Raw genomic sequence first — 112,697 nt, forward strand, 5'->3', positions numbered from 1 at the left:
CGACACGCCGGCCCGGGCCGCCACCGCCTCAAGAGTGGGGGCGGCGGCCCGGACGTACGCGCGGTCCTTGCTCGCGGTGCGCGCGAGGCGAGCACTCACGTGCGGCTCGCGCCGGCCCGGGACCGGGTCGACGCTGGGGACCTGAGTCATGGCCTACCCCTTCAAGGCGCCCTGCATGATGCCCGTCACGAGCTGGCGACCGGTGAAGACGAACAGGATGAGCAGCGGCACGGTGGCCAACAGCACACCCGCGAGGACCAGCGAGTAGTCCACGAAGTAGTTCGCCTGCAGCATCGACAGCGCCACGGGCAGAGTCGGATTCGACTGGTCGAGCACGATGAACGGCCAGAAGAAGTTGTTCCATGCTGTCACGAATGTGAACAGGAACAGCATCGCCGCAGCCGGCCGCGCGGCGGGAACCGCCACGTGCCAGAACGTGCGAATCATGTTGCAGCCGTCCACACGCGCGGCCTCGATGAGCTCGCCGGGCAGCGACTGGGTGAGGTACTGCGTCATCCAGAAGACGCCGAACGCCGTCACCAGCGCCGGGATGATCACCGCCCCGACGCTTCCCGTCCAGCCGAAGTCCGCCATCAGGATGTACAGCGGCACCACTCCCAGCTGCACCGGCACCGCCATGGTCGCGATGACCGCGACGAACAGCACGCCGTTGCCCTTGAACCGCAGCTTCGCGAATGCGAACCCCGCGAGCGTCGACAGCACCACCGTGGTGACGGCGACCGTCGTCGAGACGATGATCGAGTTGCCCAGCGCCTTCCAGAAGTTGACCGCCGGGTTCTCGATCACCGTCATCGAGTTCTCGATGAAGTTTCCACCGGGGATCCACGACATGTTCGGGTCCCGGACGGTGCTCGAGTCACCCGAGCCGATCAGGAGCGACCAGTAGAACGGGAACAGCGAGGCCACGATGACCGCGCCGAGCGCGGCGTAGACGAGCCAGCCGGGCCGCTGGATGTGGATTGAGCCTTTGCGGGCCATCACTTGCCCCCTGTCGAATCAGAAGAGACCAATCGTCGAGTGACCCAGAAGTTCACGAGGCCGATCACGACGATGAGCAGGAACAGCAGCCACGCGATTGCGGACGCTCGCCCGAAGTTCAGCTCGCCCCAACCGGTGTTGTACATGTACATGGTGATCGTCAGCCATTGCTGATCGGCGCCGCCGTTGCCGGCGGTGTCGAACATGCGCGGCTCGTCGAAGATCTGCAGTCCGCCGATCGTCGAGGTGATGATCACGAAGATCGCGGTGGGTCGGATCTGCGGCAGCGTGATCGAGAAGAAGCGCCGCAGCTTGCCTGCGCCGTCGATCGCCGATGCCTCGTACAGCTCCCGCGGCACCGCCTGCATTGCTGCCAGCAAGATCAGCGCGTTGTAGCCGGTCCACCGGAAGTTGACCATCGTCGCGATGGCCCAGTGCGAGGCCAGCGGGTCCTTGTGCCACTGGATGGCGTCGATCCCGATGATGCCGAGCCAGCTGTTGAACAGTCCGTACTCGTCGGCGAACAGCTGCGAGAAGATCAGCGCGACCGCGACCGGCATCACCACGTAGGGAAGCAGGACGGCCATGCGCCAGAAGGTCCTGGCCTTGAGGTGGTGGTCCAGCATCGCCGCGATGAACGTCGCGAGAATCAGCTGCGGGATGGTGGACAGCGCGAAGATCGAGAAGGTGTTGCGCAGCGAGATCCAGAACTTGCGATCGTTCAGGACGAACTCGAAGTTGCCGAAGCCGATGTACTCGCCGGAGTTGCGGATGGTGTCCCAGTCCATCAGTGAGATGACCGCGGTGTAGACGATCGGGAACAGGCCGGTGAGGCCGAAGACGATGAAGAACGGCGCGATGTAGAGGTAGGGCGATGCCTTGACGTCCCACCGGCCGAGGCGCTGGCGCATGGTGTACTCGCTGCGCGCCGGCGCGTCGATATCTGTCGATGCCATGAGGTTCCTTTGCAGGGTCAGGAGCTAAGGATGAGAGCGTCCGGGCCGCCTCCCGGAGGAGGCGGCCCGGACCTCATGCATCGGTGTTAGCCGATCGCCTCGATGTCGGCGACGGCCTTCTCCCACGAGGTGGCCGGGTCATCCGTGCCCTCCTCGACGCGAGTCAGCGCGTTGTTGATTGCGTCGTTCACCTGGAAGTAGAACTCTCCCTTGAACGGCGACGGCACCACGGCCTCCGCACGCTCGGCGAAGATCTCGCCGATCGGCGCGTCGTTGAAGAACTCGTTCACTTCACCGGTCACGGCCGGGTCGTCGTATGCCTCGACCTGGCTCGGGTAGGTGCCAGCGTTCGCGAACGCCTTGGCCTGCTGCTCGGGGGCGGTCAGCCACGCGGCCAGCTTGGTGGCCTCTTCGATGTTCGCGCCGGAGGCGGGAACGGTCAGCCAGGATCCACCCCAGTTGCCGCCACCGTTCGGGTAGACGTTGGCGAGGTTCCAGTCGGTCGTGTCGGGCGCGTTGCCCTCGATGACGCCGAGCATCCACGGCGGGCACAGCATGGTCGCGTAGGCACCGTTGGACAGACCGGCGAACCAGTCCTCGGACCACTGACCGAACTTCGACGACTGAGTCTCGGACGCTGCCGTGACCTGGTCGTAGAGAGCCTTGACATCGGGGTTGTCGAGCACCATGAGCTCACCCGAGTCCGGGTCCTCGTAGGCGACGTCGAGCTGGTTGACCATGCCCTGCCACACGCCGGCGGCCGAGTCGTAGAACGCGGAGCCGGTGGCGTCGACGTAGTCGTCGCCCACGGCGAAGAAGTTGTCCCAGTCCCCTTCGAGCAGGTCAGCGACCTCGGCGGGGTCGGTCGGCAGACCGGCCTCCTCGAACAGGTCGGCGCGGTAGCAGACGCCCTGGGGGCCCGTGTCCGTGCCGTAGCCGATCAGGCGGCCCTCGGAGTCGGTGGCGCCGGCCTCGACGTAGTCGACCCAGCGGCCCTCGACGTCGGGCGAGGACAGGTCCGTGAGGAGGTCCGCGTACTGCATGACCTCGGGCATCCAGTCGACCTCGACCATCTCGATGTCGGCGAGACCGCCGGGGCCGAGCTTGGTGAAGAAGTTCTCGCGAGCGTCACCCGACTCCGCGGCGCGGTTGTAGGTGATGTCGACGTGGTCGTTGAGCGCCTCGTACTCCTCGATGAGGTCGTACTGGTACTCAGCGTCGGTCTCCGAGTTCGACAGGCCCGGGGTGTTGAAGGTCGCGATCGTCAGCGAGACGGGCTCGCTGCTGGTCTCGCCGTCGCCTGCATCGGCGGTGTTCTCCGTCGCCGTCGTCGTGTCCTCTTCGGGCTCGTCGCCGCTGGCACAGCCGGCGAGGGTCAAAGCGAAGATCGCGGCACCTGCGGTCAGTGCCAGCGTCTTCTTACGTCGCGTGAAACTCACGTCCACTCCTTTGTGATCAGATTGATTTCGGACTCGTGAGAGCGCTCTCCCCTGCGTGAGAGCGCTCCCACGAATCGCATTCACGCTATGCCCCGGCAACCCCGGTGTCAAACCCTGAACACGCTTGCAAAACGTTTCGATACCGATTCGTTACTTGGGCGGATCAAAACGTTACGATATGTCAGCGAGGCCGCCGCCGAGGCGCGCCCGCGCACCGGCGCCCACCGACACCCACCGGCACCCGGACCGCCCCCGTTGACGGTCCCAACGCCCGCTGCCAAGGTGAGGGCATGACCACCTCAGGGCGGCCGAGGGCCGCCACCCGCGCATCGGCCGCGTGCCTGGTGGCGCTCACCCTCGCCGGCTGCGCCGCAGGCGCACCCGGGCTCGATGATGATGCCCCCGTGGCGACGTACGAGTGGAATGCCGAGGGCGGCGATCAGGCGCTGCTGGAGGGCGAACTCACCCTCGAGGACGGCTGCGTCTACGTGGTCTCCCCTGACGGCCTCCGCACCCTCCCCCTGTTCCCCGCAGACCGGGTGGGGTGGGACGCCAGCACCCGGACGATGACCTACGGTGGGGCCGATTTCGACATGGGCGAGCCCGTCGCGGCGGGCGGCGGCTGGGGGTCACCGCCAGGCTCGGCGTCCATCCCGGACGCGTGCGAGCCTGACGAGTGGGGCGACGTGATGCGCGTCCAGGATGTGTCGCTCGCAACGATGAGCGACCGCGGCTACTGAGCCAACTGGACGACTCAGCGGTGAGAAAGACTTAGGCCAACTGGACCGTCGTGAGGCAGGTCGGGTCCTCGGGCCCAGTGCCGATCGCGGTCTCGGCCGAACCGGCCGCGCCCTCGATGCGCAGCGTGGCGTCGATGTCCCGAGGCAGCCATACGCCAACGAAGCCGTTGTCGAACGTCGTCATGGCCTCGTCGACCAGCACCTCGCCCGTCGCCGAGTCCGTGACGGTGACCTGGAATTCCTCATTGCCCAGTTCCCCCACGCACGTGGTGAGGCTGTGGAAGTAGCACTCGTGCGTGGTGTCCACGAACGGCGCGAAGGACAGGTAGAACTCGTCGCCGTCGAGTTCGACGGGCTGGGGCTCCGGCCAGTCGGCGGCGGAGATCAGCACCTCGTCGTAGCGCACCGAGGCCATGAGACCCTCGGGCCGGTCCGACAGCGCGGTCTCGTCGAGAGTGTCGACCAGCTCCTTGCCGTCCAGGCCCTCGAGGCCGTGGGTGGCGAGCAGCGTCTCCACGGGACCCGTAGCGCTCGTGCTTGCCGGCGCGGCCGGGTTCGAGTCCGCAGCGGACTCCTCGGCGGCGGTGCACCCCGTGAGGAGGAGTGCGGCGACGGCGGCGATGGCGAGTGATGTGCGCATGCGACTACGGTAGGCGATTCCCGAGGGTGCACAGACAGGACGCGGAGCACACGCGACTTGTGGCTCGGAGCGCTCGCCGGCCCCGGAGGCTCAGACGTCCCGCGACATCAGGGTCGCCTGGCCCAGCACGCGAGAGCCGTCGTAGACCACCAGCGACTGTCCCGCGGCCACTCCGCGCATCGGCTCGTCGAGCACGACCGTCACCCGGTCGCCGTCGCGCGTCACGCTGCCCGGCACCGCCGCGCCGTGCGCGCGGACCTGGGCCTGGCAGCGCGTGGCGGAGGTCGCCGGCACGTCGGGGGCGAGCCACACGGCCGCGTCGGCTTCCAGCGTCGACACGGACAGCAGGGTCTCGGGGCCCACGGTCACGACGTTGCGGGACGTGTCGACGTCGGTGACGTACCGAGGCGCGCCGTCGGGCGCGGGGCGGCCGATCCCCAGCCCGCGGCGCTGCCCGACCGTGTACGCGTACGCGCCCTCGTGCTCGCCGACCACGGTGCCGGTCTCGTCCTGAATCTCACCCGGGCTCTCGCCCAGGGCCCTCTGCAGGAAGCCCTTGGTGTCGCCGTCGGCCACGAAGCAGATGTCGTAGGAATCGGGCTTGTTGGACACACCCATCCCGCGCGCTGCGGCCTCGGCGCGCACGTCCGCCTTCGACTCCGCAATGCCCAGCGGGAACATCGACCGAGCCAGCTTGTCCGGCCCCATCACGGCCAGCACGTAGGACTGGTCCTTCGCCGCATCGGCCGCGCGGTGAAGCTCCCGCACACCGTCCTCGCGGATCTCGACGCGGGCGTAGTGCCCGGTGCAGACGGCGTCGAAGCCGAGCGCCTGCGCGCGCTCGAGCAGGGTGTCGAACTTGATGTGCTCGTTGCAGCGCACGCACGGGTTGGGGGTCCGGCCGGCCGCGTACTCCGAGAGGAAGTCCTTGACCACGGTGTCGTGGAACTCGTCTGACAGGTCCCACACGTAGTACGGGATGCCCAGCTTGTCGGCGGCCCGGCGCGCGTCGTGCGAATCCTCGATCGAGCAGCAGCCACGCGATCCGGAGCGGAACTCGTCGCGGTTGCGGCTGAGCGCCATGTGGACGCCCACCACGTCGTGGCCGGCCTCGACCGCGCGCGCGGCGGCGACGGCGGAGTCGACTCCTCCTGACAAAGCGGCAAGAACGCGCATGGGAACCTCGGGACGGCGGTGTGGGACCCGTCCATGGTACGCGGCCTCGCCCGCCCCGCGGTTGGTCGCGCGGGCCATCGGCGACGCCTGCCGGGCCGAGCCTCGGCCCTGCTGGGAAGGCGGGCTAGGCCCTCAGGCGGCGGCGCAGCTCCGTGAGGGCCTCGGCGTCGCCCCCGTGGGCGAGGTACCACCCCTCGACGCCGCCGTCGTGGGCGTCCCACGCGTCGAGGACCACCTCGATCGCACCCGCGGGAGCGCGCAGCACCTCCTTGGGCACGGAGGCCAGCGGCGTGTCGCCGATCGACGTCCGGCTGCTCGACAGCATGCGGGCGAGGACGCCGGGCATGTGGTCCTGAGTCAGTGCGTAGTCGGCGACCACGCGGGTTCGCTCGACGCCGAGCAGCCGCAGGATCAGCGCGATGGAGACCCCCGTCCGGTCCTTGCCCGCCGTGCAGTGCACCAGCACGGGCGCAGGCGCCCGCGCCACCTCGCTCACCACGGCCGTCAGGGTGGCCGCCGCGACCGGCGCGATCATCACCGCGTAGAGGTCTGCGAGGGAACGGAGCGCGCCCCGCGCCTCGCGGTCGGCGAAGGCCGCCGCGTCCAGCACATCGAGGCCGACTATTCGCGCCCCGCCCTCGAGCGGGTGGGCGTCACCCTTCTCGTGGGGCCCCCGCAGGTCGACGACGGTGGCCGGCGGCCACGTCACCACCCCCTCCGGTGGAGAATCGCCGATCATCGGGGCATCGGACCGATACACGACGTCCCGGACGAGACCGGGCGACGCGTCGCCGAGGTCCCGGACATTCGCGAGGCTGTGAGTGGCCCTGCTCATCACGCGATGACGCCAATAGACCCGGCCCCATGCGAACAGACCGCGCAGCCGCATCATGGTCCTCCGCGTGACCGCACGCGTTATCCGAACACGCTCGAGTCGAAGGTGCCCGCGGCCTTGCGGGCCCGCTCGACGGCCTCAGGCAGCACCTCGACCAGGGCGTCGATGTCGTCCTGGGTGGTCGTGTGCCCGAGGGAGAAGCGCATGGTCGACGCGGCGTCGCGCTCGGGTCGCCCCATCGCGATCAGCACGTGGCTCGCCTGTGCGACGCCGGCCGAGCACGCGGAGCCGTTGGAGGCCTCGACCCCGTGAGAGTCGAGCACGAACATCATCGCCTCGGCGGCGCAGCCGGGGAACACGAAGTGGACGTTTCCCGGCAGTCGCTCGGGGCCCGGCTCCGGGCCCGAGAGGCGGGCATCGGGTACAGCGGCGCCGATGCGGTCGATCAGTTGGCGCTGCAGCGCACCGAGGCGTTCGGCCTCGGCCTCGAGCGTTTCCACCGCGTGCTCGGCGGCGACGGCGGCCGCGCGGAAGCCTGCGGCGTTGAGCGTGCCCGAGCGGATCTTGCGCTCCTGACCGCCGCCGTGAGTGAGGGGCGTGATGGCGAGGTCGCGCCTCGCGACGAGCGCCCCCACCCCCACCGGTCCGCCGAACTTGTGGGCGCTGACCGCCATGGTCCCCAGGCCCGAGGCGCGAAAGCTGACGGGGATGTGCCCCACCGCCTGCACGGCGTCGGCGTGCACCGGGATGTCGTGCTCGGTCGCGATGTTGACGATCTCGCGCACCGGCTGCACCGTGCCCACCTCGTTGTTCGCCCACATCACGGAGATCAGCGCGATCTCGTCGAAGTGCTCGGCGACCTCGGCGCGCAGGGCGTCGAGATCGACGCGGCCCTCGCGATCCACCGGCAGCGCCACGGAGGTCGCGCCGTGCTCGGCCTCAAGCCAGTGAACCGGGTCGAGGCCCGCATGATGCTCGATGGTCGTCGTCACGATCCTGGTGCGACGCGGGTCGGCCTGGTGGCGTGCCCAGTACAGGCCCTTGATGGCGAGGTTGTCCGCCTCCGTCCCGCCGGAGGTCCAGATCACCTCGGTGGGGTGGGCGCCCAGCGCCGCGGCCATGCGCTCGCGGGCGTCCTCCACGACCGAGCGCGCGAGCCGGCCGGACTTGTGCAGGGCGGAGGGGTTGCCGACCCGTGCGAGCTCCTCCGCGAACGCCGTGCGGGCCGAGTCCAGCATCGGCGTCGTGGCGGCGTGATCGAGGTAGTGCGGGGACATGTCGGGAAGTCTAGCCACGCGGCAAGGCGCCCGCCCGCGGAAGGATCCGGGGACGGGCGCCTTGGCTGATCAGACTCGGCGATCCGATGCGCGGCTGAGGAAAGCGGCGATCGCATCACGCGTGACGGGCTCGTACGGACGGAACGTGCCGTCCGACCAACCCGCGACGATCCCCGCGTCGGCAGCCCACTCGATCGCGAGATGGTGCTCCGAGGTGTCGGCTGTCACGTCCGAGAACGTCGGCTCCTGCGGAGCGACGAACACGGGCTTGCCGGCGATCCGGTACAGGAATGCCGCCATCGCGTCGCGCGTGACCGAATCGTACGGACGGAACGTGCCGTCCTCCCATCCCTCGGCATAGCCCGACTCGAGCAGCCACATGATGGCCTCGTAGTGCTCGAGCGACTCGTCCACGTCGCTCGGGACCTCGCCCGCAGACTCGACCGGGGCGCCATCCTGCCAACGGAACAGGAACGCCGCGATCGCGTCACGGGTGGCGTGGTCGAACGGACGGAACGTGCCGTCGTCCCAACCGGTCGAGATGCCCTGCTCCGCCATCCAGATGATGTCCTCGTAGTGCTCGAGGGAGTCGTCGACGTCGGAGAACGTGGGCGTGGACCCACCGAGAGCCAGGCCCACCAGCAGCGGGTCGTGGTCCGAGGTGCGGTACCAGTCCGGTGCGTAGAGGCTCGCGATCTGGGCCTCCGACTTGAAGTCGGTGTTGTAGTCCAGCACCGACACCTCGTCGGCGTTGATGTTCACGTGCGCCGATCCCGTGACCTGCTCGGTGAGGCTCGACGAGGCGAACACGTAGTCGAGCGCCCCCCACTGCCCGTCAAACACATAGGAGTAGCCCTCCTCGCCCAGGTCGACGAAGCCCGCGTCGCGCAGCACGTCGATCGGGTCCTCCTGTGCATAGGAGTTCAGGTCGCCGAGGATGAAGACGTCCGGGTCCTCGACACCGGTCGGGGAGTCGGCGACCCAGTCCACGATGGCCTCGGCCGCGAGCGTGCGGGTCTCGTTCCAGCACGACGCACCGTCGCCCAGGTCCGCGTTGGCGCCGGTGGCGCTGCCGCATCCCTTGGACTTCCAGTGGTTGGCGACGACGGTGAAGGTCTCGCCGGTGGCGGTCTCCTCGAAGGTCTGCGCGAGCGCGGGCCGGTTGTTGCTGTCATCGAAGCGGGAGTCGACGGTGGAGTCGAGCACCGCGATGGTGCCCGCCTCCGAGACCGCGGTGGTGTCGTACAGCATCCCCACGCGAATCACGTCGGTGCCCACCGTGCCGGAGTCGACGTACGAGTAGGTGCCCGCGCCGACGACCTCGTTGATCTCATCCGCCAGGTAGGCGAGCGGCTCGACGCCGGCGGAGTTCTCCATCTCCATGATGCCGATCACGTCGGCATCCAGCTTGACCATCGCATCGACCAGCTTCTCGGTCTGGCGGTCGAGCTCCAGCTGCGAGTCCGCACCGCGGCATCCCTGAGGGCTGCCGACCGGACCGCACTGGTTCCCGTCGGTGTCGATGGTCGTGAAGTAGTTGAGCACGTTGAAGCTCGCGACCGTGAGCGAGCCACCCACCTCGGGCGCCTCCGTCGGACGCGGGTTCTTCGACGCGACGACCGGGGCATCCGTGTCGGGCGAGGCCGGGCGCACGCGCCAGGCGTTGCCCGAGGCCCCGTTGCCGGCCCAGGTGTAGGTCATGACGCCCGTCAGGCCCGTCACCGAGTCGCCGCCACGCAGCGGGTTGTCCGCGGTCAACGGGTTCCCGCCGCCGCCGTAGATGATCTCCTCGGGGTTCTGGTTGTTGAAGGCGTCGTCGAGCTTGATGCGGTTGAGGTCGTTCGCCGCCTGCACCGCATTCGCCGCGGCGCCAGGCTCGGCGACGGTGGTGGGCTGGTCGAGACGGTCGCCGCTCGAGACGGTGATCTCGCCGAAGCGTCCGAGCTGGTAGAACTCGGTGACGAACAGCTCCTGGTTGAACTCGACCAGCATGCCCTCGTAGCGCTCGGCCTCGGCGTCGTCCACGAACGGCAGCGTCACCGACGCCGGGGTCACCGAGGCGCCAGTGCCGAGCACCGTGACATCAGCGAAGCTGGCCTGGGTCTGGCCCTGGTACTCGGACACCTCACCCGTGACCGACACAACGTCCCCAAGGGCGACCTCGTCGGCGCCTGCGTTGAACACGAAGATGCCCTCCGACGTGGCCGGGTTGTCATCGACGTCCTCGTCGCGCGACTGCACGTAGAAGCCGCGCAGGTTGGGCTGAGCGCCCTCGTAGTCGCCCACCACGACGCCCTCGAACGTCACGGTCTCTCCCGCAAAGGGCGAGGTGTCGCCCTCGCCCTGGATCGCGCCGATCCCGATCGGTCCGTCGGAGACCGTGAAGGTTGCGGAGGCGTCCGCCTCCATCGCCAACGGCTCGTCGCCGTCGAGGTCCGTGACGGCCGATGCGGTCACGGACACCGTGCACTCCTCACCCTCGGCGAGGTCGGCATCGGGGGTGAGCGTGAAGGTCGTCGGGCCGCCGGTCACAGCGAACGCCACCGTTGCGGACTCCGTGCACTCGAGAGCGAAGGCGCCGTCGGCATCCACCGCCTCGGTGAAGCGCACCTCGACGGCGGCAGCCACGCTGACGTTCTCGGCTCCATCGGCGGGGCTGAAGGAGGCGACCGCAGGCGCCTGGTCCTCGCCAGGCTCGGTGCCGCATTCGGAGGTGTGCGAACCCAGGCCGTCGTGGACCATGTCGCCAGCGTCGGTCCACTCGCTGAGGTCGAACGTCGTCGTGCCCGAGCAGATCTCGGCGTTGCGCCGCAGCGATACATCCACGCCGAAGTTCTCGCCGGTGCCGGGCTCTCCCAGCACGTCGATGCGAGCGTCGCCGTTGAGCAGCACGACAGCATCGTTTCCGTTGAAGGCGGTGACCCCGCTGGTGATGTCGGAAACGCTTGTGATGGACGCGTTCGCACCACTGTTTCCGATCACGAAGGTCTCACCGTCGGCCAGGTCTCCGGAAAGTGTCGTCGTGCTGGTCGGGGACGTGTTCTCGTTGGCGTAGAGCTCGACGGTGTAATCCGACAGGTCGACTGTCGCGCCCGTGCCATTGTAGATCTCGAGGGCCTTGTTGTTGCCGGATCCGCCCTCGACGTACTCGGAGAAGAACAGGTCAGAGGCGGATTCGGCTGCGGCGGAAGGCACCGCGACGAGTAGAGAGGCGCCCAGCGCGCCCAGTGCAGAAGCAGCGCCGATTCGGCGCGTGAGTGATGTTGGGGTAGTCACGTTCTTCACTCTATGAAGCGATAACGCCCCTGCCATTGCGCCTAGGAAAAGCCTGCGTAACCGTTGTGTGAATGGTGGGTGTCATCGGCCCCCACAGGGGCGAAAGAGCATCGCGAGCCGCCGAACGACCGGGTCAACTGAGGGCGCGCCGACCGGCTGACCACAGCGCGCGACGAGCGCACCCGGTTGATCCGGCCCGTCGGTCCGCCCGGACGTCTCCCGGACGTCTCCCGGAACCGCATCACCGGCGCTACCGTGGGAACCATGGCTACCTGGTTCATCACCGGCTGTTCGACAGGAATCGGCCGCGCCACCGCGGAGGCCGCCGCGGACGCGGGTCACACCGTGGTCGCGACGGCACGGCGTCCCGAGACTCTCGACGACCTCGCCGCCGCACACCCCGAGCTCGTGATCCCGCTCGCGCTCGACGTCACCGACGACAGCGCCGTCCAGGCCGCAGTCGACGAGGCCGAGCGCCGCACCGGCGGCGTGGACGTGGTGGTGAACAACGCCGGCATCGGCGCCTTCGCCACCATCGAGGAGACGCCGGCAGCCGACGCCCGTGCCGTCATGGAGGCGAACTTCTGGGGAGCCGCCGCGGTCACGACCGCCTTCCTCCCCCACCTGCGCGCGCGGCGCGCCGGCCACATCATCACCATCTCCTCGATCGCCGGCGTGCGCGGCTCCGCAGGTCTGGGTTACTACAGCGCCTCCAAGTGGGCGGTCTCGGGGTTCATGGAGTCGCTGTGCAAGGAGGTGTCTCACCTGGGAATCAAGGTGAGCATCATCGAGCCCGGCCCGGTCCAGTCGCAGTGGATCCCCTCGGGCACCAAGGTCCACGATGGGCTCGACGACTACGCCGAGGTCATGGATCCGTACTGGCGGCGCATCGACGCCCTTCCTGGCAATCAGCCCGGCGACCCGCACGCCCTGGCGCGAGTGCTCCTGCAGATCTCCCAGATGGACGATCCGCCCCTGCACCTGCTGGCCGGCCGCCACGCCATCACTCAGGGCCGCGGCAAGGCCGAGGGCCTGGCGGCCGAGATCGACGCGTGGGAAGAGCTGGGGCTGTCGATCGACACCCGCGGCTGACGCACGCCCTGGCACACGCAGCAACTGGCGCCCACCCCGCGGCCGGGGAGGGCGCCAGCTGAGCGATCGGAGTTACTGTGCGAGGGCGTCGTAGCGGAACAGCATCGCCGCGATGGCGTCGCGAGTGATCGGCTCGAACGGACGGAACGTGCCGTCGTCCCAGCCGTTGACCACACCCACCTCGGCAGCCCAGGAGATGGCCTCGGCGTGCTCCATCGACGCGTTGACGTCGGGGAAGTCAGCCTCGCCAGTCACCTCGGGTTCGCCCGCAAGACGGTAGAGGTAGGCGACGAAGGCGTCGCGGGTGATGTTTCCGAACGGACGGAAGGTGCCGTCCGGGTACCCCGTGGTGATGCCCTCACTGGCAAGCCACTCGACCGAGGCGTAGTGCTCGAGCGAGGACGGCACGTCCGGGAACGCCTGTCCCGAGGGGGTGAAGTCCGGCGAGCCCTCGAGTCGGTAGAGGAACGTGGCGACGGCATCGCGCGTGGCGTTCCGGAACGGACGGAAGGTGCCGTCCGACCAACCCTGCGTGATGCCTTCGTTGGCGAGCCACTCGATTGCGTCGGCGTGCTCGTTGCCGTTGACATCCGAGAACCCATCACCCATCACCGTGATGGCGACCGGGAAGCGGGTTCCGGTGGTGTCACCCTCGACCCACAGCATCAGGTCGCCGGAGACACCGGCCGGAATAGTGACGGTCACGGACGCGGTGCCGTGCTCGTCGAGGACGCCGGTCGGCAGCTCGTTGGTGACCGGGAAGGTGCCCAGTTCGCCTCGACCCAGGCTGACGGTCACGTTCTCGTCGACCACATCGGTTGGCGCGGTGAACATGAGCGACGTGAGGTCGAACGACAGCTCGCCGCCCGCCTCCACCTCGAGGCTGTCGGCCTGCAGGCCGATTGCTCGCTGGCCGTAATCGGTGCCAAGGGAGTCGTTGGCCTCCAAGAAGCTGACCATGACGTCCCGGTCCACGCGTGCCGTGTCCTGAACTTCGGCGCCCTCCGTAAAGGTGGAGAAGTTGTCACCACCCGACGCGAGGAACGAGTTCGTCGCCACCGTGTACTCGCCGTCGAGGTCGATGGGCTCGTCGTTCAACCACATCTGGACGATCCGGTCGCCCGGCTGGGCGGTCTCGTCGTACGTGTAGACGAACCCCTCCGAGACCCCCAGTCGCAGGAACGGACGGGACTCGCCCTCTGGCTGCCACTGCTCCTCGAGGAGGCTGGCGATCTGCGCTCCCGTGAACGTCATGGTCGTCAGCGTGTTGCCGAAGGGCTGCACGTCGTAGGCCTGGCGGAACGACACGTCGGTCGGGTAGTCGCCCGTTCCGCCGGCCGTGCCCAGCAGGTCTGCGCGCAGGCCGCCCGGGTTCATGAAAGCGATCTGTGCCCCGTTGTCCTCGGTCGCCCACAGGTGCACATCGGCGATCGCATTGCCCAGAGTGGACTCCGCGCCGCGCGTGCTGCCTGACGAACCGCCCGCATTCCGGGCCCGGTACAGCGGCTCGGTGAGTTCGCCGATGGTGCGGGCACCCAGTTCCTCGGACGCCTCGTCGGCCGCATCGACGATGGCCTGGACCTCGGCGTCTGCCGGGAACACCGGAGCCACCTCGCAGGGCTCCTCCTCGGTTCCCACGCAACCGGGATCGACCTGCTCGGTCTCACCGATATCGATCACGGCGGAGTCGATCCCGATGAGCTCGTCGGTGACGTTGTCGAACTCGAACACGAGCTCGTTGAGATACATGCCGTACTGACCGGCGGAGACCACCGGCCGGCCGAAGTCGCGACCCGCCCACGTGGCCACAGGCACCTCGTGGTTGTACATGAGGTGGGTGTGGCCGGACATCACGGCATCGATCGAATCATCGAGCTGGGAGAGCATCTCACCGAAGTCGTTGCCAGGGTCGACCGCGTCCGCGTACTCGGGGGTCGGGGCACCCTCGTGCACCAGCAGCACGATGGCATCCGCACCCTCGTCTTCGAGCATCGCCGCGGAGCGGTTGGCCGCCACGGCCTCCTTCTCGAACTCGAGTCCCTCGATGCCGTCCGGCGACACGAGCGACGGCGTGGAATCGGTGACGACGCCCACGAAGCCGATGCTGACATCGTCGGCGGTGTCGACTGTGGCATTGTCGAACGTCGCCAGCCAGGTCTCTGGCAAGGCGGCCGAGCCGTCCTCCTCGATCCTCACATTGGCGCCCAAGTACTCCCAGGTCGCGCCGCCGTCGGTGGCGTCTTCGTTCATGACCCGGTTCAGAAGGTCGTCATAACCCTGATCGAACTCGTGGTTGCCCACGGCCGAGACGTCGAGACCCATGGCGTTCAGTGCGTCGATCGTGGGCTTGTCTGCCGCCACCGAGCTCTCGAAGGAGGAGGCACCGATCAGGTCACCTGCCGCCGCGAACACCGTGTTCGAGTACGGGCTCTGCAGCTGCTCGACCGCACCCGCCATGACCGCGGCACCGGCCTCGCCTGAGTCGAAGTCGGGCAGGATCCGACCGTGAAAGTCGTTGGTGCCGAGGAATTGAACCGAAGTCGTGTCGGCGGGTTCCACTGCAGTACGGATCGGCTGCTCCGCGCTTGCGGGGAGAGCCATCACGAGTGACGCGCTCATGGCGGTGACGATAGTGGCGGCGCCTGCTCGGCGCTTCAGCGATGAAGGAGTTCTCATCCTTCACACAGTAGGCACATAATCCGTTTCGCGCTCTTTGAGAACAATAATGGCGGGTGACGGCTTTGCGACGACGCCGCGACCGTGCCTCACACCGCGAGCGGATGGGGCCCCTACAGTGCGGAGCCCCGGTGCGCCTTGATGGTCTCGATCGCCTGCGGAATCACGTCGAAGAGGCTGCCCACGACCCCGAAGTCGCTGATCTCGAAGATCGGCGCATCGGGGTCCATGTTGATGGCCACGATCGTCCCCGAGGCCTGCATGCCACCGCGGTGGTGCACCGCCCCTGAGATCCCGCACGCCACGTACAGCGCGGGCGTGACCGTGGTGCCGGTCTGACCCACCATGTGCTCGTGGCTGATCCAGCCCTCGTCGGTGGCGTCGCGCGACGCCCCCACGGCGCCCCCGAGCAGTTCGGCGAACTCGGCCACCAGCGTGTAGTCACCATTGGTCCCGCGGCCGCCGGAGACCACGACCGGCGCCTCAGCGAGCGGCACGCCCTCGCCCTGCTCGACGGGCTCCACGGAGACGATGCGCTCGCGAGTCTGCGGCAGCGTCACCTCGACCTGGTTCACGGTCGCGGCGCCCGGCTGCTCGGCCGGCGTCGCCTGGGTGGTGTTGGGGCGCACGCCCACGATCGCGCGGTCGGCGTCGATGCGGGTGCGCACGTTCCACGTGGCGGCGAACACCGTCTGGAAGGTCTCGACGCGGCCATCGACCAGGGAGGCTCCCGCGGCGTCGACGACCACGCCTGCGCCGTTCAGGACGGCCAGGCGGGTCGCGATCTCCTTCGTCACGAAGGTGGAGATCACCACCAGGACGGGGGCGTCCTCGGTCGCGGCGGCGATCGCGGCGGCGGCCTTGGCCGGCAGTCGCGACTCCTCGCCAATGCCCACCACCCGCACCTCGGAGGCGCCGTACTCGCCCAACTGGGCGACCGCATCGGCCGCTGGCGACTCTCCCAGCCAGAGCGCGATGGGGGTGCCGAGCGAACGCGCCAGCGTGAGCGCCTCGAGTGACGGGTGGGTCACGGCACCGTCGCGGTGCTCGATCAGGACGGCGACGTATCCGGAGCTCATGCGAGTCCCTTCTCGATGAGGAACTCGGCCAACTCGCGGCCTCCCTCACCCTTGTCGGTGACTTGTCGGCGGTTCTCGCGCGGCGGCCGCTCGGAGGCGTCGACCACGGTGGCCCGCGCCGCGTCCCCGCCCACGAGCGCGGCGTCGATGCCCAGATCCTCGAGCGTCCACACGGGCACCTCTGCCTTGCGCGCCGCCATGATCAGCTTGAAGTTGGGGTAGCGCGGCTTGTTCGCCTCGTCGGTGACGGATACCACCGCGGGAAGCGGGGCGGCGACGGTCTCGCGCGCGTCCGGCAGGTGGCGCACGATCGTCGCCTCTCCGCCGGCGACGGACAGGCCCGATGCGAGGGTGAGCTGGGACCAGTCGAGCTCGGCCGCGAGCGCGGTGGGGAACATCGACGTGAGGCCGTCGAGGGCCGCCATGCCGGTGATGACCATGTCGAGCGGGGTCTCGGCGTGCACCTTGCGCACGGCCGCACCGATGACCATCGCGGTGCCGAACACGTCCGATCCGGCGATGGCCTCATCGCTGACATGGATCGCGTGGTGGGCGCCGAGCTGGAGCGCCTTGCGCACCGCTGAGACGGCGTCGGGCCCGCCCATCGTGAGCGCGTACACCTCGCCCTCGCCTGCCTCCTCGACCAGCTGCAGGGCGGCCTCGACCGCGTGCTCGTCGAGCTCGTTCATGGAGCCGTCCTCCGCCGTCCGCGTCACCGTTCCGTCAGTGAACGAGCGGTTGGACTGGAGGTCGGGGACGTGCTTGACCGTGACCAGGATTCGCATGCCACCAAGACTAGCGGTGGGAACCCGGTGCCCCGTCGGGCCGTTCTCAACGTGGCCGTGAGGGAGGACGCCGTGGCTGCACTGCTGCTGGACCGCCAGATCGACGCTCAGGTTGAGGCCGGCCTCGCCGACCTCGCCGGCCTGCACGAGGAGGACTTCCGCGGACTGTTCGCGCCGCTTCGCGACGCCGCATCGGAGCTCCCCCAGGCGGCCGATGTCCGGGCCGGCTTCCTGCCCTACGTGGCGGTGGTGAGCGACTCACTCATCGCGTCGGAACTCCGCGTGCCCGGCATGAGACTGCCCGGCTCCGCCAAAGAAGGCATCCTCGACCGCAATCATGGCAACGATGGACTCGCGCCCTACCGCGCGCGTGAGGATGTCGCAGTGCCCGCCGCCGACGCGTACCTGCTGGTCGCCGTGGAGCGCGGCGACAAGTTCCGCGATGTGGCGCCGCGGGACGCCCTCCCCGTGATCGCGGGTCGCGACCGCACGCCCCTGACGATCGCGGAGGGGCTGTCGATCATGGCGACGCACCCCGAGTTCCTGGTCAAGAACCACTGCTTCATGCTCGCTGGCTCCACGCGGGGCGACAAACGTGTTCCCGCCCTGTGGATCTCGGCTGGCGCCCCCAAGCTCGGGTGGTGCTTCCAAGGCGTGCCGCACTCGTGGTTGGGCGTGGCCTCGGCCCGCGAGCGACGCGGCGCCTTGCTCGACCCCGCACCACGGGCGACCCCCGCGTAGGACTTGCCTACTCGCGGGCGAGTCGGCCCTCGAGCCGCGCCACCTGCTCACGGAGAGCGCGCAGCTCGGTCAGCACCTCGGCCGAGACGTCGTCGGCGCGGTCTCCGCCATGCCCTCCCGCGAGGTCGGCCTTGGGCTCATGGCGCCGGTTCATCGCCTCGACCGTCACGGCGACGAACAGGTTCAGCGCGATGAAGGTCGTCACCACGTTGAACACGATGAAGTACGCGGCGATCCACCCGGCCTCCTGCACCATGGGGACCACCAGGTCCGGCCAGCCGTCCGAGATCATGATCCTGAACAGCGACATGTTCGACGTCCACAGGTCGCCGAACGCGTCGGGCCGCATGTCCTTGAAGAGCAGGGTCGAGCTCACCGCGAACATGTACATGATCATCACGAGCAGCGCGCCGATGCTGAGGATTCCGGGGATCGCTGCGCCCAACGCGTTGATCACCAGCCGCATCGACTTGACCGCGGAGAGCAGCCTGAGCACGCGCAGCAGCCTGAGCACGCGCAGCACCTCGGACCCGGTGCCGGTCGGAATGAGCGCCACCAGCACCACGAACAGGTCGAACAGGCTCCACCCGTCGCGGAAGAACGCCTTCCCGTGCCCGTAGATGCGCAGGACGATCTCGATCACGAAGACGCTGACGATCACCGCGTTGGCGGTCTCGAGCAGCCCGCCCCAGCTCGCCATGACGGCGGGATACGTCTCGGCACCCAGGATCAGTGCGTTGAGGACGATGAGCGCGATGATGATCCGCTGAAAGGGCGCGGACTCCGTGAGATCGCGCACGCGTGCGCGAACTGACGGGGAGGAATCGGGGGCGAGCATGCCGGAAGGCTAGCCGCCCCGATGGCACCGGTCGAGGCGCGATGCCCCGACATCACCGCGAGAACCGCCAGCACGGGCACAATGGGACCATGTCCCGTGAAGGTGTTACCCCCTCCCCTACGCCGCATCGCCTGGGCGTCCACCTCGTCGACGGGGGCGCGGTGGTCGGCGTCTACGCCGGCCACGCCACCGCCGTCGACGTCTGCCTCTTCGATGCGGAGGGCGCCGAGGAGCGCATCGCGCTCCACGGGCCCACCGCCGGCGTCTGGCACGCGTTCGTCCCCGGCATCGCCGAGGGCCAGCTCTACGGCTTCCGCGCGGCGGGCCCCTGGCAGCCCCACAAGGGCCACCGGTACAACCCCGCAAAGCTGCTGCTCGACCCCTATGGGCGCGGCATCGAGGGCGAGTTCACGCCGATGAACGCGGAGGGCTCTCAGACCCTGCTGTCCAACCGGGACGCGACCGACACGGCGCCGCTGATGCCGCGCTCGGTCGTCACTGTCGAGCCTGGCGGCTCGTGGCAGACCCCGCACCCGTGGGTGCCGTGGGAGGACACCGTCGTCTACGAGCTGCACGTCAAGGGCTTCACCAAGCAGATGGAGGGCGTCCCGGAGGAGTTGCGAGGCACCTACGCCGGCCTGGCGCACCCCGCCTCGGTCGAGTACCTGAAGTCGCTGGGCGTCACCACGATCGAGTTGCTGCCCGTGCACGCATTCGCGTCGGAGCCTCACCTGGATCACAGCGGGCTGAGCAACTACTGGGGCTACTCCACGGCCGGATTCTTCTCGCCCCACGCCCCCTACGCCACGGCCGAGGCGCGGGCCAAGGGCGCGCAGGGAGTGCTCGACGAGTTCGTGGGCATGGTCGACCTGCTGCATCAGGCGGGACTCGAGGTCATCCTCGACGTGGTCTACAACCACACCGCCGAGGCCGGCTGGGGCGACCGCGTGCTCAGCTGGCGCGGTCTCGACAACCACGACTACTACAAGCACCAGCCGCACTCCCCCGGCCATTACGACGACATGACCGGCACCGGCAACACGCTGGACTTCACTCAGCCCCGCGTGGTCCAGATGGCGATCGACTCGCTCAAGTTCTGGGTCGAGGAGGTGGGCGTCGACGGGTTCCGGTTCGACCTTGCCGTGACGCTCGGTCGCACCGGCCACGGCTTCTCGACGCGGCACCCGTTCCTCGTGGGCCTCACCATGGACAGCGTGCTGGGCGGCGTGAAACTCATCGCCGAGCCGTGGGACACCGGCCTGGGCGGATGGCAGGTGGGCAACTTCCCGGCCCCCATGACGGAGTGGAACGACAGGTTCCGCGACCGCATCCGCTCGTTCTGGCTGACCGACACGGCCAAGGGCGGCAGGCACCACCCCACGGCCCCGGAGCTCGCCACGAGGCTGGCCGGTTCCTCCGATCTGTTCGGCCACACCGAGCCGCCGCTCGCGCGCGGCCCGCTGGCCTCGATCAACTTCGTCACGTGTCACGACGGCTTCACCGCGCACGACCTCACGGCGTACAACGGCAAGCACAACGAGGCCAACGGCGAGGACAACCGGGACGGGACTGACAACAACAGATCCTGGAACCATGGCGTCGAGGGAGAGACGGACGACGACGACATCCTCGCGATGCGGCGCAGGTCCGTTCGCAACCTGCTGAGCACCACGCTGCTGTCCGCGGGCACGCCGATGCTGCTGGCCGGCGACGAGTTCGGCAACACCCAGGGCGGCAACAACAACGCCTACTGCCAGGACAACGAGATCTCGTGGCTGAACTGGTCGCACGAGCCATGGCAGGAGGACCTGCGGGCCACAGTGGCGCACCTCGTCAGCCTCCGGCTGCTGCACCGGGTGCTGCGGCCCGCCACCTTCTACGAGGGCCGGGATCCCCGTCCCGACGACTCGAACCCGCGCGCGGATTCGGCCTGGTTCACCGCGACGGGCGAGCCCGAGACCGAGGACTGGTGGGAGGACCCCGGCACGCGCGTGCTGCAGTTCATGCGGTCGCTGTCCGACATCGGCGAGCCCGACGCGCTGCTGATGATCAATGGCTGGCGGGACCCCGTCGAGGTGACGATTCCGTTCGACGACGGCAAGCCGTGGCGACTGGTGTGGGACTCGGCGTGGGAGACGCCCGAGGGCGTCGAGATCGAGGTCGTGGCCCCCGGCCAGACGGAGACGCTCGAGGCGCAGACCGTGCGGCTGTACCTGTCCGAGGTGTAGACGGCCGACTGTTCTCCAGGCGACCGCGGGAGGGTGCCGCGATCCGCTGCCCGCCGACCCGCGCATCGGCCGTGTCCGCCACCTCCCGCGCGAGGTGCGCTACCGGTCCTCGCGCGGAGCAGGTAGGTTCGGAGTATGCCGTTCCCTGGAGAATTGTCCGTCGGACGCATCCCGATCGTTGGGGTAGGTCCCTCCCTCGAAGAGGGCCGCTGGCCGGCCCGCGCTGTCGTCGGGGAGGCGGTGCCCATCTGGGCCACGATCTTCCGCGAGGGCCACGACGCGGAGGGCGCGACAGTGGTCGTCACCCGACCGGACGGCAAGCGGGACGTGCTCCCGATGCCGTGCACCGACTGGGGCAACTCCCTTTATGAGGCCGCGTGGATCCCCAAGCTCGAGGGGCACCACACCTTTCACGTCGAGGCCTGGTCCGACCCGTACTCCACCTGGGCGCATGCGGCCGAGGTGAAGGTGAAGGCGGGCGTCGACGTGCAGCTCATGCTCGACGACGGCGTCACCGTGCTGACGCGAACGCTCAAGGAGGTGCGCCGCACCGCCGCTGGCAAGGCGCGGCTCACCGAGGCGATCGACACGCTGGGCGACCAGTCGCTCGCCCCCGAGGCCAGGCTCGCGCCCGCGATCAGCGAAGAGATGGCTGCGGAGATGACCGCGCGGCCGCTGCGCGAGTGGGTCAGCCCCTCGGCGGTGTATCCCCTTCTCATTCAGCGCGAGAAGGCGCTGGTCTCCGCGTGGTACGAGATCTTCCCGCGGTCGGAGGGCGCCCGCTACGTCAAGTCCACCGGCGAGTGGCGCTCAGGCACGTTCACCACGGCCGCCAAGCGGCTGCCCGGCATCGCCGAGATGGGCTTCGACGTCGTCTACCTCACGCCCATCCATCCCATCGGCGACACCCACCGCAAGGGCCGCAACAACTCGCTGCGCGCAGAGCCGGGCGATCCCGGCAGCCCGTACGCGATCGGCGCCGCGGACGGCGGTCACGACGCGATCCACACGGACCTCGGGACCATGCGATCGTTCCGCTCCTTCGTGGCGCGCGCGAACGAGCTCGGCCTCGAAGTGGCGCTCGACCTCGCGCTCCAGTGCTCCCCGGACCACCCGTGGGTCACCGAGCACCCCGAGTGGTTCACCACCAGGACCGACGGCACCATCGCCTACGCGGAGAACCCGCCCAAGAAGTACCAGGACATCTATCCCCTCAACTTCGACAACGACCCGGAGGGCATCTACCAGGCCGTCCGCGCCGTCGTGCAGGTCTGGATCGACGCCGGCGTGACCCTGTTCCGCGTTGACAATCCCCACACCAAGCCCCTCACCTTCTGGGAGCGGCTGCTGCGGGACATCGCGCGCGAGCACCCCGACGTGATCTTCCTGGCCGAGGCGTTCACCCGGCCGGCGATGATGCACACCCTTGCCCGCATCGGCTTCCACCAGTCGTACACGTACTTCACGTGGCGCCAGAATGCCGCAGAGATGGGCGAGTACCTCGAGGAGGTCTCGGACCGGGAATCCTCGTTCTACATGCGCCCCAACTTCTGGCCCACCACTCACGACATCCTCACCCCGGACATGCAGGCGGGCGGCGCTCCCCTCTTCAAGGCGCGCGCCGTGCTCGCCGCCACGGGGTCCCCGAGCTACGGCATCTACACCGGCTACGAGTTCGTCGAGAACGTCCCGCGGCCGGGCGTGGAGGAGCAGATCGACAACGAGAAGTACGAGTTCAAGCCCCGGGACTGGGCCGCCGCGGACCGCTACGGGGTGCAGGACGTGCTGACTCGGCTCAACACCGCGCGCAAGCGTCACGTGGCGTTGCGGCGGTTGCGGGGATTCACGCTGCACTCGAGCACCAACGAGGACATCCTGTGCTTCTCGAGGCACGTGCCCGCGGCCGAGTCGCCCACGGGCAAGGCCGACACCGTGATCGTCGCCGTGAGCCTCGATCCCCACGTGGTCCGCGACTCGATCATCACCCTCGACATGGCGGCGCTGGGGCTCACGGACGATGCCCGGATGGTCGTGGACGACGCGCTCACCGATGCGACCTACACCTGGGGCAAGGAGTTCTACGTGAGGTTCGATCCGGCGGAGACCATGGCGCACGTCGCTGGGGTGCGTGGACTGTGAGTGGCCCCACGATCGTCACTCAGCGCGGGACGCTAGGGTGGAGAGGGATGGTGGCGAACTACTCCCTGCGAGGCACGATGACGGCGTCCGACGGGCGCCGCACCGCAAACGACGGACGGGCTGGTGATGCGCGATGACAGCCAAGGACATTGACATGAGCGCGCTGCGCGAGATCGCGGCGGGCACGCACCACGAGCCGCATGCGGTGCTGGGGCCTCATGTCGGCGATGACGGCGTGACGGTGCGGGTGCTGCGGCCGCTCGCGAGCGAGGTCCGCATCGAGACCCTCGACGGCGCCTTCGACGCCGTGCACGAGCACGAGGGGGTGTGGCGCGCGGACCTGCCCGGCGACGAGGCGCCCGACTACCGCGTGCACGTCACGTACGATGCCGAGCCGCTGGTGCAGGACGACCCCTACCGGTTCCTGCCCGGCCCCGGCGAGCTGGATCAGCATCTGTTCCGCGAGGGCCGCCACGAGCGACTGTGGGACGTGCTCGGCGCGAACGTGCGCCGCTTCCCGTCCGTGCTGGGAGACGTGACCGGCACCTCCTTCGTGGTGTGGGCCCCCAACGCGCGCGCCGTGCGGGTGGTCGGCGAGTTCAACAGTTGGAACGGGGTGACGCACGCGATGCGCTCCCTCGGATCCTCCGGGCTGTGGGAGCTGTTCGTCCCCGGCGTCGGCGACGGGACCAAGTACAAGTACGAGATCCTGGGACGCGACGGCCACTGGAAGCAGAAGGCCGACCCGATGGCGCGCTGCATCGAGCTGCCGCCGCTGACCGCATCGGTCGTCACCGAGTCGTCCTACGAATGGCGCGACGCGGATTGGATGGCCAAGCGCACCAACGCCGAGCCGCACCGCTCCCCCATGAGCGTCTACGAGGTCCACCTCGGCTCGTGGCGGCAGGGACTCGGCTACCGGGAGCTGGCGAAGGAGCTCGTCGAGTACGTGTCCGAGATGGGCTTCACCCACGTCGAGCTCATGCCCGTCATGGGGCATCCGTTCGGCGGTTCGTGGGGATACCAGGTCACGTCGTATTACGCTCCCGATTCACGATTCGGCTCGCCCGACGAGCTGCGGTACTTCATCGACGAGCTGCACCAGGCCGGCGTGGGAGTGATTCTCGACTGGGTCCCCGGCCACTTCCCCAAGGACGAGTGGGCGCTGGGCCGCTTCGACGGCACCCCGCTGTACGAGCACCCCGACCCGCTGCGCGGGGAGCAGCCCGACTGGGGCACCTTCATCTTCGACTTCGGCCGGCGCGAGGTGCGCAACTTCCTCGTCGCCAACGCGCTGTACTGGCTCCAGGAGTTCCACGCCGACGGCCTGCGTGTCGACGCCGTCGCATCCATGCTCTACCTGGACTACTCGCGCAGCGCCGGCCAGTGGCGCCCGAACATCCATGGCGGCCGCGAGAACCTCGATGCCATCGCCTTCCTGCAGGAGACCAATGCCACGGCGTACCGGGTGTGCCCCGGAATCGTCATGGTGGCCGAGGAGTCGACCGCATGGCCGGGCGTCACGGCGCCCACCTCCGGCGGCGGGCTGGGATTCGGGCTCAAGTGGAACATGGGATGGATGAACGACACCCTGCGCTACCTGCGCGAGGACACGATCAACCGCTCCTATCACCACCACACCATCACGTTCTCCCTGATGTACGCCTTCTCGGAGCACTTCATGCTGCCTCTCAGCCACGATGAGGTCGTGCACGGGAAAGGCTCACTGTTCACCCGCATGCCTGGTGACCACTGGCAGAAGGTGGCGGGCCTGCGGGCGCTGTACGCGTACCAGTGGACGCACCCGGGCAAGCAGCTCATCTTCATGGGCGACGAGATCGGCCAGGAGGCCGAGTGGTCCGAGGGCCGGTCCATCGACTGGTGGCACCTCGACGACGGACTCCACGCCGGCCTCAAGAACCTGGTGAAGGACCTGAACGGGCTCTACAGGGACATGCCGGCGTTGTGGGAGCGCGACGCCGACTCGCAGGGCTTCACGTGGGTCGACGCCGACTCCTCCGACCGCAACCTCATCGCCTACCTGCGATGGGACAGCCGCGGCGAGCCCGTAGCCGTGGTGATCAACTTCGCGGGAGTGCCGCACGAACGCTACCGGCTCGGGCTCCCATCCGGGGGCGACTGGGAAGAGGTGCTGAACACCGACGCAGAGGTGTACGGCGGCTCCGGCGTGGGCAACCTCGGGGCGGTCGAGTCCACCGCACGCGGTGTGGGCGAGTGGCAGTGGAGCGCGGAACTGCGCATCCCGCCGCTCGGCGCGGTCATCCTGCGCCCCGCGCGCTGACCCCTCTCCCCCGTCCGGCACTCATTGACGCCTACCGGGGTTGATGGCGCCCTGTCCGGCACCTCGTGACAACCAGTGCCGGACAGGGCGCCACGAGGCGCCACAGGCGTCAACCAGTGCCGGACAGCAGGCGCCAGGAAGTGGGACGAGGCTAGAAGAGCGCGGCCGCGAGCGCCTGGCGCGCCTGGATCACCCGCGGGTCGTCGCCGCCGACCACGTCGAACAGCTCGAGAAGGCGCACGCGCAGCTGCTCACGCTCGGGCCCGGAGCTCACCCGCACGGTGTCGATCAGGCGGGCGAAGGCGTCCTCCACCTGGCCGCCCATCACGTCGAGGTCCGCCACGGCCATCTGGGCGTCGACGTCATCGGGCTTGTCGGCGGCGTCCGCGCGCACGGCGTCGAGATCCGCGAGTCGGCTGCGCTCCATGAGCGCGACCTGCGCGCGGCCGGCGCGCGCATCCGCGTCCTTGGGGTTCTCGCGCAACGCCCGGTCGTACGCGTCGATGGCCGCCGGGTAGTCCTCGCGCTCGATCGCCTCGTACGCCTCCTGGTGCAGCGGCGGAAGCGGCTCGGGCTCAGGCGGCCCCGGAGCCTGCTCGGGGGCGGCGCCCACGCGGCCCGTCACGCCGTTCTGCTTGGCGATCTCGAGCACCTGGTCGAGGACGCTGCGGATCTGCTCATCCTCCGCGTTGCCCTGGAACAGCGGCGCGGGGCGAGCGGCGATCAGCGCCATCACCGTCGGCACGGACTGGATCTGGAACGCCCCAGCGACGGACGCCTGGGTGTCGATGTCGCATGTCGCCAGCACGAACGCGCCGTTGTAGCTCGCCACGGTCGTGCGCATGCGCTCGACCAGCTCCTTGGACGCCGGGGAGGCGCTCGACAGGAACACGATCACCACGGGCACCTGCGCGGAGGTCTGAGCGAGCTCCTGCAGGCTCTGCTCGGTCACCTCGATGGGCGCCGGCGCAGCGCCCTGCGCCTGCGGCGCGGGCGCGGCGGGCTCGTCCTTCTTGATGAGCTGGGACAGATCGACCGAGCCGCGCAGCGGCACGTCGGAGTTTTCAGCAGTCATTCTTGCCTAACTATCGGAGACTTTGATCAGGGTGTGCTCGGCCGCGACCACCGCAGGCGGCTCGTCGACGTCCGGGCCGGGGATGTACATCACGATCATGTCGAGGTACTCGTGCGTCACGGTGTCCTCGAGTTCGCCCTCGAGAAGCGGCTCGTCGTCCTCGGGAATCGAGACCGTCGCGTCCTCCACCGTGAAGGACGATCGGATCCGGATCGGCGCGAACACCAGCGCACCGCCGTCCGCGGTTCCCATGGCATAGGAGCGTTCGACGTTCGTGTCGATGGTCTCGGTGTACTCGCCGTCCGAGTCCTCCGCGGCCTCGGTCAGCGTCTCGCGCGCCGCGAACAGCCGCTCACGATACGAGTCGGCGGCGTACGCCTCCTCGAGGTCCGAGCCCTCGCCCTCACGGAGCAGCTCGACGTAGTCCGTCAGCGCCGCCTCGGGCGTCGGCTCGGTCGCATCACTCGCCATCTCGAGCTGCTCCGCACCGGACGACGTGCCGGGCATCGCGGGCAATGTGGCGCCGGGCACCATGTGAGCCCAGCCCCGCAGCTGATACTCGGCGTCGATCGAATCCTGGACCCACAGCAGCACCACGGGCGTGACGTCCTCGGACGCCTGCTCGGTCACCGCCACGAGCGTGCGCGGCCAGGTCTCGGCGCCCGAGACGTAGGCGGCCTGGATCTCCGACGGGATCTGCGTCAGATCGGGCCCGTCCTCGGCCTCCGCGAGCGTGTACTCGATGGCGCGAAGCTCTTTGGCGTCGCCACCCACGCGCTCGGTCAGCAGCTCCGCGTCGCGAGCTTCGTCCGCGGCGGACAGCTCGGCGAGGGTGTCGTCGACGATCTGCGTGCTCTGCGCTTCGAGGAGCGCGGCCGCCTCCGTCATCGGGGGCGGGGACGTCACCGGGGCGGGCACCTCCGCGACGCAGCCCGACAGGAGGACCGCTCCGGCTGCCGCGGCAGCGCCGGTGATCATGAGCCGATTCATCGGTGCTCCTCTCCGGGACGGTGGTCGTGGTCGGGCTGTTCGCCGTCCGCGCCGGCGGGCGGCGCGGCATCGGCCGATGCGGGGGAGGCGGCCGATGCGGGGGAGGCGGCCGATGCGGGCGGCTCGTCCTCGTCGAGGCTCGCGTCAGGCAGGTGCTCGCCATTGGCGCGGCGGGCTCGCCGGCTGCTGGGCCGGGGCCCCTCGCCGTCCTCACCCGCGCGCTGACGCTTGGCCATCCACTCCTCGCCCCGCGCCTGGGCCGGCCGCAGGTCGATGAACCGCAGCACGAGAGCGATGACCCCGACCGCGACCAGGAACACTCCCCACCAGATCAGGGGTGTGATCCACCCGTCGTCGACGTCCCGGGTGAGAGCGAGATCGGTCACGGACAGGTCGGATCCGTCCTCGCTGACGAGCAGGAGGGTCTCTCCTGGCGGCACGTCCGAGGCCTGGATCGACAGCCGTCCCTCGCCTCGCCAGTCGGCGCGCCAGTGGTCCTGCGACCCCTCGGCCAGGATGCTCACCGGCTCGGCCTCGTCTGCGCCTGCAGACGGAGAGACGCTCGGACTGGGGGTGGGGCTGGGCGACTCCGACGGCTCCTCGGAGGCCGACGGCGACGCGGATGGAGACGGCGCCGGCGCGGCGGCCTCGAACGTCTCGGTCGAGAGCGTCTCCCAGGTCGGGAGCCCGGTGACCAGCGTCGCGTCGCGATCGGCGAGCCACGCCTCCGCATCGGCGGGCCTGGCGGTACGGGCGGCGATGGGGCCGTCGCCCGAGGCCGCAATCCGGAAGTCGCCTGCGAACGCCACCATCTCCGCCTCGTAGACGACGACGGCGGAATCGACGCTCGCGGACGCGGTCACGTCGCGCGGCGGACGCTGCGACTCGGCGATCAGCCCTGCCGCAAGCAGCAGCACGCCGATCACGCCCGCCACGAGCGCGGTTGTCCTCAGACTCACTCAAACCTCCAGGTGTACACGTCCACTCTAAGACAAGGGGGTAACGTCGGGCATTCCCGCTTTGTCTCACCTCAGGCCGCGCACTACCCTGGGGAGCGGACCGCGCGGGCCGATCGCACCGCGCGAGAGGAGACAAGCATGCCCGATGAGAGCCTTCCGTTTCCAGTCGCGATGCGCGGCTACGACCGCGAGGCCGTAGCCGCTCACATCGCACGACTGGAGGACTCGGTCAAGGAGGCCACGTCAACGGCGGAACAGGCGCAGCACGATGCCGCGCAGATCCGCGCGCAGTTCGATGAGGCGCAGCGGTCCCTCCGGGAGTCGGAACAGCCCACCTACAAGGGGCTGGGCGCGCGCGTCGAGCAGTTGCTGCGCTCCGCGGAGGAGCAGTCCTCCGACGTCGTGCAGCGCGCCAACACACACGCGCAGGACACCGTTGCGCGGGCCAACGTCGCCGCGCAGCAGCTGCGCGCGCGGGCCGACAACGAAGTGGCGGAGATCCTGGCGCAGAGCCGTCGCGAAGCCGAGGAGATTCGCACGGCCGCGGAATCCGACGCGACCAACGCCCGCGATGCCGCCGCGCGGCAGGGGGCGGAGATCGTCGAGAAGGCGCGACGTGAGGCCGAGCGCACCTCGTCCGCCATGGAGGCGGAGGCCGCAGAGCGCCGCGCGACTGCGGACCGGGAAGCGCACACCCTGCGCGCCACCGCTGAGCGCGAGGCGACGGAGATGCGCGTCAACGCCCAGCGCGAGGCGACCGAGCTGATGGATGGCGCTCGCGCGGAGGCGGAAGGCCTCGTGCAGGAGGCGCAGGAGGACGCGGAGCGCGCCCGCGACGAGGCCGAAGCGGCGCTCGCGGCCGCTCGCGACCAGGCCAAGGCGATCAGCGCGGAGGCGGCAGACGCCCTCGCCGCAGCCGAGGCCGAGGCATCGGACGTGCGCGCCACCGCAGAATCTCAGGCCGCGAACATGCGCAACGAGGCGCAGACCTTCCTCACTCAGGCCAATCGCGACGCCGAGGCGCTGCGGGCGGACGCGGAGGCCGCGGCGCGCGACCTCCGTCAGCAGGCCCAGCGTGAGGCGGACGCCCTCCACGCCGAGGCCGACGAGTACGACGACCTCACCCGGGCGGATGCCGAGGACTACGCGACGGCGAGCAGGCGAGAGGCCGACGCCTACGACGCCGACACGCGCGGCGAGGCCGACGCGTATCGCGACAGCACGGTGGCCGACGCGGACCGCACGGCTCACGAGATCCGGGGCCAGGCAGAAGCGGACGCCGCGGCGCTGCGAGCGGACGCCGACGAATACGACGGCGAGACCCGAGCGGCCGCGGACCGGTACTCGGACGCGACCCGCGCATCGGCCGACGAGGACGCGGTCAGCGTCCGCGCGGGCGCCGACCGGTACGACCAGGACACCCGCTCGGCTGCGGACGACTACTCTCAGGCGACCCGCGCATCGGCCGACGACGACGCGACACAGACGCGCAGCGCCGCGGACGCGTACGACACCGAAACCCGCGCGGCGGCCGACCAGTACTCGGACACGACCCGTGCATCGGCCGACGACGACGCGGCGCAGACGCGAGCCGCCGCGGAAGACTACGCAGAGGCCACCAGGGCCGATGCGGACACGTATCGCGCGGACACCCGCGCCGCCGCGGACCAGTACGACCAGGACACCCGCGCTGCAGCAGACGCGTACAACACGGACACCCGTGCGGCCGCGGACGAGAGCGCCGCAGCGGTGCGTGCGGAGGCCGACCAGTACGAGCAGGACACCCGCGCCGCCGCCGACGCGTACGACCAGGACACCCGCGCGGAGGCCGATCAGTACAGTCGCGACACTCGCGACGAGGCGGACCAGTACGACGACGACACCCGCCAGGGCGCCGACGCCTACTCCCAGTCCACCCGGGAGGCCGGCGAGACCTACGCCCGCGGAGTGCGCAAGGACGCGGATGGATACGACGTCACCACCCGCAAGGCGGCGGACGACTACGCGCTGACCACCCGAGGCGAAGCGGACGACCACGCGGCACGCGTGCGCCGGGAGGCCGAGAACTACGACGCCCACCTGCGCAACGAGACCGACACCTACGCAGAGACCACGAGGCGCGAGGCGGACGCCTACGCCCTGCAGACCCGCGAGGGCGCCGACCGCGAGGCCGCGAAGGCGATCGCCGCCGGCGAGGCAACGGCGGAGCAGCGCGTGGCGGACGGCGAGGCCGAGGTCAAGCTCATCCTCGCGACCGCCCGCAAGGACGCCGAAGAGGCACGCACCGCGGCGCACGCCGACGCCGAGGCGGCCCAGGAGGAGGCTCGCCGCACGCGCGAGGACCTGCTGGTCGAGATCGCGCAGCGGCGGGAGCAGGCGGAGCAGGATCTCAGCAAGCGCCTCGAGGAGGCGCAGGCGGAGGGCGCCGCGATGGTCGCGGACGCGCGCAAGCGTGCGGACGAGGCCGAGGAGCGGCTCAGCGCCGCACTCGAGCGCGCGGAGACGGTGCGACGCGAGGCGGAGGTCCACTCCCAGACACTCCTCACCAACGCCCGCAACAACGCTGACGAGATCGTCTCCGGCGCGCGCGAGCACGCGGAGTCCATCATCTCCGAGGCGGTCTCGGACGCCGAGCGCGAGCGCAACAACGCCTCGCGCGAGGTCGACGAGCTGAACCGCCAGCGCGAGTCGATCACCGGCTACCTCGACGACCTGCGCGGGCTGTTGGGCGCGGACCCCGTCGCGAGCCTCAAGAAGGCCGCCGGGGCCGCCGACTCCGAGTCGGCTCCGTCGGCATCCGCGCCGTCTCCCGAGGACGAGGACGAGAACGACGCCAGCGCCGAGCCGGCCGGCAACCGCAGCTCCTGACTCATGTCGGACGACTCCCCCGCCTCACCGCACCTGCGCCGCGCACAGGCGCTCGAGCGGCAGCGGCAGGGCGAGACGCGCCGCGCCGCGCAGCTGGTCCGCAGCTTCGCTGAGGATGCCGCCGCCGCGGGGCTCACGCCGGTCCCGCTCACCGCGCGCACCTACGACGGGCGCTCGCGCCTGCGCACGCCGCTCGAAGGCTGGTACCTGAAGAAGGACATGAGCGTCGCGGTCGGCACCGACGGCGAGTTCTACGTCATGTCCGCGCCTCGCAGCCTGTCCGGCATGCTGCGGGGCGTGTCGCTGGAACCGGCTGAGGCGCCGCTCGAACTCGGCAGGGGTGCGAGGGACGGCGAGTCCATGCCGCTCGCGGACGCACTTGCCAAGCGACTGGCCGCGGGAGACGACTGGGGCTCGTGACCCCGGCCTCACTGGTGGCGAGTCAGGCGCGCAGCAAGGGCTCCAGCGCATCGGCCGTCGCTGCAGGAGCCTCGAGCGCCGCGAGATGCCCCACTCCCTCGAGGACCACCGGGTCGACGCCGGCTGCCTGAGCCATCGCATCGGCCTCATGCCTGTCGACGATCCCGTCGCTGCCGCCGATCACCGTGACCACGGGAGCGTCCACGCCCCGCAGCACCTCGGTGCGGTCGGGCCGGGCCGCCATCGCGCGCTGACCCCACGCGATGCCGTCGCCGCGCTGCCTCGCGATGTTGTCGGCCACCCATTCCACCAGCTCGTCGCGACCGGGCCCATCGCTGCCGACCATGCCCTCCGCGGCGCCGTTCGGGTCAGGATGACCGTCGGCGTTCTCGACCGCCTGGGCCACGTCCTCACGCTTGGCGCGCGCCTCGTCGCCGTCAGCCGTCGCCTTGGTGCACACGAGGCCCATGCCGGCGACCGCATCGGGCCACCGCTCCGCGACCGCGAGCGCCACGTACCCGCCCATCGAGCAGCCGATCCACACGGCGGCCTGCGCACCGGTGGCCTCGCGCATCGCGACCACCGCGGCGTCGGCGATGAGCTCGAGGCCCGGCTCCTCGTCGGTCAGGGGCATCTCGCCGATGCCGGGCATGTCGAACGTGATGAGGTCGCCGCGCACACGGTCGCCCAGCACGGAGATCAGCGGCTCCCACTGCTGGCGGTCGAGCGGGAAGGCGTTGAGAAGGACCACGGGGGCGGCGTCGGGGATCAGGCTCATGGAGTCTCCCTGGTGACGGGCGGCGGGCTGTCCCTCCTATTGCACCACGTCAGCGCGGACCTCGGTGGGAAGGGGCGCGCGCTCCGGGGCCACTCGATCGACGATGGCGTCGAGCACGATCCGCACATAGGTCTCCCCGACCCATAGGTGCTTGGCGTCGTCCACCGCGATCAGGTCCAGCTGCGTGAGCGGCGCGAACCGCTCGCGGGCCTCGGCCGGCTGCAGGAAGTCGTCGAGTTCCGGGACCATCGCTGTGACGGGCTTGCCCGATTCCGCCCACCGCTCGAGGTCCTCATCCTTCGCCCGGCGCAGCGGCGGCGACAACAGGATCGCTCCCTCGACGTCCAGCTCGGAGCCGTGCATGAGGGCGAGCTCGGTGCCGAAGCTCCAGCCGAGCAGCCACCGGTGGGGCAATCCACGTGCGATGGCGAAGTCGACGGCCGCGCGCACATCTGCCGCCTCTCCGTCGCCGCCCTCGAACTCGCCCTCGCTCGTGCCGCGGGGCGACGAGGTGCCGCGGGTGTTGAAGCGGATCACGGCGACGTCCGCCAGGTGAGGAAGCCGCCAGGCGGCCTTGCGCAGCACGTGCGAGTCCATGAAGCCGCCATGAGTGGGCAGCGGGTGCAGCGTGATGAGCGTCGCCTTCACCTCGTCCCCCTCGGGCAGCGCGAGTTCGCCCACGAGCTCGAGCCCGTCCTCGGTGCGCAGCACGATGTCCTCGCGGATCGCCGGCAGCACGGTCATCGACCGGATCTCCTCGTTCTCGGCGGCCTCAGCCACGGTTCCTCCCAAAGGTGTTCCAGCAGTGCGTGTGCCAGTGCCGACGCTGAGCGGCGGCCTGCTCGGGCCCGAACAGCCCGTCCGCCGCCCACGCCACGATGTGGGGCGTCCGGGGCGGAATGTCCTGCCGGCAGGCGGGGCACACATAGGTCTTGTCCGTGGGACGGGGCGTCACGACGATGAACTCCTCGCCGCCCGGGCCCGCCTCCCGCCGGCCCCCGGTCGCGTTCGACACCCGGTCGACGTCGAGCTCGGGGTGGGGCTCTCCATAGGGGCGCTTGGACGAACGGCGCTTGGAGGGCATGCCCACCAGTCTAGGCGGCGACGAAAAAGCGCCCGGCCGATGCGCGCATCGGCCGGGCGCTTTTTCGTCGCCGCCTAGACTGGTGGGCATGCCCNCCTTCTAGCCTCCCAAGCGAGCACAAGCGCCCGGCCGATGCGCGCATCGGCCGGGCGCTTGTGCTCGCTTGGGAGGCTAGAAGGCGGCCCGGTTCAGAAAGTACGCGGCGGAGTGGCCGCGAGCGCATCGGCCTGCTCGACGGGGACGACCGCGCGCTGGCGCACGACCTCCTGATACCAGTACGCGGAATCCTTCCAGCGGCGCTCGAGAGAGTCGTAGTCGACGTGCACGATGCCGAACCGCTTGGCGTAGCCCTGCGCCCACTCGAAGTTGTCCATGAGCGACCACGCCATGTATCCGCGCACGTCCGCTCCCTCGCCGATCGCCTTCAGGACGGCGCCGATGTGGCCGTGGAAGTAGTCGACACGGTCGGTGTCCCGCACCCGCCCGTCCTCGTCGATCGAGTCGTTCCACGCCGACCCGTTCTCGGTCACGTAGATGGGCTTGCCCGTCTCGCGGTGGATCTTGATGAGGTGCGCGTGGAGAGCGGACGGGTCGACGTTCCAGCCCATCGCGGTGATCTTCCCGGTGGGGGGCATGAACTCGATCTCCTCGTCGCCCGGCCACGGCGAGTTCGCACCCGCCTTGTGCCCGTCCGCGAGAGTGGCGAGCTTGGAGCTCTCCTTGCCCTTGTTCGGGTTGTGACGCACCACGTGCGAGGCGTAGTAGTTGACGCCGAACCAGTCGACCTGGCCCTGCATCTCCTCGAGGTCGCCCTCGTGGAGGAAGGACCAGTCCGTCAGGTGAGCCGTGTTGGGCAGCAGCACCGCCGGGTACTCGCCCGTGATGAACGGGTCGTGGAACATCGTGTTGGCGAGGGCGTCGATGTGATCCGCCGCAGCGCGGTCGGCGTCGCTCGAGGGATCCCACGGCCGCGGGGTGTGGCAGTTGTTCACCAGGCCGATGCGGAGGTCGCCGCGGACCTCCTTCATGGCGCGGTAGGCGCGGGCGTGCGCGAGGTTGAGGTGGTGCGCGACCTGCAGCGCCTCGGCATCGTCCGCGTGGCCCGGGGCGTGGGCGCCGGCGCCGTAGCCCACGAACGCGGCGACCCAGGGCTCGTTCAGCGTGGCCCACATGTCGACGTCAGCGCCGAACTCCTCGGCCATGCGGCGGGCGTAGACGGCGAAGGCGTCGACGGTATCGCGCGACAGCCAGCCGCCCTGATCGTCCAGCGCCTGCGGCAGGTCCCAGTGGTACAAGGTCACCATGGGGGTGATGCCCTTGGACTTGAGTCGGTCGATGATGGCGCGGTAGAACGCGATGCCCTCGGCGTTGAACTCGCCGGTGCCGAGCGGCTGGACCCGCGGCCACGCGATCGAGAAGCGGTACGCCTGCAGGCCGAGCTCGGACATCATGTCGATGTCCTCTTCCCAGCGGTGGAAGTGGTCGCACGCCACATCGCCGCTGTCGCCGCCCACGACCTTGCCGGGCGTGGCGCAGAAGGTGTCCCAGATCGAGGGTCCCCGGCCGCCCTCGCGGGCCCCGCCCTCGATCTGATAGGAGGCGGTCGCGGCCCCGAATAGGAAGTCGTCGGGGAAGGTCTCAGGCGTCGTCGTCATGTGCCCTAGCGTAACGAAACGTTGCGACAATTTCTACCGATTGGTAGGTAGAGCCGGGTCCGGGTTCTCGCGCTTCGTCACGTACGGTGCGCCGGTGGTGAGTGGCGACGGGCGCAATCGGCCTTCCCCACGTACGCGCGGCGACTCGGACGTCGCGACGAGCGGGGGCCGGCTAGAAGAGCCGCGTGGAAGAGTCGTCGACGCCGCGCATCGCGTCGTAGTCGAGCACCAGGCAGCGGATGCCCCGGTCCTGCGCGAGCACGCGGGCCTGGGGCTTGATCTCCTGCGCGGCGAACACTCCCTCGACCGGGCTGAGGAGCGGGTCGCGGTTGAGCAGCTCGAGGTAGCGGGTCAGCTGCTCGACGCCGTCGATGTCGCCGCGCCGCTTGATCTCGACCGCCACGGACGCGCCGGAGGAGGTGCGGGCCAGGATGTCGACCGGTCCGATCGCGGTGGGGTACTCGCGGCGCACGAGCGAGTGGCCGTCGCCCAGCACGGAGATCTGCGCGGCCAGGAGCTCCTGCAGGTGCGCCTCGACGCCGTCCTTGATGAGCCCCGGGTCCACTCCCAGCTCGTGCTCGGTGTCCGCGAGCACCTCGTGGATCTCGATCTCCAGGCGGTCGTCGGTCTTGTCGTGCTGGACCGTCCAGACGGCGGTCACACCGGCCGATGCCTGGGGCCCGTCGGGCGCCACCTCACGGGTGGTGCATGGCGGGCTCATCCAGTTGAGCGGCTTGTACGAGCCACCGTCGGAGTGGAGCAGCACCGAGCCGTCGGCCTTGAGCATGATCGCCCGCGTGGCGAGCGGCAGGTGCGCGCTGAGCCGTCCGCTGTAACGGGCGGCGCAGCGCGCGATCACGACGCGCATAGGGGTCAGTCCTCGTCGGACTCGGCCGGCTCCGCGACGATGTTGACGATGTTGTGGTCGAACGACACGAAACCGCGCTTGATCGGGAACTCGCTCCAGTCGCCCTTCTCGCCGCGCACCCGCACGGAACCCGCACGGAGCAGCGACAGGACGGGCTCGTGGTTGGCGAGCAGCCCGATCTCGCCCTCCACGGAGGGGGCGATCACGCGCTCCGCCGTCCCGGACCACAGCGTGCGGTCCGGGGCGACGATGTCGACGGTGAGGGGGCCGGCCATGGTCAGCCGATCTCCTTCTGGATGCGGGCCCAGTTCTTGTCCAGGTCCTCGAGGCCACCGATGTTGAAGAAGGCCTGCTCGGCGATGTTGTCGTACTTGCCGTTCACCAGGCCGTCGAACGCCTCGATGGTCTCGCTCAGCGGCACGGTCGATCCGTCCACGCCGGTGAACTGCTTCGCCATGTAGGTGTTCTGCGACAGGAACTGCTGGATCTTGCGCGCGCGGGCGACGATGATCTTGTCCTCCTCGGACAGCTCGTCGACACCCAGGATCGCGATGATGTCCTGCAGCTCCTTGTTGCGCTGGAGGATCGACTTCACCGAGTTCGCCGTCTCGTAGTGCTTCTGACCCACGTAGCGCGGGTCGAGAATGCGCGACGTCGAGGTGAGCGGGTCGATCGCGGGGTACAGACCGCGCGACGCGATCTCACGCGACAGCTCGGTGGTGGCGTCCAGGTGGGCGAACGTCGTCGCGGGGGCCGGGTCGGTGTAGTCGTCGGCGGGCACGTAGATCGCCTGCAGCGAGGTGATCGAGTGGCCGCGGGTCGAGGTGATGCGCTCCTGCAGCTGACCCATCTCGTCCGCCAGGGTGGGCTGGTAGCCCACGGCGGACGGCATGCGGCCCAGCAGGGTCGACACCTCGGAACCGGCCTGCGTGAAACGGAAGATGTTGTCGATGAACAGCAGCACGTCCTGCGACTGAACGTCGCGGAAGTACTCGGCCATCGTCAGCGCCGACAGCGCCACGCGCAGACGCGTGCCCGGCGGCTCGTCCATCTGGCCGAACACCAGGGCGGTCTGCTCGATGACGCCGGACTCGGTCATCTCCTCGATGAGGTCGTTGCCCTCACGGGTGCGCTCGCCCACTCCGGCGAACACCGACACACCGTTGTGGTTATTGGCGACGCGGTAGATCATCTCCTGGATGAGCACGGTCTTGCCGACGCCGGCACCGCCGAACAGGCCGATCTTTCCACCCTGCACGTACGGGGTGAGGAGGTCGATCGACTTGATGCCGGTCTCGAACATCTCCGTCTTGGACTCGAGCTGGTCGAAGGCCGGGGGCTTGCGGTGGATGGGCCACCGCTCGGTGACCTCGATGGTCTCCCCCTCCTTGGCGTTCAGCACCTCACCGGTCACGTTGAACACGTGACCCTTGGTGACGTCACCCACGGGGACCGAGATCGGCTCGCCGGTGTCGACCACCGTGGCGCCGCGGACCAGGCCGTCGGTGGGCTTCAGCGCGATGGCGCGCACCATGTTGTCGCCCAGGTGCTGCGCCACCTCGAGGGTCATGTGCAGCGTGCCGCCCTCTTCGCCCTCGCCCTGCGCCGACAGATCGATCTCCGTCGTGAGGGCGTGGTACATGTCGGGGATGGCATCGGCGGGGAACTCGATGTCGACCACGGGGCCGATCACCCGGGCGACGCGACCCGTCACGGCCTGCGCCGGGGCGTCCTTCGTCTCGGCGGGCTTGTCGCCTGCCGGCTTCTTCGCGGTCTTCGCGGTGGGGGTCATGGGTGTCTCGCTTCCGATCACGAGGCCGCGAGCGCATCGGCGCCCGAGACGATCTCGCTGATTTCCTGGGTGATCTCGGACTGGCGCGCCGAGTTGGCGAGCCGGGTGTACTGACGAATGATGTCCTCGGCATTGGACACGGCGGTGTTCATCGCACGCTGGCGGCTCGCCAGCTCGGAGGCCGAGGACTGCAGCAGGCAGCTGTACAGGCGCGCCTCGATGTAGCGCGGCAGCAGTGCGTCCAGCACCTCCTCAGGCGAGGGCTCGAACTCGTACAGCGGCTCGACCTCATCCCCGGGCTCGGCCACTCCCTCGACGATCTCCAGCGGCAGCAGGCGGATGACCCGCGGCTCCTGAGAGACCATCGACGTGAAGTGCGTGTAGACGATGTGGATCTCGGAGACGCCGCCGTCCTCGGGCGCCGCCGTGAATGCCTTGTAGAGCGCCTGGGCCATCTCGGTCGCGGTCTCGACATCCGGGGAGTCCGAGCCGCCCGTCCACATGCCCGCCAGCTCGCGCTGACGGAACGTGTAATAGGACACCGCTCGACGGCCCGCCGCAAACTGCACGATCTCGCGGCCGTCGCGCTCGAGGTTCTGACGGAGGCGTTCGGCCGCGCGGATCGCGCTGGCCGAATAGGCTCCCGCCATTCCGCGGTCGGCGCTCACCACGAGCATCGCCACCTTATTGGTGTCGGTGCGCTTGTTGGTGAGCGGGTGGTCGACGTCGGAGTGGATCGACACGGCGCTGATGGCCCGCGTGATCGCCTGCGAATAAGGGGTCGCGGCGGCCACACGGGCGCGTGCCTTACCGATGCGAGAAGCCGCAATCAGCTCCATCGCACGGAAGATCTTCTTCAGCGATTGAGTCGACCGGATCTTCTGCCGGTAGACGCGCTGCTGTCCGCCCATCGGTCCCTACTTCTTCTTCTTCGCGACGATCTGCTCCTGCTCAACTTCAACGTCCTCGCCGGAGGCGGTGGACGAATCGGTGGTGAGCTCGGTGCCCTCAGAGGCGAGGAACGTCGAGAGGTAGTCGTCGACGGCAGCTTCGAGCTCCGCCTCGTTCTCGTCCGACATCTTGCCGGACTCGGCGATGTCGGTCAGCACCGAGGTGCTCCGACGCAGGTGGTCGATCAGCTCGCGCTCGAAGCGCAGCACGTCCGCCACCGGCACCTTGTCGAGCTTGCCCTTGGTACCGGCCCAGATCGACACGACCTGGTCCTCGACCGGGTACGGCGAGTACTGGGGCTGCTTGAGCAGCTCCATGAGTCGCGCACCGCGAGTCAGCTGCTGACGCGATGCCGCGTCGAGGTCGGATGCGAACATCGCGAACGCCTCGAGCGAGCGGTACTGAGCGAGGTCGATCTTCAGCGTTCCCGAGACCTTCTTCATGGCCTTGATCTGCGCCGAGCCGCCGACTCGCGACACCGACACACCGACGTCGATCGCGGGGCGCTGGTTGGCATTGAAGAGGTCGGACTGCAGGAAGATCTGACCGTCGGTGATCGAGATCACGTTGGTGGGGATGTAGGCCGAGACGTCGTTGGCCTTGGTCTCGATGACCGGCAGGCCGGTCATCGAGCCCGCACCCATCTCGTCCGAGAGCTTGGCACAGCGCTCGAGCAGGCGGGAGTGGAGGTAGAACACGTCTCCGGGGTACGCCTCGCGGCCCGGCGGGCGGCGCAGCAGCAGCGACACGGCACGGTAGGCCTCGGCCTGCTTGGACAGGTCGTCGAAGACGATCAGCACGTGCTTGCCCTGGTACATCCAGTGCTGGCCGATGGCCGAGCCGGTGTACGGAGCGAGGTACTTGAAGCCGGCCGGGTCCGATGCGGGAGAGGCGACGATGGTCGTGTACTCGAGAGCACCGGCCTCCTCGAGCGCGCCGCGCACGGCGGCGATGGTCGAGCCCTTCTGGCCGATGGCGACGTAGACGCAGCGCACCTGCTTGCTCGGGTCGCCGGTCTCCCAGTTCTGCTTCTGGTTGATGATCGTGTCGATCGCGATGGCGGTCTTGCCCGTCTGGCGGTCGCCGATGATCAGCTGGCGCTGACCGCGGCCGATCGGGATCATGGCGTCGATCGACTTGAGGCCGGTCTGCAGCGGCTCGTGCACCGACTTGCGCGCCATGACGCCGGGAGCCTGGAGCTCGAGGGCGCGGCGGCCGTCGGTCTCGATGTCGCCGAGCCCGTCGATGGGCGTGCCCAGCGGGTCCACGACGCGGCCGAGGTAGCCATCGCCGACGGCGACGGAGAGAACCTCGCCGGTGCGGTGCACCTCCTGGCCCTCCTCGATGCCGGTGAACTCGCCCAGCACCACGACGCCGATCTCACGGACGTCGAGGTTCAGCGCGAGGCCGAGCGTGCCGTCCTCGAAGCGCAGCAGCTCGTTCGCCATGCAGCCCGGAAGCCCCTCCACCTGGGCGATGCCATCGCCGGCGAGGGTCACGTGACCAACCTCTTCACGCACGAAGCCAGAGGGCTCGTACGACTTCACGTAGCTGTCGAGCGCGTCCCGGATCTCGTCGGGACTGATCGTCAACTCAGCCATGTCTCATCTCTCCTGTCACTACCGCGTTCGCGGCTGTAGTCTTCGCTAGCCGACGAGTCGTCGTCGTGCCTCGTCAAGGCGGCTGAGGACGGTTCCGTCCACCACCTCGGAACCAACCTGAACTCGGATGCCGCCCAGGACCTCGGGGTCCACGGCGACGTTGATCTGCATGTCGCGACCGTACGCCTGCTTGAGGATCTCACCCAGCCGGGTGCGCTGCGCCGCGCTGAGCTCGACGGCTGCGGTGACGTTGGCCACCGACCGTCCGCGCCGGGCGGCGGCGATCTCCAGCAGCGCGTTGATCGCGGGGATGAGCCGCCGTCCGCGCGGCATGCCGACCACTCGCGTCAGCAGCGCCTGGGTCGTGGGCCGCAGCTTGCCGCCCAGCGTGCCCTCGAGCAGCGCCAGGCGCTGCTCCTTGGTCGCCGAGCGGTTGCTCATGGCGACTAGCAGGTCCCGCTCCGCGGTGAGCAGCCGCTCCACACGGAACAGCTCCTCCTCGACCGCCTCGAGCGTCCCCTTGTGCTCCGCGTAGGAGAACACGGCGACCTCGCCCGCGTCATCGATGGACTCCGCGAGATCGTGCTCGCCGGACCACCGGGAGTTGGCGAAGGCAGCGACGACGTCGACGGCTCGCTCATCGAGCGACCCGAACAGCCGCTTCACCAGCGTGGCCTTGTCGGCACCGGGCCGCGCTGGATCGGTCAGCGCACGCCGCAGCGAGCCCGACTTGTCCAACGTGTCGACCACCGCGAAGAGCTGCTCCGCGATCACAATGCCCTCGTCACCTGCCGCGGTCGCCACGGGCTCGAAGTCCCGAAGCACCGCCGCACGCGAGGCCTGACTGGTTCCGCGCATCGGCGCTATCCCTTCGCCTTGCTGCTGTCCGACACCTGAGCCTCGAGGTCGTCGAGGAAGGAGTCGATGATGCGCTGCTGACGAGCGTCGTCCGCGAGAGACTCACCAACGATGCGGGACGCCAGCTCGGACGCCAGCGATCCCACCTCGCCGCGCAGCGACACGATGGCCTGCTGACGCTCGGCGTCGATCTGCTTGTGAGCCGTCTGCACCAGACGCTGGGCGTCCTCGGCGGCATGCTCGCGCGTCTCCGCGACGATCTGCCCCGCCTCTGCCCGCGCGTCCTCTCGGATGCGCGCCGCCTCGGCACGTGCCTCGGTCAGCTGAGCGGTGTACTCCTCGAGGGCCGCGGCCGCCTCGGCCTGCGCCTTCTCCGCCTTGAGGATGCCGCCCTCGATCGTCTCCGCACGCTCGTCGAGCACCTTCTGGAGCTTGGGGAGCAGCACCTTCATGAAGACGCCGACGACGATCAGGAAGACCACCGACGACCACAGGATGTCGTACGCGGCGGGAATCAGCGGGTTGGGGTACTCACTCTCCCCCGCTGCAACAACGATCACGCTGGCCGGTGTCATTACGTGAAGAGGAATCCGGCGACGAAGCCCAGCAGGGCGAGCACCTCGACGAACGCGACACCGATGAACATGGTGGCGCGCAGCTGGCCGGCGACCTCGGGCTGGCGAGCCATGCCCTCAACCGTCTTGCCGATCAGGATGCCCAGACCGATGCCGGGGCCGAGCGTCGCCAGGCCATAACCGACCGTGGCAATGTTGCCGGAGAGCTCAGCGAGAGTGGTGGTGTCCACTGTGTTTCCTTCCGTTGTAGCAACGCCAGTCCGGCGCCGCAGGTCGTGATGGGTTAGTGCTCTTCCTCGACAGCCATGGTGAGGTACACCGAGGACAGCATGACGAAGACGTAGGCCTGGAGGGCCGACACGAATACTTCGAACAGGGTGAAGGCGAGGCCCGCAAGCAGCGTGACCGAGCCCACTGCCTTCAACGCGAGCGCCGCCTCGAAGAACAGGTACTGGGTCGCGGCGAAGCACAGCACCAGCAGCAGGTGGCCGGCCATCATGTTCGCCGCGAGTCGCAGTGCCAGCGTCGCCGGTCGCAGGATGAACACCTGCAGGAACTCGATGGGCGTCAGCAGGATGTAGATCGGCTTGGGCACGCCCGCGGGGAACAGGCTGGTCTTGAGGTAGCCGCCGAACCCGTGCTGCTTGATGCCCACCGTGAGGTACAGCACGTACACCCACAGCGCCATGATGATCGGCAGGCCGATCAGAGCAGTGCCGGGCATGTTGATGAACGGGATCACGCCGGTGATGTTGAACGTGAAGACCGCGAGGAACAGCGTGGTGAGGAACGGCACGAACCGGCGCGCGTTCTCCTTGCTCATCACCTGCTCGACGATCTGCACGCGCACGAAGTCGAGCAGCATCTCCACGACGGACTGGCCGCGCGTGGGGATCAGGGTGGCGCGCCGGGCCACCAGCCAGAAGATGAGGATGAGGATCGCGGCGGCGATGACGCGCGCCAGCATGATCCTGTTGAACTCGAAGAACGTGCCGTCTCCGAAGAGCGCCGGGGGGAAGAACTCGCCCACAGTTGGGGCGTGGAAGCCGTCCGAGTAGAACAGCCATCCGAAGAAGCCGCTGGCAGAGCCGGACTCGTCGGCAGCGAGCTCGGAAGCGACCTCCGTGGTCGCATCCAGGGCTAGGTTCGCCACAGAATTATCTCCTGATGTCGTGAAGCAAGCGCGGGCTGGCCGCCGAGCACGCCGGGACCGTGATGCCCCAGAATCCTAACGCATACCTACCCGTCATCCGAACTCGGGTCGACATACGGGATCCGCCCCGCGCGCATCGCCCACATATCGATCGCCAGCGTCGCGAACACTCCGGCGAGCGCGAAGCCCGCAAGCAGACCACGGTGGAATCCTTCGATGCTGCCCAGGGCGACCAGCGCGACGACGATGATCAGCATCTTGAGCAGCCACGAGCCGCCGATGTACGCCGCGAGCATGTGCGGCGCCTGGCGGTGGTCAACGAGCATCGCGACCTGCGTGGTGATGCCGGACAGGGCTGCGACCGCGACTCCTGCCTCCGCGGCGAGCACTCCCCCACCACCGGCGACCTGCAGCCCCACGGGGACGGCGGCGATGGCGAGCGCGGCGATGGCGATGATGGTCGCCCGCAGCGCTCGGCGATAGGTGGCGGTCTCTTCGTTCACTTATGTCTCCCTGGGCGGGGCGGTTCGATGGTCGTTGGTCTCGTGGCCGGCGGCCGATGCGGGGGCGGGGCGGTCGCTGGCGTCGCCGTCCGCCTCGGTCGGGTTCTCGTCACTCGTTCCGCCGTGCTCGTCGTGCTCGTCGTGCAGTCGTTCGTGGCCCTCCGGCGTCAGGCGCTGGAGCGGCTTCACTCGTTGGCCCGCCGCTCGCCAGCCGCGCGACAGCGTGCGCCGCAGCGGCGGCGAGAAGGTGAGCAGGCACGACACCACCACCGCGGTGCCGATCAGCACGAAGGCCCCGCGCGCGGGCAGGAACACCAGCGACACGGTGCCGAAGGACAGCACCGCCGTCCACAGGTACAGCACGCTCACCGCCCAGCGGTGCGAATGCCCGGTGCGCAGCAGCACATGGTGCAGGTGGTGGGCGTCGGGCATGAACGGCGACTGGCCCTTGAGCGTGCGCCGGATCACGGCGAGCGTCATGTCCACCAACGGCACCGCGATCACCATCAGCGGCAGCACGATGGGGATGAAGGCCGGGATGGTCTCACGTTCCGACACGACCTCGGGGTCGATCTGGCCCGTCACCACGATGGCGGCGGCGGCGATCGTCAGCCCCAGCACCATCGAGCCCGAATCCCCCATGAAGATGCGAGCCGGGTTGAGGTTGTGGGGCAGGAAGCCCAGACACGCGCCCACCAGCACCGCGAGGATCAGCGTGGCGAGCGACGAGTAGTCGCCGGGGGACGCCGAGCGGGCGAGCACGTACGTGTAGGTGAGGAAGGCGGCGCCGCCGATCGCGACCATTCCCGCCGCGAGACCGTCGAGGCCGTCCACGAAGTTGACGGCGTTCATCGCGACCACGACGACGATGACGGTCGCGGCGAGCGACAGGTACGAGCTGCCGATGGTCAGGCCGGCGATGGGCACGGTGACCAGCTGGACGCCGCTCCACGCCATGATCAGCGCCGCCAGCACCTGCCCCGCGAGCTTGGCCATCCAGTCGAGGTCCCAGATGTCGTCGGCCATGCCCAGCGCGCACACGAGCCCCGCGCCCGCAAGGACTCCCCAGGCCGCGCCGGATGCCTCGAAGACCGGCTGCAGGAACGGGATGTTGTGAGCGATGACGATCCCGGCAGCCAACCCCAGGAAGATCGCGAGGCCGCCGAGCCTGGCGGTGGGGGTGGCGTGCACGTCGCGCTCGCGCACCGCCGTGACCGCACCCACCCTGAACGCCAGGTGCCGCATCGCCGGAGTGGCCGCATACGCGACGATCGCGGCGATCACCATCAGGGTGAGGTAGACCTTCACCCGTCGGTCTCGCCCTCAGCATCGGCCTCGGGTGCGAACGCGTCCGCGCCGGCGATCTCGACGAGCCGCTCGCGGGGCACTCCCCCGTCTCGCACCACGCGCAGCCCCGCGGGGTCGGTGGCGTCGACGATGGTCGACGCGGTGCCCAGCGGGCTGTCGCCGCCGTCGAGGTAGACCGCGACGGCATCACCCAGCTGCGCTCGAGCGCCCTCGGCGGTGGTCGCGGCCGGCTGGCCCGTGAGATTGGCGCTCGTCACCGCCAGGGGCCCGGTGCGCTTCAGCAGCGCGAGCGCGGCGGCGTGGTCGGGCTGGCGCAGCGCGACCGTCCCGTGGGTCTCGCCCAGGTCCCACGCCAAGGATGGCTGCGCGTGCACGATCACCGTCAGCGCGCCCGGCCACAGCTGCTCCATCAGGGCGCGGGCGGGGGCGGGCACGTCGCGCGCGAGCCCGTCGACCGTGCGCACGTCAGGGATCAGCACGGGCGGAGGCATCTGGCGCCCGCGGCCCTTCGCGGCCAGCACCGCGGCGACCGCCGCCGGCTGGAACGCATCGGCGCCCACGCCGTACACGGTGTCCGTCGGCAGCACGACCACCGCGCCGCGCTGGACGGCATCGACGGCCGCGTCCAGGCTCGGGCCCCATGTGGCGGGGTCAAAGCAGGGGTAGATCACGGGGTCCAGTGTCTCAGACGCCCACACGAGTGGCGATGAGCATGCGGTCGCGTCCGTTCAAGTCCTGCTCGGTGCGCGCGTCGGCCCAGAACTCGGAGCGCCCCACGAAGGCCCTCAAGGCGGGCCCCTGTTCGTCGCCATGCTCCATGATCAGCGTGCCGCCCACCCGCAGCAGTCGGGCCGCCTCGTCGATGATGGCCCGGGGCAGGTCCAGGCCGTCCTTGCCGAGTCCGTACAGCGCCTCGGGCGGGTCGTAGTCGCGCACCTCGGGGTCGCGGGGCACCCCGTCGGGCGGGATGTACGGCGGGTTCGCCACGACCACGTCGGCGCAGCCGTCGAACAGGTGCAGGCAGCGGCGCGCGTCGCCGAGCACGGTGCGCACCCGGGGCCGCACGTCGGCCGGCATGAACCGGGCGTTCAGGCGCAGGTACACCAGCGCGCCCTCGCTCGCCTCGAGCATGGTGACCTCTGCGTTCTCGACCTCGCTCGCAACCGAGAGGCCGATCGCCCCCGAGCCCGCGCACAGGTCGGTCACCCGCACCCGTCCGTCACGTCCCGGGTTGGCCGCGCGGGCCGCGTCGATGGCGGCCTGCGCGACCGTCTCGGTCTCGGGGCGCGGGATGAACACCCCGTCACCCACCTGGAGCTCGAGGTGTCGGAAGTGCGCGGTGCCGGTGATGTGCTGCAGCGGCTCGCGGCCGGCGCGGCGCTCCACGCGGGCCTCGAGGAGCTCGAAGTCGAGCGGGTCCTCGGGCCAGTGATCGTCACGGGCCGCCGCAGTGCGGACCGCGCTGCGCGACCAGCCGAACGTATGCGCAATGAGCGCGACCGCATCGGCCTCAGGGGAAGGCACCCCGGCCTCCGCCAACCGTGCCGCGATGCCGCGCAGGCGCGCGCCGACGCTGGGCATCAACCCTCGTGCGCTTCGAGTCGGGCGGCCTCATCCGCGTCGATCGCCGACTGCACCACGGGCCCCAGCTCGCCGGACAGCACGTGATCGAGGTTGTACGCCTTGTAACCCGTGCGATGATCCGCGATGCGGTTCTCCGGGTAGTTGTAGGTGCGGATCCGCTCGGAGCGGTCCACCGTGCGAATCTGGGACTTGCGGATGTCCTGGGCCTCCGCATCGGCCGCCTCCTTCTGGGCGGCGAGCAGGCGCGCGCGCAGGATCCGCATCGCGGATTCCTTGTTCTGGAGCTGGCTCTTCTCGTTCTGGCAGCTCACGACGATTCCCGTGGGCTCGTGCGTGAGGCGGACGGCGGAGTCGGTGGTGTTGACCGACTGGCCCCCCGGTCCCGAGGAGCGGTACACGTCGACGCGCACATCGTTCATGTCGATCTCCACCTCCTCCACGGTCTCGACCTCCGGGTAGACCAGCACGCCCGCGGCGGAGGTGTGGATGCGGCCCTGCGACTCGGTCGCGGGCACGCGCTGGACGCGGTGGACGCCACCCTCGTACTTGAGGTGCGCCCACACGCCGTTCTCGGGGTCGACCGTGCCCTTGGCCTTGATGGCGACGGAGATGTCCTTGAAGCCGCCCATGTCGGTCGGGGTGGCCTCGAGGACCTCGGCCTTCCAGTCGCGCGACTCCGCGAACTTGAGGTACATCTTCAGCAGGTCGCCCGCGAACAGCGCGGATTCCTCCCCGCCCTCACCGGACTTGATCTCGAGGATCACATCGCGCGAGTCGTCGGGGTCGCGCGGGATGAGGATGCGGCGGAGCCTTTCGGTCGCCTCGTCGGCCGCCTTCTCGAGAGCGGGAACCTCGGCGGCGAACTCGGGGTCCGCATCGGCCATGCCGCGCGCGGCTTCGAGGTCCTCCTGGGCCGATTCCCAGGCGCGGTGGGCGGCGACGACGCGGCCGAGCTCCGCAAAGCGACGACCGAGTTTGCGCGCGCGCCCGGCGTCCGCATGGACGTCAGGTTGCGAGAGCTGGTGCTCGATGTCGGCGTACTCGTCCAGCAGAGGCAGGACGGCAGCGAAGGCTTCGGCCACGTCGTCGTGAGGCTTGTCGGACTACTTGTTCCCGTAGCGCTTCTCGAAGCGGGCCACGCGGCCGCCGGTGTCGAGAATCTTCTGCTTGCCGGTGTAGAACGGGTGGCACGCCGAGCAGACCTCGACGCTGATCGCGCCGGACTTCACGGTTGACTTGGTCTCGAACGTGCTGCCGCAGGTGCACGTGACAGTGGTGGCCACGTACTCGGGGTGAATGTCCTTCTTCATGGTGCTCCCTTGATGTTGCCTCCGGGTCCTCGCGCGTACTTCGCGGTCGGTGAACCGGACGGCCAGCGCTCTATTCTGCCATGCCCACGCCTGCGGGGCGACCCCTCCGTGCACCCGGTGAGGTGCTCAGTGCCCGAAATCGCCGATTCTGGGCACTGAGCACCTCGCCAGGGGGTGGCGCGTGACCTGGGCTATCCACAGACCGCGACCGCTGAGGCTCCTCGACCGCCGCACGGCTGGTGGGATGCGAAGCATGCGACCTCTACCGAAGCCCGGCACGCGCGTGCACTCCCTGGCGGCCTTCCTCGACGGCTCGGCGCACGCCTTCGCCCGGAACGAGTTGATCCGCACGTGGTCGCGCCGACAGCTCGACGCGGCCGTGGCCGCCGGCACCGTGACCCGGCTGCTCACGGGCGTCTACTGCGGCACCGCTCACGCCCTCAGGCCCGTGGTGAGGAGCGAGGCGCTTCACCTGTGGCACCCCGCGGGCGCGGTGACGGGCGCGGGCGCTCTTCACCTGTACGAGCCCCGGCTCCCTGCGCCCGCGCGCTTGGACTACCTCGTCGCGACAGGTCAGCGTCGTGCGACGCCTCCATGGGTCACGCTCCATCAGACCGTGCCGGCAAGCGGGCGGATCATCGCTCAGGGGGCCGTGTGCGCCGAGATGCCGCGAGCGCTGCTCGACGCGTGGCGGTTCGCTCCCCCGGCGCATCGGCGCAACCTCCTGTACGAGGCGCTGTGGGCACGGGTATGCAGTTGGCGAACGCTCGCACGCGAGGTGGAGCGCGCGCCACGGGTGGCCGGTCGCAGGGATCTCGTGAAGGTGCTCGGATGGTTCGCTGAGGGGGCGACCACGCCGCTCGAGGTGCGCGCCAAGCACGAGACGTTCGCCGATGCGCGCTTTCGCGATATCGAGTGGCAGGCAGAGCTGCGGCTGGGTCCGCGCCGGGTGGTGGCCGACATGCTGCATCGCGCGGCCATGGTGGTCGTCGAGCTGGACGGCGACCGCTATCACTCGACGCGCGAGGCACGGGATGGGGATCGCGAGCGTCAGAACGACCTCACAGCCGCGGGCTACGTCACCATCCGGCTCGGGTGGGACGACATCGTGCGGCGCCCTGAGAGGAGCCGCCGACGGGTCCTGACCGTCGTCGCCGGGCGTCTCGAGCGCGCTGCGAGGTCCTGAGTGCCCAGAAGTCGCGATTTCGGGCACTGAGGACCTCATGGGGGGCGGGGCGGGCGGGAACGGGCAGGAGGAAGGCGGCCGATGCGGGGGCCGGGAACGCAGCAGGGCCGGGCCGCTTGCGCGACCCGGCCCAGCTGGCTAGCGGTTGAGGCTACTTGGTGATGATGCCGTCGTCGTCCTTGCCAGGCGTCGTCTTGGCGACCTGCATCATGAATTCGGCGTTGGTCTTGTTCTCCTTGAGCTTGCCCAGGAGCAGCTCCGTCGCGGCGATCGGCTCGAGGGCCGAGAGCACCCGGCGCAGCTTCCACATCACCTTGAGCTCCTCGGTCGAGACCAGGATCTCCTCGCGGCGCGTGCCGGACGAGTTGACGTCCACGGCCGGGAAGATGCGGCGGTCGGCGAGCTGACGCGACAGGCGCAGCTCCATGTTGCCGGTGCCCTTGAACTCCTCGAAGATCACCTCGTCCATCTTGGAGCCGGTGTCCACCAGCGCGGTGGCGAGGATGGTCAGCGAGCCGCCGTGCTCGATGTTGCGCGCGGCGCCGAAGAACTTCTTGGGCGGGTACAGCGCGGCGCTGTCGACACCACCGGAGAGGATCCGGCCCGATGCGGGTGCGGCCAGGTTGTAGGCGCGGCCCAGGCGGGTGATGCCGTCGAGCAGCACCACGACGTCCTGGCCGAGCTCGACCAGGCGCTTGGCGCGCTCGATCGCGAGCTCCGCCACCTGCGTGTGGTCCACTGCCGGGCGGTCGAAGGTCGAGGCGATGACCTCGCCCTTGACGGAGCGCTGGAAGTCGGTGACCTCCTCGGGACGCTCATCCACCAGGACCACCATGAGGTGGACCTCGGGGTTGTTCGCGCTGATGGCGTTCGCGATGGACTGCATCACGAGCGTCTTACCGGCCTTGGGCGGCGACACGATGAGGCCGCGCTGGCCCTTGCCGATGGGGGCGACGATGTCGATCACCCGGTTGGTGAGGTTGCGCGTCTCGGTCTCGAGGTGCAGACGCTCCTGCGGGTACAGCGGCGTGAGGTCGCCGAACTCCTTGCGGGTCTTCGCCTCCTCGGGGCTGACGCCATTGACGGTGTCCACGTTCGCGAGCGCGTTGAACTTCTGACGCTGACCGCGCTCGCCGGGGCGAGGCGGGCGGACGCTGCCGGTGATGGCGTCGCCCTTGCGCAGGCCGTACTTGCGAACCTGGTTCATGGAGACGTAGACGTCCGACTTGCCCGCGAGGTACCCGGTGGTGCGGATGAAGGCGTAGCTGTCGAGCACGTCGACGATGCCGCCCACAGGGCTCAGCTCCTCGTCGTCGCGCGCGTCGTCCTCGTCCGGGCGGCCCTGGGGCTCATTGCCCCCGCCACGCTCGTTGCGCTCGTCGCGATTGCGCCCGCGCCCACGGCCTCGGCCGCGACGGCGGCGCCCACCGCGCTCGTCGTCATCGTCGTTGGAGTTGCCACGGTTGTCATTGCCGCGGTTGTCGTTCCCACGGTTGTCGTTGCGGTCGTTGCGGTCGTTGCGGTCGTTGCCACGGCCGCCACGCCCGTCGTTCTTCGAGGACTCGCCCTTGGACGAATCCGCCTGCGGCGAGCCGGCGGACTGCACGGCCTCGGCGGCCCGACGTGCGCGCTCGTCACGCTCCGCATCGGACTCGCCCTTGCTCTGGCGGTCGCCGCGACCGCGGCGCTGGCCGCCGTCGCGCTGGCCGGAGCCCTGCTGCTGCGGCGACTGGTCGCCGCCCGACTGGGAGGCGTCTGGGTTCGACGACCCGCCGTCCTGGCCGTTGCCGTCGGATTCGGCCTGCGTCGCAGCGGGCTCGTTGCCCGATGACTGCTGTGCCTTGGCGTCGTCGCCTGAGCGCTTGGACTCGCGCGCCGGAGCGTCGGGGGCGGAATCGTCGGACTTCGCCGGAGCGACTCCGCCGTTATTGATCGCTTCCACAAGATCACTCTTTCGCATCTTCTTGACGCCGGAGACTCCGAGCTCGGAGGCGAGTGCCTGCAACTGAGGGAGTTTCATGGCGCTGAGGGCGGCACCCTTATCGGGGCTGGCCACGGTGGTGTCTGTCACTGATGATCCTTCCCTCGCACGAGCCCGTCTGGCTCCTGAACAGTGCGAGATACTCCCAAGCTGCGGGGAATGCGCGTACTCCATCGGCCGCAAACGCCTGAATGCTGTGGGATTGCTGTCCGCCGGGGCCGGTTGCCGTCCGGGGGAAGCTCTTTCAGGCTACCACCGCATGGGCCATGGCCCAAATACCTCCGCGGCCTCGTCGAATCGGCACCCGGCAGCACCCGCGTGCGCATGGTGATTTCTGCCACACGGGCCCGTCGTAACGAGGGTTCCGCCGATCCCCAAACAAAAGATGTCGGCACAAGGGCCAAAAAATGCGTCTCGGACCCAGACCGTCCGATAGGATCGCTCATTATGATCGATCCGCACGGGCAGGAAACGCTCTCGGGTTCCGCACAATCTGAGATCTTCCAGATCCTGCGGGATGGACAGTCGCGCACGCGCGCGGAGTTGGCGACGATGACCGGCCTGGCGCGCTCGACCGTGGCCGCACGCGTCGACTCCCTGCTCCGCGCCGGTCTGATCCGGTCGGTCACCCACGCGGTCTCCACCGGCGGCCGCCCCTCCCGTCAGTTCGCCTTCGATGGCACCCGCCAGGGAGTGCTCGGGGTCGACATCGGCGCCACCCACACCCACATCGGTCTCAGCGACCTGCGGGGGCAGATGCTGCTCGATACGCAGGTGTCGCTCGCGGTCGCGGAGGGACCAGAAGTGGTGCTGAACTGGGTAATCGAGGAAGGGCGACGCCTGCTGGAGCAGCACGGCGTGCCGGGCTTCCTCCATGCGGTCGGGGTAGGACTCCCCGGGCCCGTGGAGCACACCACCGGCCGCCCCATCGACCCGCCCATCATGCCGGGCTGGGACCGCTTCGACGTGCCGGGCGTGCTCTCCTCAGCTTTCGAGGTGGCGACCCTGGTCGACAACGACGTCAATGTGATGGCGGTCGGGGAGCGCAACGACCACTGGCCAGAGGTCGACGATCTTCTCTTCGTGAAGGTGTCGACCGGCATCGGTGCCGGCGTCATCACGGGTGGCAAGGTTCACCGCGGCGCCCAGGGCATCGCGGGAGACATCGGCCACGTGTACATCCCGGGTTCCGACCACATCCCTTGCAGGTGCGGATCCACCGGCTGCCTCGAGGCCGTCGCCGCAGGACCCGCCATCGCCGCCCAGCTGCGGGCGGCGGGCCTTGACGTGTCGAGCTCGCAGGACGTCGCCGTCGCGATCAACCAAGGAAACATCGACGCGGTGCGTGCCGTCCGCGAGGCCGGACGCGTGCTCGGCCACGTCCTCACCACGTGCGTCAGCCTCATCAACCCCGCGGTCATCGTGCTCGGGGGGCCGATCGCGAACGCCGGAGATCACCTGGTCGCGGGCGTGCGCGAGACCATCTACACCCGTTCGACGCCCATCGCCACCGGCAGTCTGCAGATCGTCCGCTCGCGAGGCGGCAACAATGCGGCGGTGTCCGGCGCCTCGTCGATGGCCATTCAGCACGCGCTGTCGGTCGAGAGCGTCGAGGCGATCGTTCGGCGCGAACTCGCCTCCGCCTGAGTCAGCGCAGCTACCCGGCCGAGCGGCCGACCACACGACTCACTCCGTCCGGACACGACAACGGCCCCCGCGCCACAGGCGCGAGGGCCGATGCCCGGAGAACCTTGCTCAGTCCTTGGAGCTGAAGGCCGCGTCGAAGGCCGCATCGGGCGCATCGAACGCATACCGGCGCACGAACTCCAGAGCTTCGGGGGCACCGACCAGGCGGTCCATGCCGGCGTCCTCCCACTCGACGGACAGCGGTCCGTCGTAGCCGATCGCATTGAGCATGCGGAACGAGTCCTCCCACGGCACGTCTCCGTGTCCGGTGGAGATGAAGTCCCAGCCACGCCGCGGGTCCGCCCACGCCAGGTGCGAGGACAGCCGCCCGTTGCGCCCGTTGAGGCGACGCTTGGTGTCCTTGCAGTGCACGTGGTAGATGCGGTCCTGGAAGTCCCACAGGAAGCTGACGGGGTCGAGGTCCTGCCACACCATGTGGCTGGGGTCCCAGTTGAGCCCGAACGACTCGCGGTGCCCGATCGCCTCGAGGGTCTTCTTGGCGGTCCAGTAGTCGTACGCGATCTCGCTCGGGTGAACCTCGAGCGCGTAGCGCACACCCTCGGCCTCGAACACGTCCATGATCGGGTTCCAGCGGTCCGCGAAGTCCTGGTAGCCGTCCTCGACCATGTCGGCGGGGACCGGCGGGAACATGGCCACGGTCTTCCAGATGGACGAACCGGAGAAGCCCACGACGGTGCTGACACCGAGTCGCGACGCCATGCGCGCGGTGTCCTTGACCGCATCGGCCGCACGCTGACGCACGCCCTCGGGATCGCCGTCGCCCCACACCTGCGGAGGCAGGATCTCCTGGTGGCGGCGGTCGATGGGATCGTCGCACACCGCCTGGCTCGTGAGGTGGTTGGAGATCGCCACGATCTTCAGGCCGTGACGCTTCATGAGGTCGAGGCGGCCCTGGACGTACTCGGCGTCGTCCCAGCGACTCACGTCGAGGTGGTCACCCCAGCAGGCCAGCTCGAGGCCGTCATAGCCCCATTCGGATGCGAGCTTCGCCACCTCTTCGAGGGGAAGGTCCGCCCACTGTCCGGTGAAAAGACTGATTGGTCGTGCCATGTCTTGTTCCTTTCCTCAGTGCTATCCGCGGCGCTGCTCAGGCCGCGGTCCATGCGCTGCCGGCATCGGCGCTGCGCTCCACCGCTCCGAGCACGCGCTGGACCTGGTATCCGTCCGCGAAGGACGGGGTCGGCTGGGTGCCGGACGAGATCGCCTCCACGAGGTCCTTGACCTGGTGAGAGAATCCGTGCTCGTAGCCGAGCATGTGCCCCGGGGGCCACCACGCCGCCATGTACGGGTGGTCGGCCTCGGTGACGTAGATGCGGGTGAAGCCCTGCTCCGTCCCCGGAGCGGTCGCGTCGTAGTACTGAACCGCGTTCATGTCCTCGAGGTCGAACAGCACGGCACCCTTGTCGCCAGCGACCTCGATGCGCAGCGCGTTCTTGCGGCCGGTCGCGAACCGCGTGGCCTCGAAGGTCCCGAGCGCTCCCGAGTCGAAGCGTCCCGAGAACGCCGCATAGTCGTCCACCGTCACGGGGCCCCGTTCCGAACCGGCCGAGCCGGACAGGCCCTGGCCCGCCGCGAGCACCGGGCGCTCCTTGACGAAGGTCTCCATCACGCCGGACACCTCGGTGAGACTGAGGCCGGTGATGAACTGCGCGAGGTCGACCGCGTGGGCGCCGATGTCGCCAAGCGCTCCCGAGCCCGCCTTCGACTTGTCCATGCGCCACGTCAGCGGCGCCTCGGGGTCAGAGAGCCAGTCCTGCAGGTATTGCGCGCGCACCTGGCGCACCTCGCCGACGGCACCGCGCGCGACCAGGTCACGAGCAAAGCTGGCAGCCGGCACACGCCGGTAGGTGAAGCCCACCATGGCGAGCACTCCCCTGTCGGCGGCCGATGCGGCGGCGTCGGCCATGCGGCGCGCCTCGTCGACGGTGTTGGCCAGGGGCTTCTCGCAGATCACGTGCTTGCCCGCCTCGAGAGCGGCGATGGCCATGTCGCAGTGAAGGTGGCCGGGAGTCACGATGTCGACGACGTCGATGTCGTCGCGAGCGATCACGGCCTCAAAGTCTTGTGACGCCTCAGCCCAGCCCCACTTGCGGGCGAGCGCGGCGTTCTTGTCGGGATCACGGCCGACCATGACGGTCATCTCCGGATCGACCGGCAGGTCGAAGAATCGGGGGGCGGTTCTCCACCCCTGGGAGTGTGCGGCGCCCATGAATCCATTGCCGATCATGGCGACGCGCATCGGCGCGGGCATCTGGCTCTCGCTTTCTCTTGAAGAAGTAGGTCGGAACGCCGTCGAAGCGGTGGCCGCCCCCGGTTGAGGGGACGGCCACCGCTTCTATCGGATCAGGACTCGAATCCGACGCTCATGTAGTCGGCGACGTTGTCCGCCGTGACCACGGGCGCATCGAGGACGATGCGGCGCGGCACGCCGGGCGACGCGAGGTCGCCGAGGTTGGCGTTCTGTCCCAGCAGACGCGCGAGCGCGATGCCGTCAGCGGCCTGAGTCGACGGGTAGATGACCGTCGCCTCGAGGACGCTCTCGCCCGACTCGATCTCACGCATGGCGTTGGCCGAACCGGCGCCACCGACCATGAAGAACTCGTCGCGTCCAGCCTCGTCGATCGCCGCGAGGACGCCGATTCCCTGGTCGTCATCGTGGTTCCAGATCGCGTCGAACTCGGGGTTGGCCGAGAGCAGCTGCGCCGTGACCTCCTGGCCACTGTCGATCGTGAACTCGGCGGCAACACGTGCCGACACGGACAGGCCGCACTCCGACAGGGCGTCGTTGAAGCCCTGCGTACGGTCCGTGGTGAGCTGGAGCGAGTCGATGCCCGCGATCTCACCGATGATGGCGTCGGGGTTGTCGCCCAGACGCTCGCACATGTACTCACCGGCGCTCACGCCCATGCCGTAGTTGTCACCCAGGATGGTGACGCGCGCAGCATCGTTGGAGGAGAACTCACGGTCCACGTTGACGACGGGCACGCCCGCGTTCATCGCGTTGATCGCGGCCTCGGTGAGCGCCGCGCCGTCCGTCGGAAGCAGCACGATCACGTCGACGCCCTCGTTGACGAAGGTCTCGACCTGGCTGATCTGGAGGTTGGCGTCGTTGGTGCCCTCCGCCACGCGAAGGTCGACGTCGTCGTAGGTCTCTGCGAGGTCGAGCGCGGCCGTGTTGATGGCGCCGAGCCAGCCGTGGTCCGCGGCGGGGCCGGAGAAGCCGATGACGACGGTCTCGCCCGAGCCGCCCTCGTTGCCCTCGTTGCCCTCGGGCGCAGTGGTCTCTGCGGTGTCGGTGTCGGTGTCGGTGTCGGTGTCGCCGTTGTCGGCGTCCGAGCTGCAGCCGGCCAACAGAGCCACGCCCGCGAGCGCTGCCCCGGTCGTGGCCAACATCCGCTGTCGCTTGGAGCGGAATGCGTACATGGGTTCCTCCTATTTAGGTCACTGTCGTCATTGCCAGTCCGTAGGGGTCACGCCTGTCGGGATTCGCGTTGCGAGCCGACTCGTTGTCCACGCTGACGTGGCCAAACTAACAGAAGTGACTGACATGTGGGCAACTTCTGCCTTCGACTCGTCATTACGGTTTGGTCACGAAAGACGATTGGGAGCGGCGCCTCGCGCGCGCGCGTTATAGATAAGAGAGACCAGGCCGTTTGGCCCATCCCGGTTACTTCCGACGGCCCTGGCGCTGTGTTATGTTTTTCGCGTGATCGAAGACGACCACCCCGTGTCATTACTCGAGGTTCGGGGCCTCGTGAAGAGTTTCGGCAGCGCGCAAGCGCTCGCAGGAGTCGACCTTGACGTCAGCGAAGGCGAGGTCCACTGTGTCCTCGGCCAGAATGGCGCGGGAAAGTCGACCCTGATCAAGACCCTCTCGGGCGCACATCAGCCCGACGCAGGCGAGATCCGCTGGAAAGGCGAGTCAGTGACGCTCGCTAACCCGGTCGCGGCACTAGAGCTCGGCATCGCCACGATGTACCAAGAGCTCGACGTCGTCAGCGGCCTCTCCATAGCGGAGAACATTTTCCTTGGCCATGAGCTTGCCCGCGGAGGCGTATCCAATCGCCGCGAGGCCGCACGACGCACGCGCGAGCTGATGGAGCGGCTGGGGCACCCCCAGCTCTCTCCGTCGCAAGAGGTAGGCACCCTGTCGCCCGCCAATCAGCAGATCGTCTCCATGGCGCGCGCGCTCTCCCACGACATCAAGCTGATGATCATGGACGAGCCCAGCGCCGTGCTCGACTCCGGAGAGGTGGACAACCTCTTCCGGGTCGTCAAGGAGCTCACCGACCAGGGCATCGCGGTCATCTACATCTCGCACCGCCTCGAGGAGATCGAGCGGATCGGCGATCGCATCACCGTGCTCAAGGACGGTCGCAGCGAGGCGTCGAACCTGCCGGTGGAGGGCACGCCCATCCGCGAGCTGATCTCGCTGATGACGGGATCGGACAGGGAGCACGCGTTCCCTCCGCACGTGCCGCTGGCAGCCGACGCTCCCGTGGTGCTCGAGGTCGACGGCCTGTCGCTCGGAAAGACGTTCTCCGACGTCAGCCTCACCATTCGTGCCGGGGAGATCGTGGGCCTCGCGGGCCTGGTCGGCTCCGGGCGCTCGGAGATTCTCGAGACCATCTACGGTCACCGCAAGGCCACCGCAGGCTCCGTACGGCTCAAGGGCAAGAAGCTTCGCGCTGGGTCGGTCATGGGAGCGGTGGGGGCCCATGTGGGCCTCTCTCCTGAGGAGCGCAAGAGTCAGGGGCTGCTGCTCGAAGAGCCGATCTATCGCAACGCGACCCTGTCGACCTTCGCCCGCTTCGCCAAGAGCGGTCTCCTCAATGAGCCGGCCGAACGCAAAGCCACCGAAGAGCAGATGAAGGCCTTGGAGCTGCGACCTGCGGAGCCCAACCGACTCACCCGCACGCTGTCAGGAGGCAACCAGCAGAAGATCATGCTGGCCCGCTGGCTCATCCACGGCACCGAGGTGCTGCTGCTCGACGAGCCCACTCGCGGAGTCGACGTGGGTGCTCGTATGGAGATCTACGATCTGATCCGCCAGCTCGCTGCGGACGGGACAGCGATTCTCATCGTCTCGTCCGAGATCGAAGAGGTCCTGGGGCTCGCAGATCGCGTCCTCGTCATCGCTGACGGCCGCGTGATCGATGAGAAGCCCGCACAAGAAATCGACGAGCACGGAGTGCTCGACCTGGTCATGAAGGGAAGTGCCGCGTGAGCGAGCAGACCACCACTGAGAGCGACGTCGCCACGACACGTCGCAATCCCATCAAGGAGTTTCTCGCGAGCCCGGCGGGCCGCAGCATGGGCCTTGTGGTCGCGCTGCTGTTGCTGATCGTCATCGGTGCCATCACCGGCGGCGAGAACTTCATGAACATCGACAACATGTTCGTCATCCTGCGGTACGCCTCCGTCATCGGCGTGATGGCGATCGGCATGACGTTCGTCATCACCGGCGGCGGCATCGACCTGTCCGTGGGGTCCGTGCTCGGACTCTCGTCCGTGATCGCCTCGATCGGCGCTCTCCAGACCGCGAGCGAGGGTTTCTGGCCCCTCATGGTGTTCGTGTCGATCGCCGTTGGTGTGATCGCCGGTCTCACCAACGGGCTGATCATCGCGTACGGCAAGGTGGTCGCGTTCATCGCGACGCTCGCCATGCTCGTGGGTGCGCGCGGTCTCGCCGAGCTGATCTCGGGCCGCTCGACACAGGTCGTGAACAACCAGGGCTTCCTCGACTTCTTCCGCGGCGACCTGCTGGGAGTCGACTGGGTCGTGTGGATCTTCCTCATCGTGGCGGTGGCCGGTTGGTTCCTGCTCAATCGCACCACCTTCGGCCGTCGCACGGTCGCGATCGGCGGCAACCCCATCGCGGCCCGCCTCGCCGGCGTCAACGTGAAGCGCCACACCGTGTACCTGTACATCATCGCCGGAGCCTGCGCGGGCATCGCCGCCTTGATCACGCTCTCGCGTACCACCGCAGGCACCTCGACTCACGGTCAGCTCGCCGAGCTGGACGTGATCGCCGCGGTGGTCGTGGGCGGCACGCTGCTGGCTGGTGGACGTGGCACCATCGGCGGCACCGTGCTGGGTGTCCTGCTCTTCGCGGTGCTGATCAACGTCTTCACCCAGAACGACCTGTCCAGCTCGTGGCAGCTGGTGGCCCGTGGCATCATCATCGTCGCGGCGGTCATGCTCCAGCAGCGCCTCGCGAACCGGGAGCCCTCCTCGGCTTAGCTGCAGTTCACCATCGAGAACGGCCGCCGCCCCCTCGTGGGACGGCGGCCGTTTTCGTGTGCGCGGGCCCACGCGGCCGATGCGCGGGCTAGGTTCGGGGGCCGGGCTCGCCTTCCTCGGGACGAGGCACCGCGGCCGCCTCGAAGGCCACGGGGGCACCGCCCGCGGCCACCGCATCGGCCGCCGGGCCGTTCATGTGCTCGGAGCCGTCGAGCCCCGAGGGCTCGTCGACCTCGTCGATGGGGGCGGCGAACTGCGCCTCGTAGAGCTGCGCATACGCGCCGTCTGCCGCGATCAGCTCGGCGTGAGTGCCCTGCTCGACGATGTCGCCGCGCTTCATCACCAGAATCACGTCCGCGTCGCGGATCGTGGACAGCCGGTGCGCGATCACAAAGCTGGTGCGGTCGCGACGCAGTTCGGCCATCGCGTGCTGCACGAGCAGCTCGGTGCGGGTGTCCACCGAACTGGTCGCCTCGTCGAGGATCAGCACGCTCGGCTGCGCCACGAAGGCGCGCGCGATCGTGATGAGCTGGCGCTCCCCCGCGGACACATTGGTGGCGTCGTCGTCGAGCACGGTGTCGTAGCCGTCGGGCAGCGAGTGCACGAACCTGTCCACGTACGCGGCCTTCGCGGCGGCGAGGATGTCCTCGTCGGAGGCGCCGGGTCGCCCGTAGGCGATGTTGTCCCGGATCGTCCCGCCGAACAGCCACGCGTCCTGCAGCACCATCCCGGTGCGTGAGCGCAGATCGTCGCGCGTCATGTGCGCGATGTCGGTGCCGTCGAGAGTGATCCGGCCGCCGTCCAGCTCATAGAACCGCATGATCAGGTTCACGAGCGTGGTCTTGCCCGCTCCCGTCGGCCCCACGATCGCGATCGTCTTTCCCGGCTCGGCCGTGAGCGACAGCCCGGTGATCAGCGGGGACTCGGCGTCGTAGCTGAACCTCACGTCCTCGAACTCGAGCCGTCCGCGGAACTGCTCGGGGGTCTCCGCCGGCTCGCGATCAGGGACCTGGTCATCGGCGTCCAGGAACTCGAACACCCGCTCGGCGGAGGCAGTGCCGGACTGCAGCAGGTTCACCATCGAGCCGAGCTGGCTGAGCGGCTGCTGGAACTGTCGCGAATACTGGATGAACGCCTGAATGTCGCCGAGCGGCAGCGCGCCGCCCGCGACCATGATGCCGCCGATCACGGCGATCGCCACGTAAACCAGGTTCCCCACGAACATCGTCGCCGGCATGATGATCCCGGAGATGAACTGCGCGCCGAAGCTCGCCTCGTACAGCTCGTCGTTCTTGCGGTCGAACTCCGCCTGCGTCTCGCGCTGCCGTCCGAACACCTTCACGAGCGCGTGGCCCGTGTAGGTCTCCTCGATCGATCCATTCAGCTCGCCGGTGTGGCGCCACTGGTCGGCGAACCTTCGCTGCGAGCGCTTGGCGACCTGCGTGACGATCACCACGGTGAGCGGGATCGACACGAGCGCGACCAGTGCCAGCTGGGGCGAGATGACGATCATCATCGCCACGACCCCGACGACGGTCAGCAGCGACGTGAACATCTGGCTCAGCGTCTGCTGCAGGGTCTGGGAGACGTTGTCGATGTCGTTGGTGACGCGGCTCAGCAGGTCACCGCGCTGATGGTGGTCGAAGTAGCTGAGCGGCAGCCGGTGCACCTTCTCCTCGACGTCGGTGCGCAGGCGCAGCACGGTGCGCTGCGTCACGCCGTTGAGGATCCATCCCTGGACCAGCGCCAGCACGGACGACGCCACGTAGATCGCCGCCACCATGATCAGCACGCGATGAAGCCGATCGAAGTCGACCCCCTCGCCGGTGACGAAGCCTTCGTAGATGACCGTCGTGGCCTCGCCGAGCACCTTGGGCCCGACGACGGACAGCGCCACCGACCCCGCTCCCAGCAGCACCACCAGGGCGACCAGCCCGCGCTCGGGCCGCAGGCGCGCTGCGAGCCTCTTGACGGATCCCGTGAAGTCCGAGGCCTTCTCGGCGGGCAGCTGCGGCCCTCCCATCGGGCCGCCGTGAGGGCGGGGCCGGGGAGGCGCGGTCCGGCTCTCAGCGCTCACGTGGCGTCCTCCGCTCGCAACTGCGTGCTGACGATCTCCTGGTAGGTCTCCGACGTGGTGAGGAGCTGCGCATGCGTGCCGCGCGCCACCACCTTCCCGTCGTCGAGCACCAGGATCTGGTCCGCGCCGACGATGCTCGACACACGCTGCGCGACCACGATCACCGTCGCATCGGCCGCGGCCTCAGCCAGCGCGCCGCGCAGCCGCGCGTCCGTCGCCGTGTCGAGGGCGCTGAACGAGTCGTCGAAGATCAGCACCTGCGGCTCCCGCACGAGCGCCCGAGCGATGGCGAGCCGTTGGCGCTGCCCGCCCGACACCGTCGTGCCGCCCTGGCCCATCGGCGTCTCCAGACCCGCGGGCATCGCGCTGACGAAGTCGTCGCCCTGGGCGACGCGCAGCGACTCCCACACTTGCGTCTCGGTCGCATCGGGGAACCCGTAGCGAAGATTCGATCCGACGGTCCCGGAGAACAGGTAGGGACGCTGGGGGACGAGCCCCATGCGCGACCACAGCGTCTCGAGGTCGACGTCCCGCACATCGACGCCGCCCACCCTCACCGTGCCCGACGTGGCGTCGTACAGCCTCGGAATCAGGTTGATGAGAGTCGACTTCCCGGCGCCGGTCGAGCCCACGATCGCGGTGGTCGTGCCCGGCCTCGCCGTGAAGCTCACGTGGTGCAGCACCGGCTCCTCGGCGCCGGGGTAGGCGAACGTGACGTCGTCGAACTCGACCGCGCCCGCATCGGCGAAGTCGCGCACGCCGTCGCGCGGTGGGGTGACCGTGGTGCGGGTGTCCAGCACCTCCCCGATGCGGTCGGCGGACACCGCGGCGCGCGGCACCATGACGAACATGAAGGTCGCCATCATGACGGCCATGAGGATCTGGATCAGGTAGGTCAGGAATGCGACGAGCGCGCCCACCTGCATCTCGCCGTTGTCGACCCGCTCGGCGCCCAGCCACAGCACGGCCACCGAGGAGATGTTCAGCACCAGGGTGACGATGGGGAACATCGCCGCCATGAGGCGCCCCGCCCTGAGCGCGGACTCGGTGACGTTCTCGTTGGCGCTCCTGAACCTGTCCCGTTCGGTGTCCTCGCGCACGAAGGCGCGCACCACCCGGATGCCGGTCAGCTGTTCGCGCAGCACGCGGTTGATCGCGTCGATGCGCGTCTGCATGCGCCGGAAGTGGGGCACCATGCGCCAGATGATGAGCGTCACGGCCATCAGTAGCAGCGGCACCGCGACCACCAGGATCCACGACAGCGCCACGTCCTGCTGCACCGCCATCACCACGCCGCCGATCGCCATGAACGGGGCGCTCACCAGCAGGGTGCAGCTCATCAGCACGAGCATCTGCACCTGCTGCACGTCGTTCGTGTTGCGGGTGATGAGGCTCGGCGCCCCGAAGTGCTGGACCTCGCTCTCGGAGAAGGTCCCGACCCGGTGGAAGATCCGCGCGCGCAGGTCGCGCCCCACCGCCATCGCGACCTTGGCGCCGAAGTAGATGGCGATGATCGCGCACACGATCTGCACGAAGGACAGCCCGAGCATGACGCCGCCGACGCGCCAGATGTGGGAGACGTCGCCGGTGGCGATGCCGTTGTCGATGAGATCCGCATTGAGGGCGGGAAGATAGAGGTTGGCGACCGACTGCGCGAGTTGGAAGACGACCACGCCCACCAGGAGGCGCCGATACGGCTTCACCGACTCGACGAGCAAGGACGAAAGCATGCTGTCGAATCTAAGGCACCGGAGGGGCGACGCTCGTCACATGCAGCTGCGGGCGAACACCACCGAGTCGTGGTCCGCGGCCACGGGAGCGAAGCCCACGCGTGGGTAGAACGCCTGGGCGCCCGCATTCGCCTTCGATGCGGCAAGATGCACGCCCGGCACGCCCCTCGCGCGCATGCCCGCGACGGCAGCGTCGATGAGGGCGCGGCCCGCTCCCCTGCCCTGCGCCGCAGGGAGCAGGTCGATGTGCAGGTGGGCCGGGTACTGTGCGACTGCATCGATCAGCATGCGATCCGGGTCGAGCGCCGCCGGCAGCAGCCACCGGTCGCCCTGGGTGCGGGGCTCTCGCGGCGGCCGCGACGGCCACCACTCCTTCACGAACCAGTCCTGGAAGGCGCGCGTATCGTCGGTGCCCACCACGTAGCCGACGGCCCCCTCGCCCTCGTCCCACACGAGAGCGAAGCACGACGGCCCGTGGAGGTAGGGGGAGGCGTAGACGTCCGCGACCGCCTGGTCGTCACCGAACACGCCGGTGGCGTCCGCGCCTCCGTCGCCGGTGAGCAGGCAGATGCGGGCGATCGCGTCGTGATCGGCCGTCGTGGCCGGGCGTATCGTCAGCGCGCCGCCCACGTCATCCCGCGCTCGATGAGCGTGCTCACCTCATCGCGCTGGAGGACGTCCAGAGTGTGACCGAGGGTGATGGCGAAGATGCGGCCCTTCCCCCACTGGCGGGTCCACAGCACCGGCATGGTGATCGGCTCGTCCCACTCGTCTCCGGCACCGGGAACGAGCTCGCAGTCGGCCAGGACTCGGTTGTGGGAGTCGCTCAGCACCCAGTACTGCTCGGTGCGAATGGGGAAGTCGGCCATGCCCTGGGTGATGGGGTGGTCGGCCGCCGCGTCCGTGAAGTGCACCGTGTAGTCACGGTAGGCCTCGACGTCGGTGCGCCCACGATCCTCGGGGGCATGCGGGTGCGCCGCGAACTGGGCGCCGAGCAGCTGCATATAGTCGGTGGAGTTGCGGAAGGAGTCGATGAGTCCGCCGTGCCACCCCGCGAGGCCGGCCCCGGCGGCCACCGCCTGCCGCAGCCCCTCGATCTCCTCCACGGTCGCGCTGCCCATCGTGACGCACTGCACGATGAGGTCGTAGCGCGCCATGACGGCGCTGTCCGCGTACACCTCGGGGGTGTCCTCGACATCCACGATGAAGTTCAGTCTTTCGAGCACCGGGATGTACGCGTCCGTCGCTGCGACCGGGTCGTGACCCGGCCAACCCCCTCGGACAATCAAGCAATGCTTGGCCATTCGTGTCCCCTTCGCATCTTTGCGGGCTCGCCCTCCATGATAGTGCCAGGCCAGACGGTGGTCGATCACCACGACGGCCGGCCAGCGGCTACAACCGCTCGAAGAACGCCCCCGGCACGCGCTCCACCGTGTGGATGCCGCGCCACGATTCACCGCCGATGCCCTCGGCCCACTCGAGCGGTCCGGTCGCGATCCCGTGCGAGGCGAGATCGGTGCCGAGCACGAGCACGGAGGGGCCGGCTCCGGACACCACCGCCGCGATCCCCTGCGCTCTCAGGTGATCGATCATCGCGGGGGCGGCGGCCATGACCTCCGCCCGATACCCCTGGTGAAGGCGATCCTCCGTGGCGGCGAAAAGGTCCTCGGGACGGCCTGCGAGTGCGTTGACCAGCAGGGCGGCGCGGCCGACGTTGAAGGCCGCATCGGCGTGCGGGACCTGCGCCGGCAGCACCGAGCGGGCCTGCGTCGTCGGCAGCACGGAGTCGGGGATGAGTACTGCGGTCTCGATGCCCGTGGCCATCACCAGGGGGCTCGCATGCGCGCCTTCGTCGTCCTGCCACGCCACGGTCGCGCCTCCCAGGATCGCCGGCGCCGCGTTGTCGGGATGCCCCTCGAAGCGCGTCGCCAGGTCCAGGACCACCTCGGGCGACAGCGCGTCGGGCTCGGCGATGAGGCCGCGCGCGGCCCAGATGCCGGCGACGACCGCGGCCGCGGACGAGCCCAGTCCCCGCCCGTGGGGGATGCGGTTCGTCGCGTGGATGACCAGCCCGACCTGCGAGGCGCCCACCTGGTCGAGGGCCTCCCGCAGCGCACGCACCACGAGGTGCGACTCGTCTCGCGGGAGGGAGTCGGCGCCCTCGCCCTCGATCTCGATCTCGACGTCCGCCGCCGCGACGGCGCGGACGTCAAGCTCGTCGGCCACGCCCAGCGCGAGCCCGAGCGCGTCGAAGCCGGGTCCGAGATTGCCCGCGGTCGCGGGCACCTGAACCCGCACGCGATCCGCCACGAGCCTCATGCCTACAGCCCCAGCGCCTTCGCGGCGGCCTCGACATCCACGGGGATGACGACAGGCTCGACCTCGTGACCCGCGAGAGCGGTCGCGGTGTCCTTGAGGCCGTTGCCGGTGACGGTGCAGGTGATGGTCGCGCCCCTCGGCACCTCGCCCTTGGCGCCGGCAGCGAGCAGACCGGCGATCGGGGCGGCCGATGCGGGCTCGACGAACACTCCCACGTCGGCGGCCAGTCGCTGCTGGGCGGCCAGGATCTCCGTGTCCGAGACGGCGCGGATCCACCCGCCCGATTCGTCCCTCGCCGCAATCGCGAGGTCCCACGAGGCGGGCTTGCCGATGCGGATGGCCGTCGCCACGGTCTCGGGATCCTTGATGGGGTGACCGGCGACGAAGGGCGCCGCGCCCTCCGCCTGGACCCCCCAGATGCGGGGCGTGCGGGAGGCGACCCCCGCATCGGCGTATTCGCGGAAGCCCATCCAGTACGCGGAGATGTTGCCGGCGTTGCCGACCGGCAGCATGTGAATGTCGGGGGCGTCCCCCAGCTGGTCGACGATCTCGAAGGCCGCCGTCTTCTGGCCCTGCAGGCGGAAGGGGTTCACGGAGTTCACGAGAGCGACCGGGTACTCCTCGCTCAGCGCGCGCACGATGTCGAGGCACTCGTCGAAATTGCCGTCCACCTGGACGAGCCGGGCGCCGTGCACGATCGCCTGCGCCATCTTGCCGGCGGCGATCTTGCCCTGCGGGATCATCACCACGCACGTGAGTCCGGCGTGCGCCGCGTAGGCGGCGGCCGATGCGGAGGTGTTGCCGGTCGAGGCGCACACCACGGTGTGGTCGCCGCTCTTGACGACCTGCGTCATCGCGGCCGTCATGCCGCGGTCCTTGAACGAGCCCGACGGGTTCATGCCCTCGACCTTGACGAACACGTCGGCGCCCACCTCGGCGGAGATCGACTTCGCGTGCACCAGCGGGGTGCCGCCCTCGCCGAGCGACACGATCTGGTCGGACTCGTCGAACGGCAGCCGGTCCAGGTATTCGCGGACGATGCCGCGCCATACGTGCGCCACTACAGCTCTCCCTCGATGCGCAGCACCGACCACACCGCGTCGACGGCGTCGGACTCCCGCAGTTCCTCGACGGTCGCGCTCAGCGCGGCCTCCTGTGCGCGGTGCGTGGACAGGATCAGGCCGGCGTGGCCCTTGCCCGGCATCTGCCGAACGGACTCGATGCCCACGCCGTGCGACGCGAAGATGGTCGCGACGGCCGCGAGCACGCCGGGGCGGTCGGGCACGCTCATGCGCACCGCGTAGCGGGTCATCGCCGCGGACATCGGCAGGACGTCCCGGCGCGCGTAGTTGGACTCCCGCGGGCCCTTGCCGCCGCCCGCCTTGTGCCGCGCGACGGACACGATGTCGCCCAGCACGGCCGATGCGGTGGGCACGCCGCCCGCGCCCTGGCCGTAGAACATCAGCTCGCCGGCGGCCTCGGCCTCGACGAAGACGGCGTTGAAGGCGCCGCGCACTCCCGCGAGCGGGTGCTCCGCCGGCAGCAGCGTCGGGTGCACACGGACCGAGACGCCGTCGGAGGTCTGCTCCGCCACCGCCAGCAGCTTGATGACCCGGCCGGTCTCGGTGGCGGCGGCGATGTCGTCGGACGTGACCTCGGTGATGCCCTCGCAGTAGACGTCGTCGATCCCGACCCGCTGGTGGAAGGCCAGAGAGGCGAGGATCGCGGCCTTGGCCGCGGCGTCGTGACCGCCCACGTCGGCGGTGGGGTCGGCCTCAGCGAAGCCGAGTCGCTGCGCCTCGGCCACGACGTCGTCGTAGTCGAGTCCCTTGGACGTCATCTCGTCGAGCACGTAGTTGGTGGTGCCGTTGACGACGCCGAGAATGCGCGTCACGCGATCGCCCGCGAGCGACTCGCGGACCGGGCGCACGATCGGGATCGCCCCCGCGACCGCCGCCTCGTAGTAGAGATCCGCGCCCGCAGCATCGGCGGCCTCGTACAGCTCGGCGCCGCGCTGGGCGAGCAGCGCCTTGTTGGCGGTGACCACCGCGGAGCCGCGGCTCAAGGCGCGCAGGATGAGCGTGCGCGCGGGCTCAATGCCGCCCATCACCTCGACCACCACGTCCGCCGAGTCGACCAGCGCCTCGACGTCTGAGGTCAGGGACTCGACCGGGACCACCGGATCCCGGGGGGTCGTGGTGTCGCGCACGTAGATTCCGGCCAACTCGACGGGAGCGCCGACGCGCGCGCCGAGGTCCTCGGACTGTTCGAGCAGCAGCCGCACCACCTGGGTGCCGACGGTGCCGCATCCGAGCACGGCGATGGTCACGGGAGCAGGGATGGGAGACACGGCCCCACTCTATCGGAGCGTGAGCACCCGCCAGGGCGGCTCGTCCGGCGCCCGCGCGGTGCTCACGTAAGGTCGAGGTCATGAACGAACGCCCCGCCACCGTGGTCATGGTCTGCACAGGAAACATCTGCCGCTCGCCTGCGATGCACTACTTCGCCCAGCGCGAATGGGGAGACGCTGCCGAGGTCTCCAGTGCGGGCATTCAGGCAGAGATCGGCATGGACGTGCCCACCCCGATGCGCACCGCAGCGCGCAGGCACGCGCTCGACATCCCCGCTCACCGGCCCACGCAGCTGGACGGCGAGATCATCGCGGACGCCGACCTCGTGCTCGTCGCGACGCAGCAGCACGCGACGTGGATCGAGGAGGAGTCGCACGGGTGGCCCTCCCACGCCTTCGGCATCAGGGAGGCGCACGCCCTCACCGAGCACGCCGAGCCCCCGATGGGCGCGTCGCCTCGCGAGCGCCTGCTGAACGCGGCGGCCTCGCTGCACCTGGCCCGCACGCAGCAGCCCGTCGAACTGACCAGCCTCGACGACCCGTGGTCGCTCGACCAGGACACCTACGACCGCGTGATGGACGAGATCGCCGAGTCCCTCGACGCCCTCACCCTGTGGGCGAGGCTCGCCGACCGCTGACGGCTCGGGTCCCGACGATCGGGATCGCTACAGTCCCGGACCGCGGATGCGGCTCGCGGCGCCCATCGCGCCCGCCCGCGTGGCGTCGTCCACGTTGCTCAACGGGGAGTGCTCGTCCTGGTGGTCCTCTCGGGTGGGGCCGTCCTCGCTCTCGGATTCGGGCACGCCATCCATGGGCAGGCGTCCCTGCTCCTGACGCTCCTCCTCGACCTCGTCGGCGACGTTCTGCAGGTCCTCTGTGCGTTCGCGGCTGTCCTTCGACATCCCGGTCTTCCTCTCGTTCACGGCCGATGCGGTCTCGAGCGTTCGCCTCGCTTCACTTCTGCTCGTCGAGGCGGTGGTCGAGCGGGGTGTCCACGTCGGGCTCGAGGTGATCCTCGCGGGTCTCGGCCTGGTCCTCGGCCTCCCGGTCCGCGTCGTCCATGCCGTGGCCGGCGCGCTCGCGCTCGGCCACCAGGTCGTCGGCGATCTTCTGCAGGTGCGCGGTTCCTTCGCTGACCTGGTCATTCTGGTCCTCGGTGGGCTTCGACATCGCTGTGCTCCCTCCGTTCGCGGGACGACGCCCTGCCGTCCCATTAGGGAAACGGCGCGCGTCGCCGGTCGCTTCCTGACGTGCCAAAAAACGGCAGTCTGCCAGGGCGGCTCCGCGCGAGAATCAGCGCGTCAGGCGGGGGCGACGTCGAGCGCCAAGAGGTCCTCGAGGGTGTCGCGGCGCGCTGCCGTCATGCAGGAGCCAGCAGGCGGATCAGGTCCGGTCGAAGGCTGGCGACATCCGATCCGAACACGGCTGCGTGTACCACGTACCCGTCCGTGAGGTGATAGACCGAGGAGGCGAGGTCGCGAGGACTGCGGTCCGTGCGGATGAGGTCTCGCGCGGCCAGCAGCTCGAGCAGTACGGTCAGCTGGTCGATCCACCTCTCGTACAGTCCCGCGAGCTCGGCGAGCAAGGCCGGTTTGCCCTGAGCAGCGAAGCGGAACTCCGCGAGCAGGAGGGTGTCCGGCAGCGACCCCTCGTCGTCGTCGAGCCAGACGCCTGCAGCCGCGAGACCATCGGCGAGGGTCTCCACATCGCGGTCCAGCCTCTGCCAGGTCTCCTCCATCATCTCTCCCCTGCGTCTCATGACCGCGAGGAAGTAGGCCTCCTTGGAGGCAAAGTGGTGGTAAAAGCTCCCCTTGCTGTGGTGCGTGCCGCGCAGCACATCCTCGATGCTCGTCGCCGAGTAGCCCTTGACCGGAAACCTCGCGACCCCGAGCGAGAGCAGTTCGGCATGCGTCGCCGCGCGCCTGTCCCCCGCGCTGGTGGGGCGTCGCCGCTGCTCCATGGCAGAAGCCTAGACGCTTGCCCGCGCCGCGCATGGACAGACCGACCGACTAGTCGGTATGTTTCTCCCCATGAATCACTTCCGATCCCCCGCAGACCTCAGAATCCCCCTGGTCGCCGCCCTTGCAGCCACCACGCTCGCGATCGTGGCGGCGCCGGCACAGGCGGCGGTCGTTTTCGCGAACACCGACTCCTACTCCGTTCCGTATCGCACCAGCGCGGTCGCCCTGAGCCCCGCGGGCGACACGCTGTACGTCGCGAGCGCGGCGTCGGGACGCATCTACGTCCTCGACGCGGCGACGGGCGACGAGCTGTCCACGCTCGACCCCCGCAGCTTTCCGCACGACATCGCTCTCAGCGCCGATGGGGAGACGCTCGTCGCGGCGAGCGAGGAGACCTCACGCCTCACCGTGTTCGACGCCGATCACCCCTCCGGGCAGATCATCGACGTGCCGATGCTCGGCTCAGGCGACGTCGCCGTCAGCGCCGACGGCTCGCGCGTCCTCGTGCCACGGAGCGGAGGCGCCGGCGCGGCCGTGATCGACAGGCCATCCTCCGTCACCGCGGTGCCGCTCGGCGCGGGAGGCGACGCCGGCGTCGCGTTCGCCCACTCCGACGAGCAGGCGATCGCCAGCGACCCGGCCGACGGCGCCTCCCCGCTCGCGTGGAGAAGCCTCACCTCGATGGCCGGTAGCGAGCTCGCCCCGGGCCGTCTCGGGGCCACGGGCAGCGTCGCCGTCTCTCCCGCCGACGGGTCCGTGGCGGTCGCGGGCACCGACGGAATCCGCGTGTACTCCGCTGCGCTCGACGGGGCTCCGGAGTTCGTCGCCACGGCGCAGGCCGCGCATCGGGTGGCCTACTCCCCCGATGGCTCGCGCATCCTCGCGATCGGTGCGACCGAGGTGGCGGTGGTGAGTGCGGACAGCATGACGACCCTGGCCGTGGCACGCGGCGCCGTCACCGTGCAGGACGCGGCGATGACGCCCGACAACTCTGCGCTCCTCGTGGCAGACGGGACGCGCGCCGAGGTGATGGTCTTCACATCAGAGCGCACCGCGTCGCCCCCGACGGGACTGACCGTCACTCCGGGCGACGGCGAGGCGACCGTGACCTGGGAACCCCCGACGGCCATGGGAACCTACGACTTCTCCTTCTACCTGCTCCAGGTCCGCTCCGTGGGCGGCGACTGGACCTCCATCCCGAGCTCGATGACCACGGCGACGTCCTCCACGGTGTCCTCGCTCACCAACGGGGAGCCGGTCGAGCTCCGCGTCAGCGCCTACACGGGGCTGGGCGAGGGAGAGTGGAGCGATCCCATCACCGTGACCCCCGCGGGGATCCCCGGCGCCCCTCGCGCACTCGCAGCATCGCTGAGCCGGGGGAGCGTGTGGCTGGCATGGGAGCCGCCCGCTGTCGACGGCGGATCCGCCGTGCTCGAGTATGTGGTCGAGGAGCGAGTGGGCGACGGCGACTGGCTGCCGATCGCTGCGACGCCAGCGAGCACGACCCGCATCACGCTGGGGCCACGCCCTGCGGGCATCGACCACGCGTATCGAGTCTCGACGAGGACGGCAGTCGGAGCGTCCGTCCCGAGCGCCGCCGTCACCTTCACTCCTTCTCTGCCCGCCCCGCCCGTGCTCACCGCGACGCCAGGCGCGGGATCCGTCCTGCTGTCATGGACGATCGAGAGCGACGAGCCCCTCGCGTGGTTCACCATCGAGCAGCGCATCGACGGAGGAGAGTGGGCGACGATCGCCGAGCCCCCAGGTGTGGAGCGAGAGTTCCTGGTCGACGGCTTGAGCGATGGCAGCGAGGCCGCCTTCCGCATCACAGCCTTCGCGGGTCAGCAGCCGGGGCCGACGAGCGAGCCCGTCGTCGTGACCGTCGGTGAGCCCATCCCGGCGCCCTCTCCCCAGCCCTCGACACCCTCTCCGCAGCCCTCGGCGCCCGAACCCGAGCCATCGCCGTCACCGACCGGCACCACGCAGGAGGAGCCACCCCTGGCTCTCGCGCAGTCGGGCCCCTGGGGGGCGTCGGCGCTGGCGGCCCTCGCGGTGACGGCGATGCTCACGGGCACGGCGCTGGCGGCGGGGGGACGCGGCATGCGACTCACTCGGGAGCGACGTCCCAGCTGAGGAGGTCCGCGAGGGTGTCGCGGCGCATCAGCACGGTCGAGGACCCCTCACGCACCGCCACCACTGCGGGCCGGAGAGCCGCGTTGTAGTTCGACGCCATGGAGCGCCCGTACGCGCCGGTGGCGGGCACCGCGAGCAGGTCGCCGCGCGCCACGTCGTCCGGCAGCCCCACATCGCGCACGACGATGTCCCCCGACTCGCAGTGCTTGCCGACCACCCGCGAGGCCTCGGCCTCGGCGGACGATGCGCGCGACGCGATGGCTGCGGTGTAGTTCGCGCCATACGTGACGGGCCTCATGTTGTCGCTCATGCCGCCGTCGACCGCGACGTAGGCGCGGCGCCCGCCGTCGTCCAACTCGACGGTCTTGACGACGCCCACGCGATAGAGGGTGAGTCCCGCCGGCCCCGCGATGGCGCGGCCGGGCTCGATGCTGAAGCGCGGCCACGTGCCGCCGACGGACTCCATCACGCCGGCCACCGCATCGGCGATCTCGTAGGCCGCGTGCGAGGGGTCGAGGGAGTCCGCATCGTCCGTGTACTGGATCGCGTAGCCACCTCCCAGGTCGACCTCGCCGAGCTCCGCACCCGTCGACGCGGTGAATGCCGCGCGCAGACCGAGCATGCGCTCGGCCGACTCGCGGAAGGCGTCGATCGACATGATCTGGCTGCCGATGTGGGTGTGGATGCCCAGCAGCCTCAGGTGCGGCGCCTCGTGGCACGCGACGAGCGCGCGCATCGCGGCACCGGAGGCGAGAGACAGCCCGAACTTCTGGTCCTCGTGCGACGTGGCGATGTACTCGTGACCGCCCGCGTGCACGCCGGTGGTGACGCGCACCATGACGGGAGCGACGACCCCGAGCTCGCGTGCGAGCGCGTCGAGGATCTCGATCTCGGTGAACGAGTCGACGATGATCCGGCCGACTCCCGCGATCAGCGCGCGCCGGAGCTCGTCGTCCGCCTTGTTGTTGCCGTGCAGGCCGATGCGCGCGGCCGGCATCCCCCCGCGCAGGGCGATCTCGAGCTCCCCCAGCGACGCGACGTCGAGGTGCAGCCCCTCCTCGTGCATCCACGCCGAGACCTGGGAGCACAGGAAGGCCTTGCCCGCGTAGTAGACGTCGATGCCCGCGCCATGCCGCGCGAAGGCGGAGCCGAAGTGGTCGCGGAAGGCGCCTGCGCGGGCGCGGAAGTCCGCCTCGTCCACGACGTACAGGGGCGTGCCATGGACGCCCGCGAGTTCGCGGACGTCGACGCCGCCCACGGACATGGCGCCGTCCTCACCGCGCTGAACCGTGCTCGACCACACTGACATGGCTACATCCGCTCCGGCGCGGAGACGCCGAGCAGGCGGAGTCCATTTGCGAGCACCTGCCGCGTGGCGTCGTTCAGCCACAGCCGGGTGCGGTGCAGGTCGGTGATCTCCTCGTCGCCCTGCGGCGTCACACGCGTGCGGTCGTACCAGCCGTGATACACCGAGGCGACCTCCTCCAGGTATCGCGCCACCCGGTGCTGCTCGCGATGCTCGGCAGCCATGGTGACCACCCGCGGGAACTCGCCGAGCACGCCCAGCAGCTTGGCCTCCCATTCGTGCGCGAGCAGCGAGGCGTCGAAGCCGTCCTCGCGCCGGATGCCGTACTCGGCGGCGTTGCGGGAGACCCCTGAGGTGCGCGCGTGCGCGTACTGGACGTAGAACACGGGGTTCGCGTTGGACTGAGAGGCGAGCAGGTCGAGGTCGATGTCGATGGACTGGTCCGCGCTCGAGCGTGCGAGCGCGTAGCGCGCGGCGTCCCGGCCCACGACGTCCACGAGGTCCTCCATGGTGACCACGTTGCCCGCGCGCTTGGACATCCGCACCGGCTCACCGTCCTTCACCAGGTTGACCATCTGGCCGATGATGACCTCGACGATCTCCGGGGCATAGCCCAGCGCCGCGGCGCCCGCCTTGAGGCGCGCGATGTAGCCATGGTGGTCCGCCCCCAGCAGGTAGACGCACAGGTCCGCGCCGCGTTCGGCTTTGTCGCGGATGTACGCAATGTCACCAGCGATGTACGCCGCCTGGCCGTCGGACTTGATGACCACGCGGTCCTTCTCGTCGCCGTACTCCGAGCTGCGCAGCCACCACGCGCCCTCCGACTCGTACAGCGACCCGGACTGCTTGAGCTCCGCGAGTGCGCGCTCCACCTTGCCGGAGTGGTGCAGCGAGTCCTCGTGGAAGAACACGTCGAAGTCGACGCCGAAGTCGTGCAGCGACTGCTTGATCTCGCCGAACATCAGCGTCACGCCGCGGTCGCGGAAGAACTCGAGCGCCTGCTCGCGGGGCATCTCGAGCGGGTCCGTGTCCCCCGCCGCCATCGCCTCGACCATGACCTGGTCCGCGATGTCCTGGATGTACTGGCCCGAGTAGCCGTCCTCGGGAGCCGCCTCGCCGGCGACCACCGCGAACAGCGACGCCGCGAATCGGTCGATCTGGCTGCCGTGATCGTTGAAGTAGTACTCGCGCACCACGCGCGCGCCGTGGAACTCGAGGAGCCGGGCGATCGAGTCGCCGACGGCGGCCCACCGCGTGCCGCCCAGGTGGATCGGGCCGGTGGGGTTGGCGGAGACGAACTCGACGTTGACCGTCTTGCCCGTCAACGACTCGCCCCGTCCGTAGTCGGCGCCATACTCGACGATGCCGCGCGCCAGTTCGCCTGCGGCCGACGCCGCGAGGCGGATGTTGATGAACCCGGGCCCGGCCACCTCGGCGGACTCGATGCCATCCTCGTCCGCGAGCCGCTCCACGAGCGTGTCCGCGAAGTCGCGGGGGCTCGTGCCCGCTCGCTTCGCCAGCTGCATCGCGATGTTCGTGGCCCAGTCTCCGTGCTCGCGCTGGCGCGGTCGCTCGACGCGCACCTCCTCGGGGACATCGAACGGCGACAGCTGAAAGTCGCTGTCGTCGATGCCCTGGAGGAGGGCGGCGCGGATCTTCTGGGAGAGCTCGTCTGGGGTCACTTCTCGAGTCTATCGGCGACACCGGCGGCTCGGGAGCGCGACCGATGCGCGGGTCACCTGCGCGTAGGGCACGGTCAGCCGAGTGCGGCCTGCACTCGCTTGGGCAGGCTCTCGCGCACCAGCCGATACGCGGTCTCGATGGCCTCCACCGCGACGGCGCGCGGCAGCGCCTCGTCGTCGATCTCGATCGAGATCCACCGCCGCTTGTCCGCGTAGTATCCCGGCGAGATCGCGGCGTGACGGCCCACCAGAGCGGCGTTGACGTCCGGGTCCCCCTTGACGGTCACGATGCGGGCGCCGCTGGGATGCTCGCCGATCCGGCCAAAGTGCTTGCCGCCCACCTGAAACGTCTGGGAGCCCCACGATGGGTACGGCACCACCTGCGCCCCGGGCAGCCGCGCGAGCACGTCGACGATCCATGGATCCACGTCGGGCAGTTCGGTGGGGGCGCTCATGCCTTCACGCTACGACCGACCTATGACACGCGCGTCACGAGGCCGCGCGCACCTCGGAGGGCAGCGCCACCCGCTCGCCGCGCTCGAGGAGCGTGATCGCCTCGATCTCCCCGGCCTCCTCGAACCACGCGACCAGGTCCTCTCGCGGCTGCGCGAAATGCGCCCAGTCGTCGATGTGCACGGGGTAGACCGTCGCCTGCGGCCACAGCGCGCCGATCCGGTGGGTGCGCTCGGCATCCGCGGTGAGGAGCATGTCCCCGAACCGCTCCACCTTGGCTCCGCCGGCGAAGACGAACGCCACGGCCACGTCCGGAAAGCGCTCCGCGACGCGGGTGGCCTTCTTCACCGACGAGTTGTCGCCGGAGATGTAGATCGTGGGCCAGTCCTCGGCCTCGAGCACGAACCCCGTCACCTGCCCCGTGAGGTGCTTGATGACGCTGGGACCGTGGCGCGCCGGTACGGCCGTGATCGTCACCGGGGCCGACCCTCCCGGGATGATCGCCTGATCCCAGCGCCGCATGCCCTGGGCCCGGCCGATGCGGGTGCCTCCTGACGGCGTGGTCAGCACGTGCGGCACCTCGTCGAGGAGCACGCGACCGGACACGTCCAGGTTGTCCTCGTGCTCGTCGTGCGACAGCAGCACGACGTCGATGGGCCCGATGTCGCCGTGCGACATGGCGGGACCCTCGAGCTTGGTGAGGTTCCCCACCTGCCCGGGTGGGTCGAAGGTGGGGTCGGTGAGGAACGTCAGTCCCGCGTATTCGAGAAGAAGAGTGGGCCCGCCGACGAGCGTGGCGTGAGGGGTGCCGGTCATGGAGATCAGTCAAGCACCTCGACGGCGTCGACCCTGCACTGGACCGGGAAGGACTCGGCGCACTGACGGGTCCAGATCCTCAGGCGATCACCCTCGCTGATGTCGTCCACGGTGTCTGCCCCACCGATCAAGTCGACCTCGTCCCCGAGCGTGAGCACCGCGCGCTCGTAGTACTCATAGCCCGGGTCGGGTGCGAAGATGACCCGCACGGCGTCCGCGGTCGTCTCGACCGACGTCGCCTCTCCGACGGCCTCGGCCGCTCCGTCCGGGCCCGAGCCCGCCGCGCACGAGCTCAGCGCCAGCGCGCACGCCCCGACGAACGCCGCCCGCACCGTCACGCGCCTCATCGCCGCACCGCCTCGGCCAGCACATACGCCGCGCAGGCGATGCCGAGCATCAGCACGCTGGCAGACATCGCCGCAAGGGCGAGGCCAGGGCGGGGCGAGGTGCCGTGCGCGACGAGCTGGGCGTGCGCGGTGCGGTAGCGGGCCGACGCCACCAGGTACGCGACTCCACCGAGCGCGATGCCGGCCAGCCCGACGCCGATCACCACCGGACCCGCATCGGCCATCACCCGGGTGCCCACGAGAGAGGCCGCGACGAAGGCGAGCGCGGTGCGGCGCCAGGCGAGCAGCGTGCGCTCGGCCTGCAGGCCCTCGTCGAAGGGAGTCGCGTCGGTCATCAGAGCAGCCCCACCGCGACCAACGCCACGCCCACGATCATGCCGACCGTGAGGATGGGAGCGATCGACGGTCCGCTCAGCGGGGTCCGCATGCGCAGCGCGCGCTCCGTGCGCAGCCACCCCAACAGCCCCTCGACCGCGGCGAGCACTCCGAGGACGACGAAGAGGCCCGCGGACCACAGCCTGAGATCCGCGTTGATCGGGACATCGAGCGCCTCGAGCGCCACGCCGGCGGCGAAGAGTGTGAGCGACGTGCGCGTCCACGCGAGATAGGTGCGTTCGTTCGCGAGGCTGAAGCGCGGATCAGGCTCGTCGCCGACGCCATAGACACGCTTGGGGAAGCGCCGGGAGAGGTCGCGTGCTGCCATGGTTCCAGCCTATGTCGCTGGTTCCCGTGCAGGTCCGCGCGCTCGCCGCGCATCCCGCATCGCGAGTCAGAGGACGCGTGCCACGTGCTGGTAACCTTGACCGTCGCGGGCCGAGCCCGTCACGCCCCCGTAGCTCAGCGGATAGAGCGCCGGTTTCCGGTACCGAAGGTCGCAGGTTCGACTCCTGTCGGGGGCACGTCGCATGCTCGCGACACAGAAGCCGGAGGGGGCGCTGGAAGGCGTCGGTCCCTCCGGCTTCGTCGCATCCCGAGCGTGCGTGCACTCCCCTGCGGCGGTCGGGCGCTGCTGACGCGGACTCGCCGCCCCACCTTGCGTGCCTGGCCTGCCGATTCCTTGCCCGGGGCACGAGGAAGGGCCGTGGCATCAGGTGGCGAGCAGCGCTCCTGCCCGCTGGGCGATCCCCGCCGCGACGCGATCCAGCAGGCCGGAACTCACCCGCCACTGCTGCCAGTGCAGTGGCACCGTGACGGCCGGTCCGCCCAGCTCCACCAGCGCATCGCTCCGGGCCGCCAGCTCGGGCGGCAGCACCCCCCATCCCATCCCGAGTTCGATGGCCCGGATCATCTCCACGGACCCGGGGATGCGGTGCCGGGGCGGGGCCGCGGGATCGGCGCCCTTGGCCACCAGGTACCTCGTCTGAAGTGCGTCGTCGGCGTCCACGTCGACGACGGGTGCCCCCTCGAGGGCCATTGCGGACGCTCCGTCCGGGAACCATCGGGTCGCGAAGTCGCGAGAGGCGTAGGCCGCGTACCGCATCTCGCCCAGGCGAGTCACCGTGCATCCGGGCACGGGGTCGGGGCGCGTGGTGACGGCCGCGGCGACTGTGCCGTCGGTGAGGAGATCGGCGGTGCGCTCCTCGTCGGCGCGGTGGAGGTGGAAGCTCACGGACAGCTCCTCCGCGAGGGAGGCGAGGGGGCCGAGAAACCACGTGGCGAGGGAGTCGCCATTGATCGCTATCGCGATGGTCGCGCGTTGACCCGATTCTATGTCGAGTGCGACCCGCACCTCCCGGTCAAGGTCCTCGATCTGACGTGCGAAGCGGATCACCGCCATGCCGGCTGCGGTGGCGCGCACCGGTCGCGATCTCACCAGCAGCACCTGGCCGACGGTGCGTTCGAGGGCCTGAATGCGCTGGGTCACCGCGGGCTGGGTGACGTGAAGGACGCGCGCCGCGCCCTCCAGCGACCCCTCCTCGACAGCGGCGGCCAGCGTCGCGGCCAGGTCGGCAGGCACCCTCATATCAGCCATGCTAATACTCGATCATTGATACTTAGTGGTGCTTCTTCACAAGCCCACCTACCGTGTCACTCGTGACCTTCCTCTCCGGCATGGCCTTGGGCCTGTCGCTCATCATCGCCATCGGCGCGCAGAACGTGTTCGTGCTGCGCCAAGGCCTGCGCAAGGAGCATGTGGGGCTGGTCGTGGCGATCTGCGCGATCTCCGACGCGGTCCTCATCGCGGCCGGCGTCGCCGGGATCGGCGCCGCGCTGTCGTCCGTGCCGTCGCTGGTGACCGCGATCAGGTGGGGCGGCGCGCTGTTCCTGCTCGGATACGCCCTCGTGGCCGCGCGGCGGGCGTGGCGGCCCCGGGCCACGGCCCTCAATGCCGACGGGGCGGAGGGCCCGGAATCACCCTCGCTCGCCGCATCGGCCCCGGGCTCCCCCGCAGCGACCCGCACGCGAACGCCCAGCCCGGCCACCGCATCGGCCCGCGCCGCCGTGCTCACGTGCCTCGCGCTGACCTGGCTCAACCCGCACGTGTATCTGGACACCGTGCTGCTGCTCGGCACCATCGCGTCATCCCACGGGGACGCCAGGTGGCTGTTCGGAGCCGGCGCGATCGCGGGCTCGCTGGTGTGGTTCACCGCTCTGGGCTACGGGGCACGGCTGCTCGGCCGCTGGCTCGCGAAGCCTGGCGCGTGGCGCGTTCTCGACGGCGTCATCGCGCTCGTGATGCTCGCGCTCGCGGTCATGCTCGCCGCTGACGCGTGAGCTGCGGGGCCGGCGGCGGGCGGTGACGGGCGGCTACTTGTCGCGACCGGGCGGCAGCAGCCACACGAGCGCGACGCCCGCGACGACCTCGGCGGCCGCGAACGTGCGGGTGTTGCGCGCGTCGCCCACGAACGGCTTCAGCGCCCGCTGCCACCAGGACGGCCCAGACTCCCAGCGGGCGATGTGCTGCTCCGGCTGCAGAAGGCCGATGACGCCGTCGCCGATCAGGCCGATGCCGACCGTCTCTCCGACCCTGACTGCGATGCTGCGACCCATGATGTCCTCCAGACCTCGTCGGGCTCAGTCACCGAGGACGACCGCGAGGGCGGCCATCTCGTCCTCGGTCAGTTCGATCTCCGCCGCACCGGCGGAGTCGAGAATCGAACTCGGCCGCGACGCCCCCGGGATGGGGATCACGACGTCGGAGAGCGCGAGCTCCCACGCCAGCACCGCCTGCTGCGGGGAGATGCCCCGCGCATCGGCGACCTCCTGGAAGGGGGCGTGCTCCGTGCCCACGTCGCCGGCGCGGCCGATGCCGCCCAGCGGGCTCCACGGCAGGAAGGCGATGCCCAGCTCGGCGCACAGCTCGAGCTCCGGGTAGCTGGACACGAACCGCGGCGAGAACTGGTTCTGGACACTGGTGAGCCGGCCGCCGAGGACCTCGTGCGCCTCGCGAATCTGCGCGGGGTCCGCGTTCGAGATCCCCACCATGCGCACCACGCCCTCGTCCAGCAGCTCCGCGAACGCCCCCACGGAGTCGGCGAAGGGCACGCGCGGATCGGGGCGGTGGAACTGGTGCAGGCCGATCGCCTCGACGCCCAGACGCTGGGCGGAGGCCTTGGCCGCGGCCTTCAAGTACTCAGGGTCGCCGTTCTGGTGCCAGGTGCCGTCGCCGGGACGCAGCGACCCGGACTTGGTGGCGACGAGCACGTCCGACTTGTCGGCCGCTCCCGAGTAGGTGAGCAGGGCGCGCGCGATGAGCGCCTCGTTGTGTCCGGCCTCGCCGGGATTGAGGTGGTACGCATCCGCCGTATCGATCAGCGTCACGCCGGCGTCCAGGGCCGCGTGAATGGTCGCGATGGCGCGCGCCTCGTCTGGCCGGCCCTCGATCGACATGGGCATGCCGCCCAGGCCGATCGCGCCCACCGTGCGGTCTCCGAGCTTGCGCTGCTCCATGCGTCTCCTTGGGTCTCAGATGGTCATCCATGTCCGAACGTAGCGGCTATGGCGGACAACGCAACTTCCCCCCGCGGGCTTCCCTATCCGCGCGCGCCCGACGGCAGCGGTGAGAGCGGGCCGACCGCGGCCCGCGCGGCGTCGACGGTGCCGGCGGCCACCGGCACCGTGCACTGCGCGTGCGAATCGTCGTCGAGCCGCCAGACGATGATCCACGCACCCGCGCCGTCCTCGCGAAACGCGTCGGCACTCGCCTCCCACTGCTCGACGACGTCCTCCGCCACCTCGGGCAGGGGCGTGACGTCATCGGCGTTGGCCTCGACGACGGCATAGTGGTCGCGCCACTGCGTGGGGTCGTAGACCTCCCCCGCCACCACGGCCGCGCCGTCCACGCTCCCGTACTCGGCCTCGCACGCGGCGATCACGGCGGCCTCGGTCTCTCCGGGCCCGCCGCCCAGGGCGAACGCGGCGATCGCTCCCCCGACCACCACGGCGCCGACCGCGCCGGCAGCCACCAAGGGGACCCAGGTGCGGGGACGGTCGTCAGGCGCGGCAGGCATCGGGCAAGCCTACGATGGCGCCATGGAGCCCGTCGACGACCTCAGGAGCGTGCCGCGCCTCGGGCTCGCACTCGGCGGCGGCGGAGCGCTCGGCGCCGCCCATGTGGGGGTCCTGCAGGTGCTCCGTGAACGGGGCATCGCGCCCAGCATCGTGGCCGGGACTTCGGCGGGAGCCATCGTCGGCGCGGCGTATGCGGTGGGCCTGGATCCGTACGAGCTCGAGGAACACGTGGTCCACTCCTCGTGGGGCACCTTCGGCACCTTCACGCCCCGCCCGGGATGGGGACTGCTCACGGCCGATGCGCTCCGCCAGACAGTGCGCGACGTCGCCGGGGATGCGGCGATCGACGAGCTGCCGCTGACCTTCGGGGCGGTCGCCACCGACGCCGAGACGCGTGAGGCCGTGCTGCTCCGGCAGGGTTCGGTCGCCGAGGCTCTCGCGGCGTCGATCGCGGTGCCGGGGATCTTCCGGCCCGTGCGGATCGACGGCCGCATGCTGATCGACGGCGGGGTGGCGCAGAACCTGCCCATCGAGGCGGCGTTCGAGATGGGCGCGGACCACGTGATCGGCGTCCGACTGGCGCCGGAGTGGGAGGCGCTCGGCGGCTCGGAGCTCGCGGTCCACGAGTGGGTCATACGGCCGGACGTCACACTCATCCGACCGGTGGTGGGCGAGCGGTCCCAGTGGGTTCCGCGGGACCTGCCGGGGCTGGTCGACATCGGCCGCCGCGCGGCGGAGAAGGCGCTGCGGGACTACCCGGTCGTCACCGCCCGTCCGGAACGGGGGCCGCCGGAGGACCCGCCGGAAGATCGGGAAATGCCGTCGCCACTGCGGGGTATCGCACGGTTCCTGCATCGGTATTGAGCCCGCGGGCCAGAGCGGGATCGGCCTTCACTGCGCTCTCCCAGCCGCCGGCGAGTGCCCGCACATATGGCAGCGTCGCGTGGGTCAGCGCCGCAGTCGACGTCGCCCCGACCGCCCCCGGCATGTTCGTCACGCAGTACACCTGGACGTCGCCCACCGAGAAGACCGGTTCGTCGTGCGTGGTGGGCCGCGACACCTCGAAGCAGCCGCCCTGGTCGATCGCGATGTCCACCAGCACCGCCCCCGGGCGCATGCGCATCACCGCCTCGCGGCTGAGCACGGTGGGCGCGCGGTGCCCAGGCACGAGCACCGCGCCGATCACGAGGTCGGCCTCGAGCGCCTCGCGCTCGATCGCCTCCGGCGTGGACACCACGGTGCGCACTGCGTCGCCGTGCGCCTCGGCCAGGGCCTCCAGGCGCCCCTGGTCGAGGTCGATCACCACCGCATCGGCGCCCATGCCCACCGCCTGGGCGAGGGCGTGGGACCCGGCGACACCGCCGCCGATCACCACGACCCTCGCACCGGGGACTCCAGGTGCGCCGGCGATCAGCACGCCGCGGCCGCCCTGCGGGCTCAGCAGATGGTGGCCACCCTCGAGGGTCGCGAGCCGGCCGGCGACCGCGCTCATCGGTGTGAGCAGCGGCAGGGAGCCGTCGTCGAGCTGCACGGTGTCGTAGGAGAAGGCGGTCGTGCGGGCCGCGACCAGTGCGGCGGCGAGGGGACCGTTGGCAGCCAAGTGAAGGAACGTGAACAGCACGTTGTCCCGCAACAGCCCGTACTCGTGCTCGAGCGGCTCCTTGACCTTCAGCACCAGGTCCGCGTCCCATGCGTCGGTCGTGGACACGATGCGGGCGCCTGCGGCCTCGTACTCGCGGTCCGGGAGGAACGCGGCCGCTCCCGCTCCGCTCTCGACGCGCACGTCGTGACCGGCCTCCGCGAGCGCCCGGGCGCCATCCGGCGTGAGCGCCACGCGCGTCTCGCGGTTCTTGGTCTCCTGGGGGATGCCGATGCGCACGTCGCCTCCTCATGTCGCGCCTCGCCCCGCACGGGTGGTGGGGGCGTCGGCGAGCACGGCCGCGGCCCCGGTCGGGGCCGTCCCGTCACGCTCAGACTGCTACACCCGAACCGCGAGGGGGCGGCGACACGACGGATGCGCGCACAGCGGCGATCAGTGCGCGGCGGTCAGTCGGAGGAGCGGTAGGCGTCGGAGTTCGACCAGTAGGCCGACTCGTACACGCCGAGCTCGTCGGTGCCCGGCTCGTACTCGAAGTGCCACGGCTCCCACTTGCTGGACTTGGCCCAGCTGGGATTGACCCAGCCCCACAGCGCGCCGTTCTCCTCGAGCCACGCCTTGGGGGCGCCGCGAGCATCGGCGCTGCACAGGTCGATCGCGAGGCCCCATCCGTGGACGGAGGTGCCGGGGGTCGCGGCGAGGAAGCCGCGCGAGCGCTTGGTCGCGTACTGGCTCGACAGGGTGCGGTAGCCGTCGGACAGGCAGATGTCGCGCCCGAACTCCTGGGAGAACCGGTTGTTCAGTTCCGCGAAGGCCACCGCGGCGTCGTTGCGCAGCTGCTCTCCCTGGCCGACGTCGCACAGCGACTCGGCGGTGAGACGGCCGTTGTATCCCTCCCAGCCGTCGAGCGGGTCGCAGCCAGGAAGGTGCTGGCTGACCTCGAGCTCGAAAGCGGTGGCGAGGACGGCCGAGGCGTCCGCCGCAGGCAGGGGAAGCTCGGACTCGACCAGCTGAGGGCCGCCACCCAGCAGCGCGCGAGCGGTGGACGGGTTCTCCCCCGCGACCACGCCCGGGACGGACTCCACTGCTCCCGCGTAGGGCGTCAGCGTGCCCATGACGGGATACACGACCATCGCGAGCACGAACCCCGCCAGCACGCCGCTGCGGGTCAGGAGCTTGCGCCGGCGGTGGGTCTGGCGAATCTGGATCTCCTGGGTCTGCAGGATGCGCCGTTCCCGTCGGGAACTGCGCAGCGCTTGGGGCGCAGACGCACGCGCGCCAGTGCTCACAGGAGCCTCCCGTTGCCATCGGAATCGAACAGAGCGGCCGACGTCTGTGCGTCGGCCTGGGCTTGATTGTAACCAAACGGTAACGACGATGGCCACCCCCGTCGGTGTCTGGTTGGTCACCTTTGCCGGGGAACATGCCATTTTACGCGCCTCGATTCGCCCGCGCCGCGGCCGTGAGGCCGCTAGCATCGGGCTGTCGAAGTGAACCGGAGGACCCATGCAATCGCGGACCATCGAGGTCGAATCGCTGACCAAGCGCTACGGCGGGGTGACCGCCGTCGATGACCTGAGCTTCGTCGCGAAACCCGGCCGCGTGACCGGGTTCCTCGGCCCGAACGGGGCCGGCAAGTCGACCACGCTGCGGATCCTCGTCGGCCTCGTGTCCGCCACCTCCGGCGCCGCGCGAATCGGCGGCGAGGTCTACGCCGCTCAGCACCGGCCCGGCACCATCGTGGGCGCGCACTTCGAGGGCGCGTTCCACCCCGGCCGGACCGGCCTGCAGCACCTGCGCACGTACGCTCCGCTCGTGGAGGCGGACGACGCCCGCTGCCACGAGGCGCTCGCCGCCGTCGGCATGTCGGACGCCGCCGACCGCCGCGTGGGCGGGTATTCGTTGGGCATGCGCCAGCGGTTGGGCCTGGCGACCGCGCTGCTGGGCCGTCCCAGCGTGCTGGTGCTCGACGAGTCCGCCAACGGCCTGGATCCCGCGGGCATCAAGTGGCTGCGATCCTTCCTGCGCTCCTTCGCTGATTCGGGTGGGACGGTGCTGCTGAGCTCGCACCTGCTCAGCGAGGTGGAGCAGACGGTCGACGATGTGGTGATCATCGCCGGCGGCGCGCTGCGCCATCAATCCTCGCTCGACGGCCTCCGGGCGCTCGCCGCGCCCGGAGTGGTGCTCAGGAGCCCGAGGGCCGATGCGCTCGCCGACTTCGCGCGGAGCCGTTTCCCTGACAGCGCGACGGTCGAGCGCGACGGACAGATCCGCGTGCTGGGCTCGAGCGCCGCACAGGTGGGCGCCGCGGCGTTCGCCGACGGCCTGGAGGTCCACGGCCTCGAGGAGACCGGGGAGAGCCTCGAGGACGTGTTCCTGCGGCTCACCCAGACGGAGGTGGCCGCATGAGCGCCGCGATCGTCTCCGAGATCCGCAAGCTCCGGTCCACCCGGCTGTGGTGGATCCTGCTCCTCATCATGGCGGTCACGGTGGCCACCTTCGCCGGATCGCTGGCCTTCGCCATGACGTTCGGGATGGAGGGCGCGGACGGCCCCGCGCCCGACCAGCAGAGCGTCGCCATCACCATCTACACGATGGGAGTGTCGCTGGGCTACGTGTTCCCGCTCGTGCTCGGCGCGCTGGCCGTCACCTCCGAGTTCCGTCACCGCACCATCGACGCCACGCTGCTGCTCGACCCGAACAGGCTTCGCGTCATCGCCTCGAAGTTCATCGCGATCCTTCCCTTCGCGCTGCTGTACGGGCTCGTGTCGATGGCCTCCGGCGTGGCCGTCGGAGTGGGCGCGTTCGCGATCGCGGGCGAGCCCCTGCTGCTCGACGAGCCGGCGGTCTGGGAGGCGATCGGACTCGGCGTCGTGGCCATCGCGGCGTGGGCGCTGGTGGGCGTCGGGTTCGGCACCGCTCTCACCAACCAGGTGGTCGTGATCGTCGCGGTGCTGGGTTGGACCCAGTTCGTCGAGCCGATCCTGCGCATCGCGCTGGGGTTCGTGGAATCGCTCAGCGGCGTCGCGGCCTACCTGCCCGGGGCGGCGGGCGAGGCGCTCGTCGGAACGTCGTTCTACTCCGCCACCGGCGCCAGCGAACTGCTGGCACCGTGGGCCGGACTGCTCGTGCTGCTGGGGTACGCCGTGATCGCCGCGGTGATCGGCTGGCTCACCACGTTCCGCAAGGACATCACATAACGATTTGTCCAAGGAGCGGGAACGGTCCACCCCGCTTGAGCGTCTAGGCTGGAGTATTGAAGAACACAGACGTCCTCTTCAGACGCATTCGCGCCAAGAAAGTGAGCGGCCCCCGACGTGTCCACCGACACCAGCGCGACCGAGACTGACCGCACGTCAGTCACCCGAGATGCAGGCGCCCCCTCGGTCGCCTCGCTCATCCTCGGCAACGGCAACGGCGTCTCCGGCCCCGCCGCCGGAGACGCGACAGCCGGGTCCCCCGCGGCTGATCCGCCCTCCGCCGCCTCCGCGACGCACGCGGATTCCGCGCGATCGACCGCATCGGACGCCGGGACCGCGAGCCCGGGAGACGAGCCGGCGGCGCAGCCGCAGGCTCGCGCCGAACGGCCCGCACCGTCTCCCGGAGGCAACGAGGACGAGCCGGGCGCGTCCGCGCCCGCCCAGGCGGCGCAGCCCGAAGGCAAGAAGGCACCCGCCGCCAAGGACGAGAAGCCCGCACCCGCATCGGCCGCATCCCCGCCCGAGCCCCAGGCGCACGCCGACGTCGAGCAGGTCGCGACCCAGCCGATAGCGACCGCGGAGGCGCCCACTGCGGCGTATCTGCAGCGCCACGACCACAAGATGCTCGCGGCCAAGGACGTCAAGCATGGGCTCGAACGCCTGCGCGGCCCCGCGGCGCGCGTGGTGTCGAACATGGAGGCGAGCCTCGAGGTCCCCACCGCGACCTCGGTGCGCACCATTCCCGCGAAGCTGCTGATGGACAACCGGGTCGTGATCAACAACCACCTGGCGCGCACGCGCGGCGGCAAGGTGAGCTTTACTCACCTCATCGGATACGCGATCATCGAAGCGCTCGCCGAGCAGCCGGCCATGAACGTCTCGTTCGCCGAGGACGACGGCAAGCCCGCGATGCGCACCCCCGAGCACATCAACTTCGGCCTCGCGATCGACCTCGACAAGGGTGACGGCGTACGCCAGCTGCTCGTGCCGAACGTCAAGGGCGTCGACAGCATGGACTTCGCGAAGTTCTGGTCGGCGTACGAGGCCATCGTGCGCAAGGCGCGCACCGGCGCGCTGCAGGCGGACGACTTCCAAGGCACCACCATCACGCTGACCAACCCCGGCACGATCGGCACCGTCCACTCCGTGCCGCGGCTCATGCAGGGCCAGGGCGCGATCATCGGCGTGGGAGCGATGGACTACCCCGCCGAGTACCAGGGCGCCTCCGAGGAGACCGTCGCGCGACTCGGCGTCTCGAAGGTGCTGACGCTGACGTCCACCTACGACCACCGCGTGATCCAGGGCGCACAGTCCGGCGACTTCCTGTCGCTCGTGCACCGGAAGCTACTGGGGCTCGACGGGTTCTGGGACCGGGTGTTCGTGGCGCTGCGCGTCCCGTACGAGCCCGTGCGCTGGGTCCAGGACTCCGCGACGAACGACGATGCCGAGGCCGCGAAGCCCGCCCGCATCGCCGAGCTCATCCACTCCTATCGCTCGCGCGGCCACCTCATGGCGGACGTGGACCCGCTGAGCACTCGCCTGCGCAAGCACCCCGACCTCGACGTGCAGACCCACGGGCTCACGCTGTGGGACCTCGACCGCCACTACGCCACCGGCGGGTTCGGCGGCAAGAACCGCTGGAAGATGCGCGAGGTGCTGGGCCGCCTGCGCGACGCCTACTGCCGCACCGTGGGTGTGGAGTACATGCACATCGCGGACCGTGCGCAGCGCGCGTGGCTCCAGGAGCGGCTCGAGAAGGGCTACACCAAGCCCACCCGCGAGGAGCACCTGCGGATCCTCCGTCGCCTCAACGCGGCAGAGGCGTTCGAGGCCTTCCTGCAGACCAAGTACGTCGGTCAGAAGCGGTTCTCTCTCGAGGGCGGCGAGTCGCTGATCCCGCTCCTCGACGCGATGATGTCCTCCGCCGCCGTGTCCGGCATCCAGGAGGTGTGCATCGGGATGGCGCACCGCGGGCGCCTGAACGTGCTCGCCAACCTCGCGGGGAAGTCCTACTCGCAGATCTTCAGCGAGTTCGACGGCACCGCCATCCCCGGCTCGGTGCAGGGCTCCGGCGACGTGAAGTACCACCTCGGCACCGAGGGCGTCTTCACGGCCGAGACGGGCGAGACCACCAACGTCTACCTCGCGGCGAACCCCTCTCACCTCGAGGCCGTCAACCCGGTCCTCGAGGGGATCGTCCGCGCCAAGCTCGACCAGCTGGGCGCCGACCCCGCCACCGACGGCTATCCCGTGCTGCCCGTGCTCGTGCACGGCGACGCGGCGTTCTCCGGCCAGGGCGTGGTGATGGAGACCCTGAACATGGCGGGCCTGCGCGGCTTCACCACCGGGGGCACCGTCCACGTCATCATCAACAACCAGGTGGGCTTCACCACCGGTCCCGGCGACTCGCGCTCGACGCGCTACTGCACCGACATCGCCAAGGGCTTCCAGATCCCGATCTTCCACGTCAACGGCGACGACCCGGAGGCGTGCGTGCGCGCGGCGCGGCTCGCCTTCGAATACCGGGAGGCCTTCGGCCGCGACGTCATCATCGACATGGTCTGCTACCGCCGCCGCGGTCACAACGAGGGCGACGACCCGTCGATGACCCAGCCGCGCATGTACGACCTCATCGAGGCCAAGCGCTCGGTGCGCCACCTGTACACCGAGGCCCTGATCCGCCGCGGGGACATCACGACCGACGAGGCCGAGTCCGTCTCGCAGGACTATCTCTCTCAGCTCGAGAGGGTGTTCATCGAGACGCGCGAGGGCTTCAAGGGCACGGACAGCGAGTCGATCTCGGGGCTCGAGCTGCCGTCCTCCCAGTCGTCCGATGCGGGCGTCATGGTGGGCTGGCAGACGGCCGCGACGAAGGCTCAGATCGAGCGGATCGGCGCCGCCCACATGCGCCCGCCGCAGGGCTTCTCCGTCCACCCCAAGCTTGCCAAGCTGCTCGAGCGCCGCGAGGTGATGACGCGCGAGGGCGGCATCGACTGGGGGTACGGAGAGCTGCTCGCCTTCGGCGCGCTGCTCCAGGAGGGCGTGCCGGTGCGCCTGTCCGGCCAGGACTCGCGGCGCGGCACGTTCGTGCAGCGCCACGCGGTCTTCCACGACCGCGCGACCGGCGCCGAGTGGGCGCCGCTGCAGTACCTGAGCTCGAGCCAGGCCAAGCTGCACATCTACGATTCCTCGCTCAGCGAGTACGCGATCGTGGGCTTCGAGTACGGGTACTCCGTCGAGCGCCCCGATGCCCTCACCCTCTGGGAGGCCCAGTTCGGCGACTTCGTCAACGGCGCCCAGACGATCATCGACGAGTTCATCTCCTCGGCCGAGCAGAAGTGGGGCCAGTCCTCGTCCGTGGTGCTGCTGCTGCCGCACGGCTTCGAGGGCCAGGGCCCCGACCACTCCTCGGCCCGCCTCGAGCGGTTCCTGCAGCTGTGCGCGGAGAACAACATGATCACCGCGGTGCCGTCGACGCCCGCGAGCTACTTCCACCTGCTGCGACGCCAGGCCTACGACCGGCCCCGGCGTCCGCTCATCGTGATGACGCCCAAGTCGATGCTGCGCCTGCGTGCCGCGCAGTCGCCGGTGGAGGACTTCAGCACCGGTACCTTCCGGCCGGTCATCGGAGACACCATCGACCCCGAGGGCGTCGACCGCGTGCTGCTGTGCTCGGGCAAGGTCTACTACGACCTCGCCGCGAAGCGTGAGAAGACGGGCGACACGTCGACCGCGATCGTCCGGCTCGAGCAGCTGTACCCGCTTGATCAGGAGGGCATCGAGGAGGCCATCGCGCCCTACGGCGACGCCAAGCTCGTGTGGGTCCAGGAGGAGCCGCGCAACCAAGGGGCGTGGAGCTACCTGTCGATGACCCTTCCGCCGTTGATCGGGCGCACCGTGAAGGGCGTGACTCGCGCCGCGGCGGCCTCCCCCGCCTCCGGCCTCAGCTCGCGTCACCAGGAGGAGCAGGGCGACCTCGTGAACAGGGCATTCACGCGATGACCAACGTGTTCTTCGTCGGCGACGAACTCGTTGCCGGCCACGGGGACCCGAAGGCGCTGGGATGGGCTGGGCGAGTCGCCGCACGCACGCTGCCGCTGGCCCCGGAGCTGCGCTTTCACACGCTCGCGGTGCCGGGCGAGACCACGGGCGAGCTCACGAGCCGATGGGATGAGGAGGCGCTGCGGCGCGTCGGTCCCGACGGCGTCGCGGGTGCCACCAACTTCGTGCTGTTCGCGATCGGCCGCCACGACCTCGCGCGCGGGGTGTCGCCCACGATGACGCGACTGCACCTCGCCAACACGCTGGACCGCGCGTCGGCGCTCGGCTTCCGCACCATGATCGCCGGTCCCCCGCCGATCGCGGCCGAGGACCGTCGTTCCGTCGCAGAGTACTCGGCCCTGTGCGAGGAATCCGCCGCCCGCCGCGATGTGCCCTACATCGACATGTACGGGCCCCTCGCCCGTCACGATCAGTGGGCCACCGACATGGCCATGAGCGGTGGAGAGCTGCCGTTGCAGGCCGGCTACGGCCTCATGGCGTGGCTCGTGCTGCACTCGACGTGGCACGACTGGCTGGGAATCCCCTCACAGTCCCCCTCCGCCTGACCTCACCTGTCCGGCACTCATTGACGCCTGTGGCGGTTCCTGTCGCGCTGTCCGGCACTCATTGTCGGCGCCTGCCGGACAGGAGGCCGATGCGGCCCAGAGGGGTCAACCAGTGCCGGACAGGGGTGCGGGGTCAGGCGATCACGCCGGCGTTTCTGAGGCTCACCTGCAGGTCGTGCGGACGCGTCGCGATCGCCACGGCGTCGTCGAGCGACACCACGCGGTCCCGCACCAGCTCGAACAGGTGCTGATCGAAGGTCTGCATCTTGTAGTACTCGCCCTCGGCGATGAGGTCGGTGATGGGCGGCTGGCTGGCCGGCTCCACGATCGCCTCCGCGATCCGGCCGTGGTTGACCATGATCTCCGCGGCCAGGGTGCGGCCGCTGCCGTCCCCCTTGCGCACCAGTCGCTGCGACACGATGCCGCGCAGGGTCTGCGCCAGCGTGGCGCGCACCTGGCTCTGCTCGTGGGGAGTGAAGAAGTCGATGATGCGGTTGATCGTGTCCTGAGCGTCGACCGTGTGCAGGGTCGCGAGCACCAGGTGGCCGGTCTCCGCGGCGGACAGCGCGGCGCGTACCGTCTCGATGTCGCGCATCTCGCCCACCATGATGACGTCGGGGTCCTGACGCATCGCACCGCGCAGCGCGGCGGTGAAGTCGAGGGTGTCCGAGCGGATCTCCCGCTGCGAGATGATCGCCTTCTTGTCGCTGTGGAGGACCTCGATGGGGTCCTCGATGGTGATGATGTTGACCTCGCGATAGGTGTTGATGAGGTCGATCATCGACGCCAGCGTGGTCGTCTTTCCCGATCCGGTGGGGCCCGTCACCAGCACGAGTCCACGCGGCTCGAGAGCCAGGTCCGCGATCACGTTCGGCAGGCCCAGGTCCTCGAACGGCGTGGCGCCGACGGCGACGCGCCGGAACACCAGGCAGTCCGTGCCGCGCGCCACATACGCGTTGACGCGGAATCGGCCCACCCCTGACAGGGAGAACGCGAAGTCCGCCTCATGCGTGTCGCGGAACTGCGCGACCAGATCCTCGGGAAGGACCTGCGCGACCATGTTGCGTGTGTCCGCGGGCGTGAGCGGCGGCACCTGCAGCTTGCGGAGCCGGCCGTCCACCCGGACGCGGGGCGCGGATCCGACCTTGACGTGCAGATCCGAGCCGCCGGTGGACGCCAAGGCGTGCAGGAACGGGATGACGGATACAGGCTGGTCGCTCACGGCTACTCCATCGGCACAGGTCGGTGATGTCTTGAGAGAGGCTAGGTCCCCGATGCACCGTACGGAAGCGTGGTGTGGGAAGATAGATAGTCGATTTTCTTCAGTCCCGAAAAGAAAGGGGGATCCCGATGAGCAAGCGAGGCCGCAAGCGCAAGGCGCGCGCCAAGGGCGGAGCCAATCACGGCAAGCGTCCCAACGCCTGAGTGATCCCACCTGACACGAGGCCGCATCGGGAAGTCCCGGTGCGGCCTTTGTCGTGTCCGGACACGCGGTGCCCGGCCCGGTCGGGCGTCAGGCTCGCGTGGAGCGGATCGACGCGAGGATGCGCTCGCGCAGCTCCTCGGGGGCCGTGTCGCCCCCGCTGCGCGCCGTCAAGTTCTTGATCTTCTCTTTGATCTTGTGCTCCGCCTCACATGGCGGGCACGTCTTCAGATGGGCGCCGATGCGGCGGAGCTCATCATCAGAGAGTTCTTCGTCGATGTATTCGAACAGGCGGTCGAGCGCCTCCTCACACTCCCTTCCGGGCATGGCACACCTCCCCACTGTCCTCTTTAGGCGCCGCGCGTTTGTCGTAGATGCCGCGCTCGGCCGCGTACTCTTTCAGCTTCTCGCGAAGCAGCTTGCGACCCCGGTGCAGGCGGGACATCACCGTGCCCACCGGGGTGTCCATGATCTCCGCGATCTCCTTGTAGGCGAACCCCTCGACGTCCGAGAGGTAGACCGCCATCCGGAAGTCCTCCGACAGTTCGGCGAGGGCCCGCTTCACCTCGATGTCACCGATCTCGTCGAGCGCCTCGGTCTCCGCAGAGGCCAGGCCCGAGCTCGTGTGCTCGGCGGCTGCGGCAATCTGCCAGTCCTCGACCTGCTCGGCGTCGGACAGCTTGGGCTGACGCTGCTTCTTGCGGTACGTGTTGATGAAGGCGTTCGTCTGGATGCGGTACAGCCAGGCCTTGAGGTTCGTCCCCGGCGTGAACTTGTCCTGCGCGGCGAAGGCCTTGGCATACGTCTCCTGGACGAGGTCCTCGGCATCGGCACCGTGGCGCGTCATGCGCAGGGCAGCCGCGTACAACTGATCCATGTACGACAGCGCCTCGGTTTCGAAATCTAGCGCGGTCTTGCTCATGACGGGCGAGCCTACTCCAGCATGGACGCTGCCGGAAGCAGCGACGGGTTCGCGAAGCAGGGTGGAGGCCATGCAGGGCAGAACACGGAGGCGCCGAGGTCCATTCCCCGATCTCCCCCCTGCGCGTTCGGGGCGAACATTGGTAGCGTAGGGATCATGTTCCGAGTGCTAGCCAGGCCCCTGCTCGCCACGTGGTTCGTCTACGGCGGCGTTCAATCCGTCCTCGAGCCCCAGCGCAGAGCCGAACGCTCCGCACCCGTGCTCGAACCCGCCCTCAAGGAGGTCGGTCTCGACGACGTGAAGACCACCGATCTGGTCAAGTACCACGGCATGGCGACCATCGCCGCCGCGTCGGTGCTCGCGTTGTCCCGCACGCCCCGCACGGCCGGCCTCGTGCTGGCGGGCCTCACCGCAGCCACGGTCGCTGTCGGCCGCCCGTTCTGGCTCGAGACCGACGAGCAGCGCAAGGAGGAGCAGCTCGAGCTGTTCCTGAAGAACGTCTCGCTGCTCGGCGGCACCCTGCTCGCCGCGACCGTGGGCAAGAGCCCGCGCAAGGTCAAGAAGGCCAAGGCCAAGAAGGCCAAGGCTGCGAAGGTCAATGAGGCCAAGGCCGAGGCGGCGAAGTCCAAGATCAAGGCGAAGAAGAGCGCGATCAGCGCGGCAGCGGTCAAAGCCAAGAAGAAGTGAGCGTCGGCGAGGTCCTCCCGGTCGGCACCGGCCCAGGGGAGGCCTGGGCTGCTCCCGCCGCCCCGGCCCCACTCGACGCCACCGTCGAGGTCCCCGGGTCGAAGTCGCTGACGGCGAGATATCTGGTGCTTGCCGCATTGGCGGTGACCCCTGTGCGCATCCGCGGCGGGCTGCGCTCGCGCGACAGCGCGCTGATGATCGAGGCGCTGCGTCAGCTGGGGGTGACAGTCGACGACTCGGGTGACGAGTGGACGGTCACCCCGGCGCCCCTGCGCGGCGACACCCACATCTTCTGCGGACTCGCGGGCACCGTCATGCGATTCGTGCCGCCGATGGTGCTGCTGGCCGACGGCCCCGTGGTCTTCGACGGCGACGATGCGGCGCGGGTGCGGCCCATGGGGCCGCTGTTCGACGCGCTGCGCGCTCTCGGCGCCCACGTCGACGACGGCGACCGGGGCACGCTGCCGTGCACCGTCACACCGCCCGATGCGGTCGCCGGGGAGGTCGAGGTCGACGCCTCGACCTCGTCCCAGTTCGTGACGGCACTCCTGCTCGTCGCGCCTCGCCTCCCCCGCGGACTCACGATCCGCCACGTGGGAGCGCGGCTGCCGAGCCTTCCGCACATCGACATGACGTGCGACACGCTGCGAGAGGCGGGCGTGCAGGTCGACCAGCCCGATGCGACCACGTGGGTCGTGCATCCGGGACCGGTGAGGCTGCGCGACGTGCGAGTCGAACCCGACCTGTCCAACGCCGGCCCGTTCATGGCGGCCGCTCTGGTCGCCGGCGGCGAGGTGCGGATTCCTGGGTGGCCCGACACCACCACCCAGCCCGGCGCGCTGTACCCCGAGCTGCTCGCGCGCATGGGCGGCTCCTGCGCTCTCGAGGACGGCGTCATGACGGTGCGCGGCACCGGAGAGATCCGCGGCGTCGAGGCCGACCTGTCCCCCGCCGGGGAGATCACGCCGACCATCGCGGCCCTGTGCGCTCTCGCCGAGGGGCCGTCCCGCCTCACCGGCATCGGCCACCTTCGCGGCCATGAGACGGACCGCCTGGCGGCGATCCAGGACGAGGTCGCGCGGCTCGGCGGCGAATGCGAGGCCGGAGACGACTGGCTCGCCTTCTCAGGGCTTCCCGCGGACGGCCTGCGCCCCGCGGTCATCGAGTCCTACGAGGACCACCGGATGGCGACGTTCGGCGCGATCGTGGGACTCGCCGTGGACGGCACCAAGGTGCTGAACGTGGGCACGACCGCGAAGACCATGCCCGAGTTCCCCGCCATGTGGAAGGCGATGCTGCGTCCGTGAGGCGCGAGTACGACGAGTCCGATGCGCGCGTGCGGCCGGGCAGGCGCGGCTCCCGGCCACGATCGAAGAACCGTCCGGCTCACCTCGACGCGGTCCCTGGCACGGTCATCGGCGTCGACCGCGGCCGCCTCGCGGTCCACATGGACGACGGCGTCGCGCTCACCGCGGTGAAGGCGCGCGAACTGGGCCGGCGCGGGCTGGTCGTGGGCGACCGCGTGGGCGTAGTGGGCGACACCAGCGGCCGCGACGGGTCGCTGGCGCGGATCGTGCGCCGCCAGCCCCGCGCCACCGAGCTGCGCCGCACCGCCGACGACACGGACCCCACCGAGCGCGTGGTGGTCGCCAACGCGGAGCAGCTGGCCATCGTCACCTCGCTCGCGGATCCCGAGCCGAATCCGCGCATGATCGACCGCTGCCTGGTGGCGGCCTTCGACGCGGGGATGGACGCGCTGCTCGTCCTCACCAAGGGCGACCTGGCGTCGGCCGATGCGCTGCGGGCCTCCTACGACCCCCTGGGCGTCGCGCTGCTCACCACGACGATGCGCACGGAGGGCGAGGAGCGCACCTTCACCGGCCTCGACGAGCTCCGCGACCGACTCGGGGGCCGCTCCACGGTGCTCGTGGGCTACTCAGGGGTCGGCAAGTCCACGCTCGTGAATGCGATCGTGCCCGAGGCGCATCGCACCACCGGCATCGTCAACGACGTCACGGGCCGCGGTCGGCACACGTCGACCTCCGCCATCGCGTTCGACCTGCCGGGCGGCGGTCGGATCATCGACACCCCCGGGATTCGGTCGTTCGGCCTTGCCCACGTCAATCCCGATCACTTCATCGCCGCGTTCCCCGACGTGGCCGAGGCGGCCGCCCAGGGCTGCCCCCGCGGCTGCACGCACGAGTCCGCCGAGGCCGGCTGCGCTCTCGACGAATGGGCGTCCACCCCCGATCAGCGCGCGCGCGTCGTGTCGATCCGGCGCCTGCTCGCCTCGCGCGCGGAGGCCGACGCGTGGTGAGCGCGCCGTCGTGACTGCGCCGCACCGCTGGTCGGCACTCGCGCCGCGTCCGTCCGACTAGCCTGGTCGCATGCAGCCCGCCGGACCCTACGCCGCCGACCTCACTCTTGCGATGGCCATCGCCGACGAGGTCGACTCGCTCACCCTCCCCGCGTCGACCGGCCGCCTCGAGGTCGAGCTCAAGGCGGACGACTCCCCCGTGACCGCGTTCGACCGCGAGGCGGAGCGGATCATCCGCGCTCGCGTCGCGAGCGAACGACCGGCCGATGCGTTCGTGGGCGAGGAGTACGCGCCCACCTCGGGCGGCGCGCGGCAGTGGGTGGTCGACCCCATCGACGGCACCAAGAACTTCGTGCGCGGGGTGCCCGTGTGGGCGACGCTCATCGCCCTCCTGGACGACGGCGTGCCGGTCATGGGCGTGGTGAGCGCACCCGCGCTCGGACGCCGGTGGTTCGCCGCCGCCGGGGACGGCGCCTGGCGGGGGACGGATCTGGAAGGCGCCGAGCGCATCGGCGTCTCGCAGGTGGACGGCCTCGCCGATGCGAGCCTGTCCTATTCGTCGCTGTCGGGCTGGGAGGAGCGGGGGCTGCTGCCCGCGTTCCTGGGTCTCGCCGGCGACGTCTGGCGCACGCGTGCCTACGGCGACTTCTGGAGCTACATGATGGTCGCCGAGGGCGTCGTGGATGCGGCGATGGAGCCCGAACTGGAGCTCTACGACATGGCGGCGCTGGTGCCGATCGTGACGGAGGCGGGCGGGCGATTCACGTCGTTGGACGGCGAACCGGGCCCGTTCGGCGGCGACGCGCTGGCCACGAACGGGCTGCTCCACGCAGAGGTGCTGAGCAGGCTGCACGCCTGAGGCCGCTCAGGGCGCGGTGAGCTCGCTGATCTCGCTCACGTCGTACCAGAGCAGGTCGCGCTCCTCGAGCCGTTCGAGAGCATCGCGATCCCCCTGCGCCGCCGCCTGGCCGTCCACCTCGGCCTCGGGCTCGTCGACGAAGGCGCACGCGACGGCATCCGCCCGCACGCGTCCCGTCAGCATGACGGCGGCGGGGTGCTCCCCCACGACCTGCTCGACGTCGGCCCGCGGATAGTCGACCACCACGACGGCGCGACGGGAGGCGCCGAGCTCGAGCACCGCATCGGCCGCGGCGGCGTCGCGCACCTGCTCGGCGAGGAGTTCGTCGTCGTCGGACGCGGCGATGTCGAGCACCGTAGGCGTGAGCGCGTAGCCGGTGCGCGGCTCCCACGTGCCGGACAGGCACTGACCCAGGAGATCGACGGTGATGGGCACGTAGACGCGCATGTGCTCAGTCTCCCACTCCCGCGGCCACCGCGCGCGGAGGCCGCGGCGCGTCGACCGCATCGGCCGGCTCGTGCAGGCGTGCGGCGAGCGCGGCGATCGCGCGCCTGGCCCGCGAGCGGGGTGTGCGCTCGGCGAGCAGCTGGCCGGACAGGGCCGCCGCATCACACGCTCGCGGGTCCCACGGCACGGTCCACGTGTGCGGCACCTGTGCGAAGCGCAGCAGCGCGTCCGCCACCGCCTCTTCGGGTCGCACTCCCGCGACCTCGGCCCGGACCCTGTTGACCACCACGACCGGCTCGCCACCGACCCTCTCGCGCAGGGCGGCGAGGCCGTGCACCAGGCGCTGGATGCCCAGGGGCTCAGCCGTGCCGACGGCCACCACCGTGTGGGCGGCGCCGAGGGCACTGAGCGTCGCGCCATTGCGCTGCGGTGCGCGAGTGTCGTACACGAGGTCCTCGTCGGTCTCGAGACCGAAGCCGCAGTCGACCACGGTCACCGCGGCGGTCGAGCGGGCGGCCCTCCACACCTCGTCGAGCGCTGCCGCGGGGAGCTCAGTCCACCGCTCGGGCCGCGTGATCCCCGTGAGCACGCGCAGCCGCGGCGCCACCTCGAGCGCATATCGGTCGATCAGCCCGGCGTCGAGTGCCCCGTGCTGGGCGGCCCTCGCCACGGCGGCGAGTCCCGGCGCCTCGTCCATGAGCCCACACGCCTGAGCGACGGCCCCGCCGTAGGTATCGGCATCCATGAGGAGGGTCTCGGCTCCGGCGAGCGCCACCTCACCGGCAAGATTGGCGGCGATCGTGGTCCGTCCCGGCGCGCCCGTCGGCCCCCACACCGCGATCACCCTCCCGTGGTGAGCCGGCTCGGACCCGGGTTGGCCCGCTCCCCGCGGTGCGGGCGCGGCGGATCCTCGGGTGCCCAGTCCCGTCAGCGCGCGCTGCGCTGCCGCCGCGATCGCGGCGTCCCCGGCGCTGGGAGCCACGACCTCGCGGATGCCGATCAGACCGAGCTGCTCCGCGGCCTCCGGCGTCGTGGGCACGCCCAGGACGGCGACCCCGATCCGCGCCAGGTCCGCCAGCACCGAACGCGTGAGGTGCGGCTGGTCCGAGACCACCACCAACGTGCCCACCCCTGCGTCGGCCGCGGCCGTGGCCTCCGCCAGATCCGCGCATCGACGCACGACCCGCAGACCCGGCGCGCCGTCGATCGCCTGCGCGACGCGCGCCTCGACCGGCCCCGCCACGGCGATGATCACGCCGGGCGCCGCCATCACCGCCCCCCGGCGATGCCGACGACAGACACGTCCCCGTCCGTCGCGAGCGCCTCGAGGAAGTCGCCGAGGGCATCTCGAGGCACCACCACATAGACCGTCTCGCTGCGTCCCGCGGCGAAGGCGCCGTCGTCGGTCGCCACGTCCGCGACCACGAGACCCTCGCCCACGAGGGTGCTGTCGGGCCTGCCGGTGCCATCCGGCGCGGTGACCCATACGTCCACCATGGATCCGGATCGCACGTCAGCAGCCACCGGCGACGTGGTGACGACCGCCACGGGTCGCCCGTCGAAGGCGTCCGGGTCCGCGAGCGCGGCGGCCGGCACCAGCTCCCCCTGCTCGACGACCCTGGTGACGACCCGGCCCCAGGGCTCATCGTCCGAGGCCCCCTCGGCGGCGATGTAGGCGCCGGTGCCGACCCGCACCCGGGCGATGGCCAGGTCGTCGGCATCGAGCACGGTCCCGGGCGTCAGGGTCTCGCGGGCGACGTAGTGCGCCATGGTGCGATCCGCGGCCTCGACGATCCCGGCGACTCCCACGATCGACACCGCCATCAGCAGCAGGCCGATCAGCAGGCGCGGGTCCTTCCAGCCCGGGCGGCGCAGTCGCCCCGCGACCGGTGCCTGTGCGTCCATGCTTCCCCCCTGGTACACGGCTACGGGGCTAGCCTGCCGCGAACGGCGGCATCCCACAAGGCCCTGTGGACAAGCGCTGGCGCGGTCCTCCGGCGTGCCAGAATGTCGGCATGAGCCCGCGATTCCTGAAGATCGAGGACGTCCAGGAGATCCTCAACGTGTCCTCGCAGCAGGCCTACGCGCTGGTGCGATCGGGCGATCTGCCGGCCATCCAGGTGGGCGGGCGCGGGATCTGGCGCATCGAGGCGAGCGAGTTGGAGGCGTACATCGAACGCCAGTATGCGGCGGCCCGCGACAAGGCGGGGCAGTCCCGCTCCTCCGCGGAATCGTGACAAGACTCCGCTGAGCCCCCGACACCGCTAGGCCGACACCGCTAGGCCGACACCACCTCGAGGATCGCTGCGAACGGCACCGACACGCGCCGCCTGTCAGCGACGTCGGTCGCCACGTCCATGTGGTCCGCCAGCACGGCCGCGATCACGCCGTGCACCTCGCCCCCAGTGGTACGCACCCGCACCCGCGCGCGGTCCCGGCTGAGGGCGCGCAGCGCGTGCGACAGCCCCAGGCGTCGCTCCACCTCCGTGATGTGATGGGCGGAGCCGGTGAGCCCCCTCACGACGGCCACCGCATGCATCGGCACCAAGTGCTCGCGCGCCGTGGCATCGACGACCAGCAGCCAACCGCGCGCCGTGTCCTCCACGACTCCAGTGACGCTCTCGCCGTCCGCGAGCTCCAAGGCCAGCGAGGATCCCCGCGCAGCGGCGATGCGCGACGGCAGGTCGATCGCCGCGCGCTCTCCGCGCGTGCGCTCCGACACCTCCGTCCGCCACTGCTCGTCCCGTGCCGAGCCGAGCTGCCCCTCCAGGTCGCTGAACAGCGCTTCCCACCGCATGAGCACACGCTACGGCGTGGACGCCGTCCACAGCCAGAGCCACTCTCGACTGGACGAGCGAACGGCACCGTTGTATACCTAGCGTTATCAAAAAGCATCAAATGACTTCTAAGGAGATGAAGATGCCGATCGTTCGGGACGCGACCAGCACCCAGCCACGGGGAGAGCGCACGGCCAGAGCGGCGCGGCGGGCGGCAGCCTGGTCGACCGTCCTCGCCATGCCGCCCCTCGCGCTCGCTTTCGCGCACGTCACCTGGGAGGCCGGTCTCCTCCTTGCACATGACATCGAAGGCGCGCCGACGGTCGCGCTCTCGACCGTGACCATGGCGGACCTGCTCACCGTCGCCGCGGGAGCGGGAGGGACCGCGGCGGCCGCGTACTTGAGCCTCGCGTCGCTGCTGGTGTTCGCCACGCCCCGTGGGTCCCGCGCCAGGTCTGCGGCGATGCGACTGATGCCGGCGACGTGGCGCCGCATCGTGAGCGTCGCCGCGAGCGGCGCCCTGGCCACGGCCCTCGCGGTGCCGGCGACGGCGGCCCCGGACAGCTCCGACGCGGGCTGGGTGCCCCAGCCGATTGCGCCCGGCGAGGCGATCACTCGGCCGCTCCTGGCACCCATCCTGCCCGCGCCCGAACCGCAACGGCCCGCACACACCCCCGCACCCCCTCGCGACGAGCCCACGCGGTCCGCCGCGGCGCACCCCACCCATACCGCTGGCGAGGGCGCGGCCGGCGACGAGCAGGACGCCGGCGACGAGACCACCTACACGGTCATGGCCGGCGACTCGCTATGGACGATCGCCGCCGACGCTCTCGAAGGTGGGCTCGGTGACGGAGAATCGTCGCAAGACGACGCCAAGACAGCGGCGGCGTGGCCCGACCTGTTCGACGCGAACCGCGAGACCATCGGCGACGACCCCGCGCTGATCCATCCGGGTCAGGAGCTCGTGCTTCCCGAGCGGTGGACGCGATGACCGCCGCGGGCCACTCGAGCCCCGTGAACGGACTCCCGGCGACGGAGGCGGACCCTCCTGCCCCACTGCGTGCGCGCCGACGCTCCCGGAAGGTGCTCGGGGACCCGACGCCTCTCGCTTGCACCGTCGCGAAGGCCGCGATGGAGGCGCTGCTGGGCGGGGCGGCTCTCGACCCCTACGCGCGCTGGATAGAACCTGGAGTGTTCGGACAGCTCGCCCGCCAGCGCTCTCTCGCGCGGCGAGCGGGGCTGTCGGGCGGCACCGCCGTCGGGGTGCGGCGCGCCCGCGTCTTCCGAGTGTCGCGCGACGCCGCGGAGGTCTCCGTCGTCGTGGACGACGGAGAGCACTGCCGCGCGATCGCCATGCGCCTGGAGGACGTGACGGGCCGGTGGCTCGTCACCGAGATGCACGTGGGGTGAGGCTCAGTCCTCGTTCTTCCCGTGGCACATCTTGTACTTTTTGCCTGACCCGCACGGGCACTGAGCGTTCTTGGGGGTGCCCGGGAACGTGGCGCCGTCGTCGGAGGGCTTTCCGGCCGCCTTCGGCTCCGACTTCTTCACCGCGCCGGAGCCGTCGTCCGACGGACCCGAGTACGTCAGCGCGCCCATGTTGGACTGCATCATCGCGCCGGGGGTCGCCGACCTGCTGCCCGCGCGGGGCTGGCCGGTCTGGCTGCCTGCCGCCTGGGCGCCGGCGGCCGCCTGCGCTGCGCTCGGCGCCGCCGCGGCGGTCGCCGCTGCCGAGTCGCTGGTGACCTCTCCCGCGGCGGGCTCCTTCTGGCGCTTCTCGACCCGGTACAGCACCTGCAGCGACTGCTCCTTGATCGAGTCGGTCATGGCCTCGAACAGCTGGTAGCCCTCGCGCTGGTACTCGGTGAGCGGGTCGCGCTGGCCCATCGAGCGCAGCCCGATGCCCTCCTTGAGGTAGTCCATCTCGTACAGGTGCTCGCGCCACTTGGCGTCCAGCACCTGCATGACGACCTGGCGCTCGACCGTGCGCGTGAGGTCGGCGCCCAGGCGCTCCTCGACGGCTTCGTACTGCACCTTGGCATCGGCGACGAGCTCGCGCTGGAGGAACGCGGTCGTGAGCAGCGCGGTCCCGCCAGCCTCGTCCGTGAGCTCCTCCGCCGTCACCGACACGGGGTAGACGGTGCGCAGATCCTTCCACAGGGCCTCGAGGTCCCAGTCGTCGGGGCTGCCCACGAGCGTCGCGGAGCGGACGTACGCGCTCACCACGTCCTCGATAAAGGCCATCACCTGGTCGCGGAAGTTCTCGCCGTCGAGCACCCGGCGGCGCTCCGCGTAGATGACGCTGCGCTGCGAGCTCATGACGTCGTCGTACTTGAGGATGTTCTTGCGAATCTCGGCGTTGCGGCCCTCGAGCTGCGCCTGGGCCGAGCGCACGCCGCGCGTCAGCACCTTGGACTCGATCGGCATGTCGTCAGGCAGCGCCGAGGAGTTCATCATCGTCGCGGCGAGTCCCGACTGGAACATCCGCATGAGGTCGTCCTCGAGCGACAGGTAGAACCTGGACTCGCCCGGGTCGCCCTGGCGCCCGGAGCGGCCGCGCAGCTGGTTGTCGATGCGCCTGGACTCGTGGCGCTCGGTGCCGAGCACGTACAGTCCGCCGGCGGCGAGAACCTGCTCGTGCTCGGTCGCGACGGCGCCCTGCGCCTGCTCGAACACGCCGTCCCACACCCGCTCGTACTCCTCGGGCTGCTCCTGCGGGTCGAGGCCGCGCTGGGTCATCTCCTGGACCGCCCGGAACTCCGGGTTGCCGCCCAGCATGATGTCGGTGCCGCGGCCCGCCATGTTGGTGGCGACGGTGACGGCGCCCTTGCGGCCGGCCTCGGCGACCACAGCCGCCTCGCGCTCGTGCTGCTTGGCGTTCAGCACCTCGTGCTGGATGCCGTGCTTGCGCAGCTCCGCGCTCAGGCGCTCCGACTTCTCGACGGACACCGTGCCGACCAGCACCGGCTGGCCCTTCTCGTGGCGCTCGAGGATGTCCTCGATCACGGCATCGAACTTCGCCTGCTCGGTCTTGTACAGCAGGTCCGCCTTGTCCTCGCGGATCATCGGCATGTTGGTGGGGATCGGCACCACGCCCATGCCGTACGTCGCGTTGAGCTCGGAGGCCTCGGTCTGGGCCGTACCGGTCATGCCGGCGAGCTTGTCGTACTGGCGGAAGTAGTTCTGCAGCGTGATCGACGCGTACGTCTGGTTCTCCGCCTTGACCTCGACGCCCTCCTTCGCCTCGATGGCCTGGTGCAGGCCCTCGGAGTAGCGACGGCCCCGCAGCAGTCGGCCCGTGTGCTCGTCGACGATGTCGACCTCGCCGTTCTGCACGACGTAGTCGCGGTCGCGGCGGAACAGCTCCTTGGCCTTCACGGCGTTGTTGAGGAAGCCGATCAGCGGGGTGTTCGCGGGGTCGTAGAGGTTCTCGATGCCCAGCGCCTTCTCGACCTTGTCGATGCCCGGCTCGAGCATGCCGACGGCCTTCTTCTTCTCTTCGACCTCGTAGTCCTCGTCGATCACCAGCGACTTCGCGATGCGCGTGAACTCCGTGTACCACTTCAGGTTGTCGCCCTGCGAGGGCCCGGAGATGATCAGCGGCGTGCGCGCCTCATCGATGAGGATCGAGTCGACCTCATCGACGATCGCGTAGTGATAGCCGCGGTGCACCAGCTGACCCGGGTCGAGGGCCATGTTGTCGCGCAGGTGATCGAAGCCGAACTCGTTGTTGGTGCCGTACGTGATGTCCGCCGCGTACTGCTCCTTGCGCTCCTGCGGCGACATGCCAGACATGATGCAGCCGGTCTCCATGCCGAGGAACCGGAACACCCGACCCATGAGCTCCGACTGGTAGCTCGCCAGGTAGTCGTTCACGGTGACGATGTGCACGCCGTCGCCAGTGAGGGCGTTGAGGTAGGCCGGGAGCGTGGCGACGAGGGTCTTGCCCTCACCGGTCTTCATCTCAGCGATGTCGCCGAAGTGCAGGGCGCCGCCGCCCATGATCTGCACGTCGAAGTGGCGCAGGCCGAGCGTGCGGCGCGAGGCCTCGCGGACCGCCGCGAACGCCTCGGGCATGATCGAGTCGAGGCTCTCGCCTCCCTCGTACCGGGTGCGGAACTCGTCAGTGAGCGCCCTCAGCTCGTCGTCCGACAACTCCTGGTAGGAGTCCTCCATGGCGTTCGTCAGGGTGACGATCCTGCCGAGACGTCGCAGCACGCGGCCCTCGCCCATGCGGACGATGCGATCGAGAATTGACACGTAGCTCTCCTAGCAGTTCGGATCCGTCAACCATCGTAGGCGGTCAGTGGAGGCTTGCCGGTTCGTCTCGCTGAGGGCGCAACAGCACGACGGCCGATGCGAGGGCGGCTCCTCCGAGCACGCCCCAGGGGCCCAGGCGTTCGGCGAATACCAGGGCTGCGAGGGCGGCGGCCACGAGCGGCTCGAGCAGCGCGACGACGGTCGCGACGAACGGCGGCACGGTCTCGAGCCCCGACAGGTACGCGAGGTACGCGAGCGCGGTGGAACCCACGCCGAGCGCCACGGCGTAGCTCCAGGGAATGATGCCGGCCGGGACCGCCCATCCCAGCACCGCCGTCACCGGCACCAGCATCAGCCCACCCGCGCTGAACGCGAGAGCAGTGAGCCGCGCCGCGCCGAGCCCGCGCACGGGCGCGCGGTTCACGACGGTCACGCCCGCGAAGACCACCCCCGTGGCGATCGCCAGGCCCACACCCTCGAGCGCACGGTCACCCGCGTCCAGCGAGGATCCGAGCAGCGCCACGAGCCCCGCGAGCGCGACCAGCAGCGCGATGACCCGCCGGGTCACCGGGCGATCTCCACGGCGCCACCAGTCCCACATCACGACCCATGCCGGCGCCGATCCGATCGCGACCAGGGTTGCGAGCCCCACTCCCGCGAGCGCGATGCTGGAGAAGTAGAGCACCTCGAACGCCGCGACGAGGGCGCCGGTCGCGAGGATGCGACGCAGCATCGGTCGAGTCAGCGAGGCGGGGTTCAGCGACCCCGTCGCCGCAAGCCACAGCGTCAGCGCTCCGCCAGCGATGACCATGCGCCACATGGCGACCGCGGCGGCCGAAACGGCGCCGTCGTCGGCGAGCAGTGCTCCCAGGACGCCGCCCGTGCCCCACAGCGTGGCGGCAGCGACGACGCTGAGGAAGTGGCGGGGGCGCACGCTCGGAGACTACCGGGAAGGTCCCGGGCCGCCGAGCGGTGCGCCAGCGACTCTCAGTCGCCCGTCAGGCGCTCTCGCGCTCCGCGTCGTCCGTCTTCTCCTCGATGCGGATCACGCCGTACGTCCACCCGCGCCGGCGGTAGACCGCGGAGGCCAGGCCGGAGTCGGAGTCCAGGAAGAGGTAGAAGTCGTGACCGACGAGTTCCATCTGATCGATGGCCTCGGAGACCGTCATGGGGGTCGCGCTGTGCGTCTTGGAGCGGATCACGATCGGGGTGCCGTCGATCGGCACCTCGACGGTCGACCCCTCGGGCGCTCCCTCCCATGTCTCGACGCTCTCGACACGGTCACCGTCCTGAGAGTCGGAGTCCTGCGGCGCGCCGTGCTCGGTGGTCGTGCCCGCCTTCTCGGCGGCGGCCATCTCCTGCGCGACCACGGCGTGAAGCGAGGGCTTGCCCTTGTGTCGATTGGCGCGGCGCTCGTGCTGGCGCCGCAGCTGCTCGACGATGCGCGCGGTCGCCTGGTCGAGCGCCACGAGACGGTCGTCGGCGGCGGCCTCCGCCCGGATCACGCCATGGTCGTGGAGGGTGATCTCCACGCGCTCGCGCTCTCCTGACAGTCGCGGGTTCCGCTCGTGCACCACGTTGATCTCCGCACGCGTCGCCCGCGGAGCGAGCGACTCGACCTTCTCCATCTTCTCGAAGATCTTCTCGCGCGTGTCTTCGGAGACCTTCGTGTGGCGTCCGACGATCGCAATGTCCATGGTGCAGCTCCTTCGTGTCTCAGCGTGTGCGGCCATGCGGCCGAGCAATGGTGACGGCGGCGCCTTCTGCGCCTGCGGCATCACCTCCCGGGGCATCGAAGGTGTCGACGTGAACGTCGTCTGAACTCCACCCTAGCCGTCCGGGACCGTGGGCGCGAGCATTCCCCGCGGCCGCGGCCGCGAGCGCGCCGATCACCACCGCGCCGGCGTCCTCGAGCGCCTGCGCGCATGCGGCGAGCGTCGCGCCGGTGGTCACCACATCGTCCACGAGCACGACCGGACCCGTCACCCGCCTGCGGACCCGCACCGACCCGCGGGCCCCCCGCCACCGGGCCCGCGCGGACCGACCCCGCGACTCCGCTCCGCCGATCCGCAGTGCGCTCGTCACCGCCGCGTCGATGCCGGCCTCACGCAGCCCCACCGCGGCGCCCCGAGCGAGCAGTGCGGGCAGGTCCACACCGCGGCGACGGGTGCTGGCCGCACGCGCGGGGGCGGGCACGACCGTGATCGCGGCCGGCCCAGTCGCGCTGGACGACGGCGGCAGCACCTGCGGTGCGATGCGGCGGGCCGACAGCCGCACGGCACCTGCGAGCCACCGGTCGAGGTCTCGTCGTGACCCGTCCTTCCATGCGCGCACCACGGACTCCGCGGAGCCGTCGAGCGCGGCGACCGCCCACACGGGCAGCGGCGCACGCCCCTCGACGTCGAGCCGCGGGGCGCCGGACTCGACCCGCACCGGCCACTCCCACCACTGCGCCGCACACTCGGCGCAGAGCCGCACATCCACCTCGCCGCAGCCGGCGCACTCGACTGGCACGACAAGCCTCGCGAGATCGGAGGCCATGGTGCGCAGCACGTCCCACGTCATGACCTCGAGAATCGCCGCCGGGCTCGGCGGGCGCCGGAGCCACCGTGGCGACCAGTGCAGGGGTCGAGCGAGCCATCCCCTGGGGACGGCAGTCAGTCATCCCGAGTACGCGATCTCGGACACTCCTTCGAGGACCGCGGCCCACGCGGATCCGGACCGTTCCTCGACACGGCCGTCGGCGCCGACGACCACCAGCGATGCCTCGCCTGCGCGCACCGACATGTCGACCGCGTCATGAAGCGTGGTGACCACCGAGGTGCCACCCCCCACGCTGGCGAGCCACAGCGGAGAGGACGCCCCATCCACGACCTCGCCCAGCACCGCGACCGTGGAGTCGTCCACCCACACCACGTCGACCCCGGCGCCCACGCCCGTGCCGACCGCGAATGGCTCACCGATTCCCAACGGAGCCCCCGCGACATCGCGCACGATCGCAGCGACCTCCACCACCGGTTGGCCGCCCGAGCGCGACAGCATGGCGATCTGACTGCCGTCACGGGACACCGACAAGGCGATCGCGGACCGGGTCTGGAGCCAATCGCTCGGCAGGGAGATCGATTCACCGTCGGGGGCGACCGCCACCAGACCGTCCGCTCCCGACGACTGCGCCGTCCACAGGTAGCCATGACGATCGAAGCTCGGACCGACGAGGCCGTCCGCCGCGTGCACCTCGTCCACCGCGACCGAGCCCTCAGGGGCGGGCTGGTCGTCGGCTGGTTCGACGAATGCCGTGCCGTCATCCGCGAGCGCCGTGCTGGTGAGCAGCGCGCCACCGTCGACCCATGCCACGCGCTGCCCGTCGTACGAGCGTGCGAGGCCATACGCATCGTCGCCCACGCCGCCGGCCTCGGGTGATGTCACCAGCAGCGTCTCGCCGTCCCAGGTCCCCAGCCGGCCCGACGCGAAGACCGCGGCCTGCGCCCCGGGCACCGGCGCCGCCTGAAGCTCCAGTGGCTCCTCGAGGGCGATCGGCAGGCCGCCGATGCGCACTTGGACCTCGGTGACGTTGGGCAGTCCACCGAGGGTCACGCGCAGCTGCTCGGCGGCGAGCGCTCGCTGGTCGGGGGTGCCCGCCGACTGCGGAGTGAGGTCCACGGCGGCGACGCCTCTCGTCACCACCACCGACTCCACCGCAAGGGCCGCCGTGTCCGGGAAGCCCGTCACCACGGCGTCCGCGAGCCAGGTGGAGGGGCCCTCGACGAGCTCGCGAGCCGCGGCGGTGACCACGTTGTTGTCCGGCAGCCAACGAACTTCCGGAACCGCGGTCGTGAGGTCCGGGGTCGCGAAGACCAGGTCGACCGGGCGGAAGAACCGAGTGAAGTTCGCCTGCGAGATCACCACGCCGTCGGCGAGCTCGGAGATCCGCCAACGCCCTTGATCGTTCTGGGTGACGGCGAACTCGAGGTCGCCGATGGTGGCGTCGGGAGAGTCCGTGCGCCGGCCGGACGAGTCGACGGTCGACGCGAGCGGCAGCTCGTAGGCGACGGTGCTCGTCTCCTCATCCCACTCGGGCGTCACCGCACCCGAGCGGTAGACCAGGGTCTGGGCACCGGGATTCCAGGATGCTGCGGCCTCGTCAGTCAGGAACTCCCGAGCCACGGAGAAGTCCGAGGCAACCCCCGTGGCCGACTCCCGGAGGAACCCGGTCACGATCGCCGCCGGGTCGTCCGACGGGTTCGGTCCTTCTTGAATGGGCTGAAGGGGCGCCACGGGCAGCACGTCGGCGTTGCCCTCCTCCACGTCACCGCTGTGAGGGATCGTGGCGCAGCCCGCGAGCGCCGCTGCGGCGGCGACGAGGGCCACGAGTCGCGTCATCCTCATGAACGGCCTCCCCCGTCGGGCCCGTGGCTCACCAGCGGAGACGAGAACTCCACCCGGGCTCCCGCCGCCGCGAAGTCCGCTTGGCGCATCGCCAGCGCGAGCGGGGCATTCGTCCCCAGACCCTCGGATGTGCGGGGCAGCAGCAGGCGGAAGCTCGCTCCCTTTCCCGGCTGCCCCCACGCCTCCAGACGGCCATCGTGCAGCACCGCGTCCTCGCGTGCGATCGACAGGCCCAGGCCCGTGCCGCCCATCGTGCGGGTCCGTGCCGAGTCCGCGCGCCAGAACCGGTCGAAGACTCGTGCCACCTGATGAGAGGTGAGACCCAACCCGTAGTCGCGGACCACCACCGCGACCCCGCGCCGATCCGCGCCCACGGCGACGTCGACGGGACCGCCCTGGCTGTGCTCGATGGCATTCGACAGCAGATTGCGGACGATCCGGCCCACCCGCGGGCGGTCCATCGACGCCGTGTGGGTGCCCGGGGTGACGTGCAGACGGATGTCGACGCCCATGTCGTCGGCGATGGGCAGCACCGCCTCGACCTCGTCGCGGACCACGTCGGCGAGGTCCACCTCCTCGAACTCGAGCTGGGCCGCGCCCGCGTCGATGCGCGAGATCTCCAGCAGATCGCTCAGCAGCGCCTCGAACCGGTCCAGCTGATTGCTCAGCAGCTCCGCCGACCGACCGACGTGCGGCGGGAACTCCGTCCGCGCGTCGTGGAGCACGTCGGAGGCCATCCGAATGGTGGTGAGCGGCGTCCGGAGCTCGTGAGAGACGTCGGAGACGAACCGGCGCTGCAGGCGCGAGAGGTTCTCCATGCGCGTGATCTGACGCTGGAGGGACTCGGCCATCTCGTTGAAGGTCTGCGCGAGCGTCGCGATCTCGTCGTGGCCTCGCACCGTCATCCGTTCGGACAGCCGCCCGTCCGCAAGCCGGGACGCGACCCGCGCCGCCTGCCGCACCGGACGGACGGCCTGCGCGGTGACGAACCACGTCATCGCCACCACCAGTGCGACCAGCACGGCCGCGCCGAGCGCCAGCACCTGCTGAATGAGCTCGAGGGTCGCCTGCTCCTCGGCGAGCGAGTACACGAAATAGAGCTCGTAGGGTCCTGCGGCGGGGATGACCAGCGGAGCTCCGACGACCACCCCCGGGTCCCCGGTGTCGGGCAGCGAGACGAACTGCCACGGCTGTGGCACCTCTACGGCGACCGCCGCACGCATCTGCGTCGACACCACCTGCCGCAGGCCCGTGGTGGACTCCTCGATGGTCAGGGGCACGGACGAGGTGTTGTCGGGGCTGCGCAGCATCACGAGCCCGCGACTCTCTCCTCCCAGCGCGCGCAGCTGGACGAGCAGGTCGTACACGAACTGCTGCAGGTCCTGGGGATTCGCTGCGGTCGACGTGCCCGCGCGCTCCTGCGCCGTGGCGGCGTCGCGCGCGCTCTCCGCGAGCACCCTCTCCACCCGGTTGTCCACGAGCCCGTCACGGATCTGAGTCGTCACGTATGCGCCCAGCAGCGCGACGGTGCCGATGCCCACCACGAGGGTCGAGAGCACGACGCGCAGCGACATCGAGCGCGTCCACCGCCGCAGGGCGCTCTGCAGGGGCGCGGCGAGCGCCGCTCCGACGGCTCGCGCGGTGGCCCTCACGAGGCGGGCCTCACGTTCTCACCCTCACGTCTTCTGAGCGCCTGCCTTGTAGCCCACTCCGCGCACCGTCTGAATGATCTCGGGGTTCTCCGGGTCGTGCTCGACCTTGGCGCGCAGCCGCTGGATGTGCACGTTGACCAGGCGGGTGTCCGCCGCGTGGCGGTATCCCCACACATCCTCGAGCAGCACCTCGCGGGTGAACACCTGCCCCGGCGAGCGCGCCAGCGTCACGAGCACGTCGAACTCGAGCGGCGTGAGCGGGATGACCTCGCCGTCGCGGGTGACGCGGTGGCCGGTGACGTCGATCTCCAGGTCGCCGATGCGCACCACTGCGGTGGCCGCGTTGTCGTTGCGCCGCAGTCGCGCCCGCACCCGCGCGATCAGCTCGCGCGGCTTGAAGGGCTTGGGGATGTAGTCGTCGGCGCCGGACTCGAGGCCCAGCACCACATCGACGGTGTCCGACTTCGCCGTGAGCATGATGATCGGCACGCCCGACTCCGCGCGGATCTCCCGGCAGATGTCGATGCCGCTCCTGCCGGGCAGCATGAGGTCGAGCAGGATCACCTCGGGGTTCTCGTCCCGAAACGCCTGCACCGCGTGGTCGCCATGGTCGCAGAACACGGGTTCGAAGCCGTCGCCGCGCAAGACGATTCCGATCATCTCCGCGACAGCGGGATCATCGTCGACCACCAGGATGCGTCCTGTCATGACGCCATCTTGCCACGCGGGGCGCGGCGGGCGGGAGAGGGTCCTGTCCGGGCGCGTGCCACATGGCAGGATGGTCCGAGTCGACGAAGGGGGCCAGATGACCGAGGATGACCGGCGCACGAGGAACGAGGCCGGCGACGCAGCGGCGCTGCAGTGGCCCTCGCCCGAGGCTGCGAGCAGCGACGCGCACGCAGGTCATGCGTGGACGGCACCCGGCGAGCCCTCTCCGGATGCGTCCGATCCGTCGTCCCCGCACGGCGCCGCCAACGCCCCGGCCGGCCCCGCCGTGCCGCTCTCGTACGGGCCTCCGTCCGGCGGCCGTGGCCCGGTGCCCGAGCAGCTTGCGGGGGCGCCGTCGTTCCGGTCGTGGCAGCCGGGAATCATCCCGCTCCGACCCCTGAACTTCGGCGACTTCCTCACGGTTCCGTTCAAGGCGATGCGCTACAACCGCGCGGTCGTGCTCGGCGCGCCGCTGCTGTTCACTCTCGTCTCCACGATCCTCATGCTCGTCGCGTTGTGGATGGTGTTCACCGACCCGCAGCTCGGCCTCCTGAACTCGACGCCGACCCTGTCCGGGATCTCCACGCAGACCGTCGCGCTCATCGTCGTGTCCGTGTTGATGATGCTGCTCGCCGACGTGTTCTCGAGTTCGATCATCGCGCCCGGCGTCGCGCGCGCCGTGCTCGGCGAGCGCATCGGGATTCCCGTGGCCTGGCGCCAGGTGCGCCGCAGGCTGGGTTCGCTGCTGCTGCTGTACCTGGCCAGTTCGGTCGCGCTGACGCTGCTGCTCGTCGTGGCGTTCGCGCCCGTGCTGATCTCGCTCGCCGCGGGAGAGCCCGGCGGCGGAGCGGTGGCGCTGAGCCTCGTGCTGTTCTTCCTGCTACTGCTGCCTGGCGGGCTGCTGGTGACCCTCGGCCAGGGGATCGCCCGCGCGATGATCGTGCTCGAGGGGATATCGATGATCGCCGCGCTCAAGCGGCTGACGGGGCTCATCCGCGGTCGGTTCTGGTGGAGCGTGCTGATCCTGTTCGTCGCCGCCGCGCTCATCAACATCGTGTCCAGCGTGCTCCAGTACGTCGGGCAGTTCGGCGCGATCGCGGTGTCGTTCGTGGCACCGGATAACGTCGCCGTGCTGATGGTGGCCTTCTTCGTGGTCTACGGCCTCACCTACATCGTGTCGCTCGTGCTCGTGTACTCGTATGTGGGGTCCGTCTTCGCCCTCCTCTACATCGACCTGCGGATGCGCCACGAAGGGTTCGACCTCGACCTCGCTCGCGCCGCCGAGGAGCGGGCACGGGCCTAGCGCATGCACGTCGAGATTCCGGTCACGCCTGACGCTGACACCGCGCGCGAATGGGCGCGCGATGAGCTCGCCAAGCCCGAATACAGCGACCAGGGCACCACGTGGTTCGAGGCGTTCCTGCGGTGGGTGCAGGACCTGTTCGACGGCGTGGGGCAGCTCGGAGGGAACCTGGGCCCGCTCGGCACGATCGCGCTCGTGCTGCTCGCAGTCGCGGCAGTCGCAGTCATCGTGTGGCTCGTGCTGGGCCCGCTGCGCCGCTCGCGCCGCTCCACGTCCGCCCGCGCCGTGTTCGACGACGACGCTCGCTCGTCGCAGCGCATTCGCGAGGCCGCGGCCGACGCCGAGAGTCGCGGCGCCTGGGACCTTGCGACCATGGAGTGGTTCCGCGCCTCCGTCAGGCTGATGGAGGAGCGTCGGGCCATCGCCGACTCCCCTGGCGTGACCGTCCATGAGGCCGCAGTGCGCATCGAGACGGCCGTGCCGGCCCTGGCGGGCGACGTGGCGACCGATGCGATGGCCTTCGATCTCGCCAGGTACGGATCGGGCGGACTCACCGCGACCGATGCGCGCCACGCGCGCGACACCTGCCAGTCGCTTTCCCAGGCCCGCCAGCAAGCCCGCACGGAGGCCACCGCATGAGCCCGGCCACCGTCGCGGACCCACGGGCCGATCTCGCTGCGACGCACACGGGCTTCAGCCGCGCCGACGACAGCGCGACGTTCGTGGCGCGCGCCCGGCGGCGCCCGATCGTCGTGATCGCGGCCGTGCTGTTCGTCGCGCTGATCGTCACGCTCGTGTGGACGTCGCGTCCCGAGGACTACACGGAGCTGTCCACCAATAACTCCACCCCCAGCGGCACCCGTGCACTCGCGCAGATCCTGCGCGACCAAGGCGTCGACGTGCGCCAGGTGGGGACCATGGCCGACGCTCGCATCGAGGATCCCGCCGGGACCACCCTGGCGATCGCCGACTCGGAGCCACTCGCCGCCTATCAGATCGAGGCGCTGCTCGAGTATCCCGGGGACCTCGTGTTCGTGGCGCCGTCGCAATCGGTCGTCGGCGAGATCGCTCCCTCGCTGTCCGTCGAGCCCTCACTTGACGCCGAGGTGGCCGAGGCGCGCTGCGACGACCCGGATGCCGCGGCCGCCGAACGCCTGCGCGTCGAGGAGCAGGGCCTGGCGGGTGACCCCGGTGACGGCGGCCGGCTGTGCTTCCCCAACGGCGACGGCGCGCACGCCTACGGAGTCGTCGAGGACGGG

106 protein-coding genes and 1 tRNA gene (1 of these 107 running past the window's edge) are annotated in these 112,697 nt (G+C 70.0%); 32 read left to right on the forward strand and 75 right to left on the reverse strand.

Going from position 1 to position 112,697, the window contains the following annotated elements; all coding sequences use genetic code 11:
- Window positions 1-153: 153 nt before the first annotated feature.
- From ACNI14_RS00810 to ACNI14_RS00820, 3 genes are all read right to left on the reverse strand, one after another.
- Window positions 154-999, reverse strand: a complete 846-nt coding sequence (locus ACNI14_RS00810) for a carbohydrate ABC transporter permease (RefSeq protein WP_420518030.1) — start codon at window positions 997-999, stop codon at window positions 154-156.
- The gene (locus ACNI14_RS00815) at window positions 999-1,955 is read right to left on the reverse strand and encodes a carbohydrate ABC transporter permease (protein ID WP_420518031.1); all 957 of its coding nucleotides are present in this window, start codon (window positions 1,953-1,955) and stop codon (window positions 999-1,001) included. The genes ACNI14_RS00810 and ACNI14_RS00815 overlap by 1 nt, the downstream gene beginning before the upstream one ends.
- 86 nt (window positions 1,956-2,041) lie before the next feature.
- Complete coding sequence (locus ACNI14_RS00820; RefSeq protein ID WP_420518032.1) at window positions 2,042-3,394, reverse strand: ABC transporter substrate-binding protein; 1,353 nt, start codon at window positions 3,392-3,394, stop codon at window positions 2,042-2,044.
- Window positions 3,395-3,684: 290 nt separating this feature from the next.
- Here ACNI14_RS00820 and ACNI14_RS00825 point away from each other — a divergent pair, with 290 nt between their 5' ends.
- Window positions 3,685-4,134: a hypothetical protein gene (locus tag ACNI14_RS00825; protein WP_420518033.1), complete on the forward strand. Its 450-nt coding sequence runs from the start codon at window positions 3,685-3,687 to the stop codon at window positions 4,132-4,134.
- A gap of 31 nt (window positions 4,135-4,165) precedes the next feature.
- Here ACNI14_RS00825 and ACNI14_RS00830 read toward each other — a convergent pair whose 3' ends face one another.
- From ACNI14_RS00830 to ACNI14_RS00850, 5 genes are all read right to left on the reverse strand, one after another.
- Entirely contained in the window at window positions 4,166-4,774 is a 609-nt protein-coding gene (locus ACNI14_RS00830) for a CueP family metal-binding protein (RefSeq protein ID WP_420518034.1), read from the reverse strand.
- Window positions 4,775-4,864: 90 nt separating this feature from the next.
- Window positions 4,865-5,950, reverse strand: coding sequence for a tRNA 2-thiouridine(34) synthase MnmA (gene mnmA / locus ACNI14_RS00835; RefSeq protein ID WP_420518035.1), 1,086 nt, complete (start codon window positions 5,948-5,950; stop codon window positions 4,865-4,867).
- A gap of 124 nt (window positions 5,951-6,074) precedes the next feature.
- A complete protein-coding gene (locus tag ACNI14_RS00840; protein ID WP_420518036.1) occupies window positions 6,075-6,785 on the reverse strand; it encodes a tyrosine-protein phosphatase in 711 nt (236 codons plus the stop codon).
- Window positions 6,786-6,865: 80 nt separating this feature from the next.
- Window positions 6,866-8,062, reverse strand: coding sequence for a cysteine desulfurase family protein (locus ACNI14_RS00845; RefSeq protein WP_420518037.1), 1,197 nt, complete (start codon window positions 8,060-8,062; stop codon window positions 6,866-6,868).
- Between the two features lie 69 nt (window positions 8,063-8,131).
- A complete protein-coding gene (locus tag ACNI14_RS00850) occupies window positions 8,132-11,338 on the reverse strand; it encodes an ExeM/NucH family extracellular endonuclease (protein ID WP_420518038.1) in 3,207 nt (1,068 codons plus the stop codon).
- A 264-nt stretch (window positions 11,339-11,602) separates the two neighbouring features.
- Between ACNI14_RS00850 and ACNI14_RS00855 the strand changes: the two genes are divergently transcribed.
- Window positions 11,603-12,430, forward strand: a complete 828-nt coding sequence (locus tag ACNI14_RS00855; RefSeq protein WP_420518039.1) for an oxidoreductase — start codon at window positions 11,603-11,605, stop codon at window positions 12,428-12,430.
- A 72-nt stretch (window positions 12,431-12,502) separates the two neighbouring features.
- Here ACNI14_RS00855 and ACNI14_RS00860 read toward each other — a convergent pair whose 3' ends face one another.
- The 3 genes from ACNI14_RS00860 to ACNI14_RS00870 all read right to left on the reverse strand — a co-directional run bounded on the left by ACNI14_RS00860 (window position 12,503) and on the right by ACNI14_RS00870 (window position 16,970).
- Window positions 12,503-15,049 (reverse strand): 5'-nucleotidase C-terminal domain-containing protein, encoded by a 2,547-nt coding sequence (locus ACNI14_RS00860; protein WP_420518040.1) that lies wholly within the window; start codon window positions 15,047-15,049, stop codon window positions 12,503-12,505.
- Window positions 15,050-15,219: 170 nt separating this feature from the next.
- On the reverse strand, window positions 15,220-16,185 hold the full coding sequence (locus ACNI14_RS00865; protein ID WP_420518041.1) for an electron transfer flavoprotein subunit alpha/FixB family protein: 966 nt from the start codon (window positions 16,183-16,185) through the stop codon (window positions 15,220-15,222).
- Window positions 16,182-16,970 (reverse strand): electron transfer flavoprotein subunit beta/FixA family protein, encoded by a 789-nt coding sequence (locus tag ACNI14_RS00870; RefSeq protein WP_420518042.1) that lies wholly within the window; start codon window positions 16,968-16,970, stop codon window positions 16,182-16,184. Before ACNI14_RS00870 ends, ACNI14_RS00865 begins: the two co-directional genes overlap by 4 nt.
- A 72-nt stretch (window positions 16,971-17,042) precedes the next feature.
- Here ACNI14_RS00870 and ACNI14_RS00875 point away from each other — a divergent pair, with 72 nt between their 5' ends.
- Window positions 17,043-17,711: a DUF5701 family protein gene (locus ACNI14_RS00875; protein WP_420518043.1), complete on the forward strand. Its 669-nt coding sequence runs from the start codon at window positions 17,043-17,045 to the stop codon at window positions 17,709-17,711.
- 7 nt (window positions 17,712-17,718) lie between these two features.
- Here ACNI14_RS00875 and ACNI14_RS00880 read toward each other — a convergent pair whose 3' ends face one another.
- A complete protein-coding gene (locus ACNI14_RS00880) occupies window positions 17,719-18,549 on the reverse strand; it encodes an ion transporter (protein WP_420518044.1) in 831 nt (276 codons plus the stop codon).
- A gap of 89 nt (window positions 18,550-18,638) precedes the next feature.
- Here ACNI14_RS00880 and glgX point away from each other — a divergent pair, with 89 nt between their 5' ends.
- From glgX to glgB, 3 genes are all read left to right on the forward strand, one after another.
- A complete protein-coding gene (gene glgX, locus ACNI14_RS00885) occupies window positions 18,639-20,777 on the forward strand; it encodes a glycogen debranching protein GlgX (RefSeq protein WP_420518045.1) in 2,139 nt (712 codons plus the stop codon).
- Between the two features lie 135 nt (window positions 20,778-20,912).
- Entirely contained in the window at window positions 20,913-22,916 is a 2,004-nt protein-coding gene (locus ACNI14_RS00890) for an alpha-1,4-glucan--maltose-1-phosphate maltosyltransferase (protein WP_420518046.1), read from the forward strand.
- A gap of 154 nt (window positions 22,917-23,070) precedes the next feature.
- A complete protein-coding gene (gene glgB / locus ACNI14_RS00895; RefSeq protein ID WP_420518047.1) occupies window positions 23,071-25,218 on the forward strand; it encodes a 1,4-alpha-glucan branching protein GlgB in 2,148 nt (715 codons plus the stop codon).
- Between the two features lie 151 nt (window positions 25,219-25,369).
- Here the strand turns inward: glgB and ACNI14_RS00900 are convergent, their stop codons facing one another.
- The 3 genes from ACNI14_RS00900 to ACNI14_RS00910 are packed head-to-tail and all read right to left on the reverse strand — an operon-like array spanning window position 25,370 to window position 28,242.
- Entirely contained in the window at window positions 25,370-26,293 is a 924-nt protein-coding gene (locus ACNI14_RS00900; protein WP_420518048.1) for a tetratricopeptide repeat protein, read from the reverse strand.
- A gap of 6 nt (window positions 26,294-26,299) precedes the next feature.
- Complete coding sequence (locus ACNI14_RS00905; protein ID WP_420518049.1) at window positions 26,300-27,283, reverse strand: DUF8094 domain-containing protein; 984 nt, start codon at window positions 27,281-27,283, stop codon at window positions 26,300-26,302.
- Window positions 27,280-28,242 carry a hypothetical protein gene (locus ACNI14_RS00910; RefSeq protein ID WP_420518050.1) on the reverse strand — a complete coding sequence of 321 codons (963 nt, stop codon included), beginning with the start codon at window positions 28,240-28,242 and terminating at the stop codon, window positions 27,280-27,282. The genes ACNI14_RS00905 and ACNI14_RS00910 overlap by 4 nt, the downstream gene beginning before the upstream one ends.
- Window positions 28,243-28,380: 138 nt before the next feature.
- Between ACNI14_RS00910 and ACNI14_RS00915 the strand changes: the two genes are divergently transcribed.
- A complete protein-coding gene (locus ACNI14_RS00915) occupies window positions 28,381-31,110 on the forward strand; it encodes a hypothetical protein (protein WP_420518051.1) in 2,730 nt (909 codons plus the stop codon).
- A 3-nt stretch (window positions 31,111-31,113) separates the two neighbouring features.
- Window positions 31,114-31,530 carry a hypothetical protein gene (locus ACNI14_RS00920; RefSeq protein WP_420518052.1) on the forward strand — a complete coding sequence of 139 codons (417 nt, stop codon included), beginning with the start codon at window positions 31,114-31,116 and terminating at the stop codon, window positions 31,528-31,530.
- A 22-nt stretch (window positions 31,531-31,552) separates the two neighbouring features.
- On the opposite strand, the gene ACNI14_RS00925 is transcribed toward ACNI14_RS00920, so the two are convergent.
- From ACNI14_RS00925 to rpmE, 19 genes are all read right to left on the reverse strand, one after another.
- On the reverse strand, window positions 31,553-32,308 hold the full coding sequence (locus tag ACNI14_RS00925; protein ID WP_420518053.1) for an alpha/beta fold hydrolase: 756 nt from the start codon (window positions 32,306-32,308) through the stop codon (window positions 31,553-31,555).
- 36 nt (window positions 32,309-32,344) lie between these two features.
- Window positions 32,345-33,052 carry an alpha/beta hydrolase gene (locus ACNI14_RS00930; RefSeq protein ID WP_420518415.1) on the reverse strand — a complete coding sequence of 236 codons (708 nt, stop codon included), beginning with the start codon at window positions 33,050-33,052 and terminating at the stop codon, window positions 32,345-32,347.
- 28 nt (window positions 33,053-33,080) lie between these two features.
- On the reverse strand, window positions 33,081-33,392 hold the full coding sequence (locus ACNI14_RS00935) for an Rv1322 family protein (protein ID WP_420518054.1): 312 nt from the start codon (window positions 33,390-33,392) through the stop codon (window positions 33,081-33,083).
- A gap of 188 nt (window positions 33,393-33,580) precedes the next feature.
- Window positions 33,581-35,047: a GH1 family beta-glucosidase gene (locus tag ACNI14_RS00940; RefSeq protein ID WP_420518055.1), complete on the reverse strand. Its 1,467-nt coding sequence runs from the start codon at window positions 35,045-35,047 to the stop codon at window positions 33,581-33,583.
- A 172-nt stretch (window positions 35,048-35,219) separates the two neighbouring features.
- Window positions 35,220-35,915, reverse strand: coding sequence for an endonuclease NucS (nucS, locus tag ACNI14_RS00945; protein WP_420518056.1), 696 nt, complete (start codon window positions 35,913-35,915; stop codon window positions 35,220-35,222).
- Window positions 35,916-35,920: 5 nt separating this feature from the next.
- Window positions 35,921-36,190: a F0F1 ATP synthase subunit epsilon gene (locus tag ACNI14_RS00950; protein WP_420518057.1), complete on the reverse strand. Its 270-nt coding sequence runs from the start codon at window positions 36,188-36,190 to the stop codon at window positions 35,921-35,923.
- Between the two features lie 2 nt (window positions 36,191-36,192).
- Window positions 36,193-37,707, reverse strand: coding sequence for a F0F1 ATP synthase subunit beta (gene atpD, locus ACNI14_RS00955; protein ID WP_420518058.1), 1,515 nt, complete (start codon window positions 37,705-37,707; stop codon window positions 36,193-36,195).
- 17 nt (window positions 37,708-37,724) lie between these two features.
- Window positions 37,725-38,618, reverse strand: a complete 894-nt coding sequence (locus tag ACNI14_RS00960) for a F0F1 ATP synthase subunit gamma (RefSeq protein ID WP_420518059.1) — start codon at window positions 38,616-38,618, stop codon at window positions 37,725-37,727.
- 6 nt (window positions 38,619-38,624) lie between these two features.
- Window positions 38,625-40,259 carry a F0F1 ATP synthase subunit alpha gene (gene atpA, locus ACNI14_RS00965; protein ID WP_420518060.1) on the reverse strand — a complete coding sequence of 545 codons (1,635 nt, stop codon included), beginning with the start codon at window positions 40,257-40,259 and terminating at the stop codon, window positions 38,625-38,627.
- A 45-nt stretch (window positions 40,260-40,304) separates the two neighbouring features.
- Window positions 40,305-41,117 (reverse strand): F0F1 ATP synthase subunit delta, encoded by an 813-nt coding sequence (locus ACNI14_RS00970; protein WP_420518061.1) that lies wholly within the window; start codon window positions 41,115-41,117, stop codon window positions 40,305-40,307.
- 5 nt (window positions 41,118-41,122) lie between these two features.
- Window positions 41,123-41,692: a F0F1 ATP synthase subunit B gene (locus tag ACNI14_RS00975; protein ID WP_420518062.1), complete on the reverse strand. Its 570-nt coding sequence runs from the start codon at window positions 41,690-41,692 to the stop codon at window positions 41,123-41,125.
- Window positions 41,692-41,922, reverse strand: coding sequence for an ATP synthase F0 subunit C (locus ACNI14_RS00980; RefSeq protein WP_420518063.1), 231 nt, complete (start codon window positions 41,920-41,922; stop codon window positions 41,692-41,694). The genes ACNI14_RS00975 and ACNI14_RS00980 overlap by 1 nt, the downstream gene beginning before the upstream one ends.
- Before the next feature lie 53 nt (window positions 41,923-41,975).
- Entirely contained in the window at window positions 41,976-42,845 is an 870-nt protein-coding gene (gene atpB, locus ACNI14_RS00985) for a F0F1 ATP synthase subunit A (protein ID WP_420518064.1), read from the reverse strand.
- A gap of 86 nt (window positions 42,846-42,931) precedes the next feature.
- Window positions 42,932-43,348, reverse strand: coding sequence for a Cg1360 family ATP-synthase-associated protein (locus ACNI14_RS00990; protein WP_420518065.1), 417 nt, complete (start codon window positions 43,346-43,348; stop codon window positions 42,932-42,934).
- A complete protein-coding gene (locus ACNI14_RS00995) occupies window positions 43,349-44,656 on the reverse strand; it encodes an MraY family glycosyltransferase (protein WP_420518066.1) in 1,308 nt (435 codons plus the stop codon).
- Complete coding sequence (locus ACNI14_RS01000) at window positions 44,653-45,336, reverse strand: L-threonylcarbamoyladenylate synthase (protein ID WP_420518416.1); 684 nt, start codon at window positions 45,334-45,336, stop codon at window positions 44,653-44,655. Before ACNI14_RS01000 ends, ACNI14_RS00995 begins: the two co-directional genes overlap by 4 nt.
- A gap of 4 nt (window positions 45,337-45,340) precedes the next feature.
- Entirely contained in the window at window positions 45,341-46,237 is an 897-nt protein-coding gene (gene prmC / locus ACNI14_RS01005) for a peptide chain release factor N(5)-glutamine methyltransferase (protein ID WP_420518067.1), read from the reverse strand.
- Entirely contained in the window at window positions 46,237-47,322 is a 1,086-nt protein-coding gene (prfA, locus tag ACNI14_RS01010; RefSeq protein ID WP_420518068.1) for a peptide chain release factor 1, read from the reverse strand. The genes prmC and prfA overlap by 1 nt, the downstream gene beginning before the upstream one ends.
- A gap of 21 nt (window positions 47,323-47,343) precedes the next feature.
- Window positions 47,344-47,550, reverse strand: a complete 207-nt coding sequence (rpmE, locus tag ACNI14_RS01015) for a 50S ribosomal protein L31 (protein ID WP_420518069.1) — start codon at window positions 47,548-47,550, stop codon at window positions 47,344-47,346.
- Between the two features lie 253 nt (window positions 47,551-47,803).
- Here rpmE and ACNI14_RS01020 point away from each other — a divergent pair, with 253 nt between their 5' ends.
- Window positions 47,804-48,736 carry a DUF559 domain-containing protein gene (locus ACNI14_RS01020; protein WP_420518070.1) on the forward strand — a complete coding sequence of 311 codons (933 nt, stop codon included), beginning with the start codon at window positions 47,804-47,806 and terminating at the stop codon, window positions 48,734-48,736.
- 151 nt (window positions 48,737-48,887) lie between these two features.
- Here ACNI14_RS01020 and rho read toward each other — a convergent pair whose 3' ends face one another.
- Window positions 48,888-50,756 carry a transcription termination factor Rho gene (rho, locus tag ACNI14_RS01025; RefSeq protein ID WP_420518417.1) on the reverse strand — a complete coding sequence of 623 codons (1,869 nt, stop codon included), beginning with the start codon at window positions 50,754-50,756 and terminating at the stop codon, window positions 48,888-48,890.
- 408 nt (window positions 50,757-51,164) lie between these two features.
- Here rho and ACNI14_RS01030 point away from each other — a divergent pair, with 408 nt between their 5' ends.
- Complete coding sequence (locus tag ACNI14_RS01030) at window positions 51,165-52,364, forward strand: ROK family transcriptional regulator (protein ID WP_420518071.1); 1,200 nt, start codon at window positions 51,165-51,167, stop codon at window positions 52,362-52,364.
- A gap of 108 nt (window positions 52,365-52,472) precedes the next feature.
- On the opposite strand, the gene ACNI14_RS01035 is transcribed toward ACNI14_RS01030, so the two are convergent.
- The 3 genes from ACNI14_RS01035 to ACNI14_RS01045 form a co-directional block, all read right to left on the reverse strand.
- On the reverse strand, window positions 52,473-53,474 hold the full coding sequence (locus ACNI14_RS01035) for a sugar phosphate isomerase/epimerase family protein (protein WP_420518072.1): 1,002 nt from the start codon (window positions 53,472-53,474) through the stop codon (window positions 52,473-52,475).
- Between the two features lie 37 nt (window positions 53,475-53,511).
- Entirely contained in the window at window positions 53,512-54,675 is a 1,164-nt protein-coding gene (locus ACNI14_RS01040; RefSeq protein WP_420518073.1) for a Gfo/Idh/MocA family protein, read from the reverse strand.
- 92 nt (window positions 54,676-54,767) lie between these two features.
- Window positions 54,768-55,847, reverse strand: a complete 1,080-nt coding sequence (locus ACNI14_RS01045) for a substrate-binding domain-containing protein (protein WP_420518074.1) — start codon at window positions 55,845-55,847, stop codon at window positions 54,768-54,770.
- A 283-nt stretch (window positions 55,848-56,130) separates the two neighbouring features.
- Between ACNI14_RS01045 and ACNI14_RS01050 the strand changes: the two genes are divergently transcribed.
- A complete protein-coding gene (locus ACNI14_RS01050; RefSeq protein ID WP_420518075.1) occupies window positions 56,131-57,651 on the forward strand; it encodes a sugar ABC transporter ATP-binding protein in 1,521 nt (506 codons plus the stop codon).
- Window positions 57,648-58,667: an ABC transporter permease gene (locus ACNI14_RS01055; protein ID WP_420518076.1), complete on the forward strand. Its 1,020-nt coding sequence runs from the start codon at window positions 57,648-57,650 to the stop codon at window positions 58,665-58,667. The genes ACNI14_RS01050 and ACNI14_RS01055 overlap by 4 nt, the downstream gene beginning before the upstream one ends.
- Before the next feature lie 88 nt (window positions 58,668-58,755).
- On the opposite strand, the gene ACNI14_RS01060 is transcribed toward ACNI14_RS01055, so the two are convergent.
- The 7 genes from ACNI14_RS01060 to ACNI14_RS01090 all read right to left on the reverse strand — a co-directional run bounded on the left by ACNI14_RS01060 (window position 58,756) and on the right by ACNI14_RS01090 (window position 67,134).
- Entirely contained in the window at window positions 58,756-60,690 is a 1,935-nt protein-coding gene (locus ACNI14_RS01060; RefSeq protein ID WP_420518418.1) for an ABC transporter ATP-binding protein, read from the reverse strand.
- A gap of 50 nt (window positions 60,691-60,740) precedes the next feature.
- On the reverse strand, window positions 60,741-62,474 hold the full coding sequence (locus tag ACNI14_RS01065) for an ABC transporter ATP-binding protein (protein ID WP_420518077.1): 1,734 nt from the start codon (window positions 62,472-62,474) through the stop codon (window positions 60,741-60,743).
- Between the two features lie 36 nt (window positions 62,475-62,510).
- The gene (locus tag ACNI14_RS01070) at window positions 62,511-63,104 is read right to left on the reverse strand and encodes a GNAT family N-acetyltransferase (protein WP_420518078.1); all 594 of its coding nucleotides are present in this window, start codon (window positions 63,102-63,104) and stop codon (window positions 62,511-62,513) included.
- On the reverse strand, window positions 63,089-63,778 hold the full coding sequence (locus ACNI14_RS01075; protein WP_420518079.1) for a ThuA domain-containing protein: 690 nt from the start codon (window positions 63,776-63,778) through the stop codon (window positions 63,089-63,091). Before ACNI14_RS01075 ends, ACNI14_RS01070 begins: the two co-directional genes overlap by 16 nt.
- 88 nt (window positions 63,779-63,866) lie before the next feature.
- Window positions 63,867-64,793, reverse strand: a complete 927-nt coding sequence (gene thrB / locus ACNI14_RS01080) for a homoserine kinase (protein ID WP_420518080.1) — start codon at window positions 64,791-64,793, stop codon at window positions 63,867-63,869.
- 2 nt (window positions 64,794-64,795) lie between these two features.
- Entirely contained in the window at window positions 64,796-65,854 is a 1,059-nt protein-coding gene (gene thrC / locus ACNI14_RS01085; RefSeq protein ID WP_420518081.1) for a threonine synthase, read from the reverse strand.
- Window positions 65,854-67,134: a homoserine dehydrogenase gene (locus ACNI14_RS01090; RefSeq protein ID WP_420518419.1), complete on the reverse strand. Its 1,281-nt coding sequence runs from the start codon at window positions 67,132-67,134 to the stop codon at window positions 65,854-65,856. The genes thrC and ACNI14_RS01090 overlap by 1 nt, the downstream gene beginning before the upstream one ends.
- 89 nt (window positions 67,135-67,223) lie before the next feature.
- On the opposite strand from ACNI14_RS01090, the gene ACNI14_RS01095 reads away from it, so the two are divergent.
- Window positions 67,224-67,781, forward strand: a complete 558-nt coding sequence (locus ACNI14_RS01095; RefSeq protein ID WP_420518082.1) for an arsenate-mycothiol transferase ArsC — start codon at window positions 67,224-67,226, stop codon at window positions 67,779-67,781.
- A gap of 27 nt (window positions 67,782-67,808) precedes the next feature.
- Here ACNI14_RS01095 and ACNI14_RS01100 read toward each other — a convergent pair whose 3' ends face one another.
- The 3 genes from ACNI14_RS01100 to ACNI14_RS01110 all read right to left on the reverse strand — a co-directional run bounded on the left by ACNI14_RS01100 (window position 67,809) and on the right by ACNI14_RS01110 (window position 69,103).
- Entirely contained in the window at window positions 67,809-68,045 is a 237-nt protein-coding gene (locus tag ACNI14_RS01100; protein ID WP_420518083.1) for a hypothetical protein, read from the reverse strand.
- 52 nt (window positions 68,046-68,097) lie between these two features.
- Complete coding sequence (locus tag ACNI14_RS01105) at window positions 68,098-68,313, reverse strand: hypothetical protein (RefSeq protein ID WP_420518084.1); 216 nt, start codon at window positions 68,311-68,313, stop codon at window positions 68,098-68,100.
- 190 nt (window positions 68,314-68,503) lie between these two features.
- Entirely contained in the window at window positions 68,504-69,103 is a 600-nt protein-coding gene (locus ACNI14_RS01110; protein WP_420518085.1) for a TetR family transcriptional regulator, read from the reverse strand.
- A gap of 70 nt (window positions 69,104-69,173) precedes the next feature.
- Between ACNI14_RS01110 and ACNI14_RS01115 the strand changes: the two genes are divergently transcribed.
- The gene (locus ACNI14_RS01115; protein ID WP_420518086.1) at window positions 69,174-71,237 is read left to right on the forward strand and encodes a fibronectin type III domain-containing protein; all 2,064 of its coding nucleotides are present in this window, start codon (window positions 69,174-69,176) and stop codon (window positions 71,235-71,237) included.
- Here ACNI14_RS01115 and lysA read toward each other — a convergent pair.
- The 7 genes from lysA to ACNI14_RS01150 form a co-directional block, all read right to left on the reverse strand.
- Complete coding sequence (lysA, locus tag ACNI14_RS01120) at window positions 71,212-72,546, reverse strand: diaminopimelate decarboxylase (RefSeq protein WP_420518087.1); 1,335 nt, start codon at window positions 72,544-72,546, stop codon at window positions 71,212-71,214. The two genes, ACNI14_RS01115 and lysA, sit on opposite strands and share 26 nt — an antisense overlap.
- Window positions 72,547-72,548: 2 nt before the next feature.
- Window positions 72,549-74,225 (reverse strand): arginine--tRNA ligase, encoded by a 1,677-nt coding sequence (gene argS / locus ACNI14_RS01125; protein ID WP_420518088.1) that lies wholly within the window; start codon window positions 74,223-74,225, stop codon window positions 72,549-72,551.
- A gap of 74 nt (window positions 74,226-74,299) precedes the next feature.
- On the reverse strand, window positions 74,300-74,680 hold the full coding sequence (locus tag ACNI14_RS01130) for an MmcQ/YjbR family DNA-binding protein (protein WP_420518089.1): 381 nt from the start codon (window positions 74,678-74,680) through the stop codon (window positions 74,300-74,302).
- A gap of 34 nt (window positions 74,681-74,714) precedes the next feature.
- The gene (locus tag ACNI14_RS01135) at window positions 74,715-75,494 is read right to left on the reverse strand and encodes an MBL fold metallo-hydrolase (RefSeq protein ID WP_420518090.1); all 780 of its coding nucleotides are present in this window, start codon (window positions 75,492-75,494) and stop codon (window positions 74,715-74,717) included.
- Between the two features lie 5 nt (window positions 75,495-75,499).
- Entirely contained in the window at window positions 75,500-75,841 is a 342-nt protein-coding gene (locus tag ACNI14_RS01140) for a hypothetical protein (protein ID WP_420518091.1), read from the reverse strand.
- On the reverse strand, window positions 75,838-76,176 hold the full coding sequence (locus ACNI14_RS01145; RefSeq protein ID WP_420518092.1) for a DUF202 domain-containing protein: 339 nt from the start codon (window positions 76,174-76,176) through the stop codon (window positions 75,838-75,840). The genes ACNI14_RS01140 and ACNI14_RS01145 overlap by 4 nt, the downstream gene beginning before the upstream one ends.
- Complete coding sequence (locus ACNI14_RS01150) at window positions 76,176-76,544, reverse strand: YidH family protein (RefSeq protein WP_420518093.1); 369 nt, start codon at window positions 76,542-76,544, stop codon at window positions 76,176-76,178. Before ACNI14_RS01150 ends, ACNI14_RS01145 begins: the two co-directional genes overlap by 1 nt.
- 123 nt (window positions 76,545-76,667) lie before the next feature.
- On the opposite strand from ACNI14_RS01150, the gene ACNI14_RS01155 reads away from it, so the two are divergent.
- Window positions 76,668-76,740: transfer RNA gene (locus ACNI14_RS01155), tRNA-Arg, on the forward strand.
- Between the two features lie 188 nt (window positions 76,741-76,928).
- Here the strand turns inward: ACNI14_RS01155 and ACNI14_RS01160 are convergent.
- Window positions 76,929-77,813 (reverse strand): ArgP/LysG family DNA-binding transcriptional regulator, encoded by an 885-nt coding sequence (locus tag ACNI14_RS01160; RefSeq protein WP_420518094.1) that lies wholly within the window; start codon window positions 77,811-77,813, stop codon window positions 76,929-76,931.
- Between the two features lie 80 nt (window positions 77,814-77,893).
- On the opposite strand from ACNI14_RS01160, the gene ACNI14_RS01165 reads away from it, so the two are divergent.
- Window positions 77,894-78,556 (forward strand): LysE/ArgO family amino acid transporter, encoded by a 663-nt coding sequence (locus ACNI14_RS01165; protein ID WP_420518420.1) that lies wholly within the window; start codon window positions 77,894-77,896, stop codon window positions 78,554-78,556.
- Between the two features lie 33 nt (window positions 78,557-78,589).
- Here the strand turns inward: ACNI14_RS01165 and ACNI14_RS01170 are convergent, their stop codons facing one another.
- The 3 genes from ACNI14_RS01170 to ACNI14_RS01180 form a co-directional block, all read right to left on the reverse strand.
- Entirely contained in the window at window positions 78,590-78,832 is a 243-nt protein-coding gene (locus ACNI14_RS01170) for a hypothetical protein (protein WP_420518095.1), read from the reverse strand.
- A 24-nt stretch (window positions 78,833-78,856) separates the two neighbouring features.
- Window positions 78,857-79,732 (reverse strand): aldo/keto reductase, encoded by an 876-nt coding sequence (locus ACNI14_RS01175; RefSeq protein WP_420518096.1) that lies wholly within the window; start codon window positions 79,730-79,732, stop codon window positions 78,857-78,859.
- 83 nt (window positions 79,733-79,815) lie between these two features.
- The gene (locus ACNI14_RS01180) at window positions 79,816-80,292 is read right to left on the reverse strand and encodes a hypothetical protein (RefSeq protein ID WP_420518097.1); all 477 of its coding nucleotides are present in this window, start codon (window positions 80,290-80,292) and stop codon (window positions 79,816-79,818) included.
- 22 nt (window positions 80,293-80,314) lie between these two features.
- On the opposite strand from ACNI14_RS01180, the gene ACNI14_RS01185 reads away from it, so the two are divergent.
- The gene (locus ACNI14_RS01185; protein WP_420518098.1) at window positions 80,315-81,157 is read left to right on the forward strand and encodes a patatin-like phospholipase family protein; all 843 of its coding nucleotides are present in this window, start codon (window positions 80,315-80,317) and stop codon (window positions 81,155-81,157) included.
- Here the strand turns inward: ACNI14_RS01185 and ald are convergent.
- Both ald and ACNI14_RS01195 read right to left on the reverse strand, forming a co-directional pair.
- Window positions 81,057-82,172, reverse strand: coding sequence for an alanine dehydrogenase (gene ald, locus ACNI14_RS01190; protein ID WP_420518099.1), 1,116 nt, complete (start codon window positions 82,170-82,172; stop codon window positions 81,057-81,059). The genes ACNI14_RS01185 and ald overlap by 101 nt on opposite strands.
- A gap of 167 nt (window positions 82,173-82,339) precedes the next feature.
- Window positions 82,340-83,179, reverse strand: a complete 840-nt coding sequence (locus ACNI14_RS01195) for a M15 family metallopeptidase (protein ID WP_420518100.1) — start codon at window positions 83,177-83,179, stop codon at window positions 82,340-82,342.
- 217 nt (window positions 83,180-83,396) lie between these two features.
- Here ACNI14_RS01195 and ACNI14_RS01200 point away from each other — a divergent pair, with 217 nt between their 5' ends.
- The 4 genes from ACNI14_RS01200 (at window position 83,397) to ACNI14_RS01215 (ending at window position 89,697) form a co-directional block, all read left to right on the forward strand.
- Complete coding sequence (locus ACNI14_RS01200; RefSeq protein ID WP_420518101.1) at window positions 83,397-84,299, forward strand: ATP-binding cassette domain-containing protein; 903 nt, start codon at window positions 83,397-83,399, stop codon at window positions 84,297-84,299.
- Window positions 84,296-85,090, forward strand: coding sequence for an ABC transporter permease (locus ACNI14_RS01205; RefSeq protein WP_420518102.1), 795 nt, complete (start codon window positions 84,296-84,298; stop codon window positions 85,088-85,090). Before ACNI14_RS01200 ends, ACNI14_RS01205 begins: the two co-directional genes overlap by 4 nt.
- Window positions 85,091-85,207: 117 nt before the next feature.
- A complete protein-coding gene (locus ACNI14_RS01210; protein ID WP_420518103.1) occupies window positions 85,208-89,092 on the forward strand; it encodes a multifunctional oxoglutarate decarboxylase/oxoglutarate dehydrogenase thiamine pyrophosphate-binding subunit/dihydrolipoyllysine-residue succinyltransferase subunit in 3,885 nt (1,294 codons plus the stop codon).
- The gene (locus tag ACNI14_RS01215) at window positions 89,089-89,697 is read left to right on the forward strand and encodes a GDSL-type esterase/lipase family protein (protein WP_420518104.1); all 609 of its coding nucleotides are present in this window, start codon (window positions 89,089-89,091) and stop codon (window positions 89,695-89,697) included. Before ACNI14_RS01210 ends, ACNI14_RS01215 begins: the two co-directional genes overlap by 4 nt.
- A gap of 133 nt (window positions 89,698-89,830) precedes the next feature.
- Here the strand turns inward: ACNI14_RS01215 and ACNI14_RS01220 are convergent, their stop codons facing one another.
- Complete coding sequence (locus ACNI14_RS01220) at window positions 89,831-90,919, reverse strand: type IV pilus twitching motility protein PilT (RefSeq protein ID WP_420518105.1); 1,089 nt, start codon at window positions 90,917-90,919, stop codon at window positions 89,831-89,833.
- Between the two features lie 128 nt (window positions 90,920-91,047).
- Here ACNI14_RS01220 and ACNI14_RS01225 point away from each other — a divergent pair, with 128 nt between their 5' ends.
- Complete coding sequence (locus ACNI14_RS01225; RefSeq protein ID WP_371327667.1) at window positions 91,048-91,122, forward strand: 50S ribosomal protein bL37; 75 nt, start codon at window positions 91,048-91,050, stop codon at window positions 91,120-91,122.
- 88 nt (window positions 91,123-91,210) lie between these two features.
- On the opposite strand, the gene rsrA is transcribed toward ACNI14_RS01225, so the two are convergent.
- Window positions 91,211-91,447: a mycothiol system anti-sigma-R factor gene (gene rsrA, locus ACNI14_RS01230; protein WP_420518106.1), complete on the reverse strand. Its 237-nt coding sequence runs from the start codon at window positions 91,445-91,447 to the stop codon at window positions 91,211-91,213.
- Window positions 91,428-92,114 carry a sigma-70 family RNA polymerase sigma factor gene (locus tag ACNI14_RS01235; RefSeq protein WP_420518107.1) on the reverse strand — a complete coding sequence of 229 codons (687 nt, stop codon included), beginning with the start codon at window positions 92,112-92,114 and terminating at the stop codon, window positions 91,428-91,430. Before ACNI14_RS01235 ends, rsrA begins: the two co-directional genes overlap by 20 nt.
- A gap of 84 nt (window positions 92,115-92,198) precedes the next feature.
- Between ACNI14_RS01235 and ACNI14_RS01240 the strand changes: the two genes are divergently transcribed.
- The 4 genes from ACNI14_RS01240 (at window position 92,199) to ACNI14_RS01255 (ending at window position 95,905) form a co-directional block, all read left to right on the forward strand.
- Entirely contained in the window at window positions 92,199-92,729 is a 531-nt protein-coding gene (locus ACNI14_RS01240; RefSeq protein WP_420518108.1) for a hypothetical protein, read from the forward strand.
- Complete coding sequence (gene aroA, locus ACNI14_RS01245) at window positions 92,726-94,036, forward strand: 3-phosphoshikimate 1-carboxyvinyltransferase (RefSeq protein ID WP_420518109.1); 1,311 nt, start codon at window positions 92,726-92,728, stop codon at window positions 94,034-94,036. The genes ACNI14_RS01240 and aroA overlap by 4 nt, the downstream gene beginning before the upstream one ends.
- Window positions 94,033-95,046: a ribosome small subunit-dependent GTPase A gene (gene rsgA, locus ACNI14_RS01250; protein WP_420518110.1), complete on the forward strand. Its 1,014-nt coding sequence runs from the start codon at window positions 94,033-94,035 to the stop codon at window positions 95,044-95,046. Before aroA ends, rsgA begins: the two co-directional genes overlap by 4 nt.
- A 70-nt stretch (window positions 95,047-95,116) precedes the next feature.
- Entirely contained in the window at window positions 95,117-95,905 is a 789-nt protein-coding gene (locus ACNI14_RS01255) for an inositol monophosphatase family protein (protein WP_420518111.1), read from the forward strand.
- Window positions 95,906-95,911: 6 nt separating this feature from the next.
- On the opposite strand, the gene ACNI14_RS01260 is transcribed toward ACNI14_RS01255, so the two are convergent.
- The 3 genes from ACNI14_RS01260 to ACNI14_RS01270 are packed head-to-tail and all read right to left on the reverse strand — an operon-like array spanning window position 95,912 to window position 98,257.
- Complete coding sequence (locus ACNI14_RS01260) at window positions 95,912-96,352, reverse strand: DUF6912 family protein (RefSeq protein WP_420518113.1); 441 nt, start codon at window positions 96,350-96,352, stop codon at window positions 95,912-95,914.
- Window positions 96,353-96,356: 4 nt separating this feature from the next.
- Entirely contained in the window at window positions 96,357-97,622 is a 1,266-nt protein-coding gene (locus ACNI14_RS01265) for a CpaE/TadZ family protein (RefSeq protein WP_420518114.1), read from the reverse strand.
- Window positions 97,622-98,257, reverse strand: coding sequence for an SAF domain-containing protein (locus ACNI14_RS01270; RefSeq protein WP_420518116.1), 636 nt, complete (start codon window positions 98,255-98,257; stop codon window positions 97,622-97,624). Before ACNI14_RS01270 ends, ACNI14_RS01265 begins: the two co-directional genes overlap by 1 nt.
- 110 nt (window positions 98,258-98,367) lie before the next feature.
- On the opposite strand from ACNI14_RS01270, the gene ACNI14_RS01275 reads away from it, so the two are divergent.
- The gene (locus ACNI14_RS01275) at window positions 98,368-98,589 is read left to right on the forward strand and encodes a helix-turn-helix domain-containing protein (protein WP_420518117.1); all 222 of its coding nucleotides are present in this window, start codon (window positions 98,368-98,370) and stop codon (window positions 98,587-98,589) included.
- 41 nt (window positions 98,590-98,630) lie between these two features.
- Here ACNI14_RS01275 and ACNI14_RS01280 read toward each other — a convergent pair whose 3' ends face one another.
- On the reverse strand, window positions 98,631-99,149 hold the full coding sequence (locus ACNI14_RS01280) for a hypothetical protein (RefSeq protein WP_420518118.1): 519 nt from the start codon (window positions 99,147-99,149) through the stop codon (window positions 98,631-98,633).
- Window positions 99,150-99,271: 122 nt separating this feature from the next.
- Between ACNI14_RS01280 and ACNI14_RS01285 the strand changes: the two genes are divergently transcribed.
- Both ACNI14_RS01285 and ACNI14_RS01290 read left to right on the forward strand, forming a co-directional pair.
- The gene (locus tag ACNI14_RS01285) at window positions 99,272-100,120 is read left to right on the forward strand and encodes a LysM peptidoglycan-binding domain-containing protein (protein WP_420518119.1); all 849 of its coding nucleotides are present in this window, start codon (window positions 99,272-99,274) and stop codon (window positions 100,118-100,120) included.
- A complete protein-coding gene (locus tag ACNI14_RS01290) occupies window positions 100,117-100,539 on the forward strand; it encodes an Rv3235 family protein (protein ID WP_420518120.1) in 423 nt (140 codons plus the stop codon). The genes ACNI14_RS01285 and ACNI14_RS01290 overlap by 4 nt, the downstream gene beginning before the upstream one ends.
- Window positions 100,540-100,542: 3 nt before the next feature.
- Here ACNI14_RS01290 and secA read toward each other — a convergent pair whose 3' ends face one another.
- From secA to mtrA, 7 genes are all read right to left on the reverse strand, one after another.
- Window positions 100,543-103,362, reverse strand: a complete 2,820-nt coding sequence (gene secA / locus ACNI14_RS01295; RefSeq protein ID WP_420518421.1) for a preprotein translocase subunit SecA — start codon at window positions 103,360-103,362, stop codon at window positions 100,543-100,545.
- A 70-nt stretch (window positions 103,363-103,432) separates the two neighbouring features.
- Window positions 103,433-104,323: a DMT family transporter gene (locus tag ACNI14_RS01300; RefSeq protein ID WP_420518121.1), complete on the reverse strand. Its 891-nt coding sequence runs from the start codon at window positions 104,321-104,323 to the stop codon at window positions 103,433-103,435.
- 64 nt (window positions 104,324-104,387) lie between these two features.
- Window positions 104,388-105,086, reverse strand: coding sequence for a ribosome hibernation-promoting factor, HPF/YfiA family (hpf, locus tag ACNI14_RS01305; RefSeq protein WP_420518122.1), 699 nt, complete (start codon window positions 105,084-105,086; stop codon window positions 104,388-104,390).
- 19 nt (window positions 105,087-105,105) lie between these two features.
- Window positions 105,106-105,954, reverse strand: a complete 849-nt coding sequence (locus ACNI14_RS01310; protein ID WP_420518123.1) for a ComF family protein — start codon at window positions 105,952-105,954, stop codon at window positions 105,106-105,108.
- Between the two features lie 96 nt (window positions 105,955-106,050).
- The gene (locus tag ACNI14_RS01315; protein ID WP_420518124.1) at window positions 106,051-107,775 is read right to left on the reverse strand and encodes an LpqB family beta-propeller domain-containing protein; all 1,725 of its coding nucleotides are present in this window, start codon (window positions 107,773-107,775) and stop codon (window positions 106,051-106,053) included.
- The gene (gene mtrB, locus ACNI14_RS01320; protein WP_420518125.1) at window positions 107,772-109,427 is read right to left on the reverse strand and encodes an MtrAB system histidine kinase MtrB; all 1,656 of its coding nucleotides are present in this window, start codon (window positions 109,425-109,427) and stop codon (window positions 107,772-107,774) included. Before mtrB ends, ACNI14_RS01315 begins: the two co-directional genes overlap by 4 nt.
- Before the next feature lie 24 nt (window positions 109,428-109,451).
- Window positions 109,452-110,135 carry an MtrAB system response regulator MtrA gene (gene mtrA, locus ACNI14_RS01325; protein ID WP_420518126.1) on the reverse strand — a complete coding sequence of 228 codons (684 nt, stop codon included), beginning with the start codon at window positions 110,133-110,135 and terminating at the stop codon, window positions 109,452-109,454.
- 97 nt (window positions 110,136-110,232) lie between these two features.
- On the opposite strand from mtrA, the gene ACNI14_RS01330 reads away from it, so the two are divergent.
- The 3 genes in view from ACNI14_RS01330 to ACNI14_RS01340 are tightly spaced (at most 3 nt apart) and all read left to right on the forward strand, a layout consistent with a single transcriptional unit that may run on beyond the window.
- Complete coding sequence (locus tag ACNI14_RS01330) at window positions 110,233-111,438, forward strand: hypothetical protein (protein ID WP_420518127.1); 1,206 nt, start codon at window positions 110,233-110,235, stop codon at window positions 111,436-111,438.
- Window positions 111,439-111,441: 3 nt separating this feature from the next.
- Window positions 111,442-112,077: a DUF4129 domain-containing protein gene (locus ACNI14_RS01335; RefSeq protein ID WP_420518128.1), complete on the forward strand. Its 636-nt coding sequence runs from the start codon at window positions 111,442-111,444 to the stop codon at window positions 112,075-112,077.
- Window positions 112,074-112,697: the 5' end (the start) of a DUF4350 domain-containing protein gene (locus ACNI14_RS01340; protein WP_420518129.1), read on the forward strand. 636 nt of this gene lie beyond the right edge of the window; only the first 624 of its 1,260 coding nucleotides appear in the window; the start codon lies at window positions 112,074-112,076; its stop codon lies off the right edge, out of view. Before ACNI14_RS01335 ends, ACNI14_RS01340 begins: the two co-directional genes overlap by 4 nt.

It is taken from the genome of Demequina pilifera, assembly GCF_048814985.1.
In the GTDB taxonomy this organism is placed as follows: Bacteria; Actinomycetota; Actinomycetes; order Actinomycetales; family Demequinaceae; genus Demequina.

What these genes read in the sequence shown, in the direction of transcription:
- ACNI14_RS00810 (WP_420518030.1), bottom strand. Translation starts at nt 999, where the DNA reads ATGGCCCGCAAAGGCTCAATCCACATCCAGCGGCCCGGCTGGCTCGTC.
- ACNI14_RS00815 (WP_420518031.1), bottom strand. Translation starts at nt 1,955, where the DNA reads ATGGCATCGACAGATATCGACGCGCCGGCGCGCAGCGAGTACACCATG.
- ACNI14_RS00825 (WP_420518033.1), top strand. Translation starts at nt 3,685, where the DNA reads ATGACCACCTCAGGGCGGCCGAGGGCCGCCACCCGCGCATCGGCCGCG.
- ACNI14_RS00830 (WP_420518034.1), bottom strand. Translation starts at nt 4,774, where the DNA reads ATGCGCACATCACTCGCCATCGCCGCCGTCGCCGCACTCCTCCTCACG.
- mnmA (WP_420518035.1), bottom strand. Translation starts at nt 5,950, where the DNA reads ATGCGCGTTCTTGCCGCTTTGTCAGGAGGAGTCGACTCCGCCGTCGCC.
- ACNI14_RS00840 (WP_420518036.1), bottom strand. Translation starts at nt 6,785, where the DNA reads ATGAGCAGGGCCACTCACAGCCTCGCGAATGTCCGGGACCTCGGCGAC.
- ACNI14_RS00845 (WP_420518037.1), bottom strand. Translation starts at nt 8,062, where the DNA reads ATGTCCCCGCACTACCTCGATCACGCCGCCACGACGCCGATGCTGGAC.
- ACNI14_RS00855 (WP_420518039.1), top strand. Translation starts at nt 11,603, where the DNA reads ATGGCTACCTGGTTCATCACCGGCTGTTCGACAGGAATCGGCCGCGCC.
- ACNI14_RS00860 (WP_420518040.1), bottom strand. Translation starts at nt 15,049, where the DNA reads ATGAGCGCGTCACTCGTGATGGCTCTCCCCGCAAGCGCGGAGCAGCCG.
- ACNI14_RS00865 (WP_420518041.1), bottom strand. Translation starts at nt 16,185, where the DNA reads ATGAGCTCCGGATACGTCGCCGTCCTGATCGAGCACCGCGACGGTGCC.
- ACNI14_RS00870 (WP_420518042.1), bottom strand. Translation starts at nt 16,970, where the DNA reads ATGCGAATCCTGGTCACGGTCAAGCACGTCCCCGACCTCCAGTCCAAC.
- ACNI14_RS00880 (WP_420518044.1), bottom strand. Translation starts at nt 18,549, where the DNA reads ATGCTCGCCCCCGATTCCTCCCCGTCAGTTCGCGCACGCGTGCGCGAT.
- glgX (WP_420518045.1), top strand. Translation starts at nt 18,639, where the DNA reads ATGTCCCGTGAAGGTGTTACCCCCTCCCCTACGCCGCATCGCCTGGGC.
- ACNI14_RS00890 (WP_420518046.1), top strand. Translation starts at nt 20,913, where the DNA reads ATGCCGTTCCCTGGAGAATTGTCCGTCGGACGCATCCCGATCGTTGGG.
- glgB (WP_420518047.1), top strand. Translation starts at nt 23,071, where the DNA reads ATGAGCGCGCTGCGCGAGATCGCGGCGGGCACGCACCACGAGCCGCAT.
- ACNI14_RS00900 (WP_420518048.1), bottom strand. Translation starts at nt 26,293, where the DNA reads ATGACTGCTGAAAACTCCGACGTGCCGCTGCGCGGCTCGGTCGATCTG.
- ACNI14_RS00905 (WP_420518049.1), bottom strand. Translation starts at nt 27,283, where the DNA reads ATGAATCGGCTCATGATCACCGGCGCTGCCGCGGCAGCCGGAGCGGTC.
- ACNI14_RS00915 (WP_420518051.1), top strand. Translation starts at nt 28,381, where the DNA reads ATGCCCGATGAGAGCCTTCCGTTTCCAGTCGCGATGCGCGGCTACGAC.
- ACNI14_RS00920 (WP_420518052.1), top strand. Translation starts at nt 31,114, where the DNA reads ATGTCGGACGACTCCCCCGCCTCACCGCACCTGCGCCGCGCACAGGCG.
- ACNI14_RS00925 (WP_420518053.1), bottom strand. Translation starts at nt 32,308, where the DNA reads ATGAGCCTGATCCCCGACGCCGCCCCCGTGGTCCTTCTCAACGCCTTC.
- ACNI14_RS00930 (WP_420518415.1), bottom strand. Translation starts at nt 33,052, where the DNA reads ATGACCGTGCTGCCGGCGATCCGCGAGGACATCGTGCTGCGCACCGAG.
- ACNI14_RS00935 (WP_420518054.1), bottom strand. Translation starts at nt 33,392, where the DNA reads ATGCCCTCCAAGCGCCGTTCGTCCAAGCGCCCCTATGGAGAGCCCCAC.
- ACNI14_RS00940 (WP_420518055.1), bottom strand. Translation starts at nt 35,047, where the DNA reads ATGACGACGACGCCTGAGACCTTCCCCGACGACTTCCTATTCGGGGCC.
- nucS (WP_420518056.1), bottom strand. Translation starts at nt 35,915, where the DNA reads ATGCGCGTCGTGATCGCGCGCTGCGCCGCCCGTTACAGCGGACGGCTC.
- ACNI14_RS00950 (WP_420518057.1), bottom strand. Translation starts at nt 36,190, where the DNA reads ATGGCCGGCCCCCTCACCGTCGACATCGTCGCCCCGGACCGCACGCTG.
- atpD (WP_420518058.1), bottom strand. Translation starts at nt 37,707, where the DNA reads ATGACCCCCACCGCGAAGACCGCGAAGAAGCCGGCAGGCGACAAGCCC.
- ACNI14_RS00960 (WP_420518059.1), bottom strand. Translation starts at nt 38,618, where the DNA reads ATGGGCGGACAGCAGCGCGTCTACCGGCAGAAGATCCGGTCGACTCAA.
- atpA (WP_420518060.1), bottom strand. Translation starts at nt 40,259, where the DNA reads ATGGCTGAGTTGACGATCAGTCCCGACGAGATCCGGGACGCGCTCGAC.
- ACNI14_RS00970 (WP_420518061.1), bottom strand. Translation starts at nt 41,117, where the DNA reads ATGCGCGGAACCAGTCAGGCCTCGCGTGCGGCGGTGCTTCGGGACTTC.
- ACNI14_RS00975 (WP_420518062.1), bottom strand. Translation starts at nt 41,692, where the DNA reads ATGACACCGGCCAGCGTGATCGTTGTTGCAGCGGGGGAGAGTGAGTAC.
- prmC (WP_420518067.1), bottom strand. Translation starts at nt 46,237, where the DNA reads ATGCCCAGCGTCGGCGCGCGCCTGCGCGGCATCGCGGCACGGTTGGCG.
- rpmE (WP_420518069.1), bottom strand. Translation starts at nt 47,550, where the DNA reads ATGAAGAAGGACATTCACCCCGAGTACGTGGCCACCACTGTCACGTGC.
- ACNI14_RS01020 (WP_420518070.1), top strand. Translation starts at nt 47,804, where the DNA reads ATGCGACCTCTACCGAAGCCCGGCACGCGCGTGCACTCCCTGGCGGCC.
- rho (WP_420518417.1), bottom strand. Translation starts at nt 50,756, where the DNA reads ATGAAACTCCCTCAGTTGCAGGCACTCGCCTCCGAGCTCGGAGTCTCC.
- ACNI14_RS01030 (WP_420518071.1), top strand. Translation starts at nt 51,165, where the DNA reads ATGATCGATCCGCACGGGCAGGAAACGCTCTCGGGTTCCGCACAATCT.
- ACNI14_RS01035 (WP_420518072.1), bottom strand. Translation starts at nt 53,474, where the DNA reads ATGGCACGACCAATCAGTCTTTTCACCGGACAGTGGGCGGACCTTCCC.
- ACNI14_RS01040 (WP_420518073.1), bottom strand. Translation starts at nt 54,675, where the DNA reads ATGCCCGCGCCGATGCGCGTCGCCATGATCGGCAATGGATTCATGGGC.
- ACNI14_RS01045 (WP_420518074.1), bottom strand. Translation starts at nt 55,847, where the DNA reads ATGTACGCATTCCGCTCCAAGCGACAGCGGATGTTGGCCACGACCGGG.
- ACNI14_RS01060 (WP_420518418.1), bottom strand. Translation starts at nt 60,690, where the DNA reads ATGGGAGGGCCGCAGCTGCCCGCCGAGAAGGCCTCGGACTTCACGGGA.
- ACNI14_RS01065 (WP_420518077.1), bottom strand. Translation starts at nt 62,474, where the DNA reads ATGCTTTCGTCCTTGCTCGTCGAGTCGGTGAAGCCGTATCGGCGCCTC.
- ACNI14_RS01075 (WP_420518079.1), bottom strand. Translation starts at nt 63,778, where the DNA reads ATGGCCAAGCATTGCTTGATTGTCCGAGGGGGTTGGCCGGGTCACGAC.
- thrB (WP_420518080.1), bottom strand. Translation starts at nt 64,793, where the DNA reads ATGAGGCTCGTGGCGGATCGCGTGCGGGTTCAGGTGCCCGCGACCGCG.
- ACNI14_RS01095 (WP_420518082.1), top strand. Translation starts at nt 67,224, where the DNA reads ATGAACGAACGCCCCGCCACCGTGGTCATGGTCTGCACAGGAAACATC.
- ACNI14_RS01100 (WP_420518083.1), bottom strand. Translation starts at nt 68,045, where the DNA reads ATGTCGAAGGACAGCCGCGAACGCACAGAGGACCTGCAGAACGTCGCC.
- ACNI14_RS01105 (WP_420518084.1), bottom strand. Translation starts at nt 68,313, where the DNA reads ATGTCGAAGCCCACCGAGGACCAGAATGACCAGGTCAGCGAAGGAACC.
- ACNI14_RS01110 (WP_420518085.1), bottom strand. Translation starts at nt 69,103, where the DNA reads ATGGAGCAGCGGCGACGCCCCACCAGCGCGGGGGACAGGCGCGCGGCG.
- ACNI14_RS01115 (WP_420518086.1), top strand. Translation starts at nt 69,174, where the DNA reads ATGAATCACTTCCGATCCCCCGCAGACCTCAGAATCCCCCTGGTCGCC.
- lysA (WP_420518087.1), bottom strand. Translation starts at nt 72,546, where the DNA reads ATGTCAGTGTGGTCGAGCACGGTTCAGCGCGGTGAGGACGGCGCCATG.
- ACNI14_RS01130 (WP_420518089.1), bottom strand. Translation starts at nt 74,680, where the DNA reads ATGAGCGCCCCCACCGAACTGCCCGACGTGGATCCATGGATCGTCGAC.
- ACNI14_RS01135 (WP_420518090.1), bottom strand. Translation starts at nt 75,494, where the DNA reads ATGACCGGCACCCCTCACGCCACGCTCGTCGGCGGGCCCACTCTTCTT.
- ACNI14_RS01140 (WP_420518091.1), bottom strand. Translation starts at nt 75,841, where the DNA reads ATGAGGCGCGTGACGGTGCGGGCGGCGTTCGTCGGGGCGTGCGCGCTG.
- ACNI14_RS01145 (WP_420518092.1), bottom strand. Translation starts at nt 76,176, where the DNA reads ATGACCGACGCGACTCCCTTCGACGAGGGCCTGCAGGCCGAGCGCACG.
- ACNI14_RS01150 (WP_420518093.1), bottom strand. Translation starts at nt 76,544, where the DNA reads ATGGCAGCACGCGACCTCTCCCGGCGCTTCCCCAAGCGTGTCTATGGC.
- ACNI14_RS01160 (WP_420518094.1), bottom strand. Translation starts at nt 77,813, where the DNA reads ATGGCTGATATGAGGGTGCCTGCCGACCTGGCCGCGACGCTGGCCGCC.
- ACNI14_RS01165 (WP_420518420.1), top strand. Translation starts at nt 77,894, where the DNA reads ATGGCCTTGGGCCTGTCGCTCATCATCGCCATCGGCGCGCAGAACGTG.
- ACNI14_RS01170 (WP_420518095.1), bottom strand. Translation starts at nt 78,832, where the DNA reads ATGGGTCGCAGCATCGCAGTCAGGGTCGGAGAGACGGTCGGCATCGGC.
- ACNI14_RS01175 (WP_420518096.1), bottom strand. Translation starts at nt 79,732, where the DNA reads ATGGAGCAGCGCAAGCTCGGAGACCGCACGGTGGGCGCGATCGGCCTG.
- ACNI14_RS01180 (WP_420518097.1), bottom strand. Translation starts at nt 80,292, where the DNA reads ATGCCTGCCGCGCCTGACGACCGTCCCCGCACCTGGGTCCCCTTGGTG.
- ACNI14_RS01185 (WP_420518098.1), top strand. Translation starts at nt 80,315, where the DNA reads ATGGAGCCCGTCGACGACCTCAGGAGCGTGCCGCGCCTCGGGCTCGCA.
- ACNI14_RS01200 (WP_420518101.1), top strand. Translation starts at nt 83,397, where the DNA reads ATGCAATCGCGGACCATCGAGGTCGAATCGCTGACCAAGCGCTACGGC.
- ACNI14_RS01205 (WP_420518102.1), top strand. Translation starts at nt 84,296, where the DNA reads ATGAGCGCCGCGATCGTCTCCGAGATCCGCAAGCTCCGGTCCACCCGG.
- ACNI14_RS01215 (WP_420518104.1), top strand. Translation starts at nt 89,089, where the DNA reads ATGACCAACGTGTTCTTCGTCGGCGACGAACTCGTTGCCGGCCACGGG.
- rsrA (WP_420518106.1), bottom strand. Translation starts at nt 91,447, where the DNA reads ATGCCCGGAAGGGAGTGTGAGGAGGCGCTCGACCGCCTGTTCGAATAC.
- ACNI14_RS01235 (WP_420518107.1), bottom strand. Translation starts at nt 92,114, where the DNA reads ATGGCCTCCACCCTGCTTCGCGAACCCGTCGCTGCTTCCGGCAGCGTC.
- ACNI14_RS01240 (WP_420518108.1), top strand. Translation starts at nt 92,199, where the DNA reads ATGTTCCGAGTGCTAGCCAGGCCCCTGCTCGCCACGTGGTTCGTCTAC.
- ACNI14_RS01255 (WP_420518111.1), top strand. Translation starts at nt 95,117, where the DNA reads ATGCAGCCCGCCGGACCCTACGCCGCCGACCTCACTCTTGCGATGGCC.
- ACNI14_RS01260 (WP_420518113.1), bottom strand. Translation starts at nt 96,352, where the DNA reads ATGCGCGTCTACGTGCCCATCACCGTCGATCTCCTGGGTCAGTGCCTG.
- ACNI14_RS01265 (WP_420518114.1), bottom strand. Translation starts at nt 97,622, where the DNA reads ATGGCGGCGCCCGGCGTGATCATCGCCGTGGCGGGGCCGGTCGAGGCG.
- ACNI14_RS01270 (WP_420518116.1), bottom strand. Translation starts at nt 98,257, where the DNA reads ATGGACGCACAGGCACCGGTCGCGGGGCGACTGCGCCGCCCGGGCTGG.
- ACNI14_RS01275 (WP_420518117.1), top strand. Translation starts at nt 98,368, where the DNA reads ATGAGCCCGCGATTCCTGAAGATCGAGGACGTCCAGGAGATCCTCAAC.
- ACNI14_RS01280 (WP_420518118.1), bottom strand. Translation starts at nt 99,149, where the DNA reads ATGCGGTGGGAAGCGCTGTTCAGCGACCTGGAGGGGCAGCTCGGCTCG.
- ACNI14_RS01285 (WP_420518119.1), top strand. Translation starts at nt 99,272, where the DNA reads ATGCCGATCGTTCGGGACGCGACCAGCACCCAGCCACGGGGAGAGCGC.
- ACNI14_RS01290 (WP_420518120.1), top strand. Translation starts at nt 100,117, where the DNA reads ATGACCGCCGCGGGCCACTCGAGCCCCGTGAACGGACTCCCGGCGACG.
- secA (WP_420518421.1), bottom strand. Translation starts at nt 103,362, where the DNA reads ATGGGCGAGGGCCGCGTGCTGCGACGTCTCGGCAGGATCGTCACCCTG.
- hpf (WP_420518122.1), bottom strand. Translation starts at nt 105,086, where the DNA reads ATGGACATTGCGATCGTCGGACGCCACACGAAGGTCTCCGAAGACACG.
- ACNI14_RS01310 (WP_420518123.1), bottom strand. Translation starts at nt 105,954, where the DNA reads ATGACGTGGGACGTGCTGCGCACCATGGCCTCCGATCTCGCGAGGCTT.
- ACNI14_RS01315 (WP_420518124.1), bottom strand. Translation starts at nt 107,775, where the DNA reads ATGAGGATGACGCGACTCGTGGCCCTCGTCGCCGCCGCAGCGGCGCTC.
- mtrA (WP_420518126.1), bottom strand. Translation starts at nt 110,135, where the DNA reads ATGACAGGACGCATCCTGGTGGTCGACGATGATCCCGCTGTCGCGGAG.
- ACNI14_RS01330 (WP_420518127.1), top strand. Translation starts at nt 110,233, where the DNA reads ATGACCGAGGATGACCGGCGCACGAGGAACGAGGCCGGCGACGCAGCG.
- ACNI14_RS01335 (WP_420518128.1), top strand. Translation starts at nt 111,442, where the DNA reads ATGCACGTCGAGATTCCGGTCACGCCTGACGCTGACACCGCGCGCGAA.